Source organism: Cryobacterium sp. MDB2-A-1, assembly GCF_004402675.1.
GTDB classification, from domain to species: domain Bacteria; phylum Actinomycetota; class Actinomycetes; order Actinomycetales; family Microbacteriaceae; genus Cryobacterium; species Cryobacterium glucosi.
Window position 1 is genome coordinate 1 of the sequence record NZ_SOFK01000041.1, and the last position, 115343, is coordinate 115343.

98 protein-coding genes (1 of these 98 running past the window's edge) are annotated in these 115343 nt (G+C 70.4%); 44 read left to right on the top strand and 54 right to left on the bottom strand.

The window, feature by feature from the left end; all coding sequences use genetic code 11:
- A partial coding sequence (locus tag E3O39_RS15370; RefSeq protein ID WP_194088663.1) for a hypothetical protein occupies positions 1–274 on the top strand: 274 nt, incomplete at its 5' end.
- Between the two features lie 96 nt (positions 275–370).
- Here the strand turns inward: E3O39_RS15370 and E3O39_RS15375 are convergent.
- The 4 genes from E3O39_RS15375 to E3O39_RS15390 form a co-directional block, all read right to left on the bottom strand.
- Positions 371–1309: a 5'-3' exonuclease gene (locus tag E3O39_RS15375; protein WP_134446378.1), complete on the bottom strand. Its 939-nt coding sequence runs from the start codon at positions 1307–1309 to the stop codon at positions 371–373.
- Between the two features lie 114 nt (positions 1310–1423).
- Positions 1424–2527, bottom strand: a complete 1104-nt coding sequence (locus E3O39_RS15380) for an acyl-CoA dehydrogenase family protein (RefSeq protein WP_134446252.1) — start codon at positions 2525–2527, stop codon at positions 1424–1426.
- Positions 2528–2695: 168 nt separating this feature from the next.
- Positions 2696–3310, bottom strand: coding sequence for a Dps family protein (locus tag E3O39_RS15385; protein ID WP_370294943.1), 615 nt, complete (start codon positions 3308–3310; stop codon positions 2696–2698).
- A 40-nt stretch (positions 3311–3350) separates the two neighbouring features.
- A complete protein-coding gene (locus E3O39_RS15390) occupies positions 3351–3845 on the bottom strand; it encodes an NUDIX domain-containing protein (RefSeq protein ID WP_134446250.1) in 495 nt (164 codons plus the stop codon).
- A gap of 150 nt (positions 3846–3995) precedes the next feature.
- Between E3O39_RS15390 and E3O39_RS15395 the strand changes: the two genes are divergently transcribed.
- Entirely contained in the window at positions 3996–4712 is a 717-nt protein-coding gene (locus E3O39_RS15395; protein ID WP_134446249.1) for a DUF4232 domain-containing protein, read from the top strand.
- A gap of 47 nt (positions 4713–4759) precedes the next feature.
- Here the strand turns inward: E3O39_RS15395 and E3O39_RS15400 are convergent, their stop codons facing one another.
- The 3 genes from E3O39_RS15400 to E3O39_RS15410 form a co-directional block, all read right to left on the bottom strand.
- Positions 4760–6400 (bottom strand): NAD-dependent malic enzyme, encoded by a 1641-nt coding sequence (locus tag E3O39_RS15400; RefSeq protein WP_134446248.1) that lies wholly within the window; start codon positions 6398–6400, stop codon positions 4760–4762.
- 96 nt (positions 6401–6496) lie between these two features.
- Entirely contained in the window at positions 6497–9910 is a 3414-nt protein-coding gene (locus tag E3O39_RS15405) for an efflux RND transporter permease subunit (RefSeq protein WP_134446247.1), read from the bottom strand.
- 77 nt (positions 9911–9987) lie between these two features.
- A complete protein-coding gene (locus E3O39_RS15410; protein WP_134446246.1) occupies positions 9988–11526 on the bottom strand; it encodes a PLP-dependent aminotransferase family protein in 1539 nt (512 codons plus the stop codon).
- Between the two features lie 63 nt (positions 11527–11589).
- Here E3O39_RS15410 and E3O39_RS15415 point away from each other — a divergent pair, with 63 nt between their 5' ends.
- Entirely contained in the window at positions 11590–12213 is a 624-nt protein-coding gene (locus E3O39_RS15415; protein WP_134446245.1) for a YitT family protein, read from the top strand.
- On the opposite strand, the gene E3O39_RS15420 is transcribed toward E3O39_RS15415, so the two are convergent.
- Positions 12210–12998 carry a MerR family transcriptional regulator gene (locus E3O39_RS15420; protein WP_134446244.1) on the bottom strand — a complete coding sequence of 263 codons (789 nt, stop codon included), beginning with the start codon at positions 12996–12998 and terminating at the stop codon, positions 12210–12212. The two genes, E3O39_RS15415 and E3O39_RS15420, sit on opposite strands and share 4 nt — an antisense overlap.
- Before the next feature lie 92 nt (positions 12999–13090).
- Between E3O39_RS15420 and E3O39_RS15425 the strand changes: the two genes are divergently transcribed.
- The 3 genes from E3O39_RS15425 (at position 13091) to E3O39_RS19920 (ending at position 15798) form a co-directional block, all read left to right on the top strand.
- A complete protein-coding gene (locus E3O39_RS15425) occupies positions 13091–13933 on the top strand; it encodes a CPBP family intramembrane glutamic endopeptidase (protein ID WP_134446243.1) in 843 nt (280 codons plus the stop codon).
- Positions 13934–14092: 159 nt separating this feature from the next.
- Positions 14093–14995, top strand: coding sequence for a DUF4097 family beta strand repeat-containing protein (locus tag E3O39_RS15430; RefSeq protein ID WP_134446242.1), 903 nt, complete (start codon positions 14093–14095; stop codon positions 14993–14995).
- Positions 14992–15798, top strand: coding sequence for a PadR family transcriptional regulator (locus tag E3O39_RS19920; protein ID WP_370294930.1), 807 nt, complete (start codon positions 14992–14994; stop codon positions 15796–15798). The genes E3O39_RS15430 and E3O39_RS19920 overlap by 4 nt, the downstream gene beginning before the upstream one ends.
- Positions 15799–15923: 125 nt before the next feature.
- Here E3O39_RS19920 and E3O39_RS15440 read toward each other — a convergent pair whose 3' ends face one another.
- The gene (locus E3O39_RS15440) at positions 15924–16208 is read right to left on the bottom strand and encodes a hypothetical protein (protein WP_134446241.1); all 285 of its coding nucleotides are present in this window, start codon (positions 16206–16208) and stop codon (positions 15924–15926) included.
- A 93-nt stretch (positions 16209–16301) separates the two neighbouring features.
- On the opposite strand from E3O39_RS15440, the gene E3O39_RS15445 reads away from it, so the two are divergent.
- The 4 genes from E3O39_RS15445 to crcB all read left to right on the top strand — a co-directional run bounded on the left by E3O39_RS15445 (position 16302) and on the right by crcB (position 19924).
- A complete protein-coding gene (locus E3O39_RS15445) occupies positions 16302–16784 on the top strand; it encodes a MarR family winged helix-turn-helix transcriptional regulator (protein ID WP_134446240.1) in 483 nt (160 codons plus the stop codon).
- A gap of 173 nt (positions 16785–16957) precedes the next feature.
- Complete coding sequence (locus tag E3O39_RS15450; RefSeq protein WP_166787255.1) at positions 16958–19147, top strand: APC family permease; 2190 nt, start codon at positions 16958–16960, stop codon at positions 19145–19147.
- Positions 19148–19151: 4 nt separating this feature from the next.
- Positions 19152–19559: a CrcB family protein gene (locus E3O39_RS15460; protein WP_134446239.1), complete on the top strand. Its 408-nt coding sequence runs from the start codon at positions 19152–19154 to the stop codon at positions 19557–19559.
- Positions 19556–19924 (top strand): fluoride efflux transporter CrcB, encoded by a 369-nt coding sequence (gene crcB, locus E3O39_RS15465; RefSeq protein ID WP_134446238.1) that lies wholly within the window; start codon positions 19556–19558, stop codon positions 19922–19924. Before E3O39_RS15460 ends, crcB begins: the two co-directional genes overlap by 4 nt.
- A gap of 77 nt (positions 19925–20001) precedes the next feature.
- Here crcB and E3O39_RS15470 read toward each other — a convergent pair whose 3' ends face one another.
- Positions 20002–21087 carry an FAD-dependent oxidoreductase gene (locus tag E3O39_RS15470; protein ID WP_134446237.1) on the bottom strand — a complete coding sequence of 362 codons (1086 nt, stop codon included), beginning with the start codon at positions 21085–21087 and terminating at the stop codon, positions 20002–20004.
- 187 nt (positions 21088–21274) lie between these two features.
- Between E3O39_RS15470 and E3O39_RS15475 the strand changes: the two genes are divergently transcribed.
- The gene (locus tag E3O39_RS15475; RefSeq protein ID WP_134446236.1) at positions 21275–21508 is read left to right on the top strand and encodes a DUF3073 domain-containing protein; all 234 of its coding nucleotides are present in this window, start codon (positions 21275–21277) and stop codon (positions 21506–21508) included.
- 214 nt (positions 21509–21722) lie between these two features.
- On the opposite strand, the gene purM is transcribed toward E3O39_RS15475, so the two are convergent.
- From purM to E3O39_RS19180, 3 genes are read right to left on the bottom strand one after another with little or no spacing between them, the layout of a single operon-like run.
- On the bottom strand, positions 21723–22826 hold the full coding sequence (purM, locus tag E3O39_RS15480; RefSeq protein WP_134446235.1) for a phosphoribosylformylglycinamidine cyclo-ligase: 1104 nt from the start codon (positions 22824–22826) through the stop codon (positions 21723–21725).
- The gene (gene purF / locus E3O39_RS15485) at positions 22823–24520 is read right to left on the bottom strand and encodes an amidophosphoribosyltransferase (protein WP_241975368.1); all 1698 of its coding nucleotides are present in this window, start codon (positions 24518–24520) and stop codon (positions 22823–22825) included. Before purF ends, purM begins: the two co-directional genes overlap by 4 nt.
- A gap of 21 nt (positions 24521–24541) precedes the next feature.
- Positions 24542–24955 carry a hypothetical protein gene (locus E3O39_RS19180; protein WP_174774862.1) on the bottom strand — a complete coding sequence of 138 codons (414 nt, stop codon included), beginning with the start codon at positions 24953–24955 and terminating at the stop codon, positions 24542–24544.
- Positions 24956–25038: 83 nt separating this feature from the next.
- Here E3O39_RS19180 and E3O39_RS15495 point away from each other — a divergent pair, with 83 nt between their 5' ends.
- Positions 25039–26034 carry a ribokinase gene (locus tag E3O39_RS15495; protein WP_134446234.1) on the top strand — a complete coding sequence of 332 codons (996 nt, stop codon included), beginning with the start codon at positions 25039–25041 and terminating at the stop codon, positions 26032–26034.
- Positions 26035–26063: 29 nt separating this feature from the next.
- On the opposite strand, the gene E3O39_RS15500 is transcribed toward E3O39_RS15495, so the two are convergent.
- Entirely contained in the window at positions 26064–26432 is a 369-nt protein-coding gene (locus E3O39_RS15500; RefSeq protein WP_134446233.1) for a sterol carrier family protein, read from the bottom strand.
- Positions 26433–26517: 85 nt separating this feature from the next.
- Between E3O39_RS15500 and purD the strand changes: the two genes are divergently transcribed.
- The 4 genes from purD (at position 26518) to E3O39_RS15520 (ending at position 30211) form a co-directional block, all read left to right on the top strand.
- Positions 26518–27786, top strand: coding sequence for a phosphoribosylamine--glycine ligase (gene purD / locus E3O39_RS15505; RefSeq protein ID WP_134446232.1), 1269 nt, complete (start codon positions 26518–26520; stop codon positions 27784–27786).
- Between the two features lie 88 nt (positions 27787–27874).
- Complete coding sequence (locus E3O39_RS15510; RefSeq protein ID WP_134446231.1) at positions 27875–28840, top strand: phosphoribosylaminoimidazolesuccinocarboxamide synthase; 966 nt, start codon at positions 27875–27877, stop codon at positions 28838–28840.
- A 58-nt stretch (positions 28841–28898) separates the two neighbouring features.
- Complete coding sequence (locus tag E3O39_RS15515; RefSeq protein ID WP_134446230.1) at positions 28899–29276, top strand: VOC family protein; 378 nt, start codon at positions 28899–28901, stop codon at positions 29274–29276.
- Between the two features lie 98 nt (positions 29277–29374).
- On the top strand, positions 29375–30211 hold the full coding sequence (locus E3O39_RS15520) for a VOC family protein (protein WP_134446377.1): 837 nt from the start codon (positions 29375–29377) through the stop codon (positions 30209–30211).
- Between the two features lie 18 nt (positions 30212–30229).
- Here E3O39_RS15520 and E3O39_RS15525 read toward each other — a convergent pair whose 3' ends face one another.
- From E3O39_RS15525 to E3O39_RS15535, 3 genes are all read right to left on the bottom strand, one after another.
- A complete protein-coding gene (locus tag E3O39_RS15525) occupies positions 30230–31231 on the bottom strand; it encodes an alpha/beta fold hydrolase (RefSeq protein WP_166787245.1) in 1002 nt (333 codons plus the stop codon).
- 73 nt (positions 31232–31304) lie between these two features.
- A complete protein-coding gene (locus tag E3O39_RS15530; RefSeq protein ID WP_134446228.1) occupies positions 31305–32408 on the bottom strand; it encodes a LacI family DNA-binding transcriptional regulator in 1104 nt (367 codons plus the stop codon).
- The gene (locus E3O39_RS15535; RefSeq protein WP_134446227.1) at positions 32409–33110 is read right to left on the bottom strand and encodes a TetR/AcrR family transcriptional regulator; all 702 of its coding nucleotides are present in this window, start codon (positions 33108–33110) and stop codon (positions 32409–32411) included.
- Positions 33111–33308: 198 nt separating this feature from the next.
- On the opposite strand from E3O39_RS15535, the gene E3O39_RS15540 reads away from it, so the two are divergent.
- From E3O39_RS15540 to purQ, 3 genes are all read left to right on the top strand, one after another.
- Positions 33309–34688, top strand: a complete 1380-nt coding sequence (locus E3O39_RS15540; protein ID WP_134446226.1) for a kynureninase — start codon at positions 33309–33311, stop codon at positions 34686–34688.
- A 73-nt stretch (positions 34689–34761) separates the two neighbouring features.
- The gene (gene purS, locus E3O39_RS15545; RefSeq protein ID WP_134446225.1) at positions 34762–35037 is read left to right on the top strand and encodes a phosphoribosylformylglycinamidine synthase subunit PurS; all 276 of its coding nucleotides are present in this window, start codon (positions 34762–34764) and stop codon (positions 35035–35037) included.
- Positions 35037–35735 (top strand): phosphoribosylformylglycinamidine synthase subunit PurQ, encoded by a 699-nt coding sequence (gene purQ, locus E3O39_RS15550; RefSeq protein WP_134446224.1) that lies wholly within the window; start codon positions 35037–35039, stop codon positions 35733–35735. The genes purS and purQ overlap by 1 nt, the downstream gene beginning before the upstream one ends.
- 130 nt (positions 35736–35865) lie before the next feature.
- Here purQ and mgrA read toward each other — a convergent pair whose 3' ends face one another.
- The 3 genes from mgrA to E3O39_RS15565 form a co-directional block, all read right to left on the bottom strand.
- Positions 35866–36891, bottom strand: coding sequence for an L-glyceraldehyde 3-phosphate reductase (gene mgrA, locus E3O39_RS15555; protein ID WP_134446223.1), 1026 nt, complete (start codon positions 36889–36891; stop codon positions 35866–35868).
- An 80-nt stretch (positions 36892–36971) separates the two neighbouring features.
- On the bottom strand, positions 36972–38315 hold the full coding sequence (locus E3O39_RS15560) for an RNA polymerase sigma factor (RefSeq protein WP_134446222.1): 1344 nt from the start codon (positions 38313–38315) through the stop codon (positions 36972–36974).
- On the bottom strand, positions 38315–38665 hold the full coding sequence (locus E3O39_RS15565) for a YciI family protein (RefSeq protein WP_134446221.1): 351 nt from the start codon (positions 38663–38665) through the stop codon (positions 38315–38317). Before E3O39_RS15565 ends, E3O39_RS15560 begins: the two co-directional genes overlap by 1 nt.
- Positions 38666–38879: 214 nt before the next feature.
- Here E3O39_RS15565 and purL point away from each other — a divergent pair, with 214 nt between their 5' ends.
- Both purL and E3O39_RS15575 read left to right on the top strand, forming a co-directional pair.
- On the top strand, positions 38880–41186 hold the full coding sequence (gene purL, locus E3O39_RS15570) for a phosphoribosylformylglycinamidine synthase subunit PurL (protein ID WP_134446220.1): 2307 nt from the start codon (positions 38880–38882) through the stop codon (positions 41184–41186).
- Positions 41187–41547: 361 nt separating this feature from the next.
- Positions 41548–42273, top strand: a complete 726-nt coding sequence (locus E3O39_RS15575) for a hypothetical protein (RefSeq protein ID WP_134446219.1) — start codon at positions 41548–41550, stop codon at positions 42271–42273.
- Positions 42274–42524: 251 nt separating this feature from the next.
- Here E3O39_RS15575 and E3O39_RS15580 read toward each other — a convergent pair whose 3' ends face one another.
- The 8 genes from E3O39_RS15580 to E3O39_RS15615 all read right to left on the bottom strand — a co-directional run bounded on the left by E3O39_RS15580 (position 42525) and on the right by E3O39_RS15615 (position 50518).
- Complete coding sequence (locus E3O39_RS15580) at positions 42525–43460, bottom strand: SDR family NAD(P)-dependent oxidoreductase (protein ID WP_134446218.1); 936 nt, start codon at positions 43458–43460, stop codon at positions 42525–42527.
- Positions 43457–43888, bottom strand: coding sequence for a chorismate mutase (locus E3O39_RS15585; RefSeq protein ID WP_134446217.1), 432 nt, complete (start codon positions 43886–43888; stop codon positions 43457–43459). The genes E3O39_RS15580 and E3O39_RS15585 overlap by 4 nt, the downstream gene beginning before the upstream one ends.
- Positions 43889–43992: 104 nt before the next feature.
- Positions 43993–44880, bottom strand: coding sequence for a DMT family transporter (locus tag E3O39_RS15590; RefSeq protein ID WP_134446376.1), 888 nt, complete (start codon positions 44878–44880; stop codon positions 43993–43995).
- Between the two features lie 297 nt (positions 44881–45177).
- A complete protein-coding gene (locus tag E3O39_RS15595; RefSeq protein WP_134446216.1) occupies positions 45178–46464 on the bottom strand; it encodes an adenylosuccinate synthase in 1287 nt (428 codons plus the stop codon).
- On the bottom strand, positions 46464–46958 hold the full coding sequence (locus E3O39_RS15600; protein ID WP_134446215.1) for a DUF3151 domain-containing protein: 495 nt from the start codon (positions 46956–46958) through the stop codon (positions 46464–46466). Before E3O39_RS15600 ends, E3O39_RS15595 begins: the two co-directional genes overlap by 1 nt.
- 138 nt (positions 46959–47096) lie before the next feature.
- The gene (locus E3O39_RS15605) at positions 47097–47669 is read right to left on the bottom strand and encodes a TetR/AcrR family transcriptional regulator (RefSeq protein ID WP_134446214.1); all 573 of its coding nucleotides are present in this window, start codon (positions 47667–47669) and stop codon (positions 47097–47099) included.
- Between the two features lie 38 nt (positions 47670–47707).
- Positions 47708–49840: a YhgE/Pip family protein gene (locus E3O39_RS15610; protein ID WP_134446213.1), complete on the bottom strand. Its 2133-nt coding sequence runs from the start codon at positions 49838–49840 to the stop codon at positions 47708–47710.
- A complete protein-coding gene (locus E3O39_RS15615; protein ID WP_134446212.1) occupies positions 49841–50518 on the bottom strand; it encodes an ATP-binding cassette domain-containing protein in 678 nt (225 codons plus the stop codon).
- A gap of 413 nt (positions 50519–50931) precedes the next feature.
- Between E3O39_RS15615 and E3O39_RS15620 the strand changes: the two genes are divergently transcribed.
- Both E3O39_RS15620 and E3O39_RS15625 read left to right on the top strand, forming a co-directional pair.
- Positions 50932–51450 carry a hypothetical protein gene (locus E3O39_RS15620; protein WP_134542336.1) on the top strand — a complete coding sequence of 173 codons (519 nt, stop codon included), beginning with the start codon at positions 50932–50934 and terminating at the stop codon, positions 51448–51450.
- 11 nt (positions 51451–51461) lie between these two features.
- Positions 51462–53651: a YhgE/Pip domain-containing protein gene (locus tag E3O39_RS15625; protein ID WP_241985108.1), complete on the top strand. Its 2190-nt coding sequence runs from the start codon at positions 51462–51464 to the stop codon at positions 53649–53651.
- 17 nt (positions 53652–53668) lie between these two features.
- Here E3O39_RS15625 and E3O39_RS15630 read toward each other — a convergent pair whose 3' ends face one another.
- From E3O39_RS15630 to E3O39_RS15645, 4 genes are all read right to left on the bottom strand, one after another.
- Positions 53669–54793: a Vms1/Ankzf1 family peptidyl-tRNA hydrolase gene (locus tag E3O39_RS15630; protein ID WP_134446210.1), complete on the bottom strand. Its 1125-nt coding sequence runs from the start codon at positions 54791–54793 to the stop codon at positions 53669–53671.
- 178 nt (positions 54794–54971) lie between these two features.
- A complete protein-coding gene (locus E3O39_RS15635; RefSeq protein WP_134446209.1) occupies positions 54972–55340 on the bottom strand; it encodes a DUF4440 domain-containing protein in 369 nt (122 codons plus the stop codon).
- Between the two features lie 16 nt (positions 55341–55356).
- Positions 55357–63732, bottom strand: a complete 8376-nt coding sequence (locus E3O39_RS19775) for an S-layer family protein (protein ID WP_166787244.1) — start codon at positions 63730–63732, stop codon at positions 55357–55359.
- Positions 63733–63955: 223 nt separating this feature from the next.
- Positions 63956–64612, bottom strand: a complete 657-nt coding sequence (locus E3O39_RS15645; RefSeq protein WP_370294934.1) for a TrmH family RNA methyltransferase — start codon at positions 64610–64612, stop codon at positions 63956–63958.
- An 85-nt stretch (positions 64613–64697) separates the two neighbouring features.
- Between E3O39_RS15645 and E3O39_RS15650 the strand changes: the two genes are divergently transcribed.
- From E3O39_RS15650 to E3O39_RS15660, 3 genes are read left to right on the top strand one after another with little or no spacing between them, the layout of a single operon-like run.
- Positions 64698–65960 (top strand): Nramp family divalent metal transporter, encoded by a 1263-nt coding sequence (locus E3O39_RS15650; RefSeq protein WP_134446207.1) that lies wholly within the window; start codon positions 64698–64700, stop codon positions 65958–65960.
- Positions 65961–65970: 10 nt separating this feature from the next.
- Positions 65971–66660, top strand: coding sequence for a metal-dependent transcriptional regulator (locus E3O39_RS15655; protein WP_134446206.1), 690 nt, complete (start codon positions 65971–65973; stop codon positions 66658–66660).
- Positions 66661–66712: 52 nt separating this feature from the next.
- Complete coding sequence (locus E3O39_RS15660; protein WP_134446205.1) at positions 66713–67513, top strand: HAD-IIA family hydrolase; 801 nt, start codon at positions 66713–66715, stop codon at positions 67511–67513.
- A 179-nt stretch (positions 67514–67692) separates the two neighbouring features.
- On the opposite strand, the gene E3O39_RS15665 is transcribed toward E3O39_RS15660, so the two are convergent.
- Together E3O39_RS15665 and pyrE are read right to left on the bottom strand one after the other, a co-directional pair.
- Positions 67693–70131, bottom strand: a complete 2439-nt coding sequence (locus E3O39_RS15665) for a hypothetical protein (protein ID WP_134446204.1) — start codon at positions 70129–70131, stop codon at positions 67693–67695.
- Positions 70131–70679: an orotate phosphoribosyltransferase gene (gene pyrE / locus E3O39_RS15670; protein ID WP_134446203.1), complete on the bottom strand. Its 549-nt coding sequence runs from the start codon at positions 70677–70679 to the stop codon at positions 70131–70133. The genes E3O39_RS15665 and pyrE overlap by 1 nt, the downstream gene beginning before the upstream one ends.
- On the opposite strand from pyrE, the gene E3O39_RS15675 reads away from it, so the two are divergent.
- Complete coding sequence (locus E3O39_RS15675) at positions 70669–70953, top strand: hypothetical protein (RefSeq protein ID WP_134446202.1); 285 nt, start codon at positions 70669–70671, stop codon at positions 70951–70953. The two genes, pyrE and E3O39_RS15675, sit on opposite strands and share 11 nt — an antisense overlap.
- A gap of 59 nt (positions 70954–71012) precedes the next feature.
- The gene (locus E3O39_RS15680; protein WP_134446201.1) at positions 71013–71966 is read left to right on the top strand and encodes a LysR family transcriptional regulator; all 954 of its coding nucleotides are present in this window, start codon (positions 71013–71015) and stop codon (positions 71964–71966) included.
- A 115-nt stretch (positions 71967–72081) separates the two neighbouring features.
- On the opposite strand, the gene E3O39_RS15685 is transcribed toward E3O39_RS15680, so the two are convergent.
- From E3O39_RS15685 to E3O39_RS15700, 4 genes are read right to left on the bottom strand one after another with little or no spacing between them, the layout of a single operon-like run.
- A complete protein-coding gene (locus E3O39_RS15685) occupies positions 72082–73392 on the bottom strand; it encodes an aspartate aminotransferase family protein (protein WP_134446200.1) in 1311 nt (436 codons plus the stop codon).
- Between the two features lie 37 nt (positions 73393–73429).
- Positions 73430–74446 (bottom strand): TIGR03842 family LLM class F420-dependent oxidoreductase, encoded by a 1017-nt coding sequence (locus E3O39_RS15690; RefSeq protein WP_134446199.1) that lies wholly within the window; start codon positions 74444–74446, stop codon positions 73430–73432.
- A gap of 59 nt (positions 74447–74505) precedes the next feature.
- On the bottom strand, positions 74506–75927 hold the full coding sequence (gene hydA / locus E3O39_RS15695; RefSeq protein ID WP_134446374.1) for a dihydropyrimidinase: 1422 nt from the start codon (positions 75925–75927) through the stop codon (positions 74506–74508).
- An 8-nt stretch (positions 75928–75935) separates the two neighbouring features.
- A complete protein-coding gene (locus tag E3O39_RS15700; protein ID WP_134446198.1) occupies positions 75936–76847 on the bottom strand; it encodes a nitrilase-related carbon-nitrogen hydrolase in 912 nt (303 codons plus the stop codon).
- A 176-nt stretch (positions 76848–77023) separates the two neighbouring features.
- Here E3O39_RS15700 and E3O39_RS15705 point away from each other — a divergent pair, with 176 nt between their 5' ends.
- The 5 genes from E3O39_RS15705 to E3O39_RS15725 all read left to right on the top strand — a co-directional run bounded on the left by E3O39_RS15705 (position 77024) and on the right by E3O39_RS15725 (position 82143).
- On the top strand, positions 77024–78076 hold the full coding sequence (locus E3O39_RS15705) for a putative F420-0 ABC transporter substrate-binding protein (RefSeq protein ID WP_134446197.1): 1053 nt from the start codon (positions 77024–77026) through the stop codon (positions 78074–78076).
- Between the two features lie 3 nt (positions 78077–78079).
- Positions 78080–79153, top strand: coding sequence for a putative F420-0 ABC transporter permease subunit (locus E3O39_RS15710; RefSeq protein ID WP_198413455.1), 1074 nt, complete (start codon positions 78080–78082; stop codon positions 79151–79153).
- Positions 79144–79944: an ABC transporter ATP-binding protein gene (locus E3O39_RS15715; RefSeq protein WP_134446196.1), complete on the top strand. Its 801-nt coding sequence runs from the start codon at positions 79144–79146 to the stop codon at positions 79942–79944. The genes E3O39_RS15710 and E3O39_RS15715 overlap by 10 nt, the downstream gene beginning before the upstream one ends.
- Before the next feature lie 76 nt (positions 79945–80020).
- Complete coding sequence (gene cofD / locus E3O39_RS15720) at positions 80021–81022, top strand: 2-phospho-L-lactate transferase (protein WP_134446195.1); 1002 nt, start codon at positions 80021–80023, stop codon at positions 81020–81022.
- A gap of 86 nt (positions 81023–81108) precedes the next feature.
- Positions 81109–82143 (top strand): PTS sugar transporter subunit IIA, encoded by a 1035-nt coding sequence (locus E3O39_RS15725; RefSeq protein WP_134446194.1) that lies wholly within the window; start codon positions 81109–81111, stop codon positions 82141–82143.
- A gap of 191 nt (positions 82144–82334) precedes the next feature.
- Here the strand turns inward: E3O39_RS15725 and fgd are convergent, their stop codons facing one another.
- Genes fgd through cofE form a run of 3 tightly spaced genes read right to left on the bottom strand, consistent with a single transcriptional unit; the run spans position 82335 to position 84972 of the window.
- Positions 82335–83357, bottom strand: coding sequence for a glucose-6-phosphate dehydrogenase (coenzyme-F420) (gene fgd, locus E3O39_RS15730; protein ID WP_198413456.1), 1023 nt, complete (start codon positions 83355–83357; stop codon positions 82335–82337).
- A 5-nt stretch (positions 83358–83362) separates the two neighbouring features.
- Complete coding sequence (gene cofC / locus E3O39_RS15735; protein WP_134446193.1) at positions 83363–84076, bottom strand: 2-phospho-L-lactate guanylyltransferase; 714 nt, start codon at positions 84074–84076, stop codon at positions 83363–83365.
- Entirely contained in the window at positions 84073–84972 is a 900-nt protein-coding gene (cofE, locus tag E3O39_RS15740) for a coenzyme F420-0:L-glutamate ligase (RefSeq protein WP_241975476.1), read from the bottom strand. The genes cofC and cofE overlap by 4 nt, the downstream gene beginning before the upstream one ends.
- A gap of 199 nt (positions 84973–85171) precedes the next feature.
- Here cofE and E3O39_RS15745 point away from each other — a divergent pair, with 199 nt between their 5' ends.
- From E3O39_RS15745 to E3O39_RS15755, 3 genes are read left to right on the top strand one after another with little or no spacing between them, the layout of a single operon-like run.
- Positions 85172–87196: a fructose-specific PTS transporter subunit EIIC gene (locus E3O39_RS15745; protein ID WP_134446192.1), complete on the top strand. Its 2025-nt coding sequence runs from the start codon at positions 85172–85174 to the stop codon at positions 87194–87196.
- Positions 87197–87205: 9 nt separating this feature from the next.
- Positions 87206–88042, top strand: coding sequence for an exodeoxyribonuclease III (locus E3O39_RS15750; RefSeq protein WP_134446191.1), 837 nt, complete (start codon positions 87206–87208; stop codon positions 88040–88042).
- Positions 88043–88085: 43 nt separating this feature from the next.
- On the top strand, positions 88086–88718 hold the full coding sequence (locus E3O39_RS15755) for an antibiotic biosynthesis monooxygenase (protein ID WP_134446190.1): 633 nt from the start codon (positions 88086–88088) through the stop codon (positions 88716–88718).
- A 13-nt stretch (positions 88719–88731) separates the two neighbouring features.
- Here the strand turns inward: E3O39_RS15755 and E3O39_RS15760 are convergent, their stop codons facing one another.
- Complete coding sequence (locus E3O39_RS15760; protein ID WP_134446189.1) at positions 88732–89691, bottom strand: AEC family transporter; 960 nt, start codon at positions 89689–89691, stop codon at positions 88732–88734.
- A gap of 81 nt (positions 89692–89772) precedes the next feature.
- Between E3O39_RS15760 and E3O39_RS15765 the strand changes: the two genes are divergently transcribed.
- Entirely contained in the window at positions 89773–90588 is an 816-nt protein-coding gene (locus E3O39_RS15765; protein WP_134446188.1) for an alpha/beta fold hydrolase, read from the top strand.
- A 228-nt stretch (positions 90589–90816) separates the two neighbouring features.
- Positions 90817–95913, top strand: a complete 5097-nt coding sequence (locus E3O39_RS15770; protein WP_134446187.1) for an SCO7613 C-terminal domain-containing membrane protein — start codon at positions 90817–90819, stop codon at positions 95911–95913.
- Between the two features lie 60 nt (positions 95914–95973).
- On the opposite strand, the gene E3O39_RS15775 is transcribed toward E3O39_RS15770, so the two are convergent.
- From E3O39_RS15775 to E3O39_RS15785, 3 genes are read right to left on the bottom strand one after another with little or no spacing between them, the layout of a single operon-like run.
- Positions 95974–97008, bottom strand: a complete 1035-nt coding sequence (locus E3O39_RS15775; protein ID WP_134446186.1) for an oxidoreductase — start codon at positions 97006–97008, stop codon at positions 95974–95976.
- The gene (locus tag E3O39_RS15780; protein WP_134446185.1) at positions 97005–97529 is read right to left on the bottom strand and encodes a pyridoxamine 5'-phosphate oxidase family protein; all 525 of its coding nucleotides are present in this window, start codon (positions 97527–97529) and stop codon (positions 97005–97007) included. The genes E3O39_RS15775 and E3O39_RS15780 overlap by 4 nt, the downstream gene beginning before the upstream one ends.
- Before the next feature lie 9 nt (positions 97530–97538).
- Positions 97539–98558 (bottom strand): LacI family DNA-binding transcriptional regulator, encoded by a 1020-nt coding sequence (locus tag E3O39_RS15785; RefSeq protein WP_134446184.1) that lies wholly within the window; start codon positions 98556–98558, stop codon positions 97539–97541.
- Positions 98559–98697: 139 nt separating this feature from the next.
- Between E3O39_RS15785 and E3O39_RS15790 the strand changes: the two genes are divergently transcribed.
- The gene (locus E3O39_RS15790) at positions 98698–99642 is read left to right on the top strand and encodes an NADP-dependent oxidoreductase (RefSeq protein ID WP_134446183.1); all 945 of its coding nucleotides are present in this window, start codon (positions 98698–98700) and stop codon (positions 99640–99642) included.
- Between the two features lie 13 nt (positions 99643–99655).
- Here the strand turns inward: E3O39_RS15790 and E3O39_RS15795 are convergent, their stop codons facing one another.
- Positions 99656–100492 carry an SDR family NAD(P)-dependent oxidoreductase gene (locus tag E3O39_RS15795; RefSeq protein ID WP_134446182.1) on the bottom strand — a complete coding sequence of 279 codons (837 nt, stop codon included), beginning with the start codon at positions 100490–100492 and terminating at the stop codon, positions 99656–99658.
- Between E3O39_RS15795 and E3O39_RS15800 the strand changes: the two genes are divergently transcribed.
- Together E3O39_RS15800 and E3O39_RS15805 are read left to right on the top strand one after the other, a co-directional pair.
- The gene (locus E3O39_RS15800; RefSeq protein ID WP_338145030.1) at positions 100491–101258 is read left to right on the top strand and encodes a hypothetical protein; all 768 of its coding nucleotides are present in this window, start codon (positions 100491–100493) and stop codon (positions 101256–101258) included. The genes E3O39_RS15795 and E3O39_RS15800 overlap by 2 nt on opposite strands.
- A 103-nt stretch (positions 101259–101361) precedes the next feature.
- Positions 101362–102156: a 2,3-diphosphoglycerate-dependent phosphoglycerate mutase gene (locus tag E3O39_RS15805; RefSeq protein ID WP_134446181.1), complete on the top strand. Its 795-nt coding sequence runs from the start codon at positions 101362–101364 to the stop codon at positions 102154–102156.
- Positions 102157–102182: 26 nt separating this feature from the next.
- Here E3O39_RS15805 and E3O39_RS15810 read toward each other — a convergent pair whose 3' ends face one another.
- The 7 genes from E3O39_RS15810 to E3O39_RS15840 form a co-directional block, all read right to left on the bottom strand.
- Positions 102183–103328: a glycerate kinase gene (locus E3O39_RS15810; RefSeq protein WP_134446180.1), complete on the bottom strand. Its 1146-nt coding sequence runs from the start codon at positions 103326–103328 to the stop codon at positions 102183–102185.
- A gap of 115 nt (positions 103329–103443) precedes the next feature.
- On the bottom strand, positions 103444–103827 hold the full coding sequence (gene rbsD, locus E3O39_RS15815) for a D-ribose pyranase (protein WP_134446179.1): 384 nt from the start codon (positions 103825–103827) through the stop codon (positions 103444–103446).
- Positions 103824–104762, bottom strand: coding sequence for a ribokinase (locus E3O39_RS15820; protein ID WP_134446178.1), 939 nt, complete (start codon positions 104760–104762; stop codon positions 103824–103826). Before E3O39_RS15820 ends, rbsD begins: the two co-directional genes overlap by 4 nt.
- On the bottom strand, positions 104759–105703 hold the full coding sequence (locus E3O39_RS15825; RefSeq protein WP_134446177.1) for a substrate-binding domain-containing protein: 945 nt from the start codon (positions 105701–105703) through the stop codon (positions 104759–104761). Before E3O39_RS15825 ends, E3O39_RS15820 begins: the two co-directional genes overlap by 4 nt.
- A gap of 65 nt (positions 105704–105768) precedes the next feature.
- A complete protein-coding gene (locus tag E3O39_RS15830; protein WP_347233229.1) occupies positions 105769–106740 on the bottom strand; it encodes an ABC transporter permease in 972 nt (323 codons plus the stop codon).
- 5 nt (positions 106741–106745) lie between these two features.
- The gene (locus E3O39_RS15835; RefSeq protein WP_134446175.1) at positions 106746–108383 is read right to left on the bottom strand and encodes a sugar ABC transporter ATP-binding protein; all 1638 of its coding nucleotides are present in this window, start codon (positions 108381–108383) and stop codon (positions 106746–106748) included.
- A 1-nt stretch (position 108384) separates the two neighbouring features.
- Positions 108385–109473, bottom strand: coding sequence for a LacI family DNA-binding transcriptional regulator (locus tag E3O39_RS15840; protein WP_134446174.1), 1089 nt, complete (start codon positions 109471–109473; stop codon positions 108385–108387).
- Positions 109474–109718: 245 nt separating this feature from the next.
- Here E3O39_RS15840 and E3O39_RS15845 point away from each other — a divergent pair, with 245 nt between their 5' ends.
- Positions 109719–110921: a class I SAM-dependent methyltransferase gene (locus tag E3O39_RS15845; protein ID WP_134446173.1), complete on the top strand. Its 1203-nt coding sequence runs from the start codon at positions 109719–109721 to the stop codon at positions 110919–110921.
- 79 nt (positions 110922–111000) lie between these two features.
- On the opposite strand, the gene E3O39_RS15850 is transcribed toward E3O39_RS15845, so the two are convergent.
- A complete protein-coding gene (locus E3O39_RS15850) occupies positions 111001–113121 on the bottom strand; it encodes a glucose PTS transporter subunit IIA (protein ID WP_370294940.1) in 2121 nt (706 codons plus the stop codon).
- A 345-nt stretch (positions 113122–113466) separates the two neighbouring features.
- On the opposite strand from E3O39_RS15850, the gene E3O39_RS15855 reads away from it, so the two are divergent.
- Together E3O39_RS15855 and E3O39_RS15860 are read left to right on the top strand one after the other, a co-directional pair.
- Positions 113467–114876 carry a DUF6421 family protein gene (locus tag E3O39_RS15855; protein WP_134446171.1) on the top strand — a complete coding sequence of 470 codons (1410 nt, stop codon included), beginning with the start codon at positions 113467–113469 and terminating at the stop codon, positions 114874–114876.
- A 15-nt stretch (positions 114877–114891) separates the two neighbouring features.
- Positions 114892–115343 carry the 5' portion of an SDR family NAD(P)-dependent oxidoreductase gene (locus E3O39_RS15860; protein WP_134446170.1) on the top strand. Its footprint extends 238 nt past the window's final position, so the window shows 452 of its 690 coding nt (coding positions 1–452); the start codon lies at positions 114892–114894; its stop codon lies beyond the right edge, outside the window.

Here is a 115343-nt window from a genome sequence, read left to right on the forward strand (position 1 = left end):
GAGCACGCCGACGGCGGCGCAGACCGCGGCGGCCGCCGCAGCGGCGCAGGCCGCCGCCGAGGCCGCAGCCGCCCAGGCCGCAGCAGACGCCGCCGCCACGGCCACGCCGACACCCTCGGCCACCACTCAACCCAGCACGACCGGGCCCGTCACGGAGCTTGCCGCGACTGGAATCGACATCGCCCCCGCTCTGATCGGAACCGGCGCGTTGCTCGGCGTCGGACTCGTGCTCATATTGGCCGGGCGGTCACGGCGAGCGCGCCGACTCCGCTGACCGCAACATCGCGCCCAACGGCACGCGGCCCTTCCGCCAGACTGGGCAGCGGTTACACCGGCATCCGATTCTGGCCTGCGTATCGGGGAGTGCCGCTCATCGCCGCTCGGTGAGAGCGAACAGGGCGGTTCGCACGCGCTTCATCGCGGTCGTGAGGCCCCATTCGGCGGAGAGACGGTCGAGCTCGGCATCCTGCTCCGGGGTGCTCGGGCGGATCCGGGCGTCGAATGCCGGGAGCTTCAGGTCGCGCACGACGTTGACGACGGTCGGTGCGACTGTGAGGTAGTCGGCGGCGGCGATGATCTTGCCACGCACACCCGCTGCCAGCGCCGAGGCCGGATCGGCGGCCGCTGCGACGATCCCGTCGAGGTCGCCGAAATCGGCAAGCAACGTAGCCGCGGTCTTCTCACCCACCCCGGCGACCCCGGGAAGTCCGTCGGAGGCGTCGCCGCGGAGGGCCGCGAAGTCGGCGTACTGCGCCGGGGTGACCCCGGTCTTGGCAAGCAGCGCGGCATCGGTGAGCGTCTCCAGCCTGGCCATGCCGCGGCCGGTGTAGATCACCCGCACGTCGCGGGAGTCGTCGACGAGCTGGAAGAGGTCGCGGTCGCCGGTGATGACATCGACGGGCACGTCCGCGTGCGAGGCGAGGGTGCCGATCACGTCGTCTGCTTCGTGCCGCGGGGCACCGATCACCGGGATTCCGAGCGCGGCGAGCAGCTCGCGGATGATCGGAATCTGCGCGCTGAGGAGGTCGGGGACGTCCTCGGTCGCGGTGGGGGCATCCGCTGCGGGAGACTCGACAGCCGCGGCGACCCGATGGGTCTTGTAGGTCGGGATCAGGTCGACGCGCCACTGCGGCCGCCAGTCGTCGTCCCAGCAGGCCACGATCTCAGTAGGCGGGAACTCGGTGACGAGCCGGGTGATGATGTCGAGCAGCCCGCGCACGGCGTTGACCGGCTGGCCGTTCGGCGCGCGCACGGTGTCGGGCACCCCGTAGAAGGCGCGGAAGTACAGGGCAGCGGTGTCGAGCAGCATCCGGCGCTCCGGTGGAGTGGTCACGGCGGAATCCTGACATATCGGACCCCCGTGCGTCCACCGGGGCGGGATCCCTGTCGTGGCGGGCTGTTGTGCCGGCCGAAACGCCCCCGCTCACCAGGGCGAGGGGCCGCCGCCGGGAACCGGGCCGCCGTCGAGGAGCAGGGCGCCGAGCGCGGCCTCGTCGCGTTCGGCGTGGTGCTGGCGCACGTAGAGCTCGAGGTCGGCGACCCGCTGCGAGTGACGGGCCTCGAAGGCGAGCGGCCAGGGGCCGAGCGCATGCCCGGCCCGTGCGATGACCTCCTCGACCGAGCGCGCGACGAGACCCCGCACCCTCGCCGCGAGGAGCGCCCCGGCCTGTCCGGTCGCGGTGCCGTCGTCGATCGACGCTGCCGCTGCCGCGAGGACGCCTCCGCCCGCGCTCAGGGTCACGTCGATCGCACCGAGGTGCGCGAGTGCGATCTGGTCCGCCGGCCAGTCCTGCGCGCCGCGGAATACCCGACGGGCGATCCCGACCGCGCCGCCGAACCAGCACGCGGCGACGCCGATCCCGCCCCAGGCGTAGCCCGGCCGGTTGAAATACCAGTCGTCCTCGCGGATCGCGACCGCGGGCACGCCGCGGAAGTCAACGGGACCGCTCGTGATCGAGGGCAGTCCCCTGCCGACCCAGGTGTCCTCGAGCACGGTGATGCCCGGCGCGGCGAGGTCGACCGCGAAGAGCCGCAGCGCATCACTCGAGGTGTGCGCCGTGACGAGGGCATTGCTCAGCGAGCCCGCGAGCGAGCACCACGGCTTGAGCCCGTCGAGTCGCCAGCCCTGCTCCGACTCGGTCGCGTCGAGGCGGGTGCCGCGCGCTTCGGCCGCGAAGACACCCCAGCTGCGGGTCCGGCCCGTCTCACCGCCGGGCAGCTGCGCCGGTTCGACGGATGCCTGGCCCAGGACCGAGAGGGCGGCGAGATGACCGTCGGTGACGCGCGCCGCCGACAGGTCGGCCGCCGAGACCGTCGCGAGCATCTCGAAGAGGTGCCGGGTATTGCCCTCCCCGATGGCCGGAAGACGGGAACCGAGGTGCGTTGCGAGGCGGAGCGCCCGCCCGGTGTCGCCGGTCACGAGGAGGGCCTCGTCGGCGACCACCCGGAGTTGCTCACTCGACTCGCGATCACCGGGCGCACCGAGCCAGACCGGGGCACTCTCACTGTCGAAGTTCCGCTGGTTCATCTGCGGCCTCGCCTTCTTTCGCTTGTCATTCTTGACCCGCGTGCACTGTTTCGGCGTCCTCCTCTCGCCGAGCCCACCGTGCCGCATCCCCGGTTCCGCTGTGTTCGTCGTCTCACCTTCGCCGCCGGACCCGCGTTCGGATCCGAGCGTGCCCGTCCGGCCCCTGGATCAGTCGGTGATGTCTGTGAGGGCCCGGCCGGAGGGGCGGGTCGGCGACTTGGCGGTCGCCTTCCGCGGCAGGCGGTTCTCGGCGCTGACCATCCAGGCGTATTGCTCGAGCTTCTCGATGAAGCCGTGCAGGATATCGGCGCTTGTCGGGTCCTCTTCGTCAACGGCGTCGTGCACCTTGCGGATGTTCTTGACCGTCGCGTCGAGCCGTTCCGTGATCATGACGACGGTTTCCGCGGTGTCGACCTCGCCCGCCGGGAACTTCGGCAGGTGGGTGTCCTTGGCGACCGTCTCGGTGCGTCCGTCGGGGAGGGCGTCGAGTGCGCGCATCCGCTCGGCCAGCTCGTCGGAGAAGATGCGTGCATCGTCGATGATCTCGTCGAGCTGCAGGTGCAGGTCGCGGAAGTTGTGGCCGACGACACTCCAGTGCGCCTGCTTGCCCTGAACGTGGAGTTCGATCAGGTCGACGAGGACGGACTGGAGGTTGCCGCCGAGTTCAGCCGATGCCTTCATGGGTGTGCCCCTCTCACGCGGGACGTCGGCTCCGACGGATGCCGGGCGAGGGTCCCGCTCGTTTCGAACAGCACGATAGCAGGGGTGTCGCCGCCGTGTCAGGTCGAGCGGATGCCCCTGTTCGGGTGTGCCTCGACCGGCGCTAGGCCTGGGTGTCGGCCGGGGTGTCGCGGCGGCGGAAGAGCGCGGGCCCGGACTGGTCGACGGCGAGCTGAAGCCGCTCGTCGTGCGTGCCCGGCAGGGTCGGGAGCGCGTCGAGCGGCCACCAGGCCGCCGCCGTATTCTCGCCGTCGGCCGGGTGCGGCTCACCGCTCACCCACCGGCAGCGGAAGAGCACGTCGAGATATTGGGCGTGATCGCCGTTGGCGTATTGGAGGGGCTCGCGGGCGAAGACACCGACGAGAGCATCGACCTCGGCGACGATGCCGGACTCCTCGAGGATTTCGCGGGCCGCGGCATCCGCCGGTTCTTCACCGGGGTCGACGACGCCGGCGACGTTCGACCAGTTGCCGTTGTCGGCGCGGCGGACGAGGAGCGCTTCGTCGCCGCGCACGACGACCGCGGTGACGCCGATGAGCCAGAGCGGGGCGTGTCCGATGCTCTTGCGCAGTTCGAGGATGAAATCGGGGGTGGCCATCCTTCGAGCCTAGCCAGCGGATCTCCTGAGTTGGCCACCGCAGCACCGGTTGCCGGGATGCGCAACCCCCCTCGCGCTCGAACTCACCACACAAGCCGGGTGCGAGACTGGTGACGCGGCCTCTCAGACGGACCGCGACAGGGGGGCGACATGACCGGATCACGGGTCGAGGGAGCGCGGCCGGGGACTTCGCGCGGCACCGGGCGCCGAATGGCGGCGGCGCTCGGCGCAGCGGCACTGCTCTGCACAACGCTCTCCGCGTGCGGGACGGCGGCACCGTCGCCGACGGCCAGTGCGACGGCATCGGCATCGGCCTCGACCTCGGCCTCGACCTCGGCCGTCCCAACGGCGACAGGTGCCCCGACCGGCACCCCCACCGGATCACCCACAGCGGTCCCCACTCCCACGCCCGGCGATGACGTTCCCGCAGCCTGCTCCGCCGGCGCGCTCGGCGCCACCCTGGCCTCGCGGCCGATGGACAGCGGGATGAGCAGCTTCTACTGGGACCTCACTTTGACCAACACCGGATCCCAGGCCTGCACCGTGCAGGGGTACCCCGGTGTCCGGCTGGTGAATGCGGTCACCGGGGCACTGCTCGGCCCGGCCGCGGCACACGAACGCTACCCGACGGTGACGGAGGCTGCCGTCGAACTCGCTCCCGGGGCATCCGCCTACAGCCTGCTGCACCTGAATCAGGCGGGCGCATACACCTGCACGCTCGTAGCCGTCACCGAGCTCGACGTGACACCGCCCGGCACGGATGTCCCTCGCTGGGTGACGACGCCCAATCCGATCCAGGGTTGCGACGACCCGCTCATCGGCCTCGTGAAGGTCGGTCCGTTCGCCCCGGCTTCTCTCGTCTACTAGTCACAAACCGGGCCGGCCCCGTTGGCAGCCGGTCCGAGCGGGATCGGCTAGTAGCCGGGGCGCCAGGTCGCGGCGGCGACCGCGGCCTCTGGGTCGGCGATGGCGACGCCGTTGACGCCGTCGCGCACCGCTTGGGTGACCACGGCGACGGCGACGCGGCGCGACACCTCGGGCAGGTCCCGGAACGAGGGCAGCACGGCCGCGCCGGGCCGGGTCACGTCGACCATGCCGGCGATCGCGTGGGCGGCGGCGAGGAGCATGGCCCGGTTCAGCACGGTCGCCCGGGCGACGATCGCTCCGAAGCAGATCCCCGGATACATCAGCGCGTTGTTGCCCTGGCCGATCTCGTAGTCGACCCCGTCGAACCGCACGGGGGCTGACGGGCAGCCGGTGCTCACGAGGGCCGCGCCGGCCGTCCACTCGATCACGTCGGCCGCGGTCGCCTCGGCGAGCTCGGCCGGGTTGGAGATCGGGCAGATCAGCGGGCGTTCGACGTGGGCGGCCATCTCACGCACGGCAGCCTCGGTGAAGGCGCCGAACTGGGTCGACGTGCCGATGAGCGCGGTCGGGTGCACAGCGGCGATCACGCTGTGCAGCGAGCGCGGGTCGGCGAGCGCGGGCGCGAACGCATCGCCGGCCAGTTCCAGTGCGGGCCGGGCGTACCGGCGCTGGCCGGCGGTGAGGTCGGGCAGGGTGTCGACGATGAGCCCCTGCCGGTCCATCAGGTAGATCCGGGCCTCGGCCTCGGCGAGGGACTGTCCCCCGGTCACGACGAGCTCGTCGACGATCTGGTCGGCGATGCCGATCCCGGCGGTCCCCGCGCCGAAGATCAACACGCGCTGGTCGCCCAGGGTCAACCCGGAGATCAGGATGCTCGTGTTCAGGGCGGCGAGGATCGTGACGCCGGTGCCCTGGATGTCGTCGTTGAGGGTGCAGATGCTGTCGCGATACCGCTCGAGGATCGGCGCCGCCGTCGCGCGGCCGAAGTCCTCCCAGTGCAGCAGCGCGCCCGGGAACAGCCCGAGCGCCGTCTGAACGAAGTCGTCGATGAACCGGTCGTAGTCGGCGCCACGGATGCGCGGAAACCGATTCCCGAGGTACCGCGAGTCGTCGAGCAGCCCGGCATTGTCGGTGCCGACGTCGATGAACACCGGCAGGATCTGGGCGGGGTCGATGCCCGCTGCCGCGGTGTAGACGGCGACCTTGCCGGTGAGGATCTCGGCCCCGTTGACGCCCCAGTCGCCGATGCCGAGGATGCCCTCGCCGTCGGTCGCGACGATCAGGCGGATGTCCCGGCCGTTGGCGTAGATCTGGAGCGCCTCCCCGATGCTCTCGGGATCGAGTGCGGAGATGTAGGCGACATCGCTGCCCGCGTAGCAGTCGCTGTACTGCTGGATCGCCTGGGCGACGGTCGGCGCGTACACGATCGGCAGGAATTCGACGAGGTGCCGGGACATCGCATAGTAGAACAGCCGGCGGTTGCGCGCGCAGACGTCCATCAGGAACAGGCGCTTCTCGAGGTCGTTCGGCCGGGCCAGGAACCGCCGGTAGAGCTGACCCGATTGCTGCTCGATGGTCTGCACGACGTGCGGCAGCTGCCCGGTGATGCCGCCGCGCATCCGCTCGGCCCGGGTGAACGCGGTGCCCTTGTTGCGGTACGGGTCGGAGAGCAGGGAACGCCCGGTCATGAAGTGCCTCTCGCGAGTTGGAGGCCGCGACGGTGTGACCGGTGTGCCGGGCCTGAGGCTGCTGCCTACCCCGCTTCACTCAGTTTAACCCCGCGTTTACCCCAGGCTCGTCACCGCATCGGCCGCCGAGGCGGCGCGCGCCGCATTCTTCTCCTCGCGACGGACAGCCCTGCGTTCCCTGCCGCCCTCGACGAGGAAGTACAGCACCGGGAGCACGATGAGGGTGAGCAGGGTCGAGGAGACCAGGCCGCCGATCACGACCAGGGCGAGCGGCTGGGAGATGAACCCGCCGGTGCCGGTGAGGCCGACCGCCATCGGGAGCAGGGCGAAGATCGTGGCGAGTGCGGTCATCAGGATCGGGCGCAGCCGCCGGGAGGCCCCGTTGACGAGCGCCTCGCGCACGTCGAGTCCCCGCCGCCGGTACTGGTTGACGAGGTCGATCAGCACGATCGCGTTCGTCACGACGATCCCGATCAGCATCAGCACGCCGATCAGCGAGGGCACTCCGAGGGGGATGCCGGTGATCACCTGCAGCGCGATGGCCCCCGTCGCCGCGAACGGGATGGACACGAGCAGCAGCAGCGGCTGCAGCAGCGACCGGAACGTCGCGACCATCACGATGTAGACGATCAGGATCGCGGCGAGCAGAGCGATGCCGAGCTGCTGGAACGCGTCGGTCTGGTCCTTCGTGACACCGCCAAGGGTCGCGGTCGCGCCGGTCGGCAGGGTCGTGTCGGCGAGCACGGTCGCCATCTGGGCGTTGGCGGTGCCGAGGTCGTTGTTGTTCGGCGTCGCCGAGACCGTCGCGGTGCGTAGGCCCTTCGTCGTCGTGAGGGTGGCCGGGCCGTCGACCTGCGCGACGGTCGCGAGGGTGCTGAGCGCGACCGGCCCGGCGAGTGTCGGGATCGGCAGGGCGGCGAGCTCGGCCGTCGTCGCCGGCGAGCTGGCCCCGGTGAGATACACGGACAGGTTCGCCTCGTTGATCACGATCGACCCGACGACGCTCGGCTGCATCGCCTGGGAGACGAGGGTGCCGAGCGCGAGCTCGCTCAAGCCGGCGGCGGCGGCCTTCGTGCGGTCGATCGTCACGGCGAGGTAGGGCCGGGAGGCGGCGAGGTTGCTCGAGCTCTCCTTGATCGCGTCGAGCTTCTTCACGGCGGCGAGGATGCTGTCGCTCGCTGTCTGCAGGTCGGCGCCGTTGGCCGCGGTGATGTCGACGGCGATGTCCGAGGTGCCGCCGAAGCCGCCGCCGGCCGTGACCGAGAAGTCGCCGACGCCGGTCAGTGCGGCGAGCTTGCCACGGACGGCGTCCTGCACGGCGTCGGGCTTGGCGACCCCGTCAGTCGTGATCGAGTAGGTCACGGTGCTCGTGGTCGGCGCTCCCCCGGCGAACGCGGCGAGGGCGCTGCCGCCGCCGATCGATACCTGGATGATCTTCACGCCCGGCGTGCCGCGCAATGCCGATTCGACCGCCGTCGAGGCGGTGTCCTGGGCGGCGAGGCTCGTGCCGACCGGGAGAGCCTGGGCGACCCGGAACGTGGTCTGGCCGGTCGAGCCGAGGAAGTTGACCTTCATGAACGGGATGATCGCGACCGTTCCGCCGAGCACGAGCACGGAGAGCAGCAGGGTGGCGACGGCGTGCCGGAGCGTCCAGCGGATGATCGGCAGGTACCCGGTCTGCAGGCGGCTCGGCTCCTCGACGATCGCGTCCGCGGGGGCGGATGCCGCGCGCCGGGTCCGCCGGGACGCGGCGGCCGCAGCGGTAGGAGTAGCGGGGGCCGCCGCGGGTGCGGACCCGCCAGGGTGGTCCGCGGCCGCGTCGGCGACGGTCGTTGTTTGCGCGGACTCGGCCGCGAGCGCGCCGGGGCCGGTCGGGTCGGCGACCGCGAACGCGGCGGCATCCGTTGTCACGAGGACCGGGGCGGTCTCGGGAGCCTTACCCGGCTGAGCAGAATTCGGCGCCTTGGCGGGCTTGGTGGGCTTCGCGGGCTTCGGCGTCCTGGCGGGCCTCGGGCTCGGGGCGCGCAGGAACCAGTAGGCGAGTACGGGCACGATCGTGAGCGAGACGAGCAGGGAGGCGAGCAGCGCGATCGTGACGGTGAGGGCGAAGGGGCGGAAGAGTTCGCCGGTGGACCCGCCGACGAAGGCGATCGGCAGGAAGACCGTGACGGTCGTGATCGTCGACGCGGTGATCGCGCCGGCGACCTCGCGCACGGCCGCGACGATGGTCTCGGAACGGTCCACCCCGGGCACGAGGTGGCGCTTGATGTTCTCGATCACGACGATCGAGTCGTCCACGACACGGCCGATCGCGATGGTCAGCGCGCCGAGCGTGAGGATGTTGAGCGAGTACCCGACGCCCTGCAGGCCGATGAAGGTGATCAGCACGGAGGTCGGGATCGAGATCGCCGTGACGAGCGTGGCACGCACCGAGAGCAGGAAGACGAGGATCACGAGCACGGCGAAGACGAGCCCGAGGATGCCCTCCTGGGTGAGCGAGTTGATCGACTCCTGGATGAACGGGGCCTGGTCGAAGACGACGGTGAAGGTCGTGCCGGGGACGGCATCCTGAAGCCTCGGCAGGATCGCGCGCACGGCCGTCGATACGTCGACCGTGTTGGCGGCGGGCACCTTCGTGACCGCGATCGTGAGGGCCGGCTGGCCGTTGACGCGGGAGATGCTCGCGACGGGGTTCTCACCGAGCACGACGGTGGCGACGTCGCCGATCGTGGGCGGGGTGGCCGGAGCGGCGCCAGGGGCGGTGCCGGCGCCGGTCGCGAGCAGGGGCAGGGCGGCGATGTCCGCGGCGGAGGTGAGCTTGCCGCCGGCCTGGACCGACAGGGTCTTGTCGCCCTCGGTGAGCGAGCCGGCGGGGATGAGCGCGCCGTTCTGCTGCAGGGCCGAACGGATGGCCTGCGTGCTGAGGCCGCGGGCGGCCAGGGCCGCGGCATCCGCTGTGATGGTCACCCGGCGGCCGACATCGCCGACGAGCGCGGCCTCGCGCACCCCGGACACGTCACGGATGTCGCCGAGCACGCTGCGCTTGAGGTCGTCGGCGAGGGTGGCCTGGTCGCCGCCGGAGACAGCGAGGGAGATGACCGGGAAGTCGTCGATGCTGCCGCTGATCACCTGCGGGTCGAGGTTGTCGGGCAGCCGGGTCTTGATGCGGTTGATCGCCTGGCTGATGCGGGATTCTGCCTTGACGAGGTCTGTGCCGTACGTGAACGTCGCGCTCACGAGCGAGGAGTTCGTGCTGCTCGTCGTCGAGGTGGATTCGAGGCCCGCGATGCCCTGGATGGCGGTCTCGATCGGCGTCGAGACGTCGTCGTTGACGACCTCGGGCGAGGCGCCGGGGTAGCTCGTGGAGACGAGCAACTGCGGCAGCTGCAGGGAGGGGATGAGTTCCTGCTTGAGGCTCGTGAGGGCGAGGCTGCCGAAGATGGCGGCGACGATCGTGATCAGGGCGATCAGGGCCCTGTTCTTCATGCTCAGCACGGCGAGAAAATGCATGGCTCAGTATCGCATCGCCGTGTGACGCCCGTGTTGCGTTTCGCACCCCCGGTTCGGCGCGGAATGGCGCCTCGGAGTCAGACGACGTCGGCGAGGTACCCGGTGTCGGGCAGCGGATGCCGCAGCAGCGTCCCCCAGGCCAGGCCCAGTGCGTCCACAGCGCATTCCATCTCGAACGCCCCGTGGCAGAACGGGACCCGCAGGAAGCGCTCGAAGGCGCCGTCGACGCCGAAGCGGGGACCGGCCGGCACGAGAAGGCCGTGGTTGCGCGCGGCGAGCGCGAGCTGGGAGCTCACGGGTCGCCCGAGGTTGACCCACGCCGTGAGGCCGCCGTCGACGTGCGGCACGGTCCACTCGGGGAAGCGCTCGGCGAGGAGCGCCTCGAGGTGGTCGCGCCCGGCCCGGAGCTCGCGGCTGCGGCGCTCGAGAATCGCCGGCATCTCCGGGAGCATCCGGGTGACGATGAGTTGCTCGAGGATCGGCGTGCCCATGTCCGTTGCCGTGCGCGCGGCAACCAGCCGGCGGATCAGCGCGGGCTCCGCCCTGATCCAACCGATGCGCAGGCCGCCCCAGATGGTCTTGCCCACCGAGCCGACCGTGACGACCGTGGCGGGGACGCCGGCGCCAGACCCGCTTCCATAGCCGTTCATTCCTGCATTTCCCGGCTCGCCCTGCGCGTATGCCGCGAACGGCATGAAATCGTCGGTCCGGTCGATGCTGAGCTCGCCCATGGTCTCGTCCGCGATGAGGACCGTGCCCTGCCGGGCGGCGGCCTCGATCACGCGGGTCCGTTGCTCGGCGGGCATCGTCTGCCCGGTCGGGTTGTGGAAGTCGGGCATCAGGTAGCCGAGCACGGGATTGCCGCCCCGGAGGGCCTGGAGCAGGGCGGGCTCGTCCCAGCCGGACGAGCCGTCGCCCACGCGCGCCGTCACGCTCACCGGCACGAGCCGCGCCCCGGCCGCGCTGAGCGCCTCAACCGCGTGCGGGTAGCTCGGCTGTTCGATCAGCACCCGGTCGCCGCGGCTGACGAACACCCGGGCGAGCAGCGAGATCGCGTGCTGGGCTCCGATCGTCACCATGATCTGGTCCGGGTCGGTCGGGAGCCCCCGCTCCCGGTAGCGTTCGGCGATCGCGGCGCGCAACTCCGGGATGCCGACCGGATCGAAGCCCGGACCGTTCAGGTGGCGCGAGAGGTCCTCTGCTGCCCGCGCGGCGACATCCGCCAGCCCGCCGAGGGCCGACATCGTCGCCTTGCTGAGATCGAGGACGCCGCTGTCGCCCGACGCGCTCCCTGGGCCAGGGCCGGCCGCCGCGCCGGAGCCCGTGCCGGAGCCCGCGCCGGAGCCCGGCAGCCGCACCACGCTGCCCGAGCCGCGCACGCTCGAGAGCAGTCCCGCGGCGCGCAGCTCGCGGTAGGCGGCCGTCACGGTCGTGCGGCTCAGCCCGAGGCGCACGCCCAACTCGCGTTCGGCGGGCAGGCGGGTGCCGGCGGTGAGGCGGCCGTCGAGGGCGAGCAAGCGGATGCGATCGGCGAGCCCCCGGTATGCGCTCCCGCCGGTGCGCCACTCGCCGAGCTTCGACTCGAGGGCACGGGCGCTGAGCTGAGTGTCCGACATGAGGCCACTCTAGACAGATTGGCTACTTGATAACAGTCCACTCGTGCAATTGGATTGGTTTCCATGACCCGTCGCCTCATTCAGCTGCTTATTGGCCTCTTCCTGTACGGCATCGCGATCGCGCTGATGGTGCGCGGCGCGATCGGCGTCGCGCCGTGGGACGTGCTCACCCAGGGCATCGACGGCCACACCCACCTCGGGTTCGGCCTGCTGACCGTCATCCTGAGCGGCGTCGTGCTGCTGTTCTGGATCCCGCTGCGCCAGAAGCCGGGCGTCGGCACCGTGATCAACGCGCTCCTCGTCGGCCCGTCGGTGGATGTCGGCCTCTGGCTTGTGCCCGCCGGCCTCGACCTGTGGCTGCGCGCGCTGCTCTTCGCGGCAGGCGTGCTGCTGCTCGCCGTCGCGACCGGCCTCTACATCGGGGCGCACCTCGGCCCCGGACCCCGCGACGGCCTGATGACCGGCCTGCACCGGCGCACCGGCTGGCCGATCTGGATCGTGCGCACCGGCATCGAGGGCACCGTGCTCGCGCTCGGCTGGGTGCTCGGCGGCAACGTCGGCATCGGGACCGTACTGTTCGCGGCGCTCGTCGGCCCGCTCTGCCAGTGGACCATCCCCCGCCTCGCACTGCCGCTCCCCGCGCCTCGGACGCCCTCGCCCGCTTCGACCCTGGCCGACGCGCGCTAGAGGTTGCGGTCGGCGTAGGCCAGGAGGGCCGCGCGGACGAAGGCCGCCCCGGCCGGGCCGCCGTAGTTCGCGGCGAAGCGCTCGTCGGAGACATACATCTCGCCGAGGCCCGTGAAGTACTCCTTCGAGGGTCCCGCGCCGCCCGGCCCTCCGCCGGGGGTGCCCGGGATGGCACGCAACCAGTCGAACTGCCGCTGCGCGAGGGCCTGGGCCTCGGCTCCCGCCGGGTCGAGCCGGCCCGATGCTCCGGAGGCTCCTGAGAAGGCGGCCGCCGCGCGCCAGTCCGCGAGGAGCTGCGCCTGCCGCTCCTGCCACGCCGCCTTCTCCGCGGCGCTCATCCCGCGCCACCAGGCGTCGCCGTTCGCCCAGGCCGCGGCTCCCCAGCGCTGTTCGACCTCCTCCCTGTGTTCCGTGGGATCGAATCCGTCGAACATGTTCTCTGCCATGAGTTGTTCCTTTCTGTTCAGGGTGGTGATGGTGTCCTCGACCGAGCCGATCTGGCGATCGAGGCGGTCACGCTCGCCGCGCAGCCAGGCGAGGTGCGCGCCGAGGGCGCGGGCGGCATCCGTTTCGTGGTCGAGCACCTCGCGAATGGCGGGCAGCCCGAGCCCGAGGGCGCGCAGCATCAGGATGCGCTGCAGGCGCACGAGCGCCGCCGCGTCGTAGTAGCGGTAGCCGTTGGCGCCGATCCGGCTCGGCGGGAGCAGCCCGAGGTCACCGTAGTGCCGCAGCGTGCGGCTCGTCGTCGACGCGAGCCGCGCGATCTCCTGGATCGACCAGTCCATGTTCAGTCCCCGTCCGTTGTGATCTCCACGATAATTCTTGACGTTGCGTCAAGGTCAAGCGGGCTCCCGAATCCGATTCGGTACCATGTGGCATGCACGACACGACCGAGGCAACGGATGCCGCGGCGCGGCCCCGCGCGCGCCTGGCGCTCCGGCTCGTGCCCGCGGCCCTGATCTCTGCGTCCGCGGTGCTGCTCTTCGGACTGCACACGCCGGTCTCGATCCCCGCGGGCTACCTGCTTCTCGGACTCGCCCTCACGACGGCCCTCGTCATCGACCGCCCGCTCGCGCGTGACCTCGCCCTCATCGCCCTCGGCCTGCTCCTGATCAGCACCATCTCGCTCGCTGCCAACATCGACTACCCGAACATGGCGCTGATGGGTGCCGTGCTCACGCTCGCGGTGCTCCTGCCATACCTGGTCTCGCGCTACCTCTACCGCGAGCGGGCGATCCGGTTCCCGATCCGCACCGGGCGACCCTGGACATCCGCAGCGCTCGGGTACCTCGTCGTCGTGATCGCGCTCGGCTATGCGATTCTGCCGACCTATTTCATCCGCTCCGGCGCCTTTCACAACTGGCCGACCGTCACCGCGCCGGACGAGATCGGGCGGCTCTTCGTCGGCGTCGGTTTCGTCGGAATCTGGGACGAGCTCTTCTTCATCTGCACCGTGTTCGCCCTGCTGCGCCGGCACTTCCCGGACTGGCTCGCGAACCTGCTCCAGGCGGTGATCTTCACCTCATTCCTCTGGGAACTCGGCTACCGCAGCTGGGGCCCGCTGATCACCTTCCCCTTCGCACTCCTGCAGGGCTTCACCTTCGCGCTGACCAGGTCACTCGGCTACGTCATCGTCGTGCACCTGCTCTTCGACCTCGTCGTCTTCCTCGTGATCGTGCACGCACACACCCCGGCCTGGCTGCCGATCTTCCTCTACTGACGCGCACCCGCCCGCCCGCGCGCGCCCGCGCCCGCGACCGGAAAGGTGCTCGGGGGTTGCGCACCGCCGAAACGCGATATATCGTGAATCACACCAGACGCGATATAACGCGAAAAAGTTTCCGGCGTCCGCAACGGACGCCCACAGAAGGAGCACACAATGGCACTCGAAAAATGGCTGGTCGCCCCCGGGCAGACCCGGGTGATCGACGTCGAACTCGTCAACCGGCTCAAGGTCGGGCTGATCGGCGGCAAGGTCGACATCATCGGCCACGACGAACCGTTCACCCGCGTCGAGGTGCACAGCGTCAGCGGCAAGGACCTCCGCATCTCCCTCGACGGAGACACCCTCGAGGTCGACCACCCGCAGCTGCGCTGGGACAACTTCATCGAGGTCTTCGCCTCCTTCCGCGGCAGCGCCCGGGCGGACGTGAGCATCACCGTCCCGCGCGACGTCGCCCTCAAGCTCGGCGTCGTCTCGGCCGGCGCGCTCATCACGGGCCTCCGCAGCGACCTCAAGCTCAACACCGTCTCCGGTGACCTCGTCGTCGACGGCGTCACGGGCGACATCGAAGTCAACGCGATCAACGGCGAGATCTCGGTCAGCAACCACTCCGGCGACATCACCACGCACACCGTTTCCGGCGATGTCACCGCGAGCGGCAGCATCCGCCGGTTCAGCGTCGACGGCGTCGCGAGCAACGTGTTCCTCGACCTCGAGGGCTCACCGGACACCGTCAACACGAACACCGTGAGCGGCAACCTCACCGCACGCGTCGAGGCCGGCCTCCCGATCAAGTACCACCTCAACACCATCTCGGGGGTCCTCCAGCTCGACGACCAGACCGTGAAGGGCACCCTCGGCAAGGGCTACGAGTCGAGTACGGGCGTGCTCGCGGGCAGCTGGCTCGAACTGCACGCGAACTCCGTCTCCGGTGACATCTCGATCGTCCGGCGTCCGGCCGCGGCGGCGGATGCCCCGGCGAGCGCCCCGAGCGCAGCCGCCGGGTTCGAAGCGCCGGGCGAGGCCCCGGCGGACACCGCAACGGGGGCCTCGGCATGACTCCCGTCTTCGCCCACGGCAGCCTGCGGCTCTACCTGCTGAGCCTGCTCGCCGAGCAGCCGCGGCACGGTTACGAGCTGATCCAGGCGCTCAGCGACCGGTTCGGCGGCACGTATATCCCGAGCGCGGGCACGATCTACCCGCGACTGGCCAAGCTCGAGGAGGAGGGCCTCGTCACGAAGTCGACGGACGGCCGCAAGACCGTCTACGAGATCACCGACGCCGGACGCGCCGAGCTCCTCGCGCGCGGGGGCGACCTCGACGCACTCGAGGACGAGGTCACCGACTCGGTGCGCCGGCTGGCAGACGAGGTCCGGTCCGGGGTCGCCGCGGCGATGACGAGCCTGCGCACCGATCTCGCAGCTGCCGCCAGGCGGGCCAGGGACGACGCGGGCTTCGGAGCGGGCGGCCGGGCACGTGGGGGTTCGAGTCCCACCACCGGTTCCGCCGTTCCGGGCACGGCCGCGGGTGCCGAGGCCAGTGCCAGTGCCAGTGCGAGCTACCCGGGCGCGGACGGCCCATCGGATACCGCCGGTTCCGCCGGCGCGAGCGCGGGCTCGGCGGCTCCAGGCGGCCAGACCCCGCCGGCCGGGACCACGTCGGGCACCTCGACGGACCGTCGCCTCGAGTCCAATCGCGCCCTGCACGAGGCCGATCTCGTGCTCAACGAGTTCCGCCAGCAACTCCGCGCGGACCTGCGCAAGCAGGCCGTGCACGCCCGGGTGCCCGCCGCGACCGTCTCGGACCTGCGCGCCCGCCTCGCCGAGGTGCGCGCCGGCATCCTGGACGCCCTGCCCCGCTGACCCCCGCCTCGCCCGTCCGCGAGAGTACACTTGTGGCCCTTAAACCACAGTCTTAAGGGCCAAAATCGTACTCTCGCGGAAGGGTACGCACGTTTCTGGGGAAGGGTCGGGGGCGGCGTGCGGGATCAGGGGGCTGCGGGGGCGGGGTGGTGGATCTGGGTGCGTTCGCCCGAGCGGTCGATCTCGTGCCGGCTCATCAGCTCGCCGCAGATCGGGCAGGTCGCCTCGGCGCGCTCCGCCTGCCTCTGCTCGGTCGTCTCCGTCGTATACGGGCCGAGCGGCGGCGGCCCGATCCAGGGCAGCAGCGTGCGATTCAGCCAGGACACGGCGCCCGCGAGGCCGTGTTCGCCCGACGGCCTGTCGTCAGAATCGCCCGGTTCGCCGGTTCCTCGTCTCGATGCGCGTGTCATAATGGTTAGTGTACTAATCAATTACGATTAGTGCACTAATCAATTCCGTCGAGACGGTCGCGACGGGGAACAGCAGAGGCGCGGGACCAACCGATGACAGACGATTCCCCGGGCACGACCGGTTCCTCGACAGTGCCCGCGTCCGCGCCCGACCTGCTCCGCCTCGAGGACCAGGTCTGCTTCGCCCTCGCGATCGCGTCCCGCAGTGTGATCTCGGTGTACCGGCCGATCCTCGAGCCGTACGGCCTCACCCATCCGCAGTACCTCGTGCTGCTCGCCCTCTGGGAACGCAGCCCGCGTTCGGTCTCTGACCTCAGCGCCGAGCTGCGCCTCGAACCCGCGACCCTCTCCCCGCTGCTGAAGCGCCTCGAGACCGCCGGCCTCGTCGGCCGCAGTCGCAATGCGCACGACGTACGTGTGCTCGACATCACGCTGACGGATGCCGGGCGCGCACTCCGCGAGGACGCCCTCACGATCCCGCCGCGCATCATCGACAAGCTCGGCATGAGCCTGGATGAGCTCACCGCGCTGCGAACCTCGCTCTGGCGGGTGATCGACGCGGCACAGTCCCCCTAACCCGCGAAAGCGGGTGAATCGTCGCTTTCGCTGCGGCATACCGACGATTCACCCGCTTTCGCGGAAGGTGGGGATGCGCGGGGTGCGGGAAGCGGGGGTAACCCAACTCGCGGGCGGCTCGGCTTATTCCCGGAAGTTTGACAGTCGTGTCCAACGGAGTAGTGTCATCCCTCGTGACACCAGACGGCTCCCAAGCGCCAGAAACTCGCTCCGCGAAGCGGTGGATCATCGGCGAACCACTCTCGACCGAGCATCTCGAGGGTCAGCTGCTGCCCAAGCACCTCGCCCTGCCGATCTTCGCGAGCGACCCGCTGTCGAGCGTCGCGTACGCCCCGCAGGAACTCCTGATGATCCTGACCCTCGGCGGGCTCGCCTTCCTGAGCTTCGCGCCCTGGGTCGCGGCCTGCGTCGTGCTCCTGCTGGTCGTCGTCGTCGCGTCCTACCGGCAGCTGATCAAGGCGTACCCCTCCGGTGGCGGGGACTACGAGGTCGCCTCCAAGAACCTCGGCGAACGCGCAGGCCTGCTCGTCGCATCCGCCCTGCTCGTCGACTACGTGATGACCGTCGTCGTCTCGGTCGCGAGCGGCGTGGACAACATCATCTCGGCCGTGCCGCAACTCGTGAACTTCCGGGTCGAACTCGCCGTCTTCTTCGTCGTGATGCTCGCCGCCGTCAACCTGCGCGGCGTGCGCGAGTCGAGCAAGGCCTTCGCCTTCCCGACCTACCTGTTCATCGCGAGCGTGATCCTGATGGTCGTCGTCGGCCTCGTGCGGGTCATCTTCGGTGATGCGCCCGTCGCGGAGTCCGCGAGCTACGGCGTGCACGCCGAAAACCTTGCCCAGTCGGCGTTCATCCTGCTGCTGTTGCGCTCCTTCGCGAGCGGATGCTCCGCCCTGACCGGCGTCGAAGCGATCGCCAACGGTGTTCCGGCCTTCAAACACCCGAAGGTCAAGAACGCCCAGCGCACCCTCGTGCTGATGGGCGGCATCGCGATCGTGATGTTCATCGGCCTCACGACCCTCGCGCTGATCGCGAAGGTGCACTACGCGGAGAACCCCTGCGACCTGATCGGCTGGGCCGAGTGCGCCACGTCGCCGCAGCGAAGCCTGATCGCCCAGATCGCCGCGGCGACCTTCGGGAACAACTCGATCATGTTCTTCGTGCTGCAGGCCGCGACCGCCGCCGTGCTGCTGCTCGCCGCGAACACGGCGTTCAACGGCTTCCCGCTGCTCGGCTCGGTGCTCGCGAAGGACTCCTACGCACCGAAGTCGCTCAGCACCCGTGGCGACCGGCTGATCTACTCGAACGGCGTCGTACTCCTCGCCCTCTTCGCCTGCCTGATCCTGGTCGTCTTCCAGGCCAACCTGACGGTGCTGATCCAGCTGTACATCATCGGCGTCTTCGTATCCTTCACCCTCGGCCAGACCGGCATGGTCAAGCACTGGCTCACCCTGCTCAAGACGAACCCGCCGAACCGGGCCTCGATCATCACGAGCCTCTCGATCAACGGCTTCGGCGCCGCCCTGACCGGCGTGGTGCTCATCGTCGTGACGATCACCAAGTTCACCCACGGCGCCTGGCTCGTCTTCGTGATGATGCCGGTTCTGTTCACCCTGATGCTCGGCGTGAACCGCTACTACCGGGACGTCGCCAAGGAGATCGAAGTCGACCCTGACACGACCTTCGGCTCCACCGGTGACCACGCGATCGTGCTCGTCGGCAAGATGCAGAAGCCCGTGCTCAAGGCACTCGACTACGCGATCGCCGCCCGGCATGAGGGCATCGAGGCCGTGCACATCTCGATCGACGAAGAAGAGACCAAACAGTTGCAGCGCGACTGGGTCCGGCAGAACATCCAGGTGCCGCTGCGCATCGTCGAGTCTCCGTACCGGGACATCAGCTGGCCGTTGATCAGCTACATCAAGGAGCGCCGCACCGCGCACGGCTCAGAGGTCGTCACCATCTACACCCCGATCTACATCGTCGGGCACTGGTGGGAGAACCTGCTGCACAACCACAAGGCCCGTCGCCTCCGCCAGAAGCTGATGCTCGTGCACGGTGTCACGATCGCGCTCGTGCCCTGGCTGCTCGACTCCTCCGAACTCATCTACGGCCGCCGGTCCCGCCCGATCCCGGGCCAGGACCGTCGCGGCGAGCCGGTGCGCCCGCGCCCGATCCCCCGGCGCCCGCTCGCCCCGGCGACCTCTGCTCTCGAGATCCAGGCCGCTGCCGCTGCGGCGGCAGCGGCGAAGAACGGCTCGGGTGCGGCATCCGCTGCCGGAGCCTCTGGCAAGGCGGGAGCCGCCGCGGGTCGCCCCGGGCAGCCCGCCCGCCCCGGCGCCCGGCGCCGGAAGCGCAAATAACCCGGTGCGGAACGCACTGGCCGTGTTCGCCGGCGGCATCATCGGCACGGCCCTGCGGCTCGGCATCGACCGTGCGCTGCCGCACAGCGACACCCAGTTCCCGACCAGCACCCTGATCATCAACACCGTCGGGGCGTTCGTACTCGGCTGGCTCGTCGCCGGCCTCTGGACCCGCCCCGCGGTTCCGGCCTGGCTCAAGCTCCTGCTCGGCCCTGGCGTGCTGGGCGCCTTCACGACGTTCTCGGCCGTGATGGTGTCCCTCGTCTCCCTCGGCGCGGCCTCGTCGTGGCCGCTCGCTGGGCTGTACCTGCTGGCGACGTTGCTGCTGGGGTTCCCGGCGGCCGCGCTCGGCGTCTGGCTCGGCGGGCGCATCCGTCACCACCCCGCAGCGGATGCAGGGGCCCGGTCATGAACTCCCTCGTCTTCGCCGCCGTGGTCGCCGGCGGCGGTGCGGCAGCCGTGGTGCGGTACTTCGTATCGCGCGCCCTCCCGGTGGGACCGGGCCGCCTGCCGATCGGCGTGCTGATCGTCAACGTGGCCGGGGCGCTGATCGGCGGCGTGATCCTCGGGCTCGCCGAGCGCGCCGTGCTCAGCAGCGACCTCCGGCTCGTGCTCCTGACCGGGGTCTGCGGCGGCCTGACGACGTTCAGCACCTGGAGCGTCGAGACGATCGACCTCGCACTCAAGGGCCGCTGGCGCTCGGCCGTGCTCAACCTCGTCGGCACCCTGCTTCTCGGCATCGCGGTCTGCGCCGCCGGCTACCTCCTCGCCCGCTGACCCTGCCCCCTCCCGACTCCCGCCCACGTCGCACCCGCCGTCAGGGAGGGTGCTCAGGGGGCGAGCAGGAGGGCGGGTCAGAGCAGGGCGACGACCTGGCGGGCGATCACCCGGCCGGCCCGGTGCGCGCCGACCGTGCTCGCCTGCGGCCCGTACCCGGCGAGGAAGATCCTCGGGTCGGTCCAGCTCGCCCCTGATCCGACGACGAGCCCGCCGCCCTTGGCGCGGAGTTTCAGCGGGGCCAGGTGCCGCACCTCCGGACGGAACCCGGTCGCCCAGATGATCACGTCCGCTTCCGTGAAGCTGCCATCGGCCCAGCGCACCCCGGTCGGCTCGATGCTCGCGAACATCGGCCGGGCGGTGAGCACCCCGCGCTCGATCCCCGCGGCGATGCGGCGACTCACGGGCACGCCGGTCCCGCTCACGATGCTCGGCAGCGCGCGACCGGACCGGGCGGCCTCGTCCTGGGCGGCGACCGCGGCCGACGCCCCCTCGAGGTCGAGCTGATCGGTGTGCACCCAGTCGATCGGGCGCCGTGAGGCCCAGGTCAGTTCGGCGGCGACGTGTTCGAGCTCGAGCAGGAACCCGATGGCGGATGTCCCGCCGCCGACGACGACGACCCTCCGGCCGGCGAAATCCTCGGCCGCCCGGTAGCCCGAGGTGTGCAGCTGCTGTCCGGCGAAACTCGCTGCTCCCGGATAGTGCGGCACGAACGGGGCGCCCCAGGTTCCTGAGGCGTTGACGAGCAGGCGGGCGGTCGTCTCGTGGTCGCCGAACCCAGGCGACGCGCTTCGGATCACGAGGTCGGCACTGCGATTGAACACGGCGGTGACAGTGACGGGTCGAACGACCCTGAGGTCGAAGTGCTCCTCGTACCTGCGGTAGTACTCGGTGACGACGTCCCTGGCGGGGCGGTCACGGTCGGCCGTCGCAAAGCTCAGGCCGAGTTCGCTCATGCCGGGCAGGTCGTTCACCCGGTGCGCCGACCCGAGACGGAGTCCCGCCCAGCGGTGCTGCCACGCGCCGCCCGCGTCCGGGCCGCGGTCGAAGAGCACGAAGTCGCGCCCCGGGATCAGCTCGAATTTGCGCAGGTAGTAGGCGACCGCGAGGCCGGCTTGCCCCGCTCCGACGATGACGACGGGAACGCTCGCGTCACTCGACATCGCGTCCCCCCTCTTCACCAGCGTACGTCCGGCGTAAGATCACTGTGTGCGCCGCGGTTCGCCCTCCGAGCCACAAGCGGGCCTTCAGGCCCACCATGCTAAACTAGCGCCTAGTTTTCACCATTCCGTTCGGCAACTCCCGGGTGACTCATTCCTCACCTGGCCTGGCATCGTTAGGGGGTCTCGCATGGGGCGCGGCCGTCAAAAAGCAAAGCACACCAAGGTCGCCCGTGAGCTGAAGTATTTCAGCCCGGACACCAACTACAACGCGCTCGAACGCGAGCTCACGGGGCATCCCGTGGACGACGAGCGTCTCGACGAGGATCTGGCCAAGTGGCCGGAGTACGAGCCGGGTACCTCCGAGGAACCCGACCGATACGTCGACACCTACGCGACCGAAGACGAGCAGAAGCGCGCCTGACCGCCGTTCCCTGTACCGGGCGCCACTCTCGGCGCCCGTTTTGTCTGTGCAGGCATCCGCACCGCGCTGACCGCGCGGTACCCAGCGAGTTGGCAGCATTCGCTCATAGGCGCTGCGCGAAAGTGACCTTTCCGGTCGAGATTTCCCGGTCTACCGGTCGCTCTCGACCGGAAAGGTAACCCTCGGCACCGGCGGATGCCGCGGCGCGGGCGCGTCAGGCCGCGTAGCCGCCGACCAGGCGCACAGCGCCGCCGTTGACGCCCTTGGCACCCTGCACGAAGCCGGTGAGGTCGTGCGGGGCCGTGGACACGCGTCCGGCGACCCAGGCCGGGATGCCGTCGGCCGCGAGGCTCGCGATGACCGAGGACGCGGCATCCGCTGCGACGACGGCGAACATGCCGACGCCGAGGTTCCAGGTGCCTTCAGAACTCTCCAGGGTGCTGCCCGCGAAGGCGCTCAGCACCCGGAACACGGGGGCGGGCGACCAGGTCGACCTGTCCACTTCGACCCACGCGCCGATCGGGAGGACCCTGGCGAGGTTCGCGGCGATGCCGCCGCCCGTGACGTGGCTGAGCGAGTGCACCGCGCCGGCGAGTTCGGGGTCGGCGAGCACGCTCAGCAGCGGTCCGGTGTAGAGCCGGGTCGGCTCGAGGAGTACTTCGCCGACGACCCCGCCGAGTTCGTCGGACGTGTCGGTGTAGCCGATGCCCCGTTCGGCGAGGATGTGCCGGACGAGCGAGAAGCCGTTGGAGTGCAGGCCGGAGGAGGCGAGCGCGACGACGACGTCACCCGCGCGAACGCGCTCGGCGCCGAGCACCTGGTCGCCCTCGACGACGCCGGTGGCCGCTCCCGCGACGTCGTAGTCGTCGGGGCCGAGGAGCCCCGGGTGCTCCGCCGTCTCTCCGCCGATGAGGGCGGTGCCGGTCTCGGCGCAGGCGCGGGCGATGCCGCCGACGATCTCGGCGATGCGCTCGGGCACGACCCGGCCGCAGGCGATGTAGTCGGTCATGAAGAGCGGGCGGGCGCCGACCACGACGATGTCGTCGACGACCATGCCGACGAGGTCCTGGCCGATGGTGTCGTGCTTGTCGATGGCCTGGGCGATCGCGACCTTGGTGCCGACGCCGTCGGTCGAGGTCGCGAGCAACGGGCGCTTGTACGCGGTGAGGAACGAGGCGTCGTAGAGCCCGGCGAAACCGCCGAAACCGCCGAGCACCTCTGCGCCGTGGGTGCGCGAGACGGCCGCCTTCATCAACGAGACGGCGAGGTCACCCGCCTCGGTGTCGACTCCGGCTGCCGCGTACGATGCGTTGCTCATTCTTGTCTTCCTGGATCGCCGATCATGAACTGTCCCTGGGTGCCGCGCACGGGGGTTCGCGTGCTCGCCCGCATCGAAGCCGGGTCGAGGAGCGGTTCGTATTCCGCGTCGGGGCCCGGGTCGCATCCGTCTGATGTGCGGGAGGCTTCTGCTGCGGCGACGGATGCGTCGCTCGCGACAACCGGCGACCCTGCGGACGCCGTCGACCGCGTCGAATCGGTCGACCCGACCGGGGCGGTGCGCTCGAGCAGGTTCTTGCCGAGGTGCAGGGCGTCGGGCAGCGGGATCGGGTAGACGCCCGTGAAGCACGCGGTGCAGAGCCGCTCGCGCGGCTGCTCGGTCGCGGCGATCATGCCCTCAGGCGAGAGGTAGCCGAGGGAGTCGGCGCCGATGGCCTGGCGCACCTCGTCGACACCGAGGCCGGTCGCGATGAGTTCGGCCCGGGAGGCGAAGTCGATGCCGTAGAAGCACGGCCAGGTGATCGGCGGGCTCGAGATGCGCACGTGCACCTCGGCGGCGCCGGCCTCGCGGAGCATGCTGACCAGGGCGCGCTGGGTGTTGCCGCGCACGATCGAGTCGTCGACGACGATGAGGCGCTTGCCCTTGATCACGGCCTTGAGCGGGTTGAGCTTGAGCTTGATGCCACGCTGGCGGATCGTTTCTGACGGCTGGATGAACGTACGGCCGACGTAGGAGTTCTTGACGAGGCCCTGGCCGAACGGGATCCCGGATGCCTGGGCGTAGCCGATCGCGGCCGGGGTGCCGGACTCGGGGGTCGGGATCACGAGGTCGGCCTCGACGGGGTACTCGGCGGCGAGGCGGCGGCCCATCTCGACCCTGGCCTCGTGCACGCCGCGGCCGGCGATCGTGGTGTCCGGCCTGGCGAGGTAGACGTACTCGAAGACGCAGCCGGCGGGCTTGGACTCGGCGAACCGCTGCGAGCGGAGGCCGTTCTCGTCGATCGTGATGAGCTCGCCGGGTTCGACCTCGCGGACGAAGCTCGCCCCGACGATGTCGAGGGCAGCGGTCTCCGAGGCGACGACCCAGCCGCGCTCGAGCCGGCCGAGGACGAGCGGGCGCACGCCCTGGGGGTCGCGGGCGGCGTAGAGGGTGGTTTCGTCCATGAAGACGAGGCAGTAGGCGCCTCGCAGGCGCGGGAGCACCTCGAGCGCGGTGGCCTCGAGGGTGTGGTCGAGGTCCCCGGTGAAGAGGGCGGTGATGACGGCGGTGTCCGTGGTGTTGCCGCGGGCGAGTTCGCCCTCGACCTTCGGGTAGCGCTCGTGCACGAGCTGGAGCAGCTCGGCCGTGTTGGTCAGGTTGCCGTTGTGGCCGAGGGCGACGGTTCCGCTCGAGGTGCGGCCGAGGGTCGGCTGGGCGTTCTGCCAGCTCGAGGATCCCGTTGTCGAATAGCGGGTGTGCCCGACCGCGATGTGACCGATGAGGGTGCTCAGCGCCGCCTCGTTGAAGACCTGGGCGACGAGGCCCATGTCCTTGTAGATCAGGATCTTGCTGCCGTCGCTCGTCGCGATTCCGGCCGATTCCTGGCCGCGGTGCTGCAGGGCGTACAGCCCGAAGTAGCTGAGCTTGGCCACCTCTTCACCGGGAGCCCACACGCCGAAGACGCCACAGGCATCCTGTGGCCCCTTCTCGCCCTGCAAGAGATCGTGACCGAGAAGTCCGTCGCCACCAGCCAAATCGATGCCTCTTAACTATCTTTACAGCGTATTAGCGCTGGATGTTGGGGGGTCGTCTGCCTCGGAGGGAGCGTTCGTCTCGCTCACGCCGTAGACGCCCAGTCTATCGACGACGATCGTCTGGACCGAGCGAACGGTGAATCGGTCGATCACGATCGCCACGAGCGCACCGAGCGCGAGGCCTACGACGACCCCGACGAGGAGGAGGAATCCGAAGACCTGGAGGAGTCCGAATTCGGCCGTCTGGGGGAAGCCGACGGTGAGGATCAGCGCGGTGACCGCCCCGAGGACGGCGCCGACGATCATGAAGTTGAGGTAGCGCGGGGAGCGACGTACGGTCGCCGCGGCCTGGCCGACGAGGATCTCGGGGACGGCCGCGCCCGGGGCGGGCTGCACGGGGGCGATGTCTTTCCCTGGCTGCTCGGTTGCGCTCATGGGGACATTCTCGCACGCGCGCCCCGGGAGTGCGCCGGGAGCCGGCACGGGGCGGGACGTGGCGCGGGTGCGACACTGGACGGGTGAACAGGATTGCGGTGCTCGGAAGCGCGAACATGGACCTCGTCGTGCGCCAGCCGCGACTTCCCCGGCCGGGCGAGACGATCTTCGGCCACGACTTCGCCCTTGTGCCCGGGGGTAAGGGACTCAACCAGGCGGTCGCTGCCGCCCGGCAGGGTGGCGCTGTCGACTTCCTCGGCGCGGTCGGACGCGATGCCTACGGGACGGAACTCCGGGCGCTGCTCGTGGCCGAAGGCATCCGCGTGGACGGTCTCGACACAGTCGACGGGCCGACAGGCACCGCGCACATCACGGTGCTCGATTCCGGCGAGAACTCGATCGTCGTCGTCTCCGGCGCGAACGCCGCCGTGACGGTACTCGACCCGGGGCAGCGCGCGGTGATCGCGGCGGCGGACTTCCTCGTGCTGCAGTGCGAGCTTCCGGTGTCAGCGCTCGTTGAGGGGCTCGCGGTCGCTCGGGCGTCGGGCACGTTCACGGTTTTCACGCCCGCTCCGGTCGTGCCGCTGCCTGCGGCGTTCCTCGCGGGCGTCGACCTGGTCGTGGCCAACCGTCTCGAGGCCGAGGAGCTCACGGGTGAAGCGGATGCCGCGCGCGCGGCAGAATCCCTGAGCGCGCGCCGCGGCTGGGCGATCGTCACCCTCGGCGACGAGGGGTGCGTTGTCGCCCGCGGCGGCGTCGCACTCGGGCTCGCGCCGGCCCGGCCGGTGCGCCCCGTGGACACCACCGGGGCCGGGGACACCTTCGTCGGCGCGCTCGTCGCCCGGCTCGCCGAGGGTTCCAGGGGTGCTGTGGCTGCTGCAGGTGCTGAAGTGGCTCCGGATGCCGCGGTCACGGGCGCCGCGGAATCCGGTACCGGGGGTGCTCGCGTCGGGGTTTCGGAGGAGGCGATGATCGACGCCATCCGCTGGGCGACGGTCGCGGCATCCGTTTCGGTCACCCGGGCCGGCGCGACGGCATCGATGCCGACCCGGGCCGAGGTGGCCGCGATCCTCGCCTGACCCCCTCGCGAGAAACGCGGGAGGCGCGGTTACGGGGTGAGGCGCAGCGGCAGGTGCGCGGCGAGGTCGGCGCGCTGTCCGCTCGCGTGGATGCGCCCACTCGCGAGACCGTCGGACCAGGCGAGCTCGCCGGTCGCGAGGGCGAGCCAGGTCGCGGCATCTGTTTCGACGACGTTGGGCGGGGTGCCCCGGGTGTGCCGGGGGCCCGCGATGCACTGCACGGCGCCGAACGGCGGAACGCGCACCTCGAGGGTGTTGCCGTTGGCCTCTTCGGAGAGCAACTGCAGGGTGTAGCGCACGGCGAGCGCACGGATGTCCCTGCTCGCGCCCGCCGGGTCCGCCGCGTAGCCGCGCACCGCGGCGCGGCCCACCCCGTCGTCGATCCTCGCCTTGGCCATCCCCCCATTCTGCCGGTTTCCCGGCCAGGGACGCCCCGCGCCTAGTGGCCTAACTCCAGTGACCGGCATCCGGTAGCCTGAACCGGTGAGAATTCTGGTCCTCGGTTCCGGTGCCCGCGAGCACGCCATCATCACCGCGCTGCTCCGCGAGGAGCCCCGCCACGAGGTCGTCGCCGCGCCCGGCAACGCCGGCATCGCCGCCGCGGTGCCCGTCGTCGCCCTCGACCCGAACGTGCCCGGCGCCGTCACGGAGTACGCGATCGAGCACGGCGTCGACCTCGTCGTCATCGGCCCGGAGGCTCCCCTCGTCGCCGGCGTCGCCGATGCGCTGCGTGCGCAGGGCATCCCGGTGTTCGGCCCCGGCCGCGCCGCCGCGGCCCTCGAAGGCAGCAAGTCCTTCGCCAAGCGCATCATGGACGAGGCCGGCGTCCCGACCGGCCGCGCCGAGCGCGCCGGCACCCTCGCCGAGGCGACCAGCGCCCTGGACGCCTTCGGGGCGCCCTACGTCGTCAAGGCCGACGGCCTCGCCGCCGGCAAGGGCGTGCTCGTCACCGAGGACCGCCTCGCCGCCCTCGCCCACGCAGAGTACTGGCTGCAGCACGGCGGCGTGCTCATCGAGGAGTTCCTCGCCGGCCAGGAGGTCTCCCTGTTCTTCCTGAGCGACGGCCACACCGTGCTGCCGCTCTCCCCCGCGCAGGACTACAAGCGCCTCGCCGACGGCGACCTCGGCCCGAACACCGGCGGCATGGGCGCATACTCGCCGCTGCCCTGGCTCGACGCCGGCTTCGGAAGCGAACAGGCCTTCGTCGACGAGGTCCTCGACACGATCGCCCTGCCGACCGTCCGCAGGCTCGCCGCCGAGGACACCCCCTTCATCGGGCTGCTCTACTGCGGGCTGATTCTGACGGATGCCGGCATCCGGGTCATCGAGTTCAACGCGCGTTTCGGTGACCCCGAGACCCAGGTCGTGCTGCCCCGGCTGTTGACCCCGCTCTCGGGGCTGCTGCTCGCGGCGTCCACCGGCGGGCTCGGCGGGATGGCGCGGCCGGTGTTCTCGGCAGAGTCCTGCGTGACCGTCGTGCTGGCGAGCGAGAACTACCCGGAGACCCCGGTCACGGGGCGGGCGATCACAGGGCTCGATGCCGCATCCGCCGTCGACGGCGTCACGGTCGCGCACGCCGCGACGGCCCTCGTCGACGGAAGACTCGTCTCCACCGGCGGCCGGGTGCTGAGCGTTGTCGCGCTCGGCGACGGGTTCGCCGAGGCCCGCACCCGCGTGTATGCCGCCCTCGCCGAGATCGCCCTCGAGGGTGCGCAGTTCCGCACGGACATCGCCGCCCGCGTCGTCGCCTGACCTGTAGCTCCGCGAAACGGCCTCCCCGCAGGCACGGCCGGAGGGGCGGGTTTGGCGCGCGGGCGGGCCGGTGCGGGAGAATGGGGCCGTGACCGCACTCGACCAGCCGACCGCATCCACCCCTCTCGACCTCCCGGGCTGGCGCCACGCCTATTCCGGCAAGGTCCGCGACCTGTACGTCCCGGCCGATCCGGCAGCGGATGCCGCAGCCCCCGACCTGAACGCCGCCTCCCGCGTGCTCGTGGTCGCGAGCGATCGCGTCAGCGCCTTCGACCACGTGCTCGAGCCCGGTATCCCGGGCAAGGGCGTGCTGCTCACGACGCTCAGCCTCTGGTGGTTCGGGCAGCTCGCCGGGATTCCCAACCACCTGCTGGCGAATACTGCCACCGCTGGTACAGACGACGCCGCGGGCATCCCGGCCGCCGCCGCGGGCCGCGCCATGCTCTGCAGGACCCTCGACATGTTCCCGATCGAGTGCGTCGTGCGCGGCTACCTCACCGGCTCGGGCTGGAAGGAATACCAGGCCAGCCAGACGGTCTGCGGCCTGCCGCTCCCGGCGGGGCTGCAGAACGGCGACCGCCTGCCCGAACCGATCTACACGCCCGCGTGGAAGGCCCCGATGGGCGAGCATGACGAGAACATCTCCTTCGAGCGCACCGTCGAGCTCGTCGGCGCCGACGTCGCCGCCGAGCTGCGCCGCCTCTCCCTCGAGATCTTCCGCCGGGCATCCGTCATCGCCGAACAGAACGGGGTGATCCTCGCAGACACCAAGTTCGAGTTCGGCGCCGACCGGGCGACCGGAGAGATCACCCTCGCCGACGAGGTGCTGACGAGCGACTCGAGCCGCTACTGGGACGCCGTACTCTGGCAGACCGGCACGACCCCCGAACAGCGGATGTCCAGCTTCGACAAGCAGATCGTCCGCGACTGGCTGAGCGCGCACTGGGACCAGACCGGCACACCCCCGGCGCTCCCGGAGGACATCATCGAGCGCACCGCCGCCCGCTACCGCGAACTGCTCACCCGGCTCGCCGGGGACACCCCTGTCGCCTGACCGACGCGCGCGGTCACAGGACTCGGCGCCCGGCGCCGCCGAATGTTACGCTCCCGACATGCGAATCAAGATGTGCAGCGTCCACGTGAAAGACCCCGCCACCGCGTTCGATTTCTACACGTCCGTCCTCGGATTCGAGAAGCTTCTGGCCATGCCGGAGCACCAGCTGTACATCGTCAAGTCCACGGAGGACCCGGACGGCGTCGGCCTCCTGCTCGAGCCGAGCGACAACAAGGTCGCCGCGAAGTACGCCCAGGGCATCCGTGCCCTCGGCCTGCCCGCGATCGTCTTCGGCAGCCCCGACGTCCGCGCCGAATACGAGCGCCTCGGCCGTCTCGGCGTGCAGTTCACGAGCGAACCGTACACGGATGCCTTCGGCACCTCCGTCCTCTTCGACGACACCTGCGGCAACCTGATCCAGCTGCACCAGGACTGACTTCCCCCGCCCGTCGTGGGCGGAATACCGGGGCGGGGGCATCCGTTGACGCAGGTGTGACCAGATCTGCATCAGAACTCCTGCCCGCGGCGACCGGAATGGGCGCCGTCACCCTGCGCGTCGGCAACCTCGACCGCATGATCGCGTACTACCGCGACGCCGTCACGCTGAGCCCGCTCAGCCAGGACGGCCCCATCGCCGTGATGGGGCGCGGCACGACCCCGATCGTGATCCTCCAGCACGCGCCGGAACTCGCAGCCCCCGAGCCCCGCTCGAGCGGCCTGTTCCACACCGCGATCCTGTTCGAGACCCAGGCGCAGCTCGCCGCGGCGGTCTACTCGGTCGCAACGAAGCATCCGGGCACCTTCACCGGCAGCGCCGATCACCTCGTCAGCCAGGCGTTCTACTTCACCGACCCCGAGGGCAACGGTATCGAGCTCTACTGGGACCGCGACCGCACCGAGTGGAGCTGGGCCCACGGCCAGGTCGAGATGGCCACCCTCGCCCTCGACCCCAACGTCTTCATCGGCGAGCACCTCACCGAGGAGGGCGTGTCCGATCCCGGTGCAGGCAACGCCATCGTGGGTCACGTGCACCTCTCCGTCGGCGACGTGCCCACCGCCCGCGCCTTCTACGTCGACCGGCTCGGCTTCGAGGCGACCGCGAACTTCGGCCCGTCCGCGCTCTTCGTCTCGGCCGGCGGGTACCACCACCACATGGCGATGAACACCTGGAACAGCGCCGGCTCGGGCAGGCGCCGCCTCGCCCTCGGCCTCGGCGAGGTCGACATCGTGCTGCCCGGTGCCGACGGCCTCGGTGCGCTCACCGAGCGGATGTCCCACTTCGGCATCGCGACCCGGCACGACGGGCAGACCCTCGGCTTCGACGACCCCTGGGGCAACCAGATCGTGGTGCGCACGGCGCTCCCCGCCTGACGAAGGCGGGCGCGCGGCCTACTGCTGGGGCTCGACCGGCGGATGCGCGCGGTCGCGACCCCAGAACTCGTCGAGCAGGTCGGCGGTCGCCTCCGGATTCTCGAGCTGCGGCGAGTGCGCGGCCTCCGGGATGATCGCATACCGGGCATCGAGCAGGCCGGCCATGCTCGCCTGCCAGTCCTGCGGCCAGGCCGGGTCGTCGACTCCGTGCGCGACGAGGGTGTCGAGACCGGTCGCGAGCAGCTCGCCGGTGGTGTCGTTCTCGTCGCTGAGGATCGCTGCCGCACCGAGCAGCTGGTCGTCGCTCGTTGCCCCCATCCGCAGACGGCGGAACGCTTCGTCGGCGGTCAGGGCTGCGTCCGGAAGACCGACGGTGTGCGGGTTGTCCTCGTTCCACCACGCCGCCGAACCGCGCTCGCGGACGATCGCCGCCTCGCGCTCCATCCGCCCCGCCCAGCCGTGCGGACCGGAGCAGAGCAGGGTGACGTCGAGGAAAGCCCCCGGCGCCAGGATCGCCGCGGCCCGGGTGACGACCCCGCCGAAACTGTGGCCGAGCAGGTGCACGGGTTCGCCGCCGCCGACGAGTGCGGCCACGGCGACGACGTCCCTGGCGAAAGCTTCGAGCGTGTAGTTCTCGGCGCCGGCGGGGGCCGCGGAGTCCGCCTGCCCGCGCTGGCTGTACGACCAGGCGTCCCAGCCGCGCTCGGCGAGCAGCGGCAGGAAGCCGCCGAAGTCCTCCTTCGAACCGGTGAAACCCGGCACGAGCAGCACGACACCGCGAGCGGATGCCTCCGGCCGCGCATGCAGGGCCGTCACGCGCCCGACGGGAAGGTCGATGCCGACGTTGGCGACCGCATCCGCCAGCGGGACCGGCAGGGTGCCGAACCGCGGGACCCCTGGCCACCCGTCGAACGACCCGGCGGACGACCCGGCGGACGGGCTCGTACGGGCCTCGGCCGAATGCCGCCCGGTCACGGACGGGCCGGCGGACGGGCCGGCAGTCGGGTCGATCGTGCTCATGGTGCGCTCCATTCCGGCCTGACGGCCGGGCTGCCGCCGTGCTGCCGCGGATTCCCAGCCTAGGCGACGCTGGTCAGGACGGGAGGGTGCCCTCCGAGCTTTCGCGGAGCAGGACCTTCACGGGCAGGCGCGCCGTGATCGGCGGCTGGTCGGGGTGCTCGATCCGGCTGAGCATCGCCCGGATCGCCGTCCGCCCGAGCTCGACCATCGGCTGGTACACCGTCGTGAGCCGCGGGGTCGACAGGCGGCCGGTCTCGATGCCGTCGAAGCCGGTCACGATCACGTCCTCCGGCACCCGCACGCCCGCCGGCACGAGCACGTCGAGCATGCCGAGCGCGGTCCGGTCGTTCGCGCAGACGAGGGCCCGCGGCATCCGCCCGGTGGTGAGCAGCGTTTCGGCGAGCCGGCGGGCACGGATGCGGGAGAAGTCGCCCTGCAGGATCGTCGCGGCGGCGGGGTCGAGGCCCGCCCCCTCGAGAGCTTCGACGAAGCCCTGGTACCGCTCGGAGCTGTCGGGTGAGTCGGCGGGGCCGGCGACGAAGGCGAGGTCGGTGGTGTCGCCGCTCTCCAGGAGGTGCGCGGTGAGCGCCCGCATGCCTTCCCGGTTGCTGACGCTGACGTGGTCGAAGTCCATCTCGGCGCATCGGCGCGGGCCGCCGATCAGTACGACGGGGATCCGCCGCGAGACGTGCTTGAGGAGTTCGTCAGGGACGCTGCCGGCGAGCACGGCCACCGCGTCGACCCGCCCGGCGATGTCCCGCAACATGTCGGCGGGATTGGCATCCCTGCCGACGCCGACCATGAGGGCGAAACCGTGGCGCCAGGCCTCGCGCTCGCTGCCGCGCAGCACCCCGTCGAAGGAGAGGTTCGGCGGGGCGACCTCGCTGCCGCCGGCCCTGTCGACGACCATCGTGACCGACAGGTCCTGCACGAACGGGGCTTCTCCCCGGTCGTCCTCGTCGTCGATGCCGGGGAAGAACAGGCCGAGGACGCCGGTGCGCTGGGCCGCGAGGCACCGTGCACTGGCGCTCGGCACGTAGCCGAGGGCCTGCACGGAGTCGAGGACCCGCTCCCGGGTCGACTCGCGCACGTCATGCGGACGGCGCAGCACCCGGGACACCGTCGCGATCGACACCGCCGCGTGGGCGGCTACGTCGTAGACGGTCGCAATCTTCACTCAGCGTCCGGAACCGGCACCGGATGCCGCGCGCTTGGCGCGCCGGGTGAGCCCGTGCACCGCGGCCTGGAACTCGCGGGCGGCGAGCGGCCGGCCGGGCAGCCGGGGCCGGTCCGTGGCCGGCAGCCGCAGGCCGTCGAGCACGATCGCAAGCTGCCTGCGCCACTGGCCGGTGTGGCCGCCGCCGTGCGTGCCGAGGGAACCGACCATGGTGACCAGAACCGCGAGATCGACCGCGTCGACATCCGCCCGGAGTGCACCGTCCTTCTTGGCGCGGGCGACGAGGCCGGCGATCACGGCCTGGAACTCGGTGCCCTTGCCGCTGCCCGGGTCGATGACCTCCATGCGCTTGAGAATGTGCGGGAGCGCCGGATCGGCGACAAGCCACTCGGCGACACGCTCCATGTAGAGCTCGATGCCGGCCCAGGCCGTCGGAGCAGCGGCGATCTCATCGCGGACGGTCGCGAGTTCGGCAAGCGCGATGTCGTAAAGAGCGCGCACGAGGTCGTCCCTGGTCGGGAAGTTTCGGTAGAGCGTGGCCACGCCGACGTCTGCGCGGCGGGCGATCTCCTCGAGCGAGGCGTCGACCCCGTTCTGCGCGATGAGAGCCCGCGCCTCGACGATCAGGCGCTCTCGGTTCTGCCGGGCGTCGCGCCGACGCGGTTGAGCGCCGTCCTGCGGGGTCGGTTCGGACGAAGTCATGGAGACGATTGTAAGTCCCCCAGCTATGACGAGTCGGAGGGAATCCTCCACGTCGCCTGTGCCTGCGCCCGGAATCCCTCGTCCGGGATAGAATCTCGCCGGAGAACCGGGTCTCACATGCGAACCCGTGAATCTCGCCGGAGAACCGCAGTGGTCCGACCGACGGCCCGCAGCATCCCTGAGAACCGAGGACTCCCGATGACGCCTCCCCCCGATCCGAGCCGCACCGCCGGCGAGGGCACGGATGCCCACCTCGTCTTCGCCCGCCGGATGGACCGGATCGACGGGCTGGCCCACTACCGTCGGCAGTTCGTGGGCACCGAAGCCGGCACAGCGGCGGGTGCCGCGGCCGATCCGTTCGTCTACCTCGACGGCAATTCGCTCGGCCGGCCGACCCTCGCGAGTGTCGGGCGGATCACCGAGTTCCTGACCCACAACTGGGGAACCCGGCTGATCCGCGGCTGGGACGAGGAGTGGATGGAGCTTCCGTTCCGGATCGGCGACGAACTCGGGCGGGTCGCGCTCGGCGCGGCGCCTGGCCAGGTCTTCATCGGCGACTCGACGACCGTACTACTCTATAAGCTCGCCCGGGCCGCGGTGGACTACCGCAGGGTCGGCTCCGAACCGGCGCGCACCGAGATCGTGCTCGACACCGACAACTTCCCCACCGACCGGTACCTGATCGAGGGCATCGCCGCCGAGCGCGGCCTGACCCTGCACTGGATCCACTCGGATCCCGCAGGCGGGGTCTCACTCGACCAGGTGCGCGCGGCGATCGGCCAGCAGACGGCGCTCGTGCTGCTCAGCCACGTCGCCTACCGCTCCGGGTTCCTCGCCGACATGCGCCGGATCACCGCGGCGGCGCACTCTGTCGGCGCCCTCGTGCTCTGGGACCTCAGCCACTCTGTCGGCTCCGTTCCCGTCGAGCTGGACCTCTGCGACGTCGACCTCGCCGTCGGCTGCTCGTACAAGTACCTGAACGGCGGGCCGGGGGCGCCTGCCTTCGGCTACGTGCGCCGCGACCTCCAGGACGTGCTCACCCAGCCGATCCAGGGCTGGATGGGCACGAAGGACGTGTTCACGATGGGGCCGGGGTATCACCCGGCCGACGGCATCCGCCGGTTTCAGAGCGGGACGCCGCCGGTCGTCGGCATGCTCGCGATGCAGGACACGATCGCGATGATCGGCGAAGCGGGCATCGAGGAGGTGCGGGCCAAGTCGGTCGCGCTCACCGAATTCGCGATCACCCTCGTCGACGAGTGGCTCGTACCGCTCGGCGTGCGGCTCACGTCGCCGCGCGACCACACCCACCGCGGCGGCCACGTCACGGTCAACCACCCGGCGATGCGGCAAGTCACGACGACACTCTGGGAACACGACGTCATCCCCGATTTCCGCGGGCCGGAGGGCTTGCGGATCGGGCTGTCGCCGCTCAGCACGAGCTTCGTCGAGACGCTCGAGGGGGTCGCGGCGATCCGCGACGTGCTGCGCGGGGTCCTGCTCGGGCAGGCGGGCCTCGCGCCGGGGACCGGGATCGCGGCGGGGTTCGGGCAGAGTGGCCCCGGCAACGGGCGGTAACAGCCGACCCGGGCCCGGGCCGTGTGGACTGTAGAATCGAGGCATCCACGCCCCCGACGTCTCGGAGTGAACCATGCCAACCATCGTCGTTGAAGTTATGCCCAAGGCCGAGCTGCTCGACCCGCAGGGAAAAGCCGTCGCCGGCGTCCTCGGCCGCCTCGGCAAGACCCGCTTCACGAGCGTTCGCCTCGGCAAGCGTTTTGAACTCACCGTCGACGGGCCCGTCGACGAGGCCGTGCTCGCCGAAGTGCGCGAACTCGCCGACTCCGTGCTCTCCAACGCCGTGATCGAAGACGTCGTCGGCATCCACGTCGTGGGCGCAGACAGCACAGTCGGGGTCTCCGCCTGATGCGCATCGGCGTCGTCACCTTCCCCGGATCGCTCGACGACCGTGACGCGCAGCGCGCGATCCGGATCGCGGGCGCCGAACCCGTCGCGCTCTGGCACGGCGAGCACGACCTCCGCGGTGTCGACGCGATCGTGCTGCCCGGCGGCTTCAGCTACGGCGACTACCTGCGCGCGGGCGCGATCGCGAGCCTCTCGCCGATCATGGCCGAGGTCATCGACGCCGCGAACAGCGGCATGCCGGTGCTCGGTATCTGCAACGGTTTCCAGATGCTCACCGAGGCGCACCTGCTCGAGGGCGGGCTGATCCGCAACGACCACGGCTCGTTCATCTGCCGCGACCAGCAGCTGCGCGTCGAGAACACCGACACCGTCTGGACCAGCGGCTTCGCGAGCGGCCAGGAGATCACCATCCCCCTGAAGAACGGCGAGGGCGGCTTCATCGCCTCCGCCGAGACCCTCGCAGAGCTCGAAGGCGAAGGCCGCGTCGTGGTGCGCTACGTCGGACTGAACCCGAACGGCTCCCTCAACGACATCGCCGGCATCACCAACGCCCGCGGCAACGTCGTCGGCCTGATGCCGCACCCCGAACACGCGGTCGAGGCCGGCTTCGGTCCCGACACCGCGTCCGCGATGCGCAGCGGCACCGACGGGCTCACGTTCTTCACCTCGGCGATCGAGCGGATGCTCGCGAGCGCGTAACCCGCACCCCGCAACGCCCGGTCCCGCAACGCCCGGTCCCACAACACCCGGTCCCGCGAAAGCGGGTGAATCGTCGTTTCCAGTGCCGCAGAACGACGATTCACCCGCTTTCGCGAACAGGGGCCTCGGTTTAGACGGCGGCGGATGCTTCCCACAGGTTGATGCCGGCGTCGACGGCGTGAGCGTCGATCGCGTCGAGCTCCGCGGCGGTGAACTCCAGGTTCTCCACGGCGGCGACGTTGGCCTCGAGCTGCGCGACCGAGGACGCCCCGATCAGCGCCGACGTCACCTCCGGGCGCCGCAGCACCCAGGCGAGGGCGAGCTGGGCGAGCGACTGCCCGCGCTCCCCGGCGATATCGGTGAGGGCACGGATGTGGACGAGCGTCTCGTCGCTGACCATGTCGCGTTTCATCGACCCGGCCCGCGCCGCCCGCGAGTCCGCGGGCACCCCGTGCAGGTACCGGTCGGTGAGCAGTCCCTGGGCGAGCGGAGAGAACGCGATGCAGCCGACGCCGAGGTCTTCGAGGGTGATCAGCAGGTCGTCCTCGACCCAGCGGTTGAACATCGAGTACGAGGGCTGGTGGATGAGCAGCGGCGTGCCGAGGTCGGCGAGGATCGCCGCGGCCTGCCGGGTGCGCTCTGGCGAGTACGAGGAGATCCCGGCGTAGAGGGCACGGCCGCTCGTGACGGCGGTGTGCAGCGCGCCCATGGTCTCCTCGAGCGGGGTGTCCGGGTCGGCGCGGTGCGAGTAGAACACGTCGACGTAATCGAGGCCCATCCGGCCGAGCGACTGGTCGAGGCTCGCGAGCAGCGACTTGCGGGATCCCCATTCGCCGTACGGGCCCGCCCACATGTCGTAGCCGGCCTTGGTCGAGATGACGAGTTCGTCGCGGTGCGGCCGGAAGTCCTGCTTCAGGTGAATCCCGAAGTTGCTCTCGGCGCTGCCGTACGGCGGGCCGTAGTTGTTGGCGAGGTCGAAGTGCGTCACGCCGAGGTCGAAGGCGCGGCGCAGGATCGCTCGCTGCGTCTCGAGCGGGGTGACCCCGCCGAAGTTCTGCCACAGCCCGAGCGAAACGGCCGGGAGCTTGAGGCCGCTCTTCCCGGTGCGGCGGTAGGGCATGGACTCGTATCTGGTGTCAGCCGGAAGGTAGGTCATCCCTTCATCGTGCCACGGTGCATCCGCTCGCGCAGGGGGTGCCCGCCGCGGAGGTCAGGACCCACCCTGTGCGTTGCCTCTTACAACGGATGCCGACGGTCCAGCAGCCGGAGCTGGGCCGCGGATCCGGTGAGCTCGCGTGCCACGAGGGCAGCAGCGCCGGCCTCCGGGTGACGCCCCAGTCTGCGGAGCAGCTCGGCCCGGGTCGCGTGGAACCAGAAGTAGTCGTCGAGGCCGCCGATCCGGTCGACCACGGCGAGCGCCGCGGCCGGGTCGCCGCTCTCGGCGAGGGCGGCCGCCCGGTTCAGCCGCACGACCGGGCTCGGGTCGAGGGCGAGCAGCACGTCGTACCAGGCGATGATGGCGTCCCAGTCGGTGGTCGCGGCATCCGCGGCCAGGGCGTGGCAGGCGGCGATCGCGGCCGTGACCGCGAACCGCTCCGGGCGGATGCTGCTGCCGCGGATCGCGGACGCGGCGAGCTCGATGCCTTCCGCGACGCGGGAGCGATCCCAGAGACTCCGGTCCTGGTCGGCCAGGAGGACGATGTCGCCGTCGCCGTCGAACCGGGCGCGTAATCGGGAGTGCTGGAGCAGCATCGTCGCGAGGAGTCCCTCGAGCACGGGTTCGCCCGGCATCAGCTCGACGAGCAGCCGCCCCAGCCGGATCGCTTCCTCTGCAACGGATGCGCCGGGCGGCCCGGATGGCGCGGTCGGCGGGGGCAGCGCAGCCGAGCCGGGCGGCGCCTGCGAGCCGGGCGGCACGGAGGACTCAGGCCGCGCCGACACGGGGGCAGGGGCATCCGCCGACCGGGAAGCGTAGCCCTCCGTGAACAGCAGGAACACGGTCGTCGCGACCGCGCCGAGCCGGCCGGGCAGTTCCCCCGCGTCGGGCACGCGGTAGCGGATGCCGGCGTCGGCGATCTTGCGTCGCGCCCGGGTGAGGCGCTTGGCCATCGTCGCCTCTGAAACGAGGAGCGCCCGGGCGACCTCTGCGACGCTCAAACCGCAGAGCACGTGCAGGCTGAGCGCAACCTGGGCCTCCTGCGCGAGCGCCGGATGGCAGCAGGTGAAGATCAGCCGGAGCTGGTCGTCGCGGACGATGCCGGGCGGGGTCTCGTCGGGTGCCCGTTGCACGGCCAGGATGATCGCCTCTCGTTCCTTGTTCGGCCGCGCGCCCTCCCGCCGGAGCAGGTCGATCACCCGCCGCTTGGCCGCAAGGGTGAGCCACGCGCGCGGATTCGGCGGCACGCCGAGTCGACGCCAGGTCTCCAGGGCGCTGATGGCGGCGTCCTGGACGGCGTCCTCGGCGAGGGCCAGATCACCGGTCAGACGGATGACGGTGGCCAGCACCCGGCGCCGCTCCGCGACCAGGAGCGCGGCGAGGGCCCCGGCCGGGTCGGTGCCACCGGCATCCGTCGCCGTCATCACATCAGGGTCGGGACCGTCGGACGCACCTCGACGACGCCGTTCCAGGCGGCGGGGATCGCGGCCGCGTGCCGGATCGCCTCGTCGAGGCTGTCGCACTCGAGCAGGTAGAAGCCGGTCAGGGCCTCTTTGGTCTCGGCGTACGGGCCGTCGCCGATCACGACGTCGCCGCCCTTGCCGCCGGTGACCCGCACGGTCGTCGCGGTCTGGGTCGGGTAGAGCGCGGCACCGCCGCGGATCACCGCCTCGGCATCGCGGCCGAAATCGCGGTACTCCTGCATCTCTGCCGCCTGCTCCGGGGCGGTCCAGTCGACGTCACGGGTGTAGGTCAGGGCAACATAGCTGGGCATGGTGACTCCTTCATCGGGGATTTCATCGAATGACCCATCGGGAACGGTGGGATCTACTCTAGGAACGAACGGGGCGGTCCCGAAAGGACATCGGCGGCCGAATCTCCGACAACTGTTCCCGCTGCGGTGAGAGCGGGATCGGAACGGGGGGTGCAGGGGAGGCAACCGGTAGACTGGGCGCGCCAAGCATCCGCTATCTCTGGGAGAACGCCACGTGACCGCAGTTACCACCACCCCCTCCCGCGGCATCGCCGACACCGTCGCGAACGCGATCGCCACCCCGGACAAGGACCAGCCCTTCGGCGCCCTCGGGCTGACCGAGGGCGAGTACCAGGAGATCCGCACGATCCTCGGCCGCCGCCCCACGAGCGGCGAGCTCGCGATGTACTCGGTGATGTGGAGCGAGCACTGCTCATACAAGAGCTCGAAGAAGTACCTGCGCCAGTTCGGCGACAAGGTCTCCCCCGCCATGAAGAAGAACCTCATGGTCGGCATGGGCGAGAACGCGGGTGTGCTCGACGTCGGCGAGGGCTGGGCCGTCACCTTCAAGATCGAGTCGCACAACCACCCCTCCTACATCGAGCCGTTCCAGGGCGCCGCGACCGGCGTCGGCGGCATCGTGCGCGACATCATCTCGATGGGCGCCCGCCCGGTCGCCGTGATGGACGCCCTCCGCTTCGGCCGCATCGACGACCCGGACACGGCGCGCGTCGTGCACGGCGTCGTGTCCGGCATCTCGTTCTACGGCAACTGCCTCGGCCTGCCGAACATCGGCGGCGAGACCTGGTTCGACTCGGTCTACCAGGGCAACCCGCTCGTCAACGCGCTCTCGGTCGGCGTGCTCCGCCACGAGGACCTGCACCTCGCCAACGCCCGCGGCGTGGGCAACAAGGTCGTGCTCTTCGGGGCCCGCACCGGCGGAGACGGCATCGGCGGGGCATCCATTCTCGCCTCGGACACCTTCAGCGCCGACGGCCCGACCAAGCGCCCCGCGGTGCAGGTCGGCGACCCCTTCGCCGAGAAGGTGCTCATCGAGTGCTGCCTCGAACTGTTCCGCGACAAGCTCGTCGAGGGCATCCAGGACCTCGGCGCGGCCGGCATCAGCTGCGCGACCTCGGAACTCGCCTCGAACGGCGACGGCGGCATGTACATCCAGCTCGAAAAGGTGCTGCTGCGCGACCCGACGCTCACCGCCGAGGAGATCCTGATGAGCGAGAGCCAGGAGCGGATGATGGCCGTCGTCACGCCGGAGAAGCTCGAGGGCTTCCTCGCGATGACCGCCAAATGGGACGTCGAGACGAGCGTGCTCGGCGAGGTCACCGACACCGGCCGGCTCGTCATCGACTGGAACGGCGAAGAGATCGTCAACGTCGACCCGCGCACGGTCGCGATCGACGGCCCGGTCTACGACCGCCCGGTCGCCTACCCGACCTGGATCGACGCGCTGCAGGCCGACTCGGCCTCGGCTCTGCCCCGGTCGACGGATGCCGCGGACCTGCGCGCGCAGTTCCTCTCGCTGCTGGGCTCGCCCAACCTCGCAGACCCCAGCTGGATCACCGACCAGTACGACCGCTACGTGCTCGGTAACACCGCGCTCTCCTTCCCCGACGACGCCGGCATGATCCGCATCGACGAGGAGTCTGGCCTCGGCTTCGTCATCGCGACCGACGCCAACGGCCGCTACTGCCAGCTCGACCCGTACCGCGGCGCCCAGCTCGCCCTCGCCGAGGCGTACCGCAACGTCGCAGCGACCGGAGCGGTGCCGGTCGGCATCAGCGACTGCCTCAACTTCGGCTCCCCGGAGAACCCCGAGGTGATGTGGCAGTTCGAACGCGCCGTCACGGCCCTCGCCGACGGATGCCTCGAGCTCGAGATCCCCGTCACCGGCGGCAACGTGTCGTTCTACAACCAGACCGGCGACCAGCCGATCTACCCGACACCCGTCGTCGCCGTGCTCGGCGTGATCGACGACGTCGCCCGCCGCGTGCCGAGCGGCTGGCAGGACGACGGCCACAACATCTACCTGCTCGGCATCACCCGCGAGGAACTCGACGGCTCGGCCTGGGCCGATGTCGTGCACGGGCACCTCGGCGGCGTGCCGCCGGTCGTCGACCTTCCCGGTGAGGCGCGGCTCTCCGGCCTGCTCAACGCGGCGTCGATCGAGGCGCTCATCGACAGCGCACACGACCTGTCTTCCGGCGGGCTCGCGCAGACTCTCGCCGAGGCCGTGCTCCGGTTCGGGGTCGGAGCCCGTGTGTGGCTCGGCGACATCTGCGAGCGGGACGGGATCGACGCATCCGTCGCCCTGTTCTCGGAGTCGGCCGGCCGCGTCATCGTCTCGGTGCCGCGCGAGGACGACGTGAAGTTCCTCGGCCTCTGCGAGGGCCGCGGGTACCCGGTGCTGCGCATCGGCGTCACCGACAACACCCTCGACGCTCTTGAGGTGCAGGACGTCTTCACGGTCTCCCTCGCCGACCTCCGCTCCCGCCACAGGTCCACCCTCCCCGCCCACTTCGCCTAGCCCGGGCCTCCCGCCCCCGCCGCTCCCCCGGGAACGGGCGTGTGGTGCGCGAGAGTACGAAAATGGCCCCTTCACGACATCCGAAGGGGCCATTTTCGTACTCTCGCGGTCCCTGGCCGCCGGACTGTGGATAGAACGCTCGCTCGTTCGTGGGAATCGGCATCATCGGGGGATGAAACGACGTCGCGAACTTCCCCCCGCGTTGCGTGGCCGACACTTCACCACCCGCAGTGGACGCCACGAGGGCGTATCGCGGAAGCGAATGAGGGGCGCGGACCTTGAGCAGCCGTTTCACGGCATCCGCTCACCACGATTGGGACCAGCAACGATCGCGACGCTCATAGCGGCATACTCCGAGCGGATGTCGACGGCCCAGTTCTTCAGTCACGTGACGGCAGCGCACCTGCACGGTCTTCCCCTCCCCCGGAGGTTCGCGACGTCCGGCGTGATTCATATCTGCGTCGACGACCCGGCGGAACGGCAGAGAGTGAGAGGGACCGTCGCGCACCACGCGCGACCAGGCACCGTACGCCTGGTCGATATCGGCGGTTATCGCGTGGCCGCACCGGTCGATGTCTGGCGCCAGCTCTCTGCCGTGCCCAATCTGGATGAACTCATTGTGATGGGAGACGCCCTGGTCGGAGGGAGGCGACCCCTCGCGACCATGGCCGAGCTGCGTACCGGCGTGGCGCGTCACGCAGGCAAGCGCGGCGCACGGCGGCTCAGAGAAGCGCTCGACTGGGTCCGCCCCGGCGTGCTCTCACCGCGGGAAACCGAGATCCGGCTCCTCCTGGTGCGGGCCGGCCTTCCCGAGCCGGAAGTGAACGCTCCCCTAACGGATAGGTCGGGACGGAAGATTGCGACGGGCGACCTCGTCTACCGGGAGTATCGAGTGCTCGTTGAGTACGACGGCGAGCAGCATCGAACGGACGAAGAGCAGTATCACTGGGACATCGATCGGCTCGATGCGATCATGGAAGCCGACTGGCGGGTGGTTCGCCTGAACAAGACACATCTTCGACTCAAGAGCGCGTCGGCCGTGCGCAAGGTCGACACCGCACTTCGGGACCGCGGCTGGCGCCCCTGACCCATCCGGCCGTCGCATTTGCGCCGACCCAGCCCCCGGCATCCCTCACCCCTCCCGCGAGAGCGGAGAAACGGCCCCTTGGTGCGCCCTATGAGGGCACAATTCGTACTCTCGCGGCTGGGCGCCGCACTGACGGGTTCGCGAGAGCGGAGAAACGGCCCCTTAGCCGACCGCGAAGGGGCACAATTCGTACTCTCGCGGCTGGCTGCAGACCGCACGGGTCGTCAGGCGACAGGGTACAGGCGGGAGGGTCAGAGGGGGAAGGGGAGGGCCAGGAGGGACTCGGTGCGGGACCAGAGGTGCGACGCGACCGACGGGTCGAGGCTCGTGGTCGTGGGGCGCTGACGAGTAGGCAGGCCGCGGGTCAGGAAACGGGGGCCGTAGTACTCGCCGCCGCGGGCATCCGTGTCGAGGGTCGCGCGCACCGTCGGCCAGGCGCCGCGGTCCTTGCCCTGGGCGCCGATCAGGCCCTGCAGGTTGTCGGCGAAACGCTGCGGCCGGCTCGGCTCGTTGACCCCGCGGATGCCCGGCGTCAGCCCCGACACCGAGTAACCGGGGTGCGCAACGAGGCTCTGCACCCCGCCGGGGCCGCCGAGTCCGGCACGCCGGAGCCGCCGGTCGAGCTCGAAGCCGAACACCTGCATCGCGATCTTCGACTGCGCGTACGCGACCCAGCCGCTGTACCCCGTCTCGAGCTGCAGGTTGTCCAGGCGCGAGGCGACGAGCCGCGTCGCGAGCGAGCCGAGCGCGACGACCCGGCTGCCTGGCGTGCGCAACAGGGCAGGCAGGGTGAGCGCGGTGAGGTGAAAGTGCCCGAGGTAGTTCGTCTCGAGCACGATCTCGTTGCCGGCCGCGCTCGACTCGCGGGTCCGGGGCGGGTGCACGATGCCGGCGTTGAGCACGAGTCCGTCGAGGCGGGGCAGCTCGAGCAGCAGCACGGCGGCCGCGCGCACACTGTCGGCGTCGGCGACGTCGAGGTTGATCGTCGAAACGGATGCCCCGGGTACCCGTCCGCGGATGGCCGCGATCGCGGCATCCGCCTTCACGGGATTGCGGCAGGCCAGCACGACGTGCGCACCGGTCGCGGCGAGTTGTTCGCTTGTGAAAAAGCCGAGGCCGGCGTTGGCGCCGGTGACGACGAAGGTCTTGCCGGACTGGTCGGGGAGGTGACGCGGGTCCCAGCTCACGACGCCGGGCCTGCGGGTTCCGCAGTCGCAGGCGCCGGTGCACCGATCGCCGAATCGGGCATGACCCCGATGGCAGCGCCGGGTGCCTGCCCGTCTCCTACGCCCGGCTGGCCGCCCGCGATCGCCACGTGATGGTGGATGACCTCGGCGACGATGAAGTTGAGGAACTTCTCGGCGAAACCGGGGTCGAGCCTGGCCTCCTCGGCGAGCGCGCGCAGCCGCTGGATCTGTTGCAGCTCCCGCGCGGGGTCTGCGGCGGGGAGACCGTGCCTGGCCTTGAGTCGTCCGACCTGCTGGGTGAACTTGAAGCGCTCAGCGAGCATGTGGATAAGGGCGGCATCGATGTTGTCGATGCTCTGGCGGATGCCGTTCAATTCGTCGATCGCATCCCGCCCCGCACCGGCGGGCAATTCCTCGTGTTCGGCCATGACTGAACGATACCGTGCGCACCCCGGCGCGAAAGCGGGTGAATCGTCGTTATGGCTGCCGCAGACCGACGATTCACCCGCTTTCGCGGGCAGTGGTCACGCGGCTAGGCGAGGGCGCGGCGAGGCAGGGGCAAGCGGATGCGCTTCTGCGCGAGCAGGATGCCGAGCAGCACGAGGAGCGCGCCCAACGGCTCGTTCCAGGACAGCGTCTCGCCGAGCAGCAGCACCCCGAGCACGACGCCGACGACGGGCGTCACGTACGTCACCGTCGACGCGTTCGTCGGGCCCCAGGCGCGGAGCACGTTGATGTTCCAGATGTAGGCGAGCCCGGTGCCGAGGGCGCCGAGAGTGAGCAGGCTCAGGACGATCGCCGGGCTGAGCGACACCGGGTGCCAGGCCATCACCGGCGTGAGCAGCAGCATGATCGCCCCGCCGAGCCCGATGTTGAGGAACGCGAACGTCGCCCCCGCGATCGGCCGCCCGCTCAGGAACCGGCGGGTGTACCCGAACGTGAAGCCGTAACACACCGCCGCGCCGAGGCAGGCGAGCTGGCCCCAGAGGTCCCCGGTGAGCGCCGCATAACGCCACGGCCCGATGATCACGAGCACGCCGGCGATGCCGACGACCACCCCGAGCACCTGCCCGCGCCCGAGCCGTTCGACGCGGAAGGCGAGGGTCGCCATCAGGGCCGTCATGATCGGTGTCACGGCGTTGTAGATGCTCGCGAGGCTCGAGGACACGTACTGCTCGGCCCACGCGAAGAGGAGATGCGGCACGACGCATCCGCTCACCGCGATCACGAGGAAGTGCAGCCACACGGCCGCTTCGCGCGGCAACACGGGGCCGTTGTTCACCCGGGGCCGGGTGATGAGCACGATCAGGCCGAGGGTGAGGCCGCCGAGCACGAGGCGCGACCAGGCGACCTGCCCGAAGCTCACTCCGGCGAGGGCGACCTTCATGAACAGGAAGCTCGAGCCCCAGACGACGCCCATGCCGAGGAACTGCAGCGCGACGACGGCGCGACGAGCAGGCTCGGCGGGAGCGGGTACTGCAGAAGTGGGGGCGTCGCGCGGGGCGGTGCTATCGGTCACCTGCCGACTGTAACGTGTGCGGCCGTCGGCGTCGGGCCTCTCTGAGCGCAACGTCTGGAACCCGCCGGTGAATGGCAGCATCCGCTCGTTCGAAGCGACGCGCGACGGCGTGAGACGACAAGAGACGACAAGAGCGGATGCGCCCCGCGCATCCGCTCTTCTCGGTTCAGACCCTTGCGGCCCGGCTCAGCTCAGCTCTCAGTTGATCAGGTCGTGGCGGGACACGATCGCTTCGCGGCCGGGGCCGACGCCGATCGCGGAGATGCGGGCGCCGCTCATCTTCTCGAGCGCGAGCACGTAGTCCTGGGCGTTCCGCGGCAGCTCCTCGAAGGTGCGGACGCCGGTGATGTCCTCGGTCCAGCCGGGGAAGTCCTCGTAGATGGGCTTCGCGTGGTGGAAGTCGGACTGCGAGACGGGCACCTCGTCGTGGCGGACGCCGTCGACGCTGTACGCGACGCAGACCGGGATGGCGGCGAGGCCGGTGAGCACGTCGAGCTTGGTGAGCACGAAGTCGGTGACCCCGTTGATGCGGGCCGTGTAGCGGGCGACGGGTGCGTCGTACCAGCCGCAGCGGCGCGGGCGGCCGGTCGTGGTGCCGAACTCGAAGCCCTTGGCGCGCAGGAACTCGCCGGATTCATCGAAGAGCTCTGTCGGGAACGGGCCGGCGCCGACGCGGGTCGTGTACGCCTTGACGACGGCGAGGACGCGGTCGATCCGGTTCGGGCCGATGCCGGATCCCGTGACCGCACCGCCGGACGTCGCGTTCGAGGACGTGACGAACGGGTACGTGCCGTGGTCGACATCCAGCATCGTGGCCTGGCCGCCCTCGAAGAGCACGGTCTTGCCCGCAGTGAGCGCCTGGTGCAGGAGCAGCGCGGTGTCTGCGACCATCGGGCGGAGGCGCTCGGCGTAGCTGAGCAGGTCGGTCACGATCTCGTCGACCGAGATCGCGCGACGGTTGTAGACCTTGACGAGCAGGTGGTTCTTCTGGGCGAGGGCGCCCTCGACCTTCTGGCGGAGGATGTTCTCGTCGAAGAGGTCCTGCACGCGGATGCCGACCCGGTTGATCTTGTCGGCATAGGTCGGGCCGATGCCCCGACCGGTCGTGCCGATCTGGCGCTTGCCGAGGAAGCGCTCGGTGACCTTGTCGACCGTGCGGTGGTACTGGGTGATGATGTGCGCGTTGGCGCTCACCTTCAGCCGGGACACGTCGACGCCGCGGGAGATCAGCGCGTCGAGCTCCTCGAAGAGCACCTCGATGTCGACGACGACGCCGTTCGCGATGATCGGCGTGACGCCGGGGGTCAGGATGCCGGACGGCAGCAGATGCAGCGCGTACTTCTCGCCGTCGATCACCACGGTGTGCCCGGCGTTGTTGCCGCCGTTGAACTTGACGACGTAGTCGACGCGGCTACCGAGGAGGTCGGTGGCCTTACCCTTGCCCTCGTCGCCCCACTGGGCTCCGACCAAAACGATCGCTGGCATTAGTTCTCTCCTCGGATGAAAAACGCCTCGGTGATCGGGGCCGGGTCATCGGCCCGATAGCCGTCTGGCGTGATGGTTTCCTGGTCGATGCGCGCGATCGCGGTCGGATCGGCGTCGTTCAGGAAGACGGTGAGGCGGTCGAACTCGTCCTGCTCGTTGATCTCGGCGGCGGAGCGGCGCAACGCATACAGGGCGCGCAGCACCCCGCGGTTGGGCTCGTGGGTCCACGGGATCGGGCCGTGTCCGCGCCAGCCGGCCTTGCGGAGGGCGTCGAGGCCGCGGTGGTAGCCGACGCGGGCGAAGGCATAGGCCTCGATGGTGCGGCCTTCGAGGTGGGCGACATCCGCCAGCACCGCCCAGGCCAGGGAGGACGTCGGGTGCGCGGCGACGAGGGACGGCAACGCGTGGCTTTCGGTACTCCGGAGCGCCGCGATCACCTCCGGTTCCGCGGGAAGGAGGGTCTCGGGCTGGTCGATCAAGTTTTCGCCGGTCACACTCGATCCTAACGCGGTGAGCACTCTGAGCCCCACGGAACCTGCCGCCACCCCCGGGCTGATGCCCGGAAATGTCCCGGTTTCGCCATCGCGTCGCCGCGGCCGGGAGTGCGACCCGGAGTGCGACCGGGTGCGGGATCAGGCGAGCAGGCCGCCCGAGAGCGACTCGAGGATGGCCCCGGAGACCTCGTCGCGGTCGCGGTCGGGATCGAACACCAGCCATTCGAGGCCTGCCATGAGCACGGCACCGAAGACGCTCGACGCCATCAACCCGCTCGTTCCCGCTGCCGCCGTGGCCGGACGGGCCTCGGCGATCGCCTCGGCGAAGACGGCGAGGGCCTCGTGCCGCAGGGCGAAGAGGGTCTTCTGCCAGGCCCGGTCGGTGCGGAAGATCTCGGCCGCCATGAGCTTGGCGAGTCCCGCGTTCGACTCGATCAGGTCGAGGAGCACCGCGATCAGCGCGACGAGCGCCTCCCGCCCGTGCAGCCCGTCACGCGCCGCCCGGAGGGAGTCGGAGAGCGAGCCGACCCCCTCCTCCAGCAGCGCCTCGAAGAGCTTGTCCTTCGAGCTGAAGTTGTAGTACAGGCTGCCCTTGGCCACGTGCGCGAGCTCGGCAACGTCGTCCATCGTGGTGCCGGTGATCCCGCGGGTGGCGGCCAGCTCCAGCGCGGCGTCCAGGATCGCCCGTTTTGTTCCCGTCGCACGTGGCATAGTCGGTCCCTTCGTCGCACTCGGTTCGGGTCGCAACCCTAGATGGTCAGTTCCGGGTGCAGCCGGGTGATCGTCCACATCCGCTGCCGAGACGCGCTCCAGGCGCTGATCGCGATCGAGCCGACCAGGATGCCTACGAGAACGAGCACGGAAAGCCACAGTCTAGAGTCGATCCCGCCCGTGATGAGCTGCCGCAGCCCGGTGACGACGTAGGAAGCGGGCATCCACGGGTGCAGGATCTGGAAGAACTCCGGCGTGGTCTCGACGGGATAGGTCCCGCCGGAGGAGCTGAGCTGCAGCATGAGCAGCACCAGGCTGATCACGCGGCCTGCCGCCGTGCCGAACAGGATGATGAACATCTGCTGCAGCGCCAGGAACGCGAGCGTTGTGAGGTAGATGAACGCGGACATGCCCAGCCAGTGCGCCGGGGTCAGCCCGATGCCGTAGACGAGCACCAGGACCATGATGATGACCTGGCTCAACCCGATCGCCATGGCCGGCAGGAAACCGGTCATCGTGGCACGCAGGCCCGAGGCGGCGCTGGCGAGCGCGCGGGTCGGCAGGGCACGCAGGATGAGCCAGGTGATGAGTGCACCGACGAAGGTGGCCAGGGCGAGGAAGAAGGGCGCGAAGCCCTCGCCGAAGCTGTCCGAGGCGTTCTCCCACCGTTGATTGAGGTCGACGGGGTTCGCGATCACCGCGGCCTTCTCGGAGATCTGCGCGTCGGTGAGGCTGGGTGCGTCCGCGGCTCCGGTCGCGAGGGCATCGGCCAGGGTGTGGCTGCCGTCGGCGAGTTGCACGGTGCCGGACTGCAGGGCGGTGCCGCCCGCGACGAGCTGGCTGCTGCCGTCGACGAGGGTGCCGGTTCCGGCGGCGAGGCTGTCCGCACCGGTGGCGAGCGTGGCCGACCCGGTCGCGGCGGTGGCCGCGCCGGTGGCCAGCTGGCCTGCTCCGGAGGCGAGGGCCGCCGATCCGGAGGCCACCTGCGCCGATCCGGCTGCCACCTGGGCGGCCCCGGGGGCGCCTGCGGTCAGCGCGTCGGAGAGCGTCCCCATGCCGGTGGCGAAGTTTCCGCTCAGCGTCGCGTATCCCGAAACCTGGGTGGCAGCGCCCTGCGTCTTCGTGTTGAGGGTGTCGGCTCCGGTCGCGAGCTTCGTCACGGTCGGCAGGAACGCGGATGCCGGCGTGCCGGCCGGGGCAGCGGCCATGGCCGCCTCCAGTTTCGCGAGGCCGTCGTCGAGGTCCTTCGTCCCGGTTGCGAGCTGTCCGGTTCCCGTCGCGATCGAGGTCGCCCCCTCGGCGAGCTGGTCTGAGAAGTCCGAGAGGGTGGCTGCCCCCGTGGCCGCCGAGGCGAGTCCATCGGACACCTTCTGGGTTCCCGCGGCGACAGTCGACGCGCCGTCGGAGAGCTTCAGCGAGGAAGAGGAGAGCGTTGCCGCTCCCGAGGAGAGCGTGCTGATCCCCGCGGCCAGCGTCGACGATCCGTCGGCCACCTGTGCCGCGCCGTCGTCAAGGGTGGACGCGCCGGCGGAGAGGTCGTTCAGCCCGGCGACGAGAGTGCCTGTGCCGGATTCGGCCGTGCTGAGGCCGTCTGCGAGCGTTCCGGCACCGGCCGCGGCGGTGCGGATGCCGTCACCGGCCTTGTTCACGGCCACGAGCATCGTGTTGACGGTCTGGTCCCCGATGTTCAGGGACACGGCGTCCCGCAGCTGGATCATGGCCTGCTTGCCGAGGGTGGAGGCGAGGAAACTGTTGCTGTCGTTGTAGTCGACGAGCACCTCGGCAGCGGTCGGGGTGTCTGTGCCTGCGGAGATCGCATCCGTGGAGAAGTCTGCGGGGATGGTGACGGAGAAGTAGTAGTCGCCGTCGGTCACCCCGGTGGCGGCGTCGGCCGCGCTGGTTTCGACCCAGCCCAGGTCGTGACCGTCGAGGAGCTTGCCGACGAGGTCGTTGCCCGCGGTCACGTCCGTGCCGTCACGGACGGCGCCCGTGTCGGAGTTGACGAGGGCGACGGGGAGCTTGCTGAGTTCCTTGTCCGGCGCCCAGAAGGCCCACAGGTAGAGGGCGCCGTAGATCAGGGGAATGAACATCAACACGACGAGCGCGATCTTGGGCAGGGTGCCCTTGCCGAATCGGCGCAGTTCGGTGCCCGTGGATAGGAAGGCGAACATCTAGCGAATCTCCTGGTTCATGTACTGGACGGTCGGTTCGAGTCCGAGTCCCGCCCACATTTCGTAGTCCGGTGCGATGGCCGAGGCGATCACGGGAGTGCCGGCTGCGACGATCGCGCCGAGCCGGGCCCAGAGCAGGCGGCGTGCCTCCGGGGAGTGCACCTGCTCGACCTGGTCGAAGAACAGCACGCTGGGCCGGCTCATCATGGCCAGCGACGCGCGGAGGAGCACCATCTCGACCTCGTCGAGGTCCCAGATCATCGTGCTCGCGGCCGGAACCGGGATATCGCCGAAGACCGGCGCGCAGACGCGGACGACCTCGGCGTCGTCGACCGCCCGGATGAATGACCACCAGGGGGCGAGCCAGGCGTGGCGCTCGCGGATGGCCGCCCCGACGGTGACCGACTCTTCGAGGGAGTCGATGCCGTGGAACCCGGACACGCCGGTGCGGCGCTGGACCCGGCGGGCGCGGCGGGGAAGGTCTTCGCCGAGCACCGACAAGGTTCCGGAGGTTGGCCGCATCCGCCCGGCGAGGGTGAGGAGCAGGCTCGTGCGCCCACTGCCGGCCGGGCCGCAGATGACCGTGAGGCCGTCGTCGGCGCTGAAGCTGATCGGCCCGTAGACCAGGCCTCGTTTGTAACTGACAGTCAGTTCGTCCGCTACCAGTGTCGCCTGCACGTCGTTCCTTTCGTGGCGGTACTCGTTTTGTACCGACTAGTCAGTATAGATCCGCCGACCGCTCCGCGCAAGCAGGTCCGGCTTCGTCCACTTCGATCACCCGACGACCCCGCGTCTGACCAGAACTGACTAGTCAGTAAAAATCGCGTGCTTGTGAATTAGAGTGGCCTCAGTCCCAGCGCCGTGATGCCTCTTCCTCCCCCCCCCCCCCCGGAACCCGTGCCGACCTCGTATGGGTTTCCTCTCACCTCCGGAGGCGCTCGCATGCGCGTTAACCTCTCGTCCGTCACCANGGCCCGAGAGACTCTGCCCTTCCGTCGACGACCCTGGAATTCAGCAGTGGCGCGGTCGCCTTCGCCCGGGCCGAGACCGAACGCCGTCCCACGGTCCTCGGCCTCATCGCCTCCGGCCGGATGCGCCCGGACAGCGGGACCGTCACGATCGACGGCCACTCCGACTACGCCGCACTGCGTCGCCAGATCGCTCTCGTCGACGCCCTCGGCGTCTCGGAGCCCGCCGCGGACGTCATGGTCGAAGACGTCGTCGCCGAAGAGCTCATGTTCGCCGGCCTCCGTCGCAAGTCCACCCAGCACCTGCTCGCCGGGCTCGGCCTCGCCGACCGGGCGCGGAGTGACATGGGCGACCTCGCGCCCGACGACCGCATCCGCTTGTTGACCGAACTGGCCGTGCTGCGCGACGGCGTGCTCGGGCTTGTGCTCACCTCTCCCGACCGCCACGGCGGCGATCCGCTCGGCTGGTGGGACATCGCCGGTGGACTGGCGGCGCGTGGCTATGCGGTGCTCGTCATCGCCGGCGACGCCTCGGCGCACGCCATCGCTGACCTCGAGCTCGCCAACCTGGAGCCGGACGGCATGCTGCCCGCCGGACTCACCCGCTTCCCCGTCACCATCCCCGGAGCCGATGTCCTGTGAAAGTTTTCGCCATGATTCGCGCCGAACTGGCGCGACTGACCGCAACCGTGATGTCCCGGGTCGCCCTCGCCGCCCTGCTGCTCGTGCCCGTGCTCTACGGCGGCCTGTACCTGTGGGCCAACCAGGACCCGTATGCGGGTCTCGACCGCGTGCCGGTCGCCCTCGTCGTCGCCGACACGGGGACGGTCATCGACGATGTGAGCCATAACTACGGCGACGACATCGCAACGCAGCTCACCGACGCCGGAGCCTTCCAATGGCACCGTGTCTCCGCGGCCACGGCCGCGGCCGGCGTCGCCGACGCGAGCTATGACTTCAGCGTGACCATTCCGGCCGACTTCTCCGAGGGCATCGCATCCTCGGCCACGTCGACACCGCGGAAGTCGGTGATCACCCTCACCACGAACGACACGAACAGCTATCTCGCCTCGACGATCGGCGGCCAGGCCGCGACGAAGATCCGGGAGGCCATCGTCTCGAAGGTCAATGAGGAAGCGGCCGACCGGCTCCTGATCGGCTTGTCCGACGTGCGCTCGAGCCTCGTCACGGCCGCGGACGGCGCGACCAAGCTGACGGATGGCGCGACGACCGCATCCGACGGGAGCGCAAGCCTCGCAACCGGTGCCGCCCAGCTCTCGAGCGGCGTGGGCGTGCTCGCCTCCGGCCTCGGCCAGCTCGCGACCGGAACGAGCCAGCTCTCGAGCGGGGCAACGAGCCTTGCCACCGGGACTGCGACGCTCGCGACCGGCGCCAGCCAGGTGTCTGCAGGGGCGACGAAGGTCTCCGGCGGCGCTGCAGACCTCGCGGCCGGAACGAAGAAGCTTGCCGACGGGACAGTCCCGCTCTCCACAGGAGCGGCCTCCGTGTCGGCAGGGACCAAGGCGCTGCTTGAGAAGGGCGTGCCTGCCCTTTCCGCGGCTACTGGCGATGCAGTCACGACACTTAACGCGACGACGACGACAGCTCTCGAATCGAGTCTGACCGCTATCAGGACACAGCTGACGTCGGCCAATCTCAGCACCGCCGATGTTGACGCTGCGCTCCTCCAGTTGACAACCGTCACTACCGGTATGAAGACCGCCAGCGCGCAGGCAGCCGGAGTCCAGGCCGGCCTCGACGGCCTCATCACGAAGGACGGAAAGCTCACGGCCCTCAACGCGGGTGCGGGTGGCGTCGCCACCGGCGCGGCAACCGTCGCTGCCGGCGCCGCCGCCGCCGCAACCGGTGCGGCAACCCTCGCCGCCGGCGCCGCGCAGACGGCCGCCGGTGCAAGCAACGTCGCGAGCGGCGCGACCGACGCCGCTACAGGGGCCGCAACGCTTGCGGCCGGGGCCGGAACGGTCAACGACGGTGCAGCATCCGCCGCCACCGGCGCGAGTACCGCGGCGACCGGCGCCGAAAGCATTGCGACCGGCGCGACGAGCCTCAACAGCGGGCTCGTCACCCTGCAGTCCGGCGCGGGCCTACTGCGCGACGGCCTCGCGAACGGGGTGACGAGCATCCCGAATTCGGACGCCCAGACCCGCACCCTGCAGGGCTCGACGATCGCCGACCCGGTGTCGCTCACGACCGCTGCCGTCACCTCCGCCGGGACCTACGGCGCCGGCATGGCCCCGTTCTTCGCAAGCCTCGCCGGCTGGATCGGCATCTACGCGCTGTTCCTGATCGTGAAACCGGTGTCACGCCGGGCGATCACGGCCCTGCACTCCCCACTCAAGATCACCCTCGCCGGCTGGCTCACCCCCGGCCTCCTCGGCCTCGTGCAGATGGCGGCGCTGTTCGGCATCCTCGCCGGAATCCTGCACTTCGAGGTGCACAACCCGGTCGGCACCTACGGGATGATGGGGCTCGCCGCCCTCGCGTTCGCGGCGATCATCCTCGCGCTCAACGTGTGGCTCGGCAGCGTCGGCCAGTTCGTCGGCCTCGTGCTCATGGTGATCCAGCTCGTCACCGCCGGCGGGACCTTCCCGTGGCAGACCCTGCCGGCGCCGCTCGCCTGGCTGCACCACGTGGTGCCGATGAGTTACGCGGTCGACGGCATCCGCCAGTTGATGTACGGCGGCAACCCGGCCACGGCCTGGGCGGATGCCGGGGTGCTGCTCCTCTGGGTCGTCGGCGGCCTCGTGCTGGCCGCGGTCGGCGTCACCCGGATGACGCACTTCCGCACCCTGCGCGACCTGCGCCCCAGCCTGATCGGCTGATCGGCTGACCGGCCGGCTCAGTGGGTCGAGAGGGTCGACCAGCGGAGCAGCGCGGCGGCCCCGCTCCCGCCGGGCAGCTCCCCCGGCGACACCACGACCACGCGCGCGTCGGTGAGCAACGCGGCACGGACGAGCGCGTCTGCGGCAGGCACGGCTCCGAGAACGGCCGCGCCGAGGGCATCCGCTTCGGTCGACGCCACCCAGGGCTCACGGTCGAGCGCGAGCAGGGTCGCCTCGGGCAGCGCTCCCGAAGCGAGCAGCAGCACCTCGACCTGGCCCTGCTGCAGCTCACGCACGACGGCGGCGAAGTCGGCCTCGGCGAGGCCTTCGTCGCGCCCGGTGTCGAGGCGTTCGAGAGCGTCGTACTCGTCCTGGGCGAGGATCGCGGCAAGGTGCCGGTCGAGGTCGGCTTCGAGCTCAACGGTCGTTGCGCCGCCGGGGCGGGTGTTCGTCGGCACCACGGCGAGGATGTCCCTGCTCGCGGGGGCGAGCTGGGCGACCAGCAGCTGCCGCGCGCGCACGTCCCCGGTGAGCATCAGCAGCTCCGCACCGCTCGTGCGCACCATCTCGTCGATCGCGTCGGCGATCTGGCCCTCGTTGCGCTTCCAGATCTCCTCGGTGTCGCGCTGGTACCGCGAGTTGGACAGGAATCCTCCCTGCACCTTGGTGATGTACTCGGTGTCGCCCTCGATCTCCTCCTCGGCGACCGCGCCGGTGCGGCTGAGCCGGAACTGCCGGATCTCGCCGCCGTCACGCCCGACCTCGGCGATGATGTAGGTCAGGTCGCGCGGACGCTGGATGAGCAGCGGCAGCAGGCACGGCACCGGCCCGTGCGAGACGATCAGCTCGCCGAGCGGTTCACCGGGCAACAGCTCGTCGAGTTCGATGAGGCCGTCCCGCACCACGAGCAGCCGACTCACCTTGCCCGGCCTGCCGGGCGGTTCCTCGATCCGGTCGATCACGACGTCGGCGTCGGCCTCGGGGGCACCGGCATCGGCCAGTGCCTCGCGCACGGAGCGATGGCGCAGGCTCGAGGTGCGTCTCGGATCCTCACGATCCTGGGTGACGTCGACGTAAACGGTGGATGCGCTTCCGGGCCGGCGGTAAAGCTCCGCGAGGCCCTCGTTTCCAAAGTCAGCCATTGACCCGGGTCCCTTCTCGCTACCCGGGTTCCCCACATGCGGGAACCCTGTCTCGTCACGGTAGACCCGCCCCCGTGTACCCACAAGACACCCGGCATCCGCTCGCGAAAGCGGGTGAATCGTCGGTCTGGGCAGGCGGAACCGACGAATCACCCGCTTTCGCGGACGGACTTCGAGGCTAGACGGGGCTTTGCTGGTGCAGGGCCACGCACCAGCCGCCGTTCTGGAACACGTAGGTGGTCGCGGCGGACGTCTCGACGGTTTCGTCGCCGCGGTGGGTGACGAGCCGGTAGACGAGGATGCCCGCGCGATCGTTGATCCGGATCACGGCGGGGTCGTGCAGCTCGTAGCTGTCGAGCGGCGCGAGGGCCTCGAAGAACGCGGCCACCGCCTCTCTGGCGACCACGTTCCCCGGGAGCACCAACAGGGCATCGCGCGTCATTGTGCGCCAGTAGTAGTCCCCGGCGCGGCGGGCAAGGATCGCGTCCCAGCCCTCGTGCTCTTCGTGCAGCAGGCGGGCGGGCAGATCGTCAGTGATCGCAGTCATACTGCAACGCTAGCCCCTATTCGGCACGCTGGGCGCGGCGTCGGCGACTCGTGAGGACGAGCGCGGCACCGAGCAGGAGAGCGAGGAGGGCGAGGAGGGCGAGGAGCTCAACCGGAAGGTCGATTCCGGTGTGCGCGAGGGCCTTCAGAACGGTCGCGGAGTCGCTCGCCTGGGCCGCCGGGGCCGCCGGGGCGGCCGGGTCGGCGTAGAGGCTGTGCGCGGTGACCGTGTTGACCACGGTCGGGAACGCAGTGGCCAGCACGGACACCGTGATCGTGACCGTGCGGGTCGCCCCGACGGCCAGCGCGCCGGCGAAGGTGCACGTGACCAGCGCCGCGTCGGACCCTGCGGCGCAGGTCACGGCGTCGCCGTGGCCGGAGACGTAGCTGAGCCCGGCCGGGAGCACGTCGACCACGGTGAATCCACCCGGGTCTGCCGTGGCTCCGGTGTTCGTGACCGCGACGAGGTAGTCCAGGTTCGATCCGATGATGGCCTGCCCGGTGTGGTGCTTCGTCACAGCGAGACTCACCAGCGGGGCGACGACGAGCGGATCGGTCGCCGAGTTGTTTGCCGGGTCCGGGTCGGGGGTGACCGCGGTGACGGCGGCGGCGTTCGTGACCGTCGGGAACGACCGTGCGTCGACGAGGGCGTTCACGACGAGGGTCGGCGCGTCCGCGCCGGCGGCGACGGGCGTCGCGAGGGCGCACGAGACATCCGTCGAGCCGACGGGGGTCGACGCCGCAGCCGAGCACGACCACGCCGGGTCACTACCCGCGCTGTCGACCCAGGTGAGCCCGACCGGGAGGGTGTCGACCACCCGGACCCCGACGGCGCTGGACGGTCCCGCGTTGGAGACCGTGAGGGTGAAGGGGGTCGGAGCGCCGATCGCGCCTGAGCCGAAGTGGGTCTTCACGAGGGACAGGTCGGCGCTGCGGGCGAAGAGCACCCGCACGGGGCTCGGGTTGTTGACGAGCGTGGACTCCGTTGTCGGTGTCGCGGCGATCGCGGGGTTGTCGAGCGTGACGGCACCGAGAGTCGGGTCAGTGCTCACCGTGATCGAGAGCGCGGTCGCCGTGCCGCCGGCGGCGAGGCCGGTGCTCCCGTCACCGAGGGTGCAGGTGACGACCTGCGGGGCGCTGGCGGCAACGGCACTCGCGACACAGGTCCAGCCCACCGTGTTCGAACGGAACCGGAGCCCGGCCGGCAGGGTGTCGGTGATCGTGATCGGACCGATGGCGTCCGAGGTGCCGACGTTACGCAGCGCGAAGTCGAAGACGACGTCAGCGCCCGCGAGGGGGGTCGCCGTCGCGGTCGACTGGTTCAGCTCGAGGTCGGCGATCGCGACAACGGTCACGGGCACGGTGTCGGTGTCGGTGTGGGCGGATGAGCGGCTGTCGGTCCAGCCGACGGTCGCGGTGTTGACCGCGCGGGTGCCGTCAGGCACCGCTGCGGCAACGGATGCCGTGACACTGATCACGGAGTTCGTCACGCCGAGCTGGGCGCGGGTGCAGCTGAGGCTGGCCAGGACGCAGGTCCAGCCGGCACCGCTGATCGCGGTGGCGGTGAAACCGGCCGGCAGAGTGTCGGCGACCGTGAGCGCATCCGCGGTCGACGGACCGGCGTTGGTGACCGTCAGGGCGTAGCCGATGCTGCCACCGGCGGTGACGGTGCGAGCGGACGGCACGATCGTCTTGACGATCGTGACGTCGGCGTGCGTGGTCACGTCGGTCGGGTCGCTCGCGGTGTTGGGGTGCGCGTTCGGCGTTGGCTCGTCGAGAACCCCGGTCACGTCCGCGACGTTGGTGAAGCCGGCGGGCCCGGCGTTCGCCGGGATGCCGACGGTCACGGAGACGACGCCTGCCGTGGCTCCCACGGGAAGGATGCTCGTGCTCGTGCACGTCACATCCTGTCCGACGGGTGCAGCGCAGGTCCAGTCGGCGCCACCGTCCGCGCCCTGGGCGACCAGCCCTGCCGGGATGTGGTCGGTCACGACGGTGCCTGCCGGGGCGTCCGACGGACCGTAGTTGGTCACCGAGAGGGAGTACGTCAGGTCGGTGCCTGCCGTCACGGCGCCGGCGGGGTGGGTCTTGGTGATTCCCAGATCGGCCTTGCCGATCAGTCCCGTGTTGGTGTTGTCGCTCGCGTCGGGGGCGTTGTCTGCTCCTGCGGTCGCGGTGTTGACGACGGAACCGGTGAGGCCGCTCGGCACCGCGACCACGACGTCGACGGTCTGGGTGGCCCCGGCGCCGGGCTTCAGGGTGCCCGTGAGGACGCACCCGATGGTCGAGGGAGTGGTGCTGGTCTCGGTGCAGGTCCAGGCGCCGGGGGTACCGGCCGCGAGCCGCACGAAGGTCAGGCCGTTGGGCAGCGCGTCAGCGATCCGCACGTTACGGGCGTCGGCGCGGCCGGTGTTCGCGACGACGAAGCGGTAGGTCGCATCCGTTCCGGGCACGAGCTGGGCATCCTGCAGGGTCTTCGCGATCGAGAGCGTTGTTGCGCTCCCGACCGGGGTCGTCGGTGCGGAACTGTTATTGGCCGGGTTCGGGTCGGGCGTCGTCCCGGTGACGGCAACCGTGTTGGTGAGGCTGCCGGTGAAGTCGGAGTCGATCGTGGCGGTCACGGTCAGGCGCGAGGTCGCGGAGAGCGCGAGGCCGCCCGCGGAGACACAGCTCACCGGGGTCGCTGCGGTGGTGCAGGTCCAGCCGGTTCCCGTGACCGAGACGGCGGAGAGGTGCCCGGGCAGGGTGTCGGTCACGGTGATCGGTCCGACAGAGGTCGACGGACCCGCGTTGGTGACGTCGATGGTCCAGGTCGCCGTGTCGCCGGCGGCGAAGACGCCACTGGCGAGCTTCGTGATGCCGAGGTCGGCGCTCGTGGTCACCGTGTTCGTCGCGCTCGCGGTGTTGTTGCCGAGGAGCGGGTCGAAGGTGCGGGCGGAGACGGTGGCGGAGTTGACGACGGCCGTGCCGTTCGGCACACCGGATCCGGCGAGCATGGCGACCGTGATCGCCGGGAATGCGGCGTTTGCGGCGAGGGTTTCGTTCGCGTTGACACGTTCACAGCTGAAGGCGCCGGTCACGGCGTTCGGAACCGTGCAGCTCCAGCCGGTGCCGGTCGCCCCCGTGGCGGTGATGCCGGTGGGCAAGGGCTGGGTGGGGGTGTCCGTGACCGTGAAGTTGTGTCCGGCGACGGCCCCGACCGCGGTGTCCGGTCCGGTGTTGCTGACGGTGATGCTGAAGGCATCCGGCGTGCTGCGCCCGGCGACGAGGGCCGAGCCGGCCGTCTTGGCCAGGGTGACGTCGGCCGCATCGATGTGCGCGTCAGCGGTCACCGGGCTCGCCGCGTACGGGGCGGGGCCGGCGTGACCGGTCGCACCGGTGGCATCCGTCGCGGAGGCCGAGAGGGTGTTGGTGTGGCGGATGCCCGCCCCGGCTCCCGGAGTGACGGTTGCCGCAGCGGTCGGCTGCGCGCTGTAGCGGATGCTGATGACGGTTCCGGGGGCCACGGCCGTGAACGCGGGCCAGGCCAGGGTCTGCACTCCGCTCGCGGTGGTCACCGTCGGGTCGCCGAGGGGCCCGGCCGCGCCGCTCCCGATCGAGACCGTGCCTGAACCGGCGAGGTACACCCAGTTCGCGGGAAGGACATCCGTCGGGGTGACGGTCGCCGCGGTGCCCGCTCCGGTGTTCGTGAGCGTCAGCGTCCAGCCGAATGGGGTGTTCACGTATGCGGTCGCACCGTTGGTCGCGGTCTTGGCGAGGTCAATGTGCGGGAAGCGCGGGGTGACCGCCGCCGTCGCCGTCGGCGGGTTGGCCGTGTAGACCCGGCCGCCAGCCGCCAAGGAGGCGTAGCTCGTCACGCTCACGCTGTTCACGATCGCGCTGCCGGTGAGGCTCGGTGACGCGGCCAGCCTGGCGTCGAAGGTCAGGGTGACGGACGCGTTCTTGGCGATGGTCGGCATCGTCCAGGTGATGGTCGTGCCGGAGAGCACACCATTGCCGGAGATATTCGTCACGCTCGCAGGGTCGATCCCGGCGGGAAGGGTGTCGACGATGGTCACGGCGAACGCGTCGGACGTCGTTGCTGTGTTCGCGTTGGTCGCGGTGACGGTGTACGTGAAGGCCTGGCCGGGTTCCGGAGTGGCGTTGGAGACGGTCTTGGCGATTCTGAGCACCGGTTCGAGCACGGTGACGCCCGCGGATCCGGCCGGGCCGGTGCGGTCGAAGCCCGCTGCGGCATTGGCCGGATCGGACTTGGCCGTGTCGTTCCAGCGCGGAGCGGCCGTGTTGGTCAGCAACGTTCCCGCGGTGTTGGCGGGCGCCGTGGTGACGGTGCCGGTGACCGAGACGGTGACGGTGCGGTCCTCGGTCGCAGCGACGACGTCCCCGAGGAGCCACCCGATCTTCTGGCCGGACGGGGCGAGGGTGAAACCGGGGCCCTTGGGCAGCGTGGCAATGCAGTCGACGGCGGTGGCGGTGCGGCAGGTGACCGTGGCGGAGCCTGCGTTCGCGGTCACGCCGGCTGGCAGGGTGTCGATGATGGATGCGTTGTAGAAGTTGACGTTCTTGGGCAGGGTGACGGTGATCGTGTATGCGACCGCGCCGCCGACCGCAACGGCATTCGGGGTGGCCGTCTTGACCGTCGTGGCGCCTTCGACCGTGACGACGGCCGACGCGGCGGCAGAGACGACGCGCTCGACGGCGGCGTTGTTCGCTCCGTTGCTGCTCAGGGTCGAGCCTGTAACGCTCGCCGTGTTGGTGTACGTGACGAGCCCGGCGGAGTTGGGTGCGACCCGTGCCGAATAGGTGAGCACGGTGGTCGCGGGGGCCAGGAGTGCACCGGTGCCGGGGAGCACCCAGCCGAGCCTGGTGGTTCCGCTGGCGCACCCGTTGGTGCCGTCCCCGGGCACGCTCGTCGTCGTCGGCGAAGCGGCAGGGGAGAGGAAGGCCGTCAGGGTCAGTCCCGCGGGCAGGCAGTCGACGACGACGGAGTCGTAGGCTGCGGGGCGGCCGGCGGTGTTGCCGGCCGTGAGAGTGAAGGTCACGATGTCATTGCCCTGGGCGGTGGGCTTGTCGACGATCTTGGCGAGGGTCGGCAGTGGGGTCACGACCGTGATGGCCTTGGCCGCCGTGCGCGGGGTCACCGCGGTCCCGCCGAGGGTGGCGTTGCTCGCGAAGGTCGCGGTGTTGGTGAGCGTTCCGGAGGCCAGACCGACGCCGACGAGCACGCCGGGCAGCGTCACCGTGAAGACCTGGTCCACGGCGGTGGTGTTGTCGAAGGTTGCAGGGAAGGTCAGGGCGCCGTTCGTCGGGTCGAATGAGCCGCCGGCCGGCACGCTCGACACTGTCGCGACGGTTCCGACCGGAATGGTCAGTCCGGCCGGGAGCGCGTCGGAGAGCTTTCCGTTGTACACGGTCGTATGAGCAGGCACCGTGACGGAGAAGGTGTAGTCGACGAGCTCCCCCGCGACGGCCTGGTTGGCGGTGTTGCCGGTCGCCACGATCCGGGACACGCCGGTCTTGGCCACGGCGGCGTCGGCGAGGCGGATCTGCGCGGTGCTGTTGGCCGGGAGCGCATTCCCGTCGGTGTCATGGGCAGGGTTCAACGAGCCCTTCGGGAAGTAGACCGTGTCGCCGCCCGCGGTGTTCGGCGAGGTGAAGGCGACAACGGATGCCGTATTCGGGAACACCGTCGACACGCTCACGCCGGTGGGAACCGTCACCGCATAGCTGAGCCGGGTGGCTGCCGCTCCTGGGGCGAGTGGACCCGGAACGGTCCAGACGATGACGCTGCGAGAGTTCGCCGGCACAGCATTTGTGGTCGGGTAGCCGGCATCACCGGGATTCAGACAGCTGCCGGCGGGCGTGATCGACGCGACGATCCACGTGGTGCAGGTGTAGCCGGCGGGGAGGGCGTCCCAGACCTGTACGGCAGAGACCGGCACATCGGTGCCTGCGGCGGCCGTTCCGGTGTTCGCGACGTCGAGGGCGTACGTCACGACGTCGCCCTCTTTGACCTTGACGTCTGTTGCCGGCGCGGCCGGGGCTGCACCGTTGACGGCGGAGATCTTCTTGGCGAGGGAGACGGTGGGGGCAGGGGCGATCGCGTAGTCGACCTGGTCACGGAGTGCGAGCACGGCCCCTGCCGTGGATTCCTGGCGGTACTTCATCAGGTTCGCGGTGATGTCGACGACGGCGGTCGGCGACGTCGACGTGACGATGGCGCTCACGAAGAGGGTCAGGGTTGCGCCCTTGGCGACGTAGAGGTCGGTCGATCCGTTGTCCGGCGTGCCGAGGTTCCAGGCGGCGGGCAGGGTGCCTGCCGGGGTTGCCGACTCTGTGCCGGTTGCGGGGGTCACGGCGACGGTGCTTCCTGACGCGGGCGCGAAGCCGTCGAAGCTCGTTCCGACCGGGGTGAAGTCGGTGATGCGGGCGTTGCGGGTGCGGGTTGAGCTTGCGAACGCCACGGTCAGCTGGAAGCAGACCTTGTCGCCGAGGTGGTAGGTCGGCACCTGGGTGTCTGTGTAGTTGGGCGCGTTGACCGCGGCGGCGCAGTCAACGGCGGTGCCACCGGCGGCCGGGCGGGGAAGCACCTTCTTGGTGATGGTCGGGCTGGATGACGCGAGGCCGGCCGACGAGTCGTCTGTGACCGGCGTGCTGCCGAGGCCGGCGGTGACGTCGGTTGTCGTGCCGGTGATCCCGACGGTGTTGAGGAAGCTGTCTCCCGCGACGGTCGGCCCGCTTTGGCTGTCTCCGGCGTAGGTCGAAGACATCAGGGCGTCGTAGCCGATCGTGCGACTCGTGTTCACCGGGAGGCTCGTCGGGTTCGGCGTGAGCACGACCGTGAAACTGCCGTCGGCGTTGGCGACGACGCTGTTGACGGTGGCGCCCGTCACCGTGCCGCCTCCGGTGCAGCCGGCCGGCAGCTGACCGGCCCGCGGACCGGTCACCACGACGGAAGCGGGCATGATCGGGCAGAGCCCGTTGGGAACGACGTCGGTGATCGTCATCGCGGAATCGGTGGTGTACTCACTCGATCGAAGCAGCAGGGTGAAGTGCGCGATGCCGTCGGCCACGAAGTCCGAGGAGTCCACGGATTTGACGATCGACAGGTCCATGGCCTTGACGGTCACGGAGTCGCTCGAGGTTGCGGCAGCATCCGCGGGAGTGGCGACGGGGCCGGTGTATGTGCCGGTGGCGACTGCGGTGTTCGTGAGGCCCTGGCCGGCGGCGGCTGGCGCCTCCTGGCGAGTCGATGCCCCGGTGTTGTTGTCCAGGTTGGCCGCCTGCAGGCGCGCGGCGGCGTTGGGCACCTGGCCGGCGGGCCACATCGTGTTGGCCTTCAGCGGGATCGCGGCCGAATAGGTGATGGTGCGGGTGGACCCGGCCGTGAGGGTGCCGAGGTTCCAAGTGACCTTCGTGAAGACCTGGCCGAGGAAGCCTGCTCGGTCGTTGACCGTTTCGACGAGCGCGGGAGTCGCGCAGGAGGGACCGCCGGTGGAGGAGCCGAGCGGGCCGCTGCCCGGGTACTCCTCTGTGCCCGCCGCACTGTTGTCGACACTGCCGCAACCGAGGAATTCGAGGCCGGCCGGGAGGTAGTCGACGAGCACGACGCCGGTCGTGGCGGCGACCCCGGTGTTCTTGGTGGTGATTGTGTAGACGGTGGCCTGGTCCTGTGCGCCGCGCATGAGTTCATGCTCGGGGCTCGGTTCGGTCTTGGTGACCTTGAGGGCGGCGACCTTCGTGGAAACGGGAGTGACGGCATCCGTGAATGCGAAGCTGCCTGCGACGACGACGCCGGTTGTCGGCGTGAACTTGGCGAGCAGTCGAGGGTCGGTCTGGCCGTAGACGGCGGCATTGCCGGGGATGGGAGATCCGACCAGGAAGACGGAGGGGTCTGGCGTGATCCCGAAGGTGAGGCCGGTGGTGCTTCCGTGCACGAGGTCGGCGATGTTCGGCCAGATCAGCACCTGGTGGGTGACCGCCGGCGGCCCCACGACGTCGGTGATCGTCACGATCGTCGGGTCAGGGAGGGCCGGGCCGCTTGCCCCTGCCGTACTGCCGGGGACATAGCTCGCTCCGGCGGGCAGCTGGTACCGGAATGCGAGGTTGTAGTAGTCCGTTGTGCCGCCGGCAGGAGCCGTCGCGGTGAGGCTCACGGTCGCGTTTTCGCCCGCGAGGATGGTCGGCGTGCTGCTGGCCGTGAGGGTGACGATCCCGGCAGCGGTCGCCGGGGCGACAATGGCGCCGACGGTCAGGCCGACGGCGACGAGCAGGCCGGCCAGGACGCTGGCCGTGATCCGCATGTGCGCCCGGGCCGGGGCGAGGAAACCGTGGTCGAAGAGGATCTGACGCTTTTTGTGGCGCGGCACGATGGCAGGGCGGAAAAGCGGCATGACGGGTACTCCAGGGTAAGCAATGCGAGCAGCGATGTTTCGGCGTACGCGGGGCATTTCGGGTGCCCGGGTACGCAGAAGCGTCCCTGTTGAGTACGTTTCCGAGAAGCTACCGGTTGCGCATCGCGCCGGTCAATCCCTCGCACGACCCCAGTGCGCGGCGGGGCCCACCCCAGAACGGGGCGGCACCGACACCGGCTCCGGCTCCGGCTCCGTGAGCGGGCTACTTGAAGCGGTGCTGAAGCACCCAGTCGTGCATTGCGACGGCGGCGGCAGCAGAGGCGTTGATCGAGCGCGTCGATCCGAACTGGCTGATCTCGAGCACGGCATCCGCCGCGGCGATCGCCTCGTCGGAGAGGCCGGGGCCTTCCTGGCCGAACAGGAGCACGCAGCGCTCCGGGATCGCGAAGGTTTCGATCAGCACGCTGCCGGGCACGTTGTCGATCGCGATGATCGGCAGGCCCTCGTTCGCCGCCCAGAGAACGAACGTGGCAACATCCGCGTGATGCAGCACGTGCTGGTACCGGTCGGTGACCATGGCACCGCGCTTGTTCCAGCGCTTGCGCCCGATGATGTGCACGGTGTCCGCGCCGAAGGCGTTGGCGCTGCGCACGATCGAGCCGATGTTCATGTCGTGCTGCCAGTTCTCGATCGCGACGTGGAAGGGGTGGCGCTTCTCATCGAGATCGGCGACGATCGCGGTCATCGACCAGTACCGGTACCGGTCGATCACGTTGCGGGTGTCACCGTGCTCGAGGAGCTCGGGGTCGTAGAACGCCTCCTCCGGTAACTCGCCCTGCCACGGCCCGACCCCGTTCGTCGACAGCTCCACGGTCGGTGCGGCGGTCGGTACGGAAGCGGGGAGCAGCGGTTCAGTCACCGCTCCACCGTATCCCGCGCAGCACCTGCCCCCGCCCCGCGCGCGCTCGTGCCCAGGGCAGGGCGAGCGCGCGTATGATTTCGGTATGCCTAAAAATGCTGGCGGCACGGTAGCGGATGCGGCGCGGACGCCGGCAGCACCCGCCCGGCTGGCGATGTTGCTCGGTCCCGCCATGGTCGCCGGCGTTGCCTACCTGGATCCGGGCAACGTGGCGAGCAATATGACCGCGGGCGCCCGGTTCGGGTACCTGCTGGTCTGGGTGGTGCTCTCGGGCAACCTGATGGCGTGGCTGATCCAGTACCTCTCCGCGAAGCTCGGGATCGTGACCGGGCAGAGCCTGCCGGAGATCCTCGGCAGCCGGTTCAAGCATCCGTTTCTGCGGCGGTTGTACTGGCTGCAGGCGGAGCTCGTCGCGATGGCGACCGACCTCGCGGAGATCATCGGCGGTGCGGTTGCGCTCTACCTGCTGTTCGGGCTGCCGCTGCTGCTCGGTGGCGTGATCACGGGCACGGTCTCGATGCTCGTGCTGACCGCGCAGGCCCGGCGTGGGGCACAGAGCTTCGAGCGGGTCATCGTCGCAATGCTGTGCGTGATCACGATCGGGTTCACCGCCGGGGTGTTCTTCGCCCCGCCGGACCCTGCGAGCGTGCTCGCCGGCCTCGTGCCGCGGTTCGAGGGCAGCAACTCGGTGCTGCTCGCGGCGTCGATCCTTGGTGCGACGATCATGCCGCACGCGATCTACGCGCACTCCGCCCTCGCCCGCGACCGGTTTCCCGGTGCCCACGACCGGCCGACCACGCACCGCCTGCTCTGGGCCACCCGCTGGGATGTGACCCTCGCGATGATCCTCGCCGGCACCGTCAACGTGGCCCTGCTCGTCGTCGCCGCCTCTGCGCTGCAGGGCATTCCGGGAACCGACTCGCTTCCGGGCGCGTATGACGCCCTGAAGTCGAGCCTCGGGCCGATCGTCGCGACGGTGTTCGCGATCGGCCTGCTCGCATCCGGGCTCGCCTCGACCTCCGTCGGCGCGTACGCCGGTGCCGAGATCATGCACGGGCTGCTGCAGCTGCGCTTGCCGCTGCTCGTCCGTCGCCTCGTCACGCTGATCCCGGCGCTCATCATCCTCGGCCTCGGCCTCAACCCGACCGAGGCCCTCGTGCTGAGCCAGGTCGCGCTCTCCTTCGGGATCCCGTTCGCACTGATCCCGCTGGTCTGGCTGACCTCGCGGCGGAGCCTGCTCGGCGAATACACCAACCGCTGGTTCACGACGCTGGCCGGGATCATCACCGCCATCCTGCTGGTCACGCTCAACGTCGTCCTGCTCGTGCTGATCTTCACCGGAGCATAGGGAGCGGCTCATGAAACACAACGGCACGAGCACCCCGGCGTCTGAGGACTACCTCAAGACCATCTATGCGCACACCGAGTGGCAGCCGGAACCGATCACCCCCTCGGCTCTTGCAGCCCGGCTCGGGATCGCTCCCTCCTCGGTCACGGAGATGGTGAAGAAGCTCGCGGCCGCCGGCCTCATCACGCACGTGCCGTACGGGCCTCTCTCCCTCACCCCCGTCGGGCTGCTGCGCGCGAGCGCGGTCGTGCGACGGCACCGCCTCATCGAGACCTGGCTCGTGCGCGAGATGGGCTACGACTGGGATGAGGTGCACGACGAGGCCGAGATCCTCGAACACTCCCTCTCGGACCGGCTGCTCGACGCCATCGACGAACGCCTCGGCCGGCCGGCGGTCGACCCGCACGGCGACGCGATCCCCGCGGCTGACGGCTCCGTCACCGCGCGCGCCGGGCTCGTCGCGGCCGCAGCCGGCCCCGGCCTCGTCGGCGTCGTCCTGCGGATCAGCGACCGGGATCCCGTCGTGCTCCGAGGCCTCGCACGCGACGGCATCGGGCCGGGAACCGTGCTCGCGCTGCTGGGACCGGGCGTCGTGCGACTGCTGAACGGCAGCATCCGCCACCTGACCAATGCGGAGGCCGCGTCGATCTGGCTCGATGCGGAGCCCACCGACGAGCCCCGCGCGGAATCGAAGCGATGACACCGACCAAACCCCGGAACGCTACTCTGGAGGGGAACCCGAGGAGCGCCGAATGACACGCCGTGACGAGATCGAATGCTGGCTCACCGACATGGACGGGGTGCTGGTCCACGAGAACAGCCCGCTGCCCGGGGCCGCCGAGCTTCTGCAGCAATGGAGCGACGCGGGAACGCCGTTCCTCGTGCTGACCAACAACTCCATCTTCACGCCGCGTGACCTGAGCGCCCGGCTGCGCGCCTCAGGACTCAACGTGCCAGAGGAGCGCATCTGGACCTCGGCCCTCGCGACCGCCGACTTCCTGAAGAGCCAGATGCCCGGCGGAACGGCCTTCGTGATCGGAGAGGTCGGCCTGACGACGGCCCTGCACGAGGCCGGGTTCATCATGACGGAGACGAACCCCGACTACGTCGTCGTGGGCGAGACCCGCAACTACTCCTTCGAGGCCATCACCAAGGCCATCCGCCTGCTGCTCGCCGGTGCGCGCTTCATCGCGACGAACCCGGATGCGACGGGGCCGAGCGCGGACGGTCCGATGCCCGCGACGGGCGCCATCGCCGCTCTCATCTCGAAGGCGACCGGCATGGAGCCGTACGTCGTCGGCAAGCCGAACCCGATGATGTTCCGCTCGGCGATGAACAAGATCGGCGCGCACTCGGAAAACACCGCGATGATCGGCGACCGGATGGACACCGACATCGTCGCCGGCATCGAGGCCGGCTTGTACACGCTGCTCGTGATGACCGGGATCAGCGACGAGGCCGAGGTCAGCCGTTACCCGTTCCGCCCGGACGAGATCATCTCCGGCGTCGACAAGCTCGTGTCCCTCGAACCCGTCGAGTCCGACGAGATCTAGCCCACCCCGCGTCACCCCGCGTCGCCCATCCGGTTGGCGCGTTCCGAATTCAGGAGTTGAGCGCGTCCCCACCCGGACAGGCCGGATACGCGGCACTCGTCTGGGGCCCGGCCTCGGCTCGCAGGGCTCGACTCCTGGATTCGGCACAGCGACGAACGAGGAGCCGGGAGTTCCTGCGGCTAAGCGGTCGGGCCGGGGCCGGCGAGGCTCCCGGTGATGCCGTCGCCGGAGGACCGGCTCACGAAGCAGAAGTACTGGTGCGGGGCATCCGCCCACTGTGCAGCAGTGATCGGGTAGCTGCCCTGAACCTGCACATCGGGATACGCCGCCGCAGCGGTGAGGTCGATCACGCCGGGCGCGCTGCAGAGCAGGTTGATCTGCGCAGCAAGCGCCGCCTCGCCGGGGAACGGAGTCGTCGCGTCCCCGGGGAACAGACCGCGATAGACGAGCTGCGCCTGGTGCGGGGCCGCGCAGTCGGCGACCGTGAAGGTCTCCTCCCACGGGGAGACGTAGGGCTGCAGGCATTCGCCGCCGAACAGGGTCTGCCAGGCGTGCACGCCGACCGGCTGCGCGGCGGTGGGCGCCGGGGTCGGCGTGGGGGTCGGCGTGGGGGTGGGGGTCGGCGTCTCCGAGGCTGTGGCGGCGACGGTTGACGCCGGGGAGCCCACGAGGCGCTGGCCGAGCAGGAAGAGGCCGACGAGAACCACGAGGACAAGCAGGCCGACCGCGGTCCAGATCAGGGGTTTCGGCAACCCGCTGTGCCCGGCGGATGCCCCGCCGGGACCATGCCCTGAACCACCGTTCCCGGAGCCGCCCGAACCGGAGCCCCCGTTCCCGGAGCCGCCGACGGTGGGACCATTCGTTCCGGGCCTCTTCGGTCCGGAACCAGGTGTCGACTCTGAACCGTTTGTCCCTGATCCGCCCGTGCCTGCCGCGGCTGTTCCTGGGTCGCCGGGGGGCGTTCCCTTCGAGCGACGCGAAAAGAAGCCGGCAGCGGAGGCTGCGGGGGCGGGCGCATTCGCGACGCCCGGTGCAGCGAGAACCGTCGTCGGGGCAGCGGCCGTTGCGCCGGCGGCGGTGTCGGCGGCGGTGTCGGCGGCGGTGTCGGCGGCGGTGTCGGCGGCGGGCTGGAACAATGCATCGAACGCGCTCAGCGCCCCCGCCGTCTCGCCGCCGACGACAGCCGGAGGGTCGGCCGGGTGCCCGACAGAATCGGCGAGCGGAGCCTGAGGAGTGAAAACCTCGGTGTGGGCGAGTCCGGAATCGGCCCACGGGTCGCTCTCGACCGGGAAGGGAACGATCGGAGCCGGGAGCAGCGGCAGCGCCGCAGCCGGAGCCGCACTCGCTGACGCGACAGACGCCGCGGCAACCGCGGCGGCGGCACTCGCGGCGGCGGCCTCGAACACGGCGCGCTCGGCGGCGGCCTCGGTCTCGATCTCAGCTCGGGCCGCGGATGCGACGGCGTCCGCACGCTCGGCGGCAGCTTCGGCAGCAGCATGCTCTGCGGCGGCGGCGGCAGCGGCAGCTCGCGATGCGGCTTCGACTTCGGCGGCACGCTCGGCGGCCTCGGTCCCCGCGCGCGCGGTGGCTGCGGCAGTCGCGGCGGTGAGGGCTGCGGCGGCACGAGCAGCAGCGGCAGCTGCACCGGCGGCGGCGGACGCACCGGCGGGCGGCGTGATGACGGGTGCCTGGGCGGCGGCGCGACGCCCGCGGAGCCGGAAGTGCGACGGCGCAGGCACCACGGGCAGGGGCTCGGGGATGGGCTCCGGCTCGGGCAGGTTGCGAGCCGGGTACAGGGTGCCGCGTCCGTCGGCGGTGGCGGCGCGGTCCGCGGCGACTTCTTCGGGCGTGAGCACGAGCGGCGACCGCGCGGGTGTGGTCCACCAGGGTTCGAGCGGTGCGTCCGGCCGGATGCCCCGGTCGGCCCCCACGACCGGCGAGCCTTCGGTGGGGCCCGGGTTCGGAGTCGCGGCAGCGCCGCCGGTCGTCGCGAGTGGGCGAGCGGACGGATAGAAGATGTCGCCGGGGACGTAGCCGGCGGAAGCAGCAGAGCCTGCGGACGCGGAGGCTCCTGCCGCTGCCGGACCGGCAGGGACAGAACCGGAAGAGGGCTCGATACCCGCAGGAGACCCTGTCGTCGAGGCCGCAGGGGCCGGCGGGGTGATCGGGGCAGGAGTCAGGCCGGCCCGTGCGGGAAAGGACGTGGCGCCGGCAGCGCGCGGCCGGAACACGGCCGGCTCGACCACAGAAGGCTCGCCCACGGGTACCGGCGAGTGCACGGCGGGAGTCGGAGCGAGCGGCGGAGCAAGCGGCGGAGCAACCGGCGGCGCAACCGGGGCGGATGCCGCCGGCTTGACCACGGTCACGGCGGCGGTCGCCGTCGTCGGCTTGAGTCCCCACAGGAACGCGGGCGCCGGAGTTTCAGGATCCGATGTCGTACCGGCACCAGAGGCGTCGCCGGAACGGGAAACCCGGCCGGGGGCATCCGCTGGGGCACCCTTCGCCCGGCGCGGGCGACGCATCACGAAGTCGTCCGGCAGGGTCGGCTTGGTGCCGTCGCCGAGCTGGGAGGCGAGCCAGTCGATTCCTTCTTCGCCGCTCCCCGACTGGTCTGGCATTAGTTCAGCCCCAGGTCCTCAAGGCCGATGGCGGCGAAGTAGGGGTAGCCGGCCGCTTCGATGACTTCGCGGGCGCCGGTGTTGCGGTCGACGACGACCGCGACGCCGGCGATGATCGCGCCGACCTTGAGCAGGGCTTCGACGGCCGCGAGCGGGGATCCGCCGGTGGTCGAGGTGTCCTCGAGCACGATCACGCGCTTGCCGGCGAGGTCGGGGCCCTCGACCTGGCGGCCGCGGCCGTGGTCCTTGGGCTCCTTGCGCACGACGAACGCGTCGTAGGAGAGGCCGCGGGCGACACCCTGGTGCAGGATCGCCGCGGCGACGGGGTCTGCGCCCATCGTCATGCCGCCGACGGCGGTGACGTCGGGCACACCGGCGATGAGGTCGATCATGACCTGGCCGATCAGCGGGGCGACCCGGTGGTCGAGGCTCACCTTGCGGAGGTCGACGTAGTACGTCGCCTTCTTCCCGCTCGTGAGGGTGAAGTCACCGTGGAACACGGCCTCAGCCGAGATGTAGTCAATGAGCTGCTGCCGAATGTCCGTCACGGATCAACTGTATGCCATTCGGGATTGGCGACGCCTGCCCCGGCCCGGGGGACGGGGAGGCGTCACGCAGGGGTCAGAAGCCGCGAACGAAGGTGCGCTGTTCGGGCATGTGGCGGTAGCCGTCATTCTGCACATCGACAACAACGCCAACAATGGACGCGACAACGATCAGGGAGAGCACGGCAATGAGAACGAACACGAGGGGGCCTTTCAACCAGGGGTGGATGTCGGTGATACGGAGGCACTGCTGCACGTGTTCGACGTATTTATTTGACCACCTCTAACCATGCAGCACAATCGCATTGTCCTGTACTCATTGTGTAGCGTAGCTACATGGACATTCAGCGGCTCGAACTGCTCAGGGAACTGGCCGAACGCGGCTCGATCACCGAGGTCGCGCGGGCGACGCATCGCACGGCATCCGCCGTCTCCCAGCAACTCAAAGTGCTCGAGCGCGAGGCCGGGGTGCGCCTCACCGAGCGCCGCGGGAGGGGCATCGTTCTGACGGATGCCGGGCGCGCGCTCGCCCGCAGCGCCACCGATGTGTCGGTCGCGATCGCCCGCGCCACCGCCGTCTGGCACGAGTTCCGGAACGACGCCTCCGGAGGGGTCAGCGTGGTCACCTTCCCGACCGCCGGCGAGATGCTCCTGCCCGGGGCCATGCTGCAACTCGCCGACCGGCCCGGCCTCGTGGTCACGTGCACCGACCTCGACCCGGAGCTCCGGGACTTCCCTGCGCTCACGGCCGACTACGACATCGTGCTCGCGTACAGCCTGAGCGGCCAGCGATCCTGGGGCGGGCGCGGCCTGACGGTCGTTCCGCTCATGACGGAGCCGATCGACGTCGGGCTGCCCGCCGATCACCGGCTCGCCGGCCGCTCCTGGCTCGCCCCGGCGGACGTGATCGACGAGACCTGGATCGGGGTGCCGGACGGGTATCCCTTCGAGCGGATCCTGGACGAGATCGAGGAGCGCACCCCCGGCCACGTCACTGTCGCCCAGCGATTCGCCGACATGAGGCTCATCGAGGCGTTCGTGACGGCAGGCCTCGGGATCGCCCTCGTGCCGCGCTACACGTGGGGAGGCGGCCAACCGGGGCGGGTGACGCTCAAGCCGTTGCGCGGGGTGGACGCCGAGCGGCAGATCGTTGCGCTGATGCGCCCGGACCGCGCCGAGCGCCTCGCCGTACGCACGGTCGTCGACGTGCTCCGCACCCAGGCCGCCAGCGTCCAGCAGGCCCACACCGCCCCATCCGCACCCACTCCGTCTCCCTCTCCCTCTCCCTGAGAAGCCGCGCCCACCCCTCACGCGAGAGTACGAAATGTGCCCGTATTCGCGCCATTTAGGGGCACATTTCGTACTCTCGCGGAAGAGCGGACGCGAGCAAGCGGGAGGGGAGGGGCTAGGGGAGGGAGAGGACCTCGTCGTAGATCGCCAAGGCTTCGGCTGCCTCGGCGTCGGTCACGACGCACGGGGGTACCACGTGGATGCGGTTCTCGGCGATGAAGGGCAGCAGTCCGCGGGCGAGCAGCCCGGCCTTGATCTTCGCCATCACTCCGGCTCCCACCGGTTCCCTGGTCGCGCGGTCCGCGACCAGTTCGAGCGCCCAGAACACGCCGACGCCGCGCACCTCGCCGATGATCGGGTGTCGCTCCGCAAGCTCCGCGAGCCCCGGCGCGAGCACGTCCCTCCCGATCCTGGCCGCGTTGTCGACGATCCCCTCCGCCTCCATCGCGTCGAGCGTCGCCACGATCGCGGCCATGGCGAGCGGATGCCCGCTGTAGGTGAGTCCGCCGGGGAACACGGTCGTGTCGAAGTCGTTCGCGATCGAATCCGGGATGATCACCCCGCCCGCGGGCACGTACCCCGAGTTGACGCCCTTCGCGAAGGTGATCAGGTCGGGCACCACGTCGTAGAGATCGAGGGCGAGCCAGCTGCCGGTGCGGCCGAAGCCCGCCATCACCTCGTCGAGGATCAGCAGGATGCCGTAGCGGTCGCACAGGGCGCGCACCCCCGGCAGGTACCCGGGCGGCGGCAGCAGCACGCCCGCGGTGCCCGGGATCGTCTCGAGCAGCACGGCGGCGATCCCGCTCGGCCCCTCGCTCTGGATCACGCGCTCGAGGTGCCGCAGGGCGCGCTCGCACTCCTGCTCCGGGGTCGTGGCCCAGAAGTCGCTGCGGTAGAGGTACGGGCCGAAGAAGTGCGCGTGCCCGCGCGCGAACTCGTTCGGCACCCGGCGCCAGTCCCCCGTCGCGACGATCGCGGCCCCGGTGTTGCCGTGGTACGAGCGATAGGTCGAGAGGATCTTGTCGCGACCGGTGTGCAACCGGGCCAGCCGGATCGCGTTCTCATTCGCATCCGCCCCGCCGTTGGTGAAGAACACCTTGTGGAAGCCGTCGGGCGCGCGGGCGACGATGCGGCTCGCGGCCTGGCCGCGGGTGAGGTTGGCCGTCGCGGGCGCGACCGTGGCGAGCAGGCCGGCCTGTTCGACGATCGCGCGCACGACGGCCGGATGCTGGTGGCCGATGTTGAGGTTGACCAGCTGGCTGGAGAAGTCGAGAAACGTGGTGCCGGAGTGGTCCCAGACCCGGGTTCCGAGCCCGCCGGCGAGGACGAACGGGGTGCGTCCGCCGCCCTGGGCCGACCAGGAATGGAACACGTGGGCGAGGTCGAGGTCGACGGTGAGTTCGTCGAGCCGATCGGTATCAGTCACAGCGGTTCTCCTTGTTCTCGCACCCGGGCTGCCATTCTCAGATCTTCGCGGCGGGCGCTGTGTTGAGCGCCGGGATGATGCTCTCACCGTACACACGCAGGGTCTCTTCCTTGTTGTCGTGTTGCAGGTACCCGGCGAACTGGTCGACACCCAGCTCGCGGAGTGCCTCGAGCTTCCTGATGTGATCCGCTTTGGTGCCGAGCACGCAGAACCGGTCGACGATCTCGTCGGGGACGAAGTCGGCGTGGGTGTTGCCCGCGCGGCCGTGCTGGTTGTAGTCGTAGCCCTCGCGCCCGGCGATGTAGTCGGTGAGGGCGCGCGGCACCGCGGAGTCGGCGCCGTACTTGGCGACGATGTCTGCGACGTGGTTGCCGACCATGCCGCCGAACCAGCGGCACTGGTTGCGCATGTGCTCCCAGTCCTCTCCGATGTACATCGGGGCGGCGACGCAGAATTTCACGGATGCCGGGTCCCGGCCTGCCGCTGCCGCCGCCTTCCGCACCGTGCTGATCATCCACTCGGCAACGTCGAGGTCGGCCATCTGCAGGATGAATCCGTCCCCGACCTCTCCCGTGAGCTTGAGCGCGAGCGGCCCGTACGCGGCGACCCACACCTCGAGGGAGCTGCCGAAGCTCCACGGAAAGCGGAGGGTGGCGCCGTTGTACTCGACGGCGCGGGAATTGCCGAGCTCGCGGATGACGTGGATCGCCTCCCGCAGGGTCTTGAGCGTCGCGGGGGCGCCGTTCGTGACGCGCACGGCGGAGTCGCCGCGCCCGATGCCGCAGATCGTGCGGTTGCCGTACATCTCGTTGAGGGTCGCGAAGGTCGATGCGGTGACGGTCCAGTCGCGGGTGGACGGGTTCGTGACCATCGGCCCGACCATGATCTTGCGGGTCTCGGCGAGGATGCGGCTGTGGATCACGTACGGTTCCTGCCAGAGCAGGTGCGAGTCGAAGGTCCAGACGTGGCTGAAGCCGTAGGCCTCTGCGAGCTGCGCGAGCTGCACGACCCTGGCCGATGGCGGGTTGGTCTGCAGCACTGCTCCGAAGTCCATGGGGTTCCCTGCGCTCTGTCGGTGGTGGGCGGTGGGTGGCGGATGCCTGGCCGGCGCGCCTAGATCAGGTACTGGCTCAGGCCGCGCGGCAGGTACCGCCCGTCGCCCTTCGCCCCGAGGTAGCTGTTGCCGTCGACGATGACCTTGCCCCGGCTGAGCACCGTGTCGACGTGCCCGTCGATCTCGTACCCTTCCCAGGCGGAGTGGTCCATGTTCATGTGGTGGGTCTTGCCCAGCCCGATCGAGGTGTGCCCGGCCGGGTCGTAGACGACCACGTCGGCATCCGCCCCCGGCTGGATCACGCCCTTGGTGCCGTAGAGGCCGAACATCCGCGCCGGGGTCGTCGAGGTCAGCTCGACCCAGCGTTCGAGGGTGATCCGCCCCTCGACGACGCCCTGGTAGAGCAGGTCGAGGCGGTGCTCGACCGAGCCGATCCCGTTCGGGATCTTCGAGAAGTCGCCGAGGCCGAGGTCTTTCTGGCCCTTCATGCAGAACGGGCAGTGGTCGGTCGAGACGAGCTGCAGTTCGTTGGTTCGGAGGCTCTGCCAGAGCTCCTCCTGGTGCCCCTCCGCGCGACTGCGCAGCGGCGTGGAGCACACCCACTTCGCGCCCTCGAAGCCCGGGGCGCCGAGGTTCTCCTCGAGCGAGAGGTAGAGGTACTGCGGGCAGGTCTCCCCGAAAACGTTCTTGCCGCGGGAGCGGGCCGCCGCGAGCTGCGCGACGGCCTGCTTCGCGCTGACGTGCACGACGTACAGTGGCGCCCCGGTCAGGTCGGCGAGCATGATCGCCCGGTGGGTGGCCTCCTCCTCGAGCTGCCAGGCCCGCGCGATGCCGTGATAGTACGGGTCGGTCTTGCCCTCTGCGAGGAGTTGACCGACGAGCACGTCGATCGCCGGCCCGTTCTCGGCGTGCATCATCGTCATGAGCCCGGTCTCCGCCGACTTCTGCATCGCCCGGAGGATCTGCGCGTCGTCGGAGTAGAAGACGCCCGGGTAGGCCATGAAGAGCTTGAAGCTCGACACGCCCTCGGCGAGCAGCCCGTCCATGGCCCGCAGCGAGTCCGTGTTGAGGTCGCCGATGATCTGGTGGAAGCCGTAGTCGATGGCGCAGTTCCCCGCCGCCTTGTCGTGCCAGGTCGCGAGGCCGTCGAAGACACGCTGCCCGTAGCTCTGCACGGCGAAGTCGATGATCGTCGTCGTGCCGCCCCACGCAGCGGCGCGGGTGCCGGTCTCGAAGGTGTCTGAGGCCGCGGTGCCGCCGAACGGCAGCTCCATGTGGGTGTGCGCGTCGATGCCGCCGGGGATCACGTACTTCCCGGTCGCGTCGATCACCGTGTCGGCGGATGCCGCGACGTCGAACCCGAAAATGGCGGAGCCGGGGGCGAGCACCGCGACGATCTTCTCGCCGTCGATGAGGACATCCGCTTCTGAACGGCCGGTCGAGCTGACCACAGTGCCGCCCCGGATCAGGGTGCGCCCCACCCGGGCGCTCATGCGCGGGCGATCGGGTCGTAGGAGTCCGGCCTGCGGTCGCGGTAGAACTGCCAGGAGTTGCGCGTCTCGCGGATGAGGCCCAGGTCGAGGTCGCGGATCACGATCTCGTCGGTGTCGGTCGAGGCGATGGCGCCGACGTAGTTGCCGCGCGGGTCGACGAAGTAGGAGCTGCCGTAGAAGGTGACGGCCTCGTCGCCGAATTCCTCGGTTTCGGTGCCGATCCGGTTGTTGGCGCCGATGAAGTACTGGTTGGCGACCGCCGCGGCCGGCTGTTCGAGTTCCCAGAGCCGGTTGGACAGGCCGGGCTTGGTGGCCGAGGGGTTGAAGACGATCTCGGCGCCGTTCAGGCCGAGGATGCGCCAGCCCTCCGGGAAGTGCCGGTCGTAGCAGATGTAGACGCCGATCTTGCCGACCGCGGTGTCGAAGACCGGGTAGTCGAGGTTGCCGGGACGGAAGTAGAACTTCTCCCAGAACTGCGGGAGGTGCGGGATGTGGTGCTTGCGGTACTTGCCGAGGTAGCTCCCGTCGGCGTCGATCACGGCGGCGGTGTTGTAGAGCACGCCTGCCTGCTCCTCCTCGTAGACCGGAAGCACGATCACGATGTGGTGCTCTGCGGCGAGCGCCTGGAACCGTTCGACGAGGGGGCCCGGAACGCTCGTCGCGTAGCCGTAGTACTGGGGGTCCTGGATGATGCCGAAGTAGGGGCCGTGGAAGAGCTCCTGGAAGCAGATCACCTGCGCTCCCTGCGCGGCCGCCGAGCGTACGAATCCCTCGTGCTTGGCGATCATCGACGCTTCGTCGCCGGTCCAGGTGGCCTGGGTGATCGCGGCTCTCACAATGTTCCCGCCCTTGCCGGCCGCATCCGCGCGGATCTTCGCGCTGGCCGGGGTATTGGATCCGTCGGACATGTCTGCCTCCACCAAGTCACTACTGCGAGATAACTGAAACGTCCGCCGAAACGTCCGGCGTGCTGAGTGCGTGTGGATCATCCTGTCGCCCAACGGGCCGGGAGGCAAGCACTCAGCGAAACCGTTATCCGGCGCTGGTACCATTCAGAAAGTCCCGCCCGGCCACCGAAGGTCTCATGACACGTCTCCCGTTCTTCCGCGGGCCCCGCGCTTCTCGCGCCTGGCCGGCGCTCATTGCTGCCACGGCGCTCACCGCCCTCCTCGGAGGCTGCGCGACCACGAGCCCGATTCCCGCAGGCCCCGCCCCGGATGCGGTCACGGCCAGCCCCACCCCAACGTCGAAGCCGGCCTACCCGCTCACGATCGAGAACTGCGGCACGACGGTCACGGTCACGAAGGCCCCGAGCCGGATCGTGTCGATCAAGTCCTCGGCCACGGAACTTCTCCTCGCGCTCGGCCTCGGCGACAAGATCGTCGGCACCGCGTTCCTCGACGGTCCGCTCCCGCAGGCGCTCAGCTCGATCGGCACCAACCTCAAGGTCGTCAGCGACTTCCTGCCCAGCCAGGAGGCCGTGCTCGCCCTGAACCCTGATTTCGTCTTCGGCGGGTGGGAGTCCAACTTCGCCGCTGACGGCGTCGGCACCCGCGACACCCTCGCCGCGGTCGGCATCGGCAGCTATGTCGCGCCGTCGGCCTGCAAGGGCGCCGACCAGCCCAATCCGCTCACCTTCGACACCGTCTTCGGGGAGATCACCCAGGCCGGCGCCGTTTTCGGGGCCCCCGAGGCAGCCGCACGGCTCGTCGCCACCCAGCGCAAGGAGCTCACGACGCTCTCCCCCGCGACGACGAAGACCTCTGCGCTCTGGTATTCGAGCGGCGTCGACAGCCCGTACGTCGGTGCCGGGATCGGTGCGCCGCAGATGATCATGGATGCCGCCGGACTCACGAACGTCTTCGCGAGCGTGAAGGACACCTGGACCTCCGTCGGCTGGGAATCCGTCGTCGCTGCCGATCCGAGCGTGATCGTGCTCGTCGACGCGACCTGGAACACGGCAGAGTCGAAGATCAAGACCCTCGAGACCAACCCCGCGACGAAGAACCTCACCGCGGTGAAGAACAAGCGGTACATCACCCTCCCGTTCGCTTCGACGGAGGCCGGCATCCGCAACGTCGAGGCCGCGGCAACGACGATCGACCAGCTGGCCGACCTCAACTCGCTGAGCAAGTAGTCGGTGACTGCGGGCACGGACTCCGTGGCGGGACGGACCCGGCCGGCCGCATCCGCTCGCCGGAACGGCCGCTTCGGGCTGTGGCTCGCGCTCGCCCTGGCCGCGCTTGTGCTCGTCTCCGCGCTGGCCGTGACGATCGGGCCCGCTCCGGTGAACCTGGCGGATGTCGCAGGCAGCCTCGCGGCGCACCTCGGCTTCCCGCACTCCGGCACGGTGCCCGTCCTCACTGACGCGATCGTCTGGCAGCTGCGGCTCCCCCGGGTGCTGACCGCGGCGTTCGTCGGTGCGGGCCTCGCCCTGAGCGGCGCGGTCATGCAGAGCGTGACCCGCAACCCGCTCGCCGACCCGTACCTTCTCGGGCTGTCCTCAGGGGCGTCGCTCGGCGCGGTCTGCGTCGTGATTCTCGGCGTCGGGGTCGCACTCCCGCTCGCCGCCTTCGCCGGCGCACTCGCCGCGCTCATCGCGACGCTCTCCATTGCCAGGGTCGGCGGAACGATCACGCCCGGCCGGGCCGTACTCGCCGGCCTCGCGATCGCCCAGCTCGGCGCGGCGGGCACCTCCTTCGTGATCTTCTGGTCGGCCAAGGGCGACTCCTACCGGGAGATCCTGAACTGGCTGCTCGGCTCCCTCGCCGGCAGTTCCTGGGCCACGGTCCTCATCGCCGGGAGCGCGCTCCTCCTCGCCGGCACCGGGCTCGTGCTCGCCGCGAGCCGGCTGGACGCCTTCGCCTTCGGCGACACCGCCGCGGCCTCGCTCGGAGTCGACGTCAACCGCACCCGGTGGGCGCTCCTCGGCACGGTGGCACTGCTGACCGGGGCGATGGTCGCCGTGAGCGGTGCGATCGGGTTCGTCGGGCTGATCCTCCCGCACCTCGTGCGCGGGCTCAGCGGGCCGGGGCACCGCAGGCTGCTGCCGCTCGTCGCGGTATATGGCGCGGTGTTCCTCGTGATCGCGGACACCCTCGCCCGAACGGTCTTCGACCCGCGCGAGCTGCCGGTGGGCATCATCACCGCCCTGATCGGGGTTCCGGTGTTCATCGCGCTGATCAAGAGCCGGAAGTCCGTTTCATGGGTGTAGTCATCGAGCGGGTGTCGTTCCGCGTCGGCGGGCGCACGATCCTGGACGACGTCTCCGCGATCATTCCGACCGGCTCGGTGACGGGCCTGCTCGGCCCGAACGGCGCGGGAAAGTCCACACTGCTGCGCCTCATCGCGGGCCTGCACACCCCGACGAGCGGGCGGATCACCCTCGACGACGCACCCCTGGCGACCCTCGGCCGACGCGAAACCGCCCGCCGGATCGCCCTCCTCGAGCAGAACGCGAGCCCCACGATCGACCTGCTCGTGCGCGAGGTCGTCCTCCTCGGTCGTATTCCGTACCGCTCCGGAATCTTCGGCGGCTTCGACGGCGCCGAGGACCTGCGCATTGTCGCCGAATCGCTCGCCCAGGTCGGCGGCACCGACCTCGCCGACCGAAGCTGGGGCACTCTGAGCGGCGGCGAGCAGCAGCGGGTGCAGATCGCCCGCGCGCTCGCCCAGCGGCCGAACCTGCTCCTGCTCGACGAGCCGACCAACCACCTCGACATCGGCGGCCAGCTCGGTCTGCTCGCCCAGGTGCGGGACCTCGGCCTCACCGCCGTCCTCGCCCTGCACGACCTCAACCTCGCCGCCGCATACTGCGACCAGATCCTGTTGCTCGCCGACGGCCGCCTGGCAGCCGCAGGCACACCCGCCGATGTCCTGGTCCCAAGAGTCATCGCCAAGGTCTACGGCGTCGACAGTTTCGTCGTCCCGCACCCCCGCGGCGGGCATCCGTCCCTGCTCTTCGCCCCCTCACCCCCCGCCCCGCCCGTTCGCGAAAGCGGGTGAATCGTCGTTATGACCCATCGAAAACGACGATTCACCCGCTTTCGCGGCAGCAGGACGACAGCAGGAGGATAGGGACATGACGAAGATCACGGTACTGGCGGGCGGGATCGGCGGGGCCCGGTTCACGCGGGGGCTGCTGCACTACCTCGCGGCGAGCGACCCCTCCGCGCGGGTGACGGTCATCGTCAACACCGGCGACGACATGTGGCTCGATGGCCTGCGGATCTGCCCCGACCTCGACACGGTGATGTACACCCTCGGCGGCGGCATCAACGAGGAGCAGGGCTGGGGCCGCCCGGACGAGTCCCGCCGCACCTCGGCCGAGATCGCGGCGTACGGGCGCGGCTGGTCGTGGTTCACGCTCGGCGACCTCGACCTCGCGACCCACATCGTGCGCACCGACCTGCTGCGCTCCGGCTCCACCCTGAGCGAGGCGACCGCGTTCCTCTGCGAGCGCTGGCAGCCCGGAGCCCGCCTCCTGCCGATGAGCGACCAGCCCGTCGAGACCCATGCGCGCCTCGCAGCGGATGCCGACGAGCACCGCGCCGGGGACCTGATCCATTTCGAAGAATGGTGGGTCCGGTATCGGGCGAGCGTGCCGGTCAGCCAGTTCGTGCAGCGCGGGCTCGACACGGCGGAGGCCGCGCCCGGCGTGCTCGAGGCGATCCTGGAGGCGGACCTCGTGATCCTGCCGCCGTCGAACCCCGTGGTCTCGATCGGCACGATCCTTGCGATCCCGGGCATCCGTGACGCCCTGCGATCCACGCCCGCCCGCGTCGTCGGCGTCTCGCCGATCATCGCGGGAGCCGCCGTCCGCGGCATGGCCGACGCGTGCCTCCAGACCATCGGCGTCGCCACGACCGCTGCGGCCGTCGGCCTGCACTACGGCGCCCGGTCCACCGGCGGCATCCTCGACGGCTGGCTCGTCGACGAAACGGATGCCGCGGCGCTGCCCGCTCTCGCGGCCGCCGGGATCCGCTCACTCGCGGTGCCGCTTTGGATGCACGACCTGGACACGACGGCGGAAATTGCGGCAACATTGTTCCGGATCGCGTCGCCTGCGCGGGGGATACACTAAGTCAGGCTAATTATTCTTCAAGCTAACTAATTTGCCCCCGGTTCAGCGCTCGATTCCGGTCGGCCTACCGGAAGGACCCTACTGTCATGCCCGCACATCTCGACTCCGCGTTGCACGGCGGCTCGATCACCGCCGTCGTCGGAGCTGTCCCCGGCATGCCGGCATACGTCGCCGCGCTCATCGTCGGCGCCATCATCGTCGCGGCCGCCGTCGCGATCGTTCTGATCGTCGTGCGGCACCGCGCAGCGCGCCGCAGCGCAGCCAGCGCCTCCACTGGGTCCGGCTCGACCGACACGGCCAGCGCGTCCGGCGCGGCCTCGGATGCCACGGGCACCCCGGGCCACCCGGCCGGCGCGGCCCCGACCACCATCGGGAACGCCCCGGGCAGCACCCAGACGACCGCACCCGGCTCCGATGCCGTCCACGCTCCCGCTTCGGCCGGAACGCCGGGCGCATCCGCTCTCGCCTCGGCCGCCGTATCCGCCCCGGCGCCGTCCCTGGTGCACCCGAGACATGAGCCCGTCGTCATCAGCACGCCGCACCCCAAGCGAAAACTCGCCACGATGACGATGCCGCTCACCACGGCGATCCCGATCGTGCCGACCACCTCAACCGGCTCGGTGTCGACCGGCAAGAAGACCGTGCTCGACTACATCGACGAGCGCACCATCGTGCTCGACGTCGAGGAGACCGACCGGGACCGGATGATCCGCACCCTCGCCGGCATGATGAGCACGACCGGGCGGATCACCGACGTGGGGCTCGTCGCCCAGGCCGCGTTCCGCCGCGAGACCCACGGCACCACGAGCATGGGCAACGGCATCGCGATCGCGCACGCCAAGTGCGACTCCGTCGTCGCCCCGGTGCTCGCTTTCGCGCGCAGCAAGCACGGCATCGACTGGAACTCAGCGGACGGCGAGAAGGCGACGCTGATCTTCATGATCGCCGTGCCCAAGGCCTCGGCAGGAACCGAACACCTCCGGGTGCTGTCCCAGCTCTCGCGCTGCCTCGCGAAGCCGGCGTTCCGCGCCGCGATCCAGTCCGCGCAGACCCCGGCCGCCGTGCTCGAGGCCCTCGCGATCAGCGCCAACCTCAAGAAGCCCGAGCAACCCCAGCCCTAGCCCGATCCGGCCGTCATCCCAGCTCCAGCTCCAGCTCCAGCGATCGTCAGTCTTCCGAATTCAGGAGTTGCGGCCGCCAGACTGCAGCACTTCCCGGAGCAGTGCGGCGGGGGCGGGCACCGCGGGCGCAACTCCTGAATTCGGCACGCCCACTGTCGAAGGTGACGCTCGGTCGTGTCTGCACGCGCGGCTCAGGCGCGGGCGCGGATGCGGGGGGCCAGGTCGCGCTCGAAGGCCGTCAGGAACCGCTCCTGGTCGTGGCCGGGCGCGTGGAAGACCAGGTGGTTGAAGCCGGCATCGATGTACTCGCCGATCGCCGCGACCGTCTCGTCGGGGTCAGAGCCCACGATCCAGCGCTTGGCGACCTGCTCGATCGGCAGGGCATCCGCGGCCGCCTCCATCTCCGACGGGTCGGTGATGTCGTGCTTCTGCTCGGGCGTGAGCGACAACGGGGCCCAGAACCGGGTGTTCTCGAGCGCGAGCGCCGGGTCGGTGTCGTAGGAGAGCTTGATCTCGATCATCCGGTCGATCGTGGCCGCATCCCGCCCGGCCTTCTCCGCGCCGGCCGCGACAGCCGGTAACAGCTTCTCGGTGTAGAGCTCCATGCCCTTGCCCGAGGTGCAGATGAAGCCGTCCCCCGACCGGCCCGCATAGCCCGCCACGAGGGGTCCGCCCGCGGCGATGTACACCGGGATGCCTCCCTCGGGTCGGTCATAGATGCTCGCGTCATGGGTGCTGTAGTACTCGCCCTCGAAGCTCACCTTGTCCTCCGACCAGAGCGCGCGCATCAGCGCGATCGACTCGCGCAGCCGGGCGTAGCGTTCCTTGAACTCGGGCCAGTCCTGGGCGCCTGCGCCGCGGAACCCGGTCGCGATCTCGTTGAGGGCCTCTCCCGTCCCGACACCGAGCATGATCCTGCCCGGGTAGAGGCAGCCGAGCGTCGCGAAGGCCTGGGCGATCACGGCGGGGTTGTACCGGAACGTCGGCGTCATCACCGAGGTGCCGATCTGCACCCGTGTCGTGCGCTCCCCGACGGCCGCCATCCAGGCCAGAGAGAACGGGGCGTGGCCGCCGGTGTGCCGCCAGGGCTGGAAGTGGTCACTCACCGCGACCGATTCGAAACCGTGCCGCTCGGCGGCGACGGCGATCTCGACCAGCTCACGCGGGGCGAACTGCTCGGCGGAGGCCTTGTATCCGAGTTTCAGAGGAAGCATGATGCTCATTTCTCGAGGGGGCGATCGGGGGACGGAACCAGGGCTGCGGGCGGTGGGACGGGCGACTCCTGCTGGGCCGAGTCCTGCGGGGCGGCGGATGCTGCGGTGAGCAGGGCGGACGTGTACGGTCCGGCACCCAGTCGTTCGACCAGGGCCAGGTCGGCCGGGGTGTCGACGTCGCGGCGGATTCCGGACCCGGCCGGCAGCGTGAGCGGAACGTGCCCGGCTGCCTCGTGCGCCGCGCGTGAGCCGGAGCCGAAACGCGGGCTGATCGGCACCCCGGCGAGCGCGAGCAGGGTCGTGGTGCCGGTCCGGTCGGCATCCGGCACCATCGACCGCTCGTGGTGGGCAGCAAGCGCGAGCGTCCGTTCGACGTCATCCGCGGTGAGGGCAGGCAGGTCTCCGGTGATGACGGCGCGGTGCGCAGCGGGGAACTCCGCAGCGGCCGCGGCCAGTCCCACGTCGATCGCGGCGTTGAGCGGGTCGACCGGGTCCCGAACCTCGGCGACGATGTGCGCGCCCAGGCGGGCGAGTCGCGCGCCGAGGACGGTGTCCCCGGTCACGACGAAGACGGCAAGGACCGGGGCGGCTGCGGCGAGGGCAGCAACGGTGTCGAGGGCGAACGCGTCGGCGAGCTCGGCACGGTCCGGGCCGGCGCCGCCGAGGCGTGTCTTCGCGCCAGGGTTTCCCTTGACCGGAACCACGACCACCCAGCTCACGGCAGGTCGGCTTCCGCGGCGGTGAGTCCGGCGGCCAGTCCGGCCGCGTAGCCCCTGGTGTAGCCGAGGGCCTCGGCCTCCGCGCTGCCGAGCCGGAACATGTCGGTCTCGCTCGGGCGCAGCAGAATAGCCGCCCCGCGATCGACAACACCCGATCTGGCGGTGACGGGGTCAGCGGCCGGGAGCGGCAGGACCAGCCGGCCGAGCCCCCGGATCACGGCGACCGGGTTGCCGCTCGCCTTGCCCTTGACGAGGTCGGCGGCGCCGGCGATCTCGTCGCCGACGGCGGGCGCGGTGACGTTGAGGAGTTTGCCGGCGGCATCCGTCGTGCCGCGCAGGTCGTCGAGCACGGCGACGCCGGCCGCGCCGATCGCGATGTCGGTCTGGCCCTCGCGCCAGGGGCGCCCAGCGGTGTCGGTGATGATGACACCGAGGCGGAGCCCGGTGCGTGCCCGCACCGCGGCGCAGAGGGCGCGGGCGGAGGCATCCGGATCGGCCGGAAGGAGCAGCACGAAGCCCTCGGGGGTGTTGCTCGCGTCGACGCCGGCCGCGGCCATCACGAGGCCCTGCCGGTTCTCGACGATGCGGGTCACGCCACCCGGGTACGCGCGGGTCGCGACGACACGCACGGTCTCCTCGGTGATCGCCTGCTCGCGGTCGGCCGCCGCGCGCAGGCGGCCCTCGGCCTTGGAGACGATCTTGCTCGTGACCGCGAGGATGTCGCCGTCACTCAGCAGGGTGCCCCCAGCGACTCCGGCGGCCGCGACTTCTGCAGCGGCGAGGATCAGCCCGGCGAGGTCGGCGCCCGCCGCGACCTCGGGAATCCCCTCGAGGGCGAAAACGCTCAGTTCGCCGCGCACCGGTCCCGCTTTCCGCTCATCCTTCGATCCTGTCACGTCCCGTAACCGCCCGGAGGTCCCGGCTCTTCCCGACTCGTCGCAGATCGAAGTTCCCACGTCACGTGAACGTCGATGTGCGACACCTCACGAGCCACCCTCGTTCGCGGGGCGAAATAAAGTTAGTTAAGCTTATGAAATTGAGCTGCGGTGTTCACGGAGATTCCGGTCGACCTCGGCCCGGAAGGACTCTCGAGCCATGCCCGAACCCCTCACCGCGACAACAGCACCACATCGACTCCTGATCCTGGGCCTCACGGCCTGCCCCACCGGCATCGCGCACACCTACATGGCTGCCGAGAAGCTATCGGCCGCGGCGGCCGAACTCGGCTATGACATGAAGGTCGAGACGCACGGCTCCGTCGGCGTCGAAGGCGCCTTCAGCCCGGCCGACATCGACCGTGCCGACGCCGTCGTGATCGCGGCAGACACCAGGATCGACCCGTCACGCTTCGCGGGCAAGCGGATCATCTCCGTCGGGGTGGCCGACGGCATCCACCGCCCTGCCGCTTTGATCCGGGAGGCCCTCGCCGCCGCGCCGTCAGCGGCCGCCGACGGACCCGACGGCTCGGCCGGGAATACCCCCGCCCCGACCACCGGACGGTCAGACGTCGGCGGCACCCTGTACCGCGCCCTGATGAACGGCGTCTCCTACATGATCCCGTTCGTCGTGGTCGGCGGGCTGCTGATCGCCATCTCGCTCTCCCTCGGCGGCGAGGCGACCCCGAAGGGTCTCGTCATCCCGGAGGGCAGCTTCTGGTTGACGATCAACCAGATCGGCGTGCTCGGCTTCACCCTGATGGTGCCGATCCTCTCCGGGTTCATCGCCTACGCGATCGCCGACCGGCCCGGGCTCGCGCCGGGCATGATCTGCGGCTGGATCGCCACGACAGGGTCGTTCTACCACTCCGAGTCCGGCGCCGGCTTCATCGGCGGCATCGTCACCGGGTTCCTCGTCGGTTTCGTCGCCCTCGGCATCAAGAAGATCCCCGTGCACCGGTACATCAAGCCGATCATGCCGATCCTCGTGATCCCCGTGCTCACCACCGTGATCGTCGGCGGCGCCTTCGTGCTCGCCCTCGGCCAGCCGATCAGCTGGGTCTTCTCCACCATGAGCACGTTCCTCACCGGCCTGCAGGGCGGCAGCGCGATCGTGCTCGGCCTGATCCTCGGCGCGATGGTCGCCTTCGATATGGGCGGCCCGGTCAACAAGACCGCGTTCCTCTTCGGCAGCGCCCTGATCGCGACAGGGAACCCGGCCCCGATGGGCATGGTCGCCGCCGCGATCGCCGTCCCGCCACTCGGGATGGGCCTGGCCACCCTGATCCGCGGCCGCTACTTCTCCAAGCCGGAGCGTGAGGCCGGGATCGCCGCCCTGTTCATGGGGTTCTTCGGCATCACAGAAGGCGCCATCCCGCTCGCAGCCGCCAAGCCGCTGCAGGTCATCCCCGCGAACATGCTCGGCGGAGCCGTCGCCGGCGGCATCGCAGCCCTCTTCGCGGTCACCGACTCCGTGCCGCACGGCGGACCGATCGTCGCCGTCTTCGGCGCCGTCTCCGGGGTGCCGATGTACTTCGCGGCCCTGCTCATCGGTGCCGTCGTCACCGCCCTCGTCTCTCTGCTGCTCCTCGGAATGTCCGCGCGCAGGGCCGAACGCCACACGCGGCAGGCCGCCGCGGAGACATCCGTCTCGACGGCACCACAGGCAGTGCCGGCACCGGCCCCGGCCCCGGCACCGGCACCGAAGACGGTTCTCGACTACATCGACGAAGACACGATCGTGCTCGACCCCGCCGAGACCGACCGCGACGCGACGATCCGCACCCTCGTCGGCCGGATGGGCGCCACCGGCCGCGTCACCGACGCAGGCGTCGTCATCCAGGCGGCCCTCGCCCGCGAGAAGCTCGGCACCACGGCCGTCGGAGACGGCATCGCGATCCCGCACGCCAAATCGGACGGCGTGAGCGCCCCGATCCTGGCCTTCGCCCGCAGCAGGCACGGCGTCGCCTGGAACGCGCCCGATGGCACCCCGGCCACGCTGATCTTCCTGATCGCCGTTCCGGAGGCGGCGGCCGGAACCGAGCACCTCACCGTGCTCGCCCAGCTGTCCCGCGCCCTGATGAAGCCCGCCTTCCGCGCCGCACTGCAGTCGGCAGCGACCCCGGCGGACGTGCTCGCGGCGCTGGCCGCGCAGGTCGGCCCGAAGCCGGCATCCGTCAAATAGGCTGGGCGCATGCGCATCGCCACCTGGAACGTCAACTCCATCCGAGCCCGCTCCGCCCGTGTCGTCGACTGGCTCGTGCGCGAGGACATCGACGTGCTCGCCATGCAGGAGATCAAGTGCAAGCCGGAGCAGTTCCCCTCCGACGTCTTCGAGGAGGCCGGCTACGAGCTCGCCATCCACGGCCTCAGCCAGTGGAACGGCGTCGCCTTCGCGAGCAGGCACCCCGTGACGGATGTCGCAACGAGCTTCCCCGGCATGCCCGGCTTCCTGAAAGGCCAGGAAGGCCCCGGGCTGCCGCTCGAGGCCCGTGCGCTCGGGGTCACGGTGAATGACCTGCGGCTCTGGAGCCTCTACGTTCCGAACGGGCGCGCGCTCGACGACCCGCACTACGCGTACAAGCTCGACTGGCTCGCGAAGCTCGACGAGCACACCCGCGCCGAACTCGCCGCCCGCCCCGATCTCGCCCTCGCGCTGATGGGCGACTGGAACGTGGCCCCCCTCGACTCCGACGTCGGCGACCCGACGCTGGTCCCCGGGGTGTCGACGCACATCTCACCGCCGGAACGGGCCGCCTTCGAGGCCTTCGCCGCCGCAGGGCTGACCGACCCCGTGCGCACCCTCGTGCCGGAGGGCTTCACCTACTGGGACTACAAGCAACTGCGGTTCCCGCGCAACGAGGGCCTCCGCATCGACTTCATCCTCGGCTCACCGGCGTTCACCGACCTCGTCACCGCCGCGAGCATCCACCGGAACGAACGCAAGGGTGACGCACCGAGCGACCACGTGCCCGTCGTCGTCGACCTCACCCTCGACGACGAGGACGACGACCGCCCGATGATCTTCTGACCCTTTCGGGCGAGATGCCGCGACCGTCGGGGATACTGGAAGCATGTCTTCCGTATCGCCGGGGAACGACGGCAATCCGGCGGCGGCCGGGCCGTCCGATTCCGTCACCGTCTCCATCACGCGCCGGGTGCAACCCACCCGGATAGCCGAGGCGACCCACTGGGCCCAGCAGGGCATGGACCTCGCGAGCGCGTTCCCCGGCTTCCTCGGCTCCGGCTGGGTGCGCACGAGCGCGGACTCGCTCAGTTGGCACATGCTCTACCGTTTCGACAACTCCGATTCACTGGATGCCTGGGAAGGCTCCGATGAGCGCGCCGAGTGGCTCGCCCAGGGCGTCGACTACATCCTCGACTCGCGCGTGCAGAAACGCACCGGCATCGAAGGCTGGTTCGACACCCCGCAGGAGGGCGCGGACTCGGGCATCTACCAGCCCTCGCAGTGGAAGCAGACCGTCGCGATCGGCCTCGGCTTCTTCCCGACCAACGTGGTCTTCACCTTCCTCGTCACACTCGCGATCCCCGAGTGGGGCGGCTACCCGATCGTGCCCCGCATCCTGATGACGACCCTCGTGATGGCGCCCACGATGACCCTGCTCGTGATGCCGTGGATCACGCGGTGGCTCCGCCCGTGGCTGACCCGGCCGCCGGCATCCGCCTACCGCCGCCCACAGGTCTAGACCACCCGCAGCTCTAGGCGGCCGGCGCGAGCAGGGCCGCGATCACGAGCAACGCCGGGATGGCGGCGATCGTCGTCACGAGCACGGTGTCGCGGGCGACGACCATGCCGCGGTCGTACCGGGCCGCATAGTTGAAGACGTTCTGCGCGGTCGGCAGGGCGGCGACCGTCACGACCGCGAACAGCTCTGCGGGGCCGAGCCCGAAGACGAATCGGCCGAAGGCCCAGGCCACGACCGGCATCACGGCCACCTTGAGCGTCGCCGCGAGCGCGACCTGCTTCCTCCCTGAGCCGGGTCGCAGGATCCGGTCGCCGTGCAGTGACATGCCGAACGAGAGAAGGACCATCGGGACACCGGCCCCTCCGAGGATGTCGAGGGGTGCGAACACGGCGTCCGGGATCGGGATCCGGAATACGGCCACGATCAGACCGGACAGGGAGGCGAGGATCAGCGGGTTCCGGAACGGCTGGGTCAGGATCGACCGGACCGAGACCCGGCCGCTCGTCGCGACGTCGAGGATGCCGAGCAGGATCGGCGCGAAGACGAGCAGCTGCAGGAGGAGCACCGGGGCGACGTAGTGCGCACTGCCGAGCACGTAGATCGCTACGGGCAGGCCGATGTTGTTCGCGTTGACGTAGCCGGCTCCCGCGACGCCGAGCGCGGTTTCCGCCACGCGGTCCCGGCGCCGGCTCCCACCGATCGCCCTGCGGCGCACGAGGAACCGGCTGGCCGCGAGGTAGACCACGACGATGACCAGGACGGTGCACAGGGTGGTCAGGAGGAACCAGGAGAACAGCACCCGGACATCCGTGTGGCTCAGGACGGTGAACATCAGCGCGGGCATCGCCACGAAGAAGGCGACCCGATTGAGCACGAACCCGGCCGTCGGGCCAGCGAACCCCGCACGCTCGATGAGGTAGCCCATCAGGATCACGAATCCGATGATGGAGAACCCGACCAGGACGCCGCTCATTACTCCCAGATTAGGGGACAGTTCTGCTGCAGGAGAGCGCGAGTCTTGCCAGCGGTCACGCCACAGCCGTACGCTCGAAGCATGCCTCATCTCAGCGTTCCGGGTGCGTCGATGTACTACGAGACCGAAGGTGCGCTGTCGTCGCCGGCGATCCTGCTGCTGCACGCCGGCATCGCGAACCTGCGCATGTGGGACCCCCAGGTCGCAGCCCTCGCCGCCAGGCATTTCGTGGTGCGGTTCGATGCGCGCGGCTTCGGGCAGACCACGACCGAGAACGTCGCGTTCTCCAACCGGGCGGATGCCGTCGCGCTGCTCGATCATCTCGGCATCGCGTCCGCGACCCTCGTCGGCTGCTCGCGCGGAGGGTCGATCGCGATCGACATCGCCCTCGAGAGCCCGGACAGGGTCGCCGGGCTCGTCACGATCGGGTCCGGCCCGAGCGGTTTCCCCGAAGTCGAGCTCACCGAGCTCGAGGACGCCCGCTTCGACGAACTCGACGAGGCCTTCGACGCCCGTGACTGGCACCGGCTCGCCCGGCTGGAGGTTGCGCTGTGGGCGATCGGCACGACCAGGGAGGAGAAGGCCCTCGATCCCGAGTTCGTGTCGACGGCCTACGCGCTCAACCGGGTCAATGTCGTGCACGCCGAGGAGAACCCGATCCCGATCCCGCTCGAACCGCCCGCGAGCAACCGGGTGATCGATATCGAGGTTCCCGCGCTCGTGACGGTCGGCGAGTTCGACGTGACGCCCGCGCTCGCCCAGTACGAGTACCTGCTGTCGACGCTGCCCTTCGCGAGCGGCTGCACCTTCCGCGACGCCGCGCATCTGCCGAGCGTCGAACTCCCTGACGAGTTCGAGCGGGTGCTCCTCGACTGGCTCACCTCGAACGGCCTCTAGCCCCCGTCGCCCCGCCCCGCCCCGCCCGGAGCATCCGCTCGCACTCCCGCGAGAGCGGAGTTATGGCCCTTAAAACGCTGGTTTAGGGGCCACAACTCCGCTCTCGCGGAACGACAGGGGGCGCGGGCGGAGACGGGAGCGGTTGTCCACAGGCCGAACGGGGCATCCCGCCAGCGGGCGGCGACACGCTAACCTGTGGGGGCAGTCCACATCAAGCGAGGGGCAACGATGTCAGACCCGGCCGGCGGCGATTCAGCCGCACCCGATCCATTCGCGCAGCACGCGGGCACGGTGCTCTGGCCCGGCTCGCTCCGCGACCTGACCGACACGACCCTGTGCCCGGCCTGCCAGACCCCGCTCGCGCCATACGGGTGCCCGTCCTGCGGGCTCGACCTGCGGCATCCGGTCGCCGCCGAGCTGCTGGCCGTGTCAACGGATGCCGCGAAACTGCTCGACCGGCGCGTGGCGCTGATCGGGCGCCTGCGTTTCGACGCCGCCCGGGCCCGGGCCGCCGCCCAACAGGTGCAGCACACGCCGACCGCGCCGGCTCCGGCGCCTCCCCTGTCCTGGCTCCCCCAACCGCCGGCGACTGCTCCCCTGGTGGTCCCGATCGCGGCTTGGGCTTCGACCGCGCCATCGGTGCCGGTTCCGTCAGAGCACGCGACGCCGACGCCCTCCCGATCAGCGCCCGCGCTGTCCACGCCGGCGCTGTCCACGCCGGCCCACCAGTCCCCGCCGCGGCAGGCACTCCCGAAGGCCGCACCGGCGCCGCGGGACCCCTCGCTCCCGCCGAAACGGTCGAGCGTGCAGATCCTGCTGCTCGTGGTCGGGGTCACGCTCGTGTCGGTCGCCGCGATCTTCTTCCTCACGGTCGCCTGGATCTTCGCCGGGCTCCTCGTGCGTTCCCTCATCGTCGGGGCATTCACGGCCGGGGCGCTGGTCACGGCCGCGGTGCTCAAGCGCCGCGGACTCGGGGTCACGGCGGAGGGCATCGGCGCCCTCGCGGTCGTGCTCGTGCTGCTCGACGCCTGGTCCCTCCGGCAGAACGACCTCTTCGGGCTCGGCGCGGCGGAGTCCGACGGCTACTGGGGGGTGACGCTCCTCGTGTGCACCGGGCTGTTCCTCGGCTGGCACGCCGTATCCGGGCTGCGGGTTGCGAGTGTCGCCGGCTTCGCGGCCGCCGCGCCCGGGCTCGGCCTGCTCGTCTCCGCCGCGGCGGTCGGCCAGGACGACCTGACCCGGGTCTACCTCGCGTTCCTCGGGGCATCCGTCGGCGCGCTCATCCACCGCTTCACGCGGGCGTCGCCGTCGACGGAAACCGCCGCGCCGGTCGGTCGTTGGCCAGGCGCCGACCGGGCGCCCGAGCGGGCGATCGTGTTCGGTTTCGCCGTCGTGTCGCTGCTCGGTGCCCTCGCAACGGCCCCGTTCGTGGACACGGGCAGCGAACTCTCCCCGCTCTGGCTGCTCGGCGCGGTCGCGCTCGTCGCCGCCGTGCACTCCGTCACGATCCTCGGGGTGCGCGCGGTACCTCCGGCCCAGGCCCCGGCCGACCCTGCCCAATCCGTCGCCTCAGCCTCTGCCCCGGCCGGCCCGGGCGCAGGCTCGCTCGCCTTCGCCTGCTTCTGTTCGGCCGTCGCGGCCCTCGCGCTCGCCCTGATCGCCCTGATCGTCGCGATCCGCACCACCAGCATCCCGCTCCTTGTCACGGCGCCCCTGCTGGTCGCGCTCACCCTCGCGCTCGGCCTGGAGCTCGTGTCCAACCGCGCCGCCGGTCCGCGGCGCACCGCCGAGCGCGTCGCGGCCCTGACGGCGGCCCTCGCCGCGGGCTATTTCGCCCTCGCGACGGTCTCCAGCGCCGCGTGGCCGCTCGGCGTCGCGCTCGTGCGTGGCCTGACTGTGTTCGCGAGCGACCCGGGCAGGCCGTTCAACCCGCTCCTCTCCTCGTTCGACGAGCTGGACAACCCGGTCGGCCCGAACAGTCTCTGGGCCCTCAGCGCCCTCGTCGCAGCCGGCGCCCTGGCCGCCGTCATCTGGCACGCCGGGGGGCTGCTGCACGCTCGCACGCGCCTGGTCGCGGCGGTTTTCGCGGCTACTCTCGTGCTCGCGGTCCCGTTCGCGGGGCAGCTCCCCGGCTCGGTATGGCTGGTCACCCTGCTCTTCGGGCTGCTCGGCGGCGGCGCGCTATTCGCCCTGCTCGCGCACCAGCGCGACCGGCTGCCGCTCGGTTCCCTCCGTCCCATCGTGCTCACCCTCGTCATCGTGAGCGTCTCCCTCGGTTTCCTGGTCGGCTGGGCGCGGTCGGACACCTGGTGGATCGGCACAGCCACCGGCATCCTCGCGCTCGTCGTCGCCCGCGGCCTGCTCGGCAACGTCCAAGAAGCCCACATCGCGGGAACCCCCGACCGCCCCGCGCACAGCGGGCGGGAACAGGGACGCGGCGCGCTCCTGGCGGGCGCGCTCCTGCTCACCCTGCTCGCCGTCGTCGTCGCGCCGTGGGCGCTCACCCTCGGCGCCCGGCCGCCGGCGACCGTGCTGCTCGTGGACCAGCTGCGCGGCCTCACCCTCGCGACCGCGCTCCTCCAGCTTTTCTTCGCGGTGCCGCTGCCCCGCTGGGTGCAGCCCACCGAGCGCCGCTGGGCCTTCCGGACCCTGCTCGCCCCCACGATCCTGGCCTTCGCCCTGCCCGTCGGGGACCTCGCCGCCGCCCTCGACCCGACCGGTCGCGCCGTCCTGCTGCAGCCCGAACCGGCAGCGGCCATCATCCACACTGTGCTGCTGCTCACTGCCGCCGTGCTCTGGCTCACGCTCCGCGGCAACCGCGCCGCCGCTCCCATCGAGCGGCTCACCGCGATCGTCGCGATCGCCCCGGTGCTGTTCCTGCTGTTCGGCGCCGTGCTCCGGGCAGCGGATGCCCCCGCCACCGTCGCCGACGTGGCCGCGCCGGCCGCCGCCATCCTGTGCTGCGCCCTCGGGCTCACGCTCGGGTCGCTCGCGCTACGCACGTCGCCCGGGACGGTGTCCCGCGGCCCCACCGACCGGCTCGCCCTCGAGGTCGGCGCACTGCTCGTGCTCGGCCCGGCAACGATCACGGCGATCGCCACGAGCCGCCCGCTCGGCTGGGTCGCGCTCCTCCTCGCCGGCCTCGCCGCGCTCCTGGCCGCGATCGCCCCCGACGGGCTCTTCGGCTCGCACTCCGCGCGACGGCACCTCGGCTGGGTGGCGCTCTGCCTCGGAATCGCGGGCCTCTGGCTCGGCCTCTCCCGGTCAGGCACCGAGGCCGTGGAACCCTACGTGCTGCCCGTCGCGGCGGTCCTGCTCGTGCTGGCCGCGCTCATCCGCCGCTTCGGACTGGTCGACCGCAGGACGGCCGGGAGCCCCGTCGCCGCTTGGCTCACCCTCGCCGGGCTGCTCGTCGCGCTCGTGCCCGTCGCGCTTGTCGCCGGGACCGGCCCGCTCGCCCGCCCGCTCGCGGTCAGCGGCGTCTCGGCCGCTCTGCTGCTCACTGCCTGTGCCCTGCGCTGGACCCCGCCGCGGTCCGGGTACCTCGCCGCGGCCGCGGCGAGCGGCACCCTCGGGCTGCTCGTGACGAGCGGCGGCCGGATCGTGGCGCTCCTCCGCTCCACCGAAGACGCAGGGCTCCTCATCGAGGCCTGGCTCCTGCCCGCACTGCTGGTTCTCGTTGTCGCCGGCATCCTCAGCGCACGCTCCGGGCGACGGATGCTCGGGGACGCCTCGGGTGCCGGTGACGCCCACGTCACGGCCAGGCTCGCCGTGCGCACCGGATACGGCCTGCTCACGGTCGCCGTCACCTTCGGGTCACTCGCCGAGGTCCTCAGCCTCGCCGCAGCGGCCCCCGACGAGACCCCGCTCGCCGCTCCGCGCGTCGTGCTGCTCGCCCTCGCCTGCGCGGCAGCGCACGTCGGTCTGATCCGGTGGGACCGCACCAGGGAGGGCCGCGCTCTCGCCTGGGCCGCCCTCGGCGGCTCCGGCGTCGCACTGCTCGGCGGATACCTGCACGGTGTCCCGGTTCCGCTCGAGATCGTGACGGTTCCGGTCGGACTCGTGATCGTCGGCGGGCGCCTCCTCGCCGCCGGCCAGTTCCACAGCCCCGTCCCGGCCACGGCCGCGGACTCGGGCGCGGCCCGGTCGACCCGGTTCTGGATCCAGGCCGGCCTCCTGCTCGCCGTGCTCCCGAGCGCCACGATCCCGCCGACACCGGACGGGTCCCTGCTCCGCCCGATCCTCGTGCTCACCTTCGGCGGCGCACTCGCGATCGCCGGCGCCACGCTCACAGCGACACCGGCGTGGCGTCAGCTGGCCTGGCCGGCCGTCTCCGCCGGACTCGTCGCCGTGCTGCTCACCGCCCTGAACCGAGTCAGCCCGCTCCTCGACACCGTCCCGGCCGGGCCGGATTCCCGGCTCGAGGGCTGGCTCCTGCCCGCGGCTGTGCTCGTGGCCGCGACCGGAATCGCCCTCGGGGCCGCGGCCCGCCGCGGCCCCGTCGCCGGTCTCGCCGCGGCCGTCGGCGACCACCCACCGACTGGCCCGGTCGACGGCGATGCGCGCGACGGCATCCGCTTCACCGGTTCGACGCCCGGCCCGGTGCGGACCGGCCCGAGACAGGTGCCGGCCACGGATTCCGCGACGTCGGCGCTCGGCTACGGTCTCGTAATCCTGGCGATGGCCGGCGTGCTCGGGGCCGAAGTCGCCGCGCTCGGGTATGCGCCTCTCGCGACGATCCGCGTCGTGCTGCTCGCCTGGACATTCTCCGCGGTGCACGTCACGGTGTTCCAGCTCGACCCGGGCCGGGCCGGCCGCTGGGTCGCGTGGCTGGCCATCGCCGCCGGCGGAGTCGCGGTGCTCGCCGGCTACGGCCACGGCGTTCCGCACCCGATCGAGATCGTGAGCGTTCCGCTCGCCCTCGCGCTCGTCACGAGCGGCTGGCTGCACCTCGAGGCGACGCCGTCCGCGCGCAGCTGGCCGTGGCTCGCACCGGGCCTCTTCGTGCTGCTCGGTCCGTCGCTCCTGCTCGACGTGACCGAGAGCCCGCTCTGGCGGGTCGTCGGGCTCGGAGTACTCGCGGTCGCCGTGCTGCTGGCCGGCCTGTGGCAGCGGTTGCAGGCGCCGTTCGTGCTGGGCGCCGTGGTGTTGCTCGTGCACGGTCTCGCCCAGCTGTGGCCGTGGATCGCGCTGGCCTACGAGGCCGTCGCCTGGTGGCTGTGGCTCGGCATCGGCGGCACCCTGCTGATCGTGCTCGCTGCCCGCTACGAGCAGCGGATCCGCGCTCTCAAGCAGATCGCGCTCGGCATCTCGTCGCTCCGCTGACGGGTCAGCGCAGCGACACCGTCGCGTGTCGCCGCCCCCTGCCGTGACGCGGGCGCGCTGTCAGCCGAGATCGAAGGTGACCCCGGTCAGGCGTTCGCTTTCCGACCACAGGCGCACGGCATCCGTGTGGTTGCCGGCCCGTTCGGACCGCCCGACCGGATGCGGGTGGCCGTGCTGCTCGCCGAAGCCGTCCGGCCCGACGAAGGTGTTGCCGGCGAGTCCCGGCTCGGTCGCAGCGTAGAGCGTGGGCAGCGCCCCCATCTCGGCCGGCTGGGCGAGGACCCGGTTGGCGAGATCCGTCAGTCGGCGTTCGAAGCCGTTGTTGTTGCCGCGCATGGTTGCGCCGACGGACTGCAGGTTCGTACGGGCGTACCCGGGGTGGGCGGCGAGGGCGAGCAGGGGTGCCCCTGCCGCGTCGGCCCGGCGCTGGAGTTCGCTTGTGAAGAGCAGGTTGGCGAGCTTGCTCTGGCCGTAGGCAGCCCAGGCCCTGTACTTCTGCGCGCCCATCAGGTCGTCGAAGTCCATCCGGCCGCGCCGGTGCAGTGCGGAGGAGAGTGTGACGACCCGGGCCTTCCGGCCGGTGTCCGGGCCGGTGACCGCGTCCGGGGCGGTGGCCGCCGCGGCGCGGGCGAGGAGGCCGGGCAGCAGCAGCCCGGTGAGGGCGAAATGGCCGAGGTGGTTGGTGCCGAACTGCAGTTCGAATCCGTCGACGGTCCGGCGCTCTGGCACGTTCATCACGCCCGCGTTGTTGACGAGGACGTCGAGTCCTTCGGGGTGCTCGGCGAGCCAGGCACTCGCGAAGGACCGAACCGAGGCGAGGCTGGACAGATCGAGCTCGCGCACCTGCACCGCGGCATCCGCCGCCCGGTCGGCGGGCAGCCCGGCCAGAATGCGCCGCGCTGCGTCTTCGCCCCTGGCGAGATCACGCACGGCGAGGATGACGGATGCCCCGTGCCCGGCCAGCTCGGACGCCGTCACGAATCCGAGCCCCGAGTTCGCTCCCGTGACGATGATCGTGCGACCCCGGAGGTCGGGGATGTCCGCGGCGGTCCAGCCGGGCTTCTTCGGCGACTTCTTCGGAGAAGCGGCGGTCATTTCGACAGCTCGATCCGGTAGCGCACGTGGTTCCGGTCGGCGCTCGCCTGCCAGAACTCGATCTCGCTCGGCTGCAGCGCGTAAAGCCGCCAGCTCGAGTTGGGCCGGCCGTCGGCGCCGGGGCGCTCGTCCCAGTCCTGCGCGGATGCCCGGGCCGAGAGCTCGATCACCGAACCGACAACGCGCACCTGCCTGCCCAGCTGCGGCCAGTAGAAGTTCATCGCCGCGCTCGGGTTCTCACTGAGCTCGAGGCCCTTGCGCGAGGTCGCGGAGCTCGCGAAGTGCCAGCCGGCCTCGTCGATGTTCTTGAGGATCAGCATCCGTGAGGACGGCTGGCCGGCAGCGGTCGTCGTGGCGAGGCTGAAGGCGTGCGGCTGCGGCACCCCGGCGGCGAGGGCGGCGGCAAGCCAGGCCTGGAAGAGCAGGGCGGGATCGGACTCGGCGGCCTTCGCGTCGAAGGGCGGGAGGGAGGCCGGGAAGTCCGGCAGGGAGCGCAACAGGGAACGGAAGGATTCGGTCACGCGCAGAGCCTAGCGGGATCGACTGGGATCGACCGGGGTCGCGGAGGAGCCCCGGATGATCAGCCGGCTGGGCAGGCGCACGGACTCCGGCGTGCCGCCGTCGATCACGGTCCTGAGCATGTCGACGGCGATCCGGCCCATGTCCGCGACACTGTGCGCGATGACGCTCACGGGCGGATCGAGCAGGGCGAGCCAGTCGATGTCGTCGAAGGAGACCAGGGCGACGTCGGTGCCGATCCGGAGGCCGAGCTTCTGGATCGCGCCGATCGCGCCGAACGCCATCGGGCTGTCCGCGACGAGAAGCGCGGTCGGCGGTTCATTGAGTGCGAGCAGGGTGCGCACGGCGGCCGAGCCGCTCTCGGGCTGGAAGTCGCCGAAGACGATGAGCGCTGGGTCGAGGCTGAGGCCCCGGTCGCCGGCGGCCCGGACGAAGCTCGCGTAGCGTTCACGGCCGGTCGAGGTGGACTGCGGCCCGGCAATGTAGCCGATCCGGGTGTGCCCGAGCGCGGCGAGATGATCGACCGCCTCCCGGATCCCGGTGTCGCTGTCCGTCGTGACGCTCGGCAGGTCGATGCCCTCGATGGTGCGGTCGATGAAGACGGCCGGGATCTCCCGTCCGACGACCGAGCGGATGCTGCCGCTCCCGTCACCGAGCGGCGCGACGATGATGCCGTCGACGCGCCGGGCGATCAGGTTGTCGAGGTACCGGTCCTGCTGGTCCTTCCGCTCGTTCGCGTTGCCGAGCAGCGTCACGAAGCCGTGCACGAGGGCAGCCTGCTCGACCGTGTGGGCGAGGTCCGCGAAGAACGGGTTCCGGACATCCGGCACCAGCAGGCCGATCGCGTGCGTGCGGGTGGACCGGAGCGCCCTGGCCTGGGCGTTCGGCCGATAGTCGAGCTCCGCGACGGCCGCCTGCACCCGGGAGCGGGCGTCCGCCGAGGTGGCGGGGTTTCCGGAGAGCACCCGGGACGTCGTCGCGACGGAGACGCCGGCGAGCGCGGCAACGTCCTTGATGGTGATCGTGACCATCACTGCACCCCCTGCCCTGCCGGGACTGCGTCAAGTGGAAACGTTTCCAAGCTGATGCCCAGACTATTGCGGAGGCGCAGAGGTGTCAAAATGCGGGAGGGGGTTGTCATTCCGCCCTCCACCGACTCGAGGAGACCCCATGGCCCAGATCGTTCAGTACAGCAAATTCGGCGGACCCGAGGTGCTCGAGCTGGTCGAGGTGGCCGAGCCCCGGGCATCCGCCGGCGAAGTCGTGGTCGCGGTCCGGGCGGCGGGCGTGAACCCGATCGACTGGAAGATCCGCAGGGCCATCCGCCCGACGGGCCCGATCACGACGCCGAGGCGGCCGGGCTCCGACGCCGCCGGGCGGATCGTCGAGGTCGGCGCCGGCGTGACCGGCTGGTCGGTCGGGGACGCCGTGATCGTGCTCGGCGCCGCTGGCGCCTATGCCAGCCACCTGGCAGCGACCCCCGCGCAGCTCACTCGCAAGCCGGACGGACTCGGCTGGGCGGAGGCCGCGGCCCTCGGAGTGCCGGCCGGTACGGCCTACCAGGCGCTCCGCTCCCTCGGACTGGGATCGGCGGACACCCTGCTCATCCACGGCGGTTCTGGCAGCGTCGGACAGGCCGCGATCCAGTTCGCCCTGCTCGACGGCGCGACCGTGATCGCGACGGCGAGCGAGCCGAACCAGGCCCGGCTGGCCGAACTCGGCGCGATCCCGGTCGTGTACGGGCCCGGTCTCGTCGATCGCATCCGTTCGGTGGCTCCCCGGGGCGTCGACGTCGTCCTGGATGCCGCGGGCACCGACGAGGCCCTCGAGGCTTCCTTCGCGCTCGTCGCCGACCGCAGCAGGATCGGCACGATCGTGGTCGGCCGGAAGGCGGCGGAGCTCGGCATCCAGGCCTGGTCAGGCGGCAGCCCGGTTCCGCTCACCCCGGAGCAGGTCGAGCTCAGGGCGGCGGGCCTGCGACTTGCAACCGAGCTGGCGGCCGCCGGCCGGTTCGATGTCGAGATCGCGGCGGTCTTCCCGCTCGCCGAGGCGGCCGCAGCCCAGGAGCTCAGCGAGCACGGGCATCCGCGCGGCAAGATCGTCCTGCTGCCCTGACCCGCCCGGACGGTCAGCGACGCCCGACGAAGTCGTCCATGGTGTTGTAGACGCCGAAGACGCGGCCGGCCACGAGATCCCAGACCGGCAGCGGCAGGATGCCCCGCAGCACTTTCGACAGACCGACCGTCCACGGCATGGTCACCTGCGGAGTCCCGGCGAGCATGGCCCGCCAGACCCGGTCGACGACGTATTCCGGTGTGAGTATGGGAGTCAGGAGCGGCCCGCGCGCGCCGTCGAACATGCCGGTCGAGATATAGCTCGGCGACACCGTGGTGACCTTGACCCGGCTGAAACCCTGCTGCACGAGCTCGAGCCGCAGGGAATCGCTCCAGCCGATCAGGGCGGCCTTCGAGGCCGCGTACACGCTCATCCTCGGGTTGGAGAGCAGGCCGGCCGCCGAGGCGATGTTCACGATCCGCGATTCCCGGCCGTTGGTGCTCATCATCCCCGGCAGGAACTCGCGGGCGATGTACATCGGGGCGAGGGCGTTGATCTGCATGGTGGGGCGCGTGTCGTCGCCGTTGTCGTGTTCCCAGAAGAAGGCGCCGCGCACGATCCCGGCGTTGTTGATCACGATGTCCGGGTTTCCGATTTCCGTGCGCACGCGTTGGGCTGTCTGCGCGATCGCACCCAGGTCTCCGATGTCGACGACGTACGGAAACACCGCGGTCGAGCCGGTGGCCCCCTCGGAGAGGCGAGCGGCCGTCCTGGTGAGAGCGGCGGCGTCCCGATCCCACAGGATCACCGCCCGCGCCCCCTCTGCGACGGCCCGCTCGGCGTAGAGGCGGCCCATGCCGCTGGCAGCGCCGGTGATCAGCACGCGGGCTCCGGAAACGGTTCGAGTCATGCCTCCATCATTCATCATCGCCGCCGGTCCGGGAGCCGCCATCCTGGGGAGCGCCCCGGAAGCCCAGTGCATACCCAGCCCCGGCTGGCATCGTGGACGCAACCGATCGACGACTCACAAGACGACTGACCAGGAGCACACCATGGGATTCCTCGACCGCCTCTTCGGCCGCGACGAACAGGGCAGCACGGCACAGGCCCGCACCGCGCCCACCACGCGTGGCGCCGTCCCGCAGCGCACCGACGACGAGATCGCCGTCGAGCGCTACCAGTACCTGTTGCGCACGGCGCCGCCGGAGACCATCGAGCAAGTGCACACCGAGGCCTTCGCCAAGCTCACCGACCAGCAGCGCGACCTGCTCTTCCAGCGCCTCACCGAGAACGCCACGCCGAGCGAACGCCCGGCCGACGCCGCGCCAGCGACGCTCGCGAAGGCCGCCACCCGTGCAGAGCTCCGCGAGCCCGGCACCCTCGAACGCACCCTCGGCCGCCAGGGCCAGGGCGGCCTGGGGTTCGGCGGCATGGTCGGCAGCACCATCCTCGGCACGGTCGCCGGTTACGTGATCGGGTCCGCGCTCGTGAGCGCGTTCCTGCCGGACCCGGGGGCGACGGATGCCGCAGCGAGCGATTCAGGGACCGATTCCGGCGGGGACTCCGCGAGCGACACGAGCACGGAAGCCGGAGCGGACACGGGGTCCGACACCGGCGGTGACTTCGGCGGGGGCGACTTCGGCGGCGGGGACTTCGGCGGCGGCTTCGACTTCTGAGCCGTCCGCCCCGGAACGGCCGTGCCCGGCACGACCGCGCCGGGCACGGCCGGGCGATAGCCTGACAGGAGCGTCCCGGTCGGAACGCCGAGAGGACAGGCCAGTGAGCACCCGCACTCCCGGCACTCTCGTGCTCCTGCGGCACGGCGAGAGCACGGCGAATGCCTCCGGCCTGTTCACCGGGATCCTCGACGCGCCGCTGTCCGATCTGGGGGCGGCAGAGGCCCGGTCCGCCGCCAGGCTGGTAGCCTCCGCGGGCCTCCACCCCGACGCCGTGTTCACCTCAGCCCTGCAGCGGGCCCGGCGAACGGCCGACATCCTGGTCGAGGAGCTGCGACAACACCCAGCGGCCCCGCAGGCCGACTGGCGGCTCAACGAGCGCAACTACGGAGCCCTGACCGGTCGCTCGAAGGCCGACGTGCGGGCGGAATTCGGCGAGGCCCAGTTCCTGGCCTGGCGCAGGTCGGTCAACACCGCTCCGCCGCCCCTCGACGACGAGGCTTTCGCGGCCGCGCGCGAATCGCCCCTGTTCCGCGGGCTCCCTGCCGAAGCGCTCACCCGCACCGAGGCGCTCAGCCACGTCATGGCGAGGGTCGGCCGGTTCCACGCCGAACAGGTGGTTCCGCGCCTCCGCCTCGGCCAGACCGTGCTCGTCGTCGCCCACGGGAACTCGCTCCGGGCCTACTGCGCGCTGCTGGACGGCCTCGACGACCACGCGATCCACCGGCTCAATCTTCCGACCGGGCATCCGCTCGTCTATCGCTTCACGGCCGCCGACCTGGCGCAGGAACCCACGGGCGCGCTCCCGCGGCAGCCGCTCTCGGCGGGCGGCCACTACCTCGATTCCGCCGCCGCACTGCCCGCCGCGGCCCGGCTCACCGCCGACGGCGGCACCTAGTCCCCTCGAGTTGCGGATGCCGCGAGTCAGGGCCGGGAGTGCTGCGGAACCGTGAGCAGGCGACAGGTGGTCGCGACGGCCTTCTCGAGGTTGGCCGCGCCGGCGGCGAGCGCCTCCGCCAGGGTGCAGACCCCCGGGACGATCGGAACGAGAGCGGCGAACCCGTGCCCGTACAGTGCCTCGGCACCCTCCCCGACCCGGCCGGCGAAGGCGATCACGGGTACGCCGTGCCTGGCCGCGGTTTCCGCGACGCCGAGCGGGGTCTTCCCGCCGAGGGTCTGGGCGTCGATGCTGCCCTCCCCGGTGAACACGATGTCGGCGCCCGCCATCGACTCGGAGAGGTGGGCGGCCTCCATCACGACGTCAACGCCGCGCTGCATCGTGCTGTCGAAGAAGGCGAGGAAGGCCGCTCCGAGCCCGCCGGCGGCGCCGGCGCCGGCGACCGTGGCGACCTCGCGCCTCGTCATCGACGTGACGACGGACGCGAAGACGCCGAGGGCAGCATCGAGCTCGACAACGGCCGACTCATCCGCACCCTTCTGGGGTCCGAACACCCGGCTGGCCCCGCTCGGGCCGAGCAACGGGTTGGTCACGTCGCACGCGATCCGGAAAGACGTGCCCGCGAGTCGCGGGTCGAACCCGGACAGGTCGATCCGGGCGAGGCGGGCAAGGCCTGCACCTCCGCGGGGCAGCTCAGCGCCGCCGACGTCGAGCAGCCGCGCGCCGAGCGCCTGAAGCATGCCCGCCCCGCCGTCGTTGGTGACCGATCCGCCGAGCCCGACGATGAAACGGCGTGCCCCCCGGTCGAGCGCGTCGGCGATCAGCCGGCCGACCCCGAAGGTGCTCGCGATCCGGGGGTCACGGTCGGCGACCGCGACGAGGTGGATGCCGGCGGCCGCGGCGATCTCGATGACCGCCAGGCCCTCGGCGGCCACGAACCCATAGGTCGCCGGAACCGTTCGTCCGAGCGCATCCTGCACCTCGGCCGTGATGAGGGTGCCGCCGAGCGCGGCCACGAGGGCGTCGGCCGTTCCCTCCCCGCCGTCGGCCATCGGAGCGGCGATGCACACGGCATCCGGGAACACCGAACGGATGCCGCGTTCCATCGCGGCCGCGGCCTCCGCCGCGGTCATCGATTCCTTGAAGGAGTCGGGTGCCAGAACGAACTTCATGCGGTGATCCTCTGCCGGGCGCAACCGATGGGGTGAGAAAAGGGGCCGGGGAGATTTCCCCGGCCCCTTCAGTGTGGCCGTTTCGGCGGACCACGTCGATCTCAAGAGCCGTAGCTCAGAATGACACCCCGCAGACCAGGGCCGCATTCGCGTACGGCGTGGCCTCGCCCGTGCGGATGAAGAGCTTGGCAGACGCGGAGAGCGCCTTGAGATCCTCGTGGCTGATGTACTCGATCCCGTCGAAACGCTCGGCCAGCCAGGCACCCGCCGGGGCGCCCTTCGCTTCCTCGGCGGCGATGCAGTGCTGGAACACCATGTCGCTTGTGAGGGCATCGAGGACCTGCTCGAACCGCGGAATGCCGTGGACGAGTGCGAGGTCGACCACCGGCACCCCCGCCGGGATCGGCATGCCGCAATCGGCCACCAGGACCAGGTCGGTGTGCCCGAGTCTGGCGAGGGCGCCGCAGAGGTCGGCATTCAGGATGCCGGTCCGCTTCACTTCTCCACCTCGGGGAGTTCGTCGTCCGCGCCGGGATACGACTGCTGGGTGCCGAGCGTGCGCACCGCGAACGCGCCGACCCTGACCGCGAGGCGCACGGCGTCGAGGAGGCTGGAGCCGGCGGCGAGCCGTCCGCTGAGCGCCCCGACGAAGGCATCGCCGGCTCCGGAGGAGTCGACCGCTGCGACCCGGGGCGAGGGAACCGTGGTCGTGCCGAGGGAATCGGAACAGATCGCACCCTGTTCTCCCCTGGTCAGCACCACGGCGGGAACGCCCCAGGCGCGGAGCCTGGCCACGAGCTCGGCGTCCCCACGGGGGATGTCCGTGCCGGGGTCGACGAGCGCGAGGACGAGTGCGGCCTCGTGCTCGTTGACGACGAGCGGGTCGGCCCGCCGGATCGTGGCGGGGTCGACGGCGATCACGGGAGCGAGGTTGAGCACGACCCGGCCGGTGGCCAGGCGGGCGGCCGCCTCGATGCCGGCGGCGGGGATCTCGCCCTGCAGCACGACGACGGCGGCCCGCGCGATGAGGTCGGCGGCGTCACCGACGACATCCGCCCCCACGGCGGCGTTCGCCCCGGGGACGACGACGATGGTGTTCTCCCCGTCGTCGGCCACGGTGACGAGAGCGAGGCCGGTCGGGCCGTCGATGGTGGACACGGCGGACAGGTCGACGCCGGCCCGCTCGAGGAGAGCCATCGTGAGCCCGGCGACGGAATCGCTCCCGGTGGCGCCGACGAGGCTGACGTGCGCGCCCAGCCGGGCCGCTGCGACGGCCTGGTTGGCGCCCTTGCCGCCCGGCAGGAATTCCATCGACCGCGCGATCAGGGTTTCCCCTGGCGCGGGATGGCGCTCGACGACCATGAGCTGGTCGACGTTGATCGAGCCGACGACGACGATCGGGCCGCCGTCAGCGGTGGGGGTGAAGGAGCTCACTTGGTGAAGTCGCCCACGTTCGTCTTCGTAACGGTGACGACCTCGACGGGGACGGTCGCGTCGACCTTTTCGTCGGCGAGGGTCTTGACGGCCAGTTCGATGGCGAGCTTGCCGAGTTCGGCGGGCTGCTGGGCGATCGTGGCGGCGAGGGTGCCCGCTGTGATCGCGGCGAGTCCGTCGGTGGTTCCGTCGAAGCCGACGACCTTGACGTCGGTCCCGGCGCGGGATCCGAGCGCCTGCACGGCTCCGAGGGCCATCTCATCGTTCTCGGCGAAGACACCGGTCACCTCGGGGTGGGCCTGGAGCAGGTTCGTCGTCACGTCGAGTGCGGTGGCGCGGTCGAAGTTGGCGGTCTGCTTGGCCACGACGGTGATGTTCGGGTAGGCCTTCATGCCCTCTTCGAAGCCGGCGCCACGGTCGCGGCTCGCGCTGGTTCCGGAGACACCCTGCAGGTCGATGACGCTGCCCTTCTCGCCCATCGCGGTCGCGAGCTCGACCGCGGCCTGCTTGCCGCCGGCGACGTTGTCGCTCGCGACGAGGGAGGCGACGGTTGCGCCGTTGACGGTGCGGTCGACCGCGATCACCGGGATGTTCGCGGTGTTGAGCGCCTTGACGGCCGAGCCGGCGGCATCCGAGTCGACGGGGTTGACGATGACGAGCTTGGCCCCGCTCGATGCGGCCGTGGCGAGCTGGTTGGCCTGGGTCGCCGAGTCGTTCTGGGCATCCACGATGTTGAGCTGCAGACCGGCGGCGGTCGCGGCGGCCTGGGCGCCGTCGCGCAGCTCGACGAAGAACGGGTTGTTCAGGGTGGAGACGGCCAGCACGATCTTGGTGCCGGACGCCGAGTCCCCGCCGCCCCGGCCGCACGCGGTCGTGCCGACGAGGATGAGGGCGGCTGCGGTGGTGACGGCGGCGATTCTGCGGAAAGAGGACGACTTCATTGTGTGTTCCTTTGGTTTGAGCGATGGAGGGAAAGGGAGAAAGTGCGGGTGTGGAGGAATAGTGCTCAGCTGTTGCGCGTCTTGCGGCGCAGCACGTCGACGCCGACGGCGAGGGCGATCACGAGGCCGATGACGACCTGCTGCCAGAACGAGGTGACGTTCAGCAGGTTGAGGCCGTTGCGGATCACGACGAGCACGAGCGCGCCGACGAAGGTGCCCGAGATCTTGCCGAGGCCGCCAGAGAGCGAAGCCCCGCCGATGACGACGGCCGCGATGGCGTCGAGCTCGTAGCCGGCAGCCGCCTGGGGCTGCGCGGAGTCGAGCCGGCCGGCGAGGAGGAGCCCGGCGAGCGCCGCGAACAGGCCGGCGAGGGCGAAGACGGTGACGAGGATGCGCTTGACCGGCAGCCCGGACAGGCGCGCCGCCTCGGCGTTGCCGCCGACCGCGTACATCGACCGCCCGATCACGGTGCGGTTGAGCACGAAGGAGGCGACGACGGCTGAGAGCAGGAGCACGACGATCGGCATCGGGACGGGTCCGAGGTTTCCGCCGAGGAAGGAAACCTCGGGCGCTGTCTTGATCGGGCGGCCGTCTGAGATGACGAGGGTGAGGCCGCGGGCGACGCTCAGCATCGCGAGGGTCGCGATGAACGAGGGCAGCTTGCCGTAGGCGTTCGCGAGGCCGTTGACCATCCCGGCGAGGAGCCCGGTGACGAGCCCGCCGATCAGGGTGAGCCAGCCGGGAAGCCCGGCGGCCACGAAGAGCCAGCTCGACACCATGGCGGCCAGGGCGGCGACCGCGCCGACCGACAGGTCGATGCCGCCCGCGACGATGACGAAGGTCATCCCGAACGCGAGCACGGCGACGGTGGAGACCTGGATGCCGATGTTGAGCAGGTTCTGCCCGGTCAGAAAGTCCGGGGTGGCGATGAAGAGGGCGAGGCACAACACGACGAGGCCGACGAGCGCTCCGTTGTTGGCGAGGAATTTCTTGTAGTCGACGCGGCGGCGCGGCGCGGCCAGGGTAGTCGTGGACATCAGTGTCATTCCTTCTCGTGGGTCGGTGCGTTGTCGGGGGTGACGGCGGCGAGGTCGCCGTCGGTCGTTGTGGTGATCGGTTCGTTGATCGGTTCGTTGATCGGTTCGTCAGATTCGATGTCGTCGACGATGGCGTCGATCTCGGTGCTGCCCGCTTCCCGGGCGGCGAGGGTCATTACGGCGTCCTGGGTGGCGTCCGCGGCGCTGAGCTCGCCGGCGATCCGGCCGTCCCGCATCACCAGGATGCGGTCGCTCATGCCGAGGACCTCGGGGAGTTCGCTCGAGACCATGACGATCGCGCCACCGGCATCCGTGATCGCGTTCATCAGTTCGTAGATCTCGACCTTGGCGCCGACGTCGACGCCGCGGGTGGGCTCGTCGAGCAGCAGCACGGTCGAGGCGGCGATGATCCAGCGGCCGAAGACGGCCTTCTGCTGGTTGCCGCCTGACAGTGCGCCGACGGGCTGGTCGATGGTGTGCATCCGGATGCGGAGCTTCTCGGCGACGGCCTGGGCCCTGCGCCGCTGGCCGGTGAAGTCCGCGAGCCCGAGGCGTGCGGTCGACGCGAGCGTCGCGTAGCCGAGGTTGTCGTTGACGGATGCCCCGAGCACGAGCCCCTGTCCCTTGCGGTCCTCGGGCACGTGGCCGATGCCCGCGGCGATCGCGGCCGGGATGTTGCCCTTCGGCAGCCGGTGCCCGCGCACCACAACGGCGCCGGAGTCGTAGTGGTCGACGCCCGCGATCGCCCGGATCAGTTCGGTGCGACCGGCGCCGACGAGTCCGGCGATCCCGAGCACCTCACCGGCGTGCACGGTGAAGCTCACGTCGCTGAACGAGCCGCTCGCGCTGAGGTTCTCGACCGCGAGGATCTCGGCCGGTTCGGCGAGCACGGAGGCGCGGCGGGGGAACTGGTCCTCGATGTTCCGGCCGACCATGAGCCGCACCAGCTCCGCTTCCGGTGTCGAGGCCGGCACCTCGGCGACGAATTCGCCGTCGCGCAGCACCGTGACCGTGTCGCCGACCTCGGCGATCTCGTCGAGGTGGTGGCTGATGAAGAGCATCGCGACGCCGCGGCGCCGGAGGTCGGCCATCACGGCGAAGAGCGCCTGGGTCTCGTGCCGGGTGAGTGCGGCTGTCGGCTCGTCGAGGATGAGGATGCGCGCGTTGATGCTGAGCGCCTTGGCGATCTCGACGAGCTGCTGCTTGGCGATGCCGAGCTCGCCGACCGGGGTGTCCACGTCGACGTCGAGACCGATCAGGGCGAGGGCGGCACGCGCCCGGTTGCGGAGGGCGCGCCGGTCGACCATGCCGTGCCTGGTCGGCATCCGCCCGAGCATCACGTTCTCGGCGACACTCATGGTCGGCACGAGGTTGAGTTCCTGGTGGATGGTGGCGATACCGAGGTCCTCCGCCGCGCGGGTCGTCGGGAGCGTCACGACGGCGCCGTCGACCACGATGTCGCCGGAATCGGGCTGGTATACCCCGGCCATCATCTTGATCAGCGTGGATTTCCCGGCGCCGTTCTCGCCGAGGAGCACCTGTACGTGGCCGGCGTAGACGCTCACGGTGACGTCCTTGATGACGGTCACCTGGCCGAAGGTCTTGCCCACGTTCTGCAGGGTGACCAGGGGTTGTGGATTCATTTCAGTGCGTCCTTACGCTGTTATGACTGGCTGTGGGTGCTGGGGGTGCCGCGGGCGGCGTGGGCGGGCGGGGCGGTGTTCCCGGTGTTCCGGCCGGTGCCGACGACGCCCGGACGATCAGTTCGCTCGGCAGCACGACCGAGGCAGGGGTGCCGCCGTCGATGACCTGCAGCAGCAGGTCCACCGCGGTGCGGCCCATGTCAGCGACGCTGTGCGAGATGACGCTCAGTGCGGGGTTGAGCAGCGCGAACCACTCGACGTCGTCGAAGGCGACCATGGCGAGGTCGACGCCGAGAAGCACCCCGCGGTCGTGCAGGCTGGCGATGGCGCCGACGGCCATCAGGCTGTCGGCAACGAGCAGGGCGGTCGGCGGCTCGCGGAGGCCCAGCAGGGCGTGCACGCCGGCCGAGCCGCTGGCCGCCTGGTAGTCGCCGAAGTAGACGAGTGAGGGGTCGGCGCTCAGCCCGTTCTCGGTGACGCACCGGGTGAAGGCGGCGAACCGGTCTCGCCCGGTCGAGCTGGCCTGCGGCCCCGAGATATAGCCGATCCGGGTGTGGCCGGCCGCAGCGAGGTGTTCAACGGCCTGGCGGATGCCGGTGGTTCCATCCGTCGTCACGCTCGGCAGGTCCATGCCCGCGATCGTGCGGTCGACGAAGACGGTGGGGATCTCACGGGCGATGAGGGAGCGGATGCTGTCGCTCCCCTCCCCGACGGGGGCGAGGATGATGCCGTCGACCCTCCGCGAGATCAGGGTGTCGAGGTACCGGTCCTGCTGGTCGGCGCGTTCGTTGGCGTTTCCGAGCAGGGTCACGTAGCCGTGCAGGTTGGCCGCCTGTTCGACGGTGTGGGCGAGGTCGGCGAAGAAGGGGTTCCGCACGTCGGAAACCAGGAGGCCCAGGGCGTTCGTCCTGGCTCCGCGCAGCGCGCGGGCCTGGGCGTTCGGCCGGAAGTCGAGTTCCGCCGCGGCCGAGGCGACGCGGGCCCTCGAGGTCGGCGAGGTGGCCGGGTTGCCGGAGAGCACCCGGGAGGCTGTGGCGACGGAGACGCCGGCGAGCGCTGCGACCTCGCGGATCGTGATCGCGTTCATCATGCTCACCTCATTGTGTGATTGGGCCCTGCGTCGTGGAAACGATTCCATGGAATCGTTTCCATACTAGGTGGCTCCCCTCCCGGCTGTCAACACCCCTGCCGCACAACCCCGTTCGCCAGCCCCGTTCCCTTCCGAACGCTGCGATACTCAGGGGAGACCGCCGGCACTCGTCCGGGGGGACGAGTCCCACGCGCACGAGCGTCGGAGGCCCAGCCACCACGTGTCGTGTCACAGGAGCGGACCCCATGTCCCGCACGCCGCTGAAGCCCGCCGATCTCACGCATCCGTCGCCCCCGCTCACCGGCTGGCACTCAGAGAACCACTGGCCGGCACCCGAGACCGTCGTGGTCGCCGACGACCGGATGACCGCGGACGCGGCATACCGCCTCGCCAAGTCGGGCACCGGGATGCTGTGGGCCGGCGATTTCCAGAACGCCCGGCAGCTGCTCGGCGCACTCGCCCGCCGCATCGACCACATCGACACCGCGCGCCGCCGCACGCATCCGCCGCGCCGCGGCCCGGCGGCCCTCTTCGAACGGACCAGGGCCGACGCCCACGAGCGCGCCCGGCTGCTCGGCCTCGTGCTCATTCCGCTCGACGCCGACTACACGATCGCCCTGCGGCGCGCGCCCGATGCCCGAGCCGCCTGCCTCGAGACCTACGGCCCGGCTGGGCGTACCGCGACGGTCACGTCACTGCGCGAGCTGCTCGGCGTCATGGGCGCCCACGAGTGGCGGGTGAGGGGCGTCGTCGTCCCGGCGCTCGGCGGCAGCATCCACGCGCACTACGGCGTCTTCTCGCCCGTTCGCGGCGAATACCTCGACCTCGTGCTCGCCGCGCCGCTCCCCGCGACGGCCTCGACCGGGAGCACGAGCGCGGCAACGGATGCCTCCCGCACCGCCTTCGACATCGGCACCGGCACCGGCGTGATCGCCGCGATCCTCGCCGGCCGTGGCGTCGATCGCGTGATCGGCACGGACACGTCCCCGCGCGCGCTGGCCTGTGCGCGCGAGAACGTTGCGAGGCTCGGCCTCACGAAGTCGGTCACGATCGAGGACACCGACCTGTTCCCGTCCGGACTCGCCCACCTGATCGTCTGCAATCCGCCGTGGATCCCCGGCGCCGCCGTCACCGCAACCGACCACGCCGTGTACGATCCCGACGGGCAGATGCTGCAGGGCTTCCTCTCCGGCCTCTCCGGGCATCTCGCACCCGGAGGCGAGGGCTGGCTCGTGCTCTCCGACATCGCCGAGCACCTCGGGCTGCGTTCCAGGGACGCCCTGCTCGACCAGTTCGACGACGCCGGTCTCGAGGTCGTCGCACGCCTCGACACGAAGCCCGTGCACCGGAAGGCCGCCGACGCCGACGACCCGCTGCACGCGGCGAGGGCCGCAGAGGTGACCTCGCTCTGGCGACTGCGCGCGGCATCCGCCCCTGAGCGCTCCTGACAAAAAACACAAGGCGGGCAGAGAATCCTCTGCCCGCCTTGTGCGGTGAAACGTGATGCGTATTACCTGATGACGACCGTTACTTAGCGGCGACCGTCAGGAGCGGGCTTCCGACCTGGACGTGGCCGGAGGCAGCCTGCTCGACGGGCCCGAACTTCCGGGCGTTCGTCACGAGCACCGGGGTGACGAGCGAGTAGCCCGCGTCCTCGATGATCGTGCGGTCGAAGACCACCAGCGGGGTGCCGGCTTCGACCCGGTCGCCGGCGGCGACCTTGACGTCGAAGCCCTTGCCGGCCAGGTTCACGGTGTCGATACCGACGTGGATGAGCAGTTCGACGCCGCTGTCGAGCAGCAGCCCGAAGGCGTGACCGGTCGGCTGGGCGACGAGGACCTTGCCGGCAGCGGGGGCGTAGACGGTGTCCTCTGTCGGGTCGATCCCGACGCCGGGGCCGACGATTCCCTTGCTGAACACGGGGTCAGGGACCTCGGCGAGCGGAACGACGATGCCGGCGACCGGCGAACCGATCGTGGCGAGCAGGGTGGCGACGGCGGTGGCCGTTCCGGTGCTGGTCGCAGTGGCAGTGGCGACGCCTGCGCCTGCAGTACCGGCGGCAACCGGTGCTGCGACGGATGCGACGTGTGCGGACTTCTTGCTCGTTTCGGCTTCGTCGGCCGCAACCTGGGCGGCAACTTCCGCCTTCTGCTCCGGCGTCTGGTAGCCGGAGAGGATCACGAGGATCATCGCGGTGAAGAAGGCTGCAGCGATGGCGATCGTGTACAGCGGGATGTTGTCGAACGCGGGGATGGTCAGCAGCGAGGTGAAGACGAATGCGCTGGTCTTGACGCCGCCGCCGAGTCCGATGATGACGCCACCGACGAGGCAACCGATGAGCATGCGCGGGTAGATGCGCTTGAACCGCAGGTGGATTCCGTAGAGGGAGGGTTCGGAAATACCGCCGAGGAGACCGGCAGCGAGAGCGCCCGTCGCGGTCTGCTTCATCAGGCGGTCCTTCTCGCGAATGGCGAGGAAGAGCACACCGGCAGTGGCGCCGAAGCACGCGAAGTTCCAGGCGCCCATCGGGCCCTGGATGAAGTCAAACCCGAGGGACTGGATGTTGAGCAGCATGATCGCGTTGAGCGGCCAGTGCAGGCCGAGCGGAACCATGAACGGGTAGGCCAGCGGGATGACGACCGCGAAGATGAACGGCGAGAAATCGTTGATCGACTTGAGGAAGTTACCGAGTCCGGCTCCGCCGTACACACCGATCGGGCCGATCAGGAAGGCGGTCAGCGGGATCATGATGAGCATGCTGATGAACGGTACGAAGATGAGCTGGACGCTGGACGGAATGATCTTCTTCAGGAGCACGGTCAGGGCGGCGAGCACGCCGGCCATCAGCAGCGGCGGGAACACCTGCGAGCTGTAGTCGAACACCGTCAGCGGCAGTCCGAAGATCTGCACGACGGATGCGTGGCCGCCGAAGACGGACTCCGCACCATCGGTCTTCCCCAGGGCGGTGAAGCCCGGGAGCATGACGACGGCCATGATGCCGAAGCCGACCCACGGGTCGGCGCCCATCCGCTTGGAGGCGTTGTATGCAACCATCAGCGGCAGGAAGACGAAGACGCCCTGCCACATCAGGTTCACGAACTGCCACGACGGATCAAGGGTGACGCCGGGCGCGTTCCAGGCCGGAATGACACCGAGGGTCGCCATCAAGGCCATGAAGGTGATGAACAGCGACGCGCCCAGCAGCGCACCGAGGATGGGACGGAACGAGTCGGACAGGACCTCGAAGAACGTGTCGAGGGCGGCGAACTTTCCGCGCGGTCCCTTTGCCTTCCCCGCAGCCTTCATATCGGCGACGGAGTCGCCCTCGCTGGATCCGCCGGAGCTGATCCGCTTCATTTCGGGGAGGGCCATAATTTCGTTGTACACGGTCTCAACCGCGCCACCGATGACGACCTGGTAGCGGTCGCCCGTCTGGGGGACGGCGCCGAGGACGGCGGGAATCGCCTCGACGGCCGACTGGTCGATACCGGATGCATCCTTGAGCTGGAAACGGAGCCGGGTGGCGCAATGGGTGAGACCCACGACGTTTCCGGCACCTCCGATACTTTGAATAATCTCTGCAGCAGGTTTCGACGCCACCTTGGACTCCTTTGGGTGTGGATTAAGAACGTGTGTCTCCGGTGGCACGACTCAGGGCGACCGTGTGGGCCGGCTGAGAAAGTCGTGTGGGTTTTCACACATCATTAGCAACGTACACGATCTTTGTGCACATCTCAGCACCGGTTTTGACCGACGCGGCGAGCGCAGGGAACATGAATCGTTTCAGGATGGACCGAGGGAGATCGCGAGCGCCCGTGGGCGGTACCGGGCTGCACTGCGCGGCTTATTCACGCGCGAAACCGGCCGAACACGGCGATTCACTGCGGCAGCCCGCATGAAAACGCCGTCTGTCCCCGGATACGCTGGGGGCTCGCGCAGAGAAGCGCGTACGGACCGCCGCGACCGCGGCACTCACGAGGACGGGAGGTTCCCATGTCGAATTACAGTGCAGAAGCATTGGTCGGTGAGCCCGAGGTTCTCGAGGACACGCCGGACCTCGGCACCGCAATCGGCACAGACGTCGCCACCACCCCGGCGTGGCTGCGACTGAAGGCCGCTGCCACGGCGATGCAGGCCATCCAGGCCAAGGACGGTTCGGTCCCCGAGCCCGCCGACCGGGCGGATGCCGCCGGCCACGTCGCCGTGATTCGCTCGGCCATCGAGGAACTCGCCCCGTATTTCGCGCACGACGCCGGCTACCTCGCGGCGCTCGGCCGCGACTTCGCCCGCTGGGCGGCCGAAGACTTCGGCGTGCCCGACTTCTTCGACTCCCTGATGGAGTTCCAGCCGCAGCTGCACCGGACCGATGGGATCCGTCACCTCGTCGTCTTCCCGATGTACACCCAGAACGGCAGCACGAACCGTCTGGTCGAGGCGGTCCTGGTCGAGGTGATCTGGCCGGAGTTCGTCGCCGAACTCGAGCAGGAGTATACGAACAAGCTGTTCGTGCCGATCCGGTTCCTCGATTTCACACCCGGTTACGACACCAATTCGGCCGTGCTCTTCCCCGAGACGGTCGCGATGCGCGAGATCCCGACCTTCACCTGGGGTGCGATCTTCGCCGACCGGGAGGCCGCGCGCTTCCGCAGGGTCGTCGGTGCGGCATCCGCCATCACCCGCCTCGAGCTGCCCACCGAGGCCGCGGCGCTTCTCGACGACCAGCACCTCACCGAGGAAACCTTCGTGATGTGGGACCTCATCCACGACCGCACCCACATGCGCGGAGACCTCCCGTTCGACCCGTTCATGATCAAGCAGCGGATGCCGTTCTTCCTCTACTCCCTCGAGGAACTGCGCTGCGACCTCACCGCCTTCCGCGAGTCGGTCACGATCGCGCGCGACGACAACGCGAGCCCGGAGGCCCGCAGGCATGCGAGCCTCGTGCAGTACGCGGTGATCTTCGACCGGATCTTCCGCTTCGCGATCAGCGGTAGCCGGGTGCGCAACTACGACGGCCTCGGCGGCCAGTTGTTGTTCGCGTGGATGCACCAGCACCACGTGCTGCACTGGACGGACACTGCGCTCAGCCTCGACTGGGACGCCGTCCCCGACGTCGTGATCGCACTCGGCGCCCGGATCGACGAACTCTACTGGGCCTCGATCGACCGGCCGAAGAAGGCGCACTGGCTCGCCGCGTACGCGATGATCGCCGAGACGCTCACGCCGAACCCGGCCTCGGCCTGGGCGCGCGGGCTCCCGCTCGACGTGCTCGCCGGACCTCCGAAGGGGTACACCGACCTCGTGCTCGACGACGAATTCCCGCTCTCGATGTTCTTCGAGGCGCTCGACAAGAAGATGAAGGCCGTCATCGAGTCGACGGCCGGCATCACCGGGCGCGACTAGGCGGGGCGGCCGACGATGACCGAAGCAGCGGATGCCGCCCGCAGGTTCGTCGCCGGCCGCACCGTGCTCGTCGCCGGTGCGACGAGTGCCGCCGGGCTGGCCGTTTCCGCGGCGCTCGCGGCTGCGGGCGCCCGCGTGATCGTCGTCGGGTCGAACCGGCAACGCCTCGACGCACTCGTCGGGAGCGTGCCCGGCTCGTTCCCCTATGCCTGCGATCTCGCCGACTTCACCGCCGTCACCGACCTCGCCGAACGCGTCCATGCAGACCACGGCATGATCGACGGGCTCATTCACCTCGTCGGCGGCTGGCGCGGCGGCGGCGGCCTCGCCGGCCAGTCGGACGAGGATTGGGCATTCCTGCACCGGAATATCGTGACCACGCTCCGCAACACGAGCCGCGCCTTCAACGCCGACCTGCTCGCGTCGCCGACCGGTCGCCTCGGCATCGTCTCGTCGGTCTCGGTGGA

Bases quoted from the DNA above. Each gene is read 5' to 3' on its own strand.
- E3O39_RS15725 (WP_134446194.1), top strand. From the start codon at position 81,109: ATGCCCGCACATCTCGACTCCGCGTTGCACGGCGGCTCGATCACCGCC.
- E3O39_RS15375 (WP_134446378.1), bottom strand. From the start codon at position 1,309: ATGCTGCTCGACACCGCTGCCCTGTACTTCCGCGCCTTCTACGGGGTG.
- E3O39_RS15420 (WP_134446244.1), bottom strand. From the start codon at position 12,998: ATGGACTGGTCGATCCAGGAGATCGCGCGGCTCGCGTCGACGACGAGC.
- E3O39_RS15515 (WP_134446230.1), top strand. From the start codon at position 28,899: ATGCGAATCAAGATGTGCAGCGTCCACGTGAAAGACCCCGCCACCGCG.
- E3O39_RS19180 (WP_174774862.1), bottom strand. From the start codon at position 24,955: ATGAGCGCAACCGAGCAGCCAGGGAAAGACATCGCCCCCGTGCAGCCC.
- purS (WP_134446225.1), top strand. From the start codon at position 34,762: ATGCCAACCATCGTCGTTGAAGTTATGCCCAAGGCCGAGCTGCTCGAC.
- E3O39_RS15800 (WP_338145030.1), top strand. From the start codon at position 100,491: ATGCCTCCATCATTCATCATCGCCGCCGGTCCGGGAGCCGCCATCCTG.
- crcB (WP_134446238.1), top strand. From the start codon at position 19,556: ATGAACTCCCTCGTCTTCGCCGCCGTGGTCGCCGGCGGCGGTGCGGCA.
- E3O39_RS19920 (WP_370294930.1), top strand. From the start codon at position 14,992: ATGACTCCCGTCTTCGCCCACGGCAGCCTGCGGCTCTACCTGCTGAGC.
- E3O39_RS15825 (WP_134446177.1), bottom strand. From the start codon at position 105,703: ATGAAGTCGTCCTCTTTCCGCAGAATCGCCGCCGTCACCACCGCAGCC.
- E3O39_RS15595 (WP_134446216.1), bottom strand. From the start codon at position 46,464: ATGCCAGCGATCGTTTTGGTCGGAGCCCAGTGGGGCGACGAGGGCAAG.
- E3O39_RS15380 (WP_134446252.1), bottom strand. From the start codon at position 2,527: ATGAACCAGCGGAACTTCGACAGTGAGAGTGCCCCGGTCTGGCTCGGT.
- E3O39_RS15630 (WP_134446210.1), bottom strand. From the start codon at position 54,793: ATGGCTGACTTTGGAAACGAGGGCCTCGCGGAGCTTTACCGCCGGCCC.
- E3O39_RS15575 (WP_134446219.1), top strand. From the start codon at position 41,548: ATGTCGACGGCCCAGTTCTTCAGTCACGTGACGGCAGCGCACCTGCAC.
- E3O39_RS15610 (WP_134446213.1), bottom strand. From the start codon at position 49,840: ATGTTCGCCTTCCTATCCACGGGCACCGAACTGCGCCGATTCGGCAAG.
- E3O39_RS15840 (WP_134446174.1), bottom strand. From the start codon at position 109,473: ATGATGAACGCGATCACGATCCGCGAGGTCGCAGCGCTCGCCGGCGTC.
- E3O39_RS15430 (WP_134446242.1), top strand. From the start codon at position 14,093: ATGGCACTCGAAAAATGGCTGGTCGCCCCCGGGCAGACCCGGGTGATC.
- E3O39_RS15475 (WP_134446236.1), top strand. From the start codon at position 21,275: ATGGGGCGCGGCCGTCAAAAAGCAAAGCACACCAAGGTCGCCCGTGAG.
- E3O39_RS15790 (WP_134446183.1), top strand. From the start codon at position 98,698: ATGGCCCAGATCGTTCAGTACAGCAAATTCGGCGGACCCGAGGTGCTC.
- E3O39_RS15855 (WP_134446171.1), top strand. From the start codon at position 113,467: ATGTCGAATTACAGTGCAGAAGCATTGGTCGGTGAGCCCGAGGTTCTC.
- E3O39_RS15655 (WP_134446206.1), top strand. From the start codon at position 65,971: ATGAAACACAACGGCACGAGCACCCCGGCGTCTGAGGACTACCTCAAG.
- E3O39_RS19775 (WP_166787244.1), bottom strand. From the start codon at position 63,732: ATGCCGCTTTTCCGCCCTGCCATCGTGCCGCGCCACAAAAAGCGTCAG.
- E3O39_RS15675 (WP_134446202.1), top strand. From the start codon at position 70,669: ATGTCCGTCACGGATCAACTGTATGCCATTCGGGATTGGCGACGCCTG.
- E3O39_RS15650 (WP_134446207.1), top strand. From the start codon at position 64,698: ATGCCTAAAAATGCTGGCGGCACGGTAGCGGATGCGGCGCGGACGCCG.
- E3O39_RS15795 (WP_134446182.1), bottom strand. From the start codon at position 100,492: ATGACTCGAACCGTTTCCGGAGCCCGCGTGCTGATCACCGGCGCTGCC.
- purM (WP_134446235.1), bottom strand. From the start codon at position 22,826: ATGAGCAACGCATCGTACGCGGCAGCCGGAGTCGACACCGAGGCGGGT.
- E3O39_RS15705 (WP_134446197.1), top strand. From the start codon at position 77,024: ATGACACGTCTCCCGTTCTTCCGCGGGCCCCGCGCTTCTCGCGCCTGG.
- fgd (WP_198413456.1), bottom strand. From the start codon at position 83,357: ATGCTTCCTCTGAAACTCGGATACAAGGCCTCCGCCGAGCAGTTCGCC.
- E3O39_RS15760 (WP_134446189.1), bottom strand. From the start codon at position 89,691: ATGAGCGGCGTCCTGGTCGGGTTCTCCATCATCGGATTCGTGATCCTG.
- E3O39_RS15470 (WP_134446237.1), bottom strand. From the start codon at position 21,087: ATGTCGAGTGACGCGAGCGTTCCCGTCGTCATCGTCGGAGCGGGGCAA.
- purQ (WP_134446224.1), top strand. From the start codon at position 35,037: ATGCGCATCGGCGTCGTCACCTTCCCCGGATCGCTCGACGACCGTGAC.
- E3O39_RS15410 (WP_134446246.1), bottom strand. From the start codon at position 11,526: ATGTCGGACACTCAGCTCAGCGCCCGTGCCCTCGAGTCGAAGCTCGGC.
- E3O39_RS15700 (WP_134446198.1), bottom strand. From the start codon at position 76,847: ATGTCCGACGGATCCAATACCCCGGCCAGCGCGAAGATCCGCGCGGAT.
- E3O39_RS15750 (WP_134446191.1), top strand. From the start codon at position 87,206: ATGCGCATCGCCACCTGGAACGTCAACTCCATCCGAGCCCGCTCCGCC.
- E3O39_RS15785 (WP_134446184.1), bottom strand. From the start codon at position 98,558: ATGGTCACGATCACCATCAAGGACGTTGCCGCGCTCGCCGGCGTCTCC.
- E3O39_RS15835 (WP_134446175.1), bottom strand. From the start codon at position 108,383: ATGAATCCACAACCCCTGGTCACCCTGCAGAACGTGGGCAAGACCTTC.
- E3O39_RS15520 (WP_134446377.1), top strand. From the start codon at position 29,375: ATGGGCGCCGTCACCCTGCGCGTCGGCAACCTCGACCGCATGATCGCG.
- E3O39_RS15395 (WP_134446249.1), top strand. From the start codon at position 3,996: ATGACCGGATCACGGGTCGAGGGAGCGCGGCCGGGGACTTCGCGCGGC.
- E3O39_RS15745 (WP_134446192.1), top strand. From the start codon at position 85,172: ATGCCCGAACCCCTCACCGCGACAACAGCACCACATCGACTCCTGATC.
- E3O39_RS15440 (WP_134446241.1), bottom strand. From the start codon at position 16,208: ATGACACGCGCATCGAGACGAGGAACCGGCGAACCGGGCGATTCTGAC.
- E3O39_RS15535 (WP_134446227.1), bottom strand. From the start codon at position 33,110: ATGACTTCGTCCGAACCGACCCCGCAGGACGGCGCTCAACCGCGTCGG.
- E3O39_RS15405 (WP_134446247.1), bottom strand. From the start codon at position 9,910: ATGCATTTTCTCGCCGTGCTGAGCATGAAGAACAGGGCCCTGATCGCC.
- E3O39_RS15690 (WP_134446199.1), bottom strand. From the start codon at position 74,446: ATGGACTTCGGAGCAGTGCTGCAGACCAACCCGCCATCGGCCAGGGTC.
- E3O39_RS15540 (WP_134446226.1), top strand. From the start codon at position 33,309: ATGACGCCTCCCCCCGATCCGAGCCGCACCGCCGGCGAGGGCACGGAT.
- E3O39_RS15765 (WP_134446188.1), top strand. From the start codon at position 89,773: ATGCCTCATCTCAGCGTTCCGGGTGCGTCGATGTACTACGAGACCGAA.
- E3O39_RS15590 (WP_134446376.1), bottom strand. From the start codon at position 44,880: ATGGGCGTCGTCTGGGGCTCGAGCTTCCTGTTCATGAAGGTCGCCCTC.
- E3O39_RS15625 (WP_241985108.1), top strand. From the start codon at position 51,462: ATGATTCGCGCCGAACTGGCGCGACTGACCGCAACCGTGATGTCCCGG.
- E3O39_RS15620 (WP_134542336.1), top strand. From the start codon at position 50,932: ATGCGCCCGGACAGCGGGACCGTCACGATCGACGGCCACTCCGACTAC.
- E3O39_RS15525 (WP_166787245.1), bottom strand. From the start codon at position 31,231: ATGAGCACGATCGACCCGACTGCCGGCCCGTCCGCCGGCCCGTCCGTG.
- E3O39_RS15425 (WP_134446243.1), top strand. From the start codon at position 13,091: ATGCACGACACGACCGAGGCAACGGATGCCGCGGCGCGGCCCCGCGCG.
- E3O39_RS15680 (WP_134446201.1), top strand. From the start codon at position 71,013: ATGGACATTCAGCGGCTCGAACTGCTCAGGGAACTGGCCGAACGCGGC.
- E3O39_RS15775 (WP_134446186.1), bottom strand. From the start codon at position 97,008: ATGACCGCCGCTTCTCCGAAGAAGTCGCCGAAGAAGCCCGGCTGGACC.
- E3O39_RS15565 (WP_134446221.1), bottom strand. From the start codon at position 38,665: ATGCCCAGCTATGTTGCCCTGACCTACACCCGTGACGTCGACTGGACC.
- E3O39_RS15665 (WP_134446204.1), bottom strand. From the start codon at position 70,131: ATGCCAGACCAGTCGGGGAGCGGCGAAGAAGGAATCGACTGGCTCGCC.
- E3O39_RS15845 (WP_134446173.1), top strand. From the start codon at position 109,719: ATGTCCCGCACGCCGCTGAAGCCCGCCGATCTCACGCATCCGTCGCCC.
- E3O39_RS15830 (WP_347233229.1), bottom strand. From the start codon at position 106,740: ATGTCCACGACTACCCTGGCCGCGCCGCGCCGCCGCGTCGACTACAAG.
- E3O39_RS15390 (WP_134446250.1), bottom strand. From the start codon at position 3,845: ATGGCCACCCCCGATTTCATCCTCGAACTGCGCAAGAGCATCGGACAC.
- E3O39_RS15585 (WP_134446217.1), bottom strand. From the start codon at position 43,888: ATGGCCGAACACGAGGAATTGCCCGCCGGTGCGGGGCGGGATGCGATC.
- E3O39_RS15445 (WP_134446240.1), top strand. From the start codon at position 16,302: ATGACAGACGATTCCCCGGGCACGACCGGTTCCTCGACAGTGCCCGCG.
- cofD (WP_134446195.1), top strand. From the start codon at position 80,021: ATGACGAAGATCACGGTACTGGCGGGCGGGATCGGCGGGGCCCGGTTC.
- E3O39_RS15400 (WP_134446248.1), bottom strand. From the start codon at position 6,400: ATGACCGGGCGTTCCCTGCTCTCCGACCCGTACCGCAACAAGGGCACC.
- E3O39_RS15715 (WP_134446196.1), top strand. From the start codon at position 79,144: ATGGGTGTAGTCATCGAGCGGGTGTCGTTCCGCGTCGGCGGGCGCACG.
- E3O39_RS15605 (WP_134446214.1), bottom strand. From the start codon at position 47,669: ATGCCACGTGCGACGGGAACAAAACGGGCGATCCTGGACGCCGCGCTG.
- E3O39_RS15755 (WP_134446190.1), top strand. From the start codon at position 88,086: ATGTCTTCCGTATCGCCGGGGAACGACGGCAATCCGGCGGCGGCCGGG.
- E3O39_RS15415 (WP_134446245.1), top strand. From the start codon at position 11,590: ATGACCCGTCGCCTCATTCAGCTGCTTATTGGCCTCTTCCTGTACGGC.
- E3O39_RS15770 (WP_134446187.1), top strand. From the start codon at position 90,817: ATGTCAGACCCGGCCGGCGGCGATTCAGCCGCACCCGATCCATTCGCG.
- E3O39_RS15500 (WP_134446233.1), bottom strand. From the start codon at position 26,432: ATGGCCAAGGCGAGGATCGACGACGGGGTGGGCCGCGCCGCGGTGCGC.
- E3O39_RS15660 (WP_134446205.1), top strand. From the start codon at position 66,713: ATGACACGCCGTGACGAGATCGAATGCTGGCTCACCGACATGGACGGG.
- mgrA (WP_134446223.1), bottom strand. From the start codon at position 36,891: ATGACCTACCTTCCGGCTGACACCAGATACGAGTCCATGCCCTACCGC.
- E3O39_RS15635 (WP_134446209.1), bottom strand. From the start codon at position 55,340: ATGACTGCGATCACTGACGATCTGCCCGCCCGCCTGCTGCACGAAGAG.
- E3O39_RS15810 (WP_134446180.1), bottom strand. From the start codon at position 103,328: ATGAAGTTCGTTCTGGCACCCGACTCCTTCAAGGAATCGATGACCGCG.
- E3O39_RS15560 (WP_134446222.1), bottom strand. From the start codon at position 38,315: ATGACGGCGACGGATGCCGGTGGCACCGACCCGGCCGGGGCCCTCGCC.